The 111,679-nt window shown below is 72.4% G+C and carries 102 protein-coding genes, 1 tRNA gene and 2 pseudogenes (1 of these 105 cut by a window edge); 54 read left to right on the plus strand and 51 right to left on the minus strand.

Going from position 1 to position 111,679, the window contains the following annotated elements:
* The 7 genes from ACZ7LK_RS24185 to ACZ7LK_RS24215 all read left to right on the plus strand — a co-directional run.
* A partial coding sequence (locus ACZ7LK_RS24185) for a glutamine amidotransferase-related protein (protein WP_471143267.1) occupies positions 1-333 on the plus strand: 333 nt, incomplete at its 5' end.
* 11 nt (positions 334-344) lie between these two features.
* On the plus strand, positions 345-1,604 hold the full coding sequence (locus ACZ7LK_RS24190; RefSeq protein WP_471143268.1) for an ATP-grasp domain-containing protein: 1,260 nt from the start codon (positions 345-347) through the stop codon (positions 1,602-1,604).
* A complete protein-coding gene (locus ACZ7LK_RS24195; protein ID WP_392275683.1) occupies positions 1,594-2,595 on the plus strand; it encodes an EamA/RhaT family transporter in 1,002 nt (333 codons plus the stop codon). Before ACZ7LK_RS24190 ends, ACZ7LK_RS24195 begins: the two co-directional genes overlap by 11 nt.
* On the plus strand, positions 2,592-3,338 hold the full coding sequence (locus ACZ7LK_RS24200) for a phosphodiesterase (RefSeq protein ID WP_469463552.1): 747 nt from the start codon (positions 2,592-2,594) through the stop codon (positions 3,336-3,338). Before ACZ7LK_RS24195 ends, ACZ7LK_RS24200 begins: the two co-directional genes overlap by 4 nt.
* A 211-nt stretch (positions 3,339-3,549) precedes the next feature.
* Positions 3,550-5,262, plus strand: a complete 1,713-nt coding sequence (locus ACZ7LK_RS24205) for a hypothetical protein (RefSeq protein ID WP_471143271.1) — start codon at positions 3,550-3,552, stop codon at positions 5,260-5,262.
* Between the two features lie 66 nt (positions 5,263-5,328).
* Positions 5,329-6,093: a bestrophin-like domain gene (locus tag ACZ7LK_RS24210; protein WP_392275680.1), complete on the plus strand. Its 765-nt coding sequence runs from the start codon at positions 5,329-5,331 to the stop codon at positions 6,091-6,093.
* A gap of 120 nt (positions 6,094-6,213) precedes the next feature.
* On the plus strand, positions 6,214-6,732 hold the full coding sequence (locus tag ACZ7LK_RS24215) for a DUF6344 domain-containing protein (protein ID WP_469463554.1): 519 nt from the start codon (positions 6,214-6,216) through the stop codon (positions 6,730-6,732).
* A 178-nt stretch (positions 6,733-6,910) separates the two neighbouring features.
* On the opposite strand, the gene ACZ7LK_RS24220 is transcribed toward ACZ7LK_RS24215, so the two are convergent.
* Positions 6,911-7,627: a DUF5324 family protein gene (locus ACZ7LK_RS24220; RefSeq protein ID WP_392275678.1), complete on the minus strand. Its 717-nt coding sequence runs from the start codon at positions 7,625-7,627 to the stop codon at positions 6,911-6,913.
* Between the two features lie 257 nt (positions 7,628-7,884).
* On the opposite strand from ACZ7LK_RS24220, the gene ACZ7LK_RS24225 reads away from it, so the two are divergent.
* Positions 7,885-8,418 carry a peptidylprolyl isomerase gene (locus tag ACZ7LK_RS24225; protein WP_392275677.1) on the plus strand — a complete coding sequence of 178 codons (534 nt, stop codon included), beginning with the start codon at positions 7,885-7,887 and terminating at the stop codon, positions 8,416-8,418.
* 130 nt (positions 8,419-8,548) lie between these two features.
* Entirely contained in the window at positions 8,549-9,412 is an 864-nt protein-coding gene (locus ACZ7LK_RS24230) for a rhomboid family intramembrane serine protease (RefSeq protein WP_469463555.1), read from the plus strand.
* Between the two features lie 275 nt (positions 9,413-9,687).
* On the opposite strand, the gene crgA is transcribed toward ACZ7LK_RS24230, so the two are convergent.
* Positions 9,688-9,945 (minus strand): cell division protein CrgA, encoded by a 258-nt coding sequence (gene crgA, locus ACZ7LK_RS24235; RefSeq protein WP_392275675.1) that lies wholly within the window; start codon positions 9,943-9,945, stop codon positions 9,688-9,690.
* 146 nt (positions 9,946-10,091) lie between these two features.
* Here crgA and ACZ7LK_RS24240 point away from each other — a divergent pair, with 146 nt between their 5' ends.
* The 5 genes from ACZ7LK_RS24240 (at position 10,092) to ACZ7LK_RS24260 (ending at position 13,561) form a co-directional block, all read left to right on the plus strand.
* Entirely contained in the window at positions 10,092-10,859 is a 768-nt protein-coding gene (locus ACZ7LK_RS24240) for a DUF881 domain-containing protein (protein WP_392275674.1), read from the plus strand.
* Positions 10,860-10,955: 96 nt separating this feature from the next.
* Positions 10,956-11,117, plus strand: coding sequence for a hypothetical protein (locus tag ACZ7LK_RS24245; RefSeq protein WP_392275673.1), 162 nt, complete (start codon positions 10,956-10,958; stop codon positions 11,115-11,117).
* Entirely contained in the window at positions 11,114-11,752 is a 639-nt protein-coding gene (locus ACZ7LK_RS24250) for an aminodeoxychorismate/anthranilate synthase component II (RefSeq protein WP_392275672.1), read from the plus strand. Before ACZ7LK_RS24245 ends, ACZ7LK_RS24250 begins: the two co-directional genes overlap by 4 nt.
* On the plus strand, positions 11,749-12,846 hold the full coding sequence (locus ACZ7LK_RS24255) for a class E sortase (RefSeq protein WP_469463556.1): 1,098 nt from the start codon (positions 11,749-11,751) through the stop codon (positions 12,844-12,846). The genes ACZ7LK_RS24250 and ACZ7LK_RS24255 overlap by 4 nt, the downstream gene beginning before the upstream one ends.
* 37 nt (positions 12,847-12,883) lie before the next feature.
* Positions 12,884-13,561 (plus strand): class E sortase, encoded by a 678-nt coding sequence (locus tag ACZ7LK_RS24260; protein ID WP_392275670.1) that lies wholly within the window; start codon positions 12,884-12,886, stop codon positions 13,559-13,561.
* A 177-nt stretch (positions 13,562-13,738) separates the two neighbouring features.
* On the opposite strand, the gene pknB is transcribed toward ACZ7LK_RS24260, so the two are convergent.
* The 6 genes from pknB to ACZ7LK_RS24290 form a co-directional block, all read right to left on the minus strand.
* On the minus strand, positions 13,739-15,775 hold the full coding sequence (pknB, locus tag ACZ7LK_RS24265) for a Stk1 family PASTA domain-containing Ser/Thr kinase (RefSeq protein WP_469463557.1): 2,037 nt from the start codon (positions 15,773-15,775) through the stop codon (positions 13,739-13,741).
* A 164-nt stretch (positions 15,776-15,939) separates the two neighbouring features.
* Complete coding sequence (locus ACZ7LK_RS24270; protein ID WP_392275668.1) at positions 15,940-17,406, minus strand: peptidoglycan D,D-transpeptidase FtsI family protein; 1,467 nt, start codon at positions 17,404-17,406, stop codon at positions 15,940-15,942.
* On the minus strand, positions 17,403-18,845 hold the full coding sequence (locus tag ACZ7LK_RS24275; protein ID WP_392275667.1) for an FtsW/RodA/SpoVE family cell cycle protein: 1,443 nt from the start codon (positions 18,843-18,845) through the stop codon (positions 17,403-17,405). The genes ACZ7LK_RS24270 and ACZ7LK_RS24275 overlap by 4 nt, the downstream gene beginning before the upstream one ends.
* Before the next feature lie 27 nt (positions 18,846-18,872).
* The gene (locus tag ACZ7LK_RS24280) at positions 18,873-20,372 is read right to left on the minus strand and encodes a Stp1/IreP family PP2C-type Ser/Thr phosphatase (RefSeq protein ID WP_392275666.1); all 1,500 of its coding nucleotides are present in this window, start codon (positions 20,370-20,372) and stop codon (positions 18,873-18,875) included.
* Positions 20,373-20,510: 138 nt separating this feature from the next.
* Positions 20,511-21,023 carry an FHA domain-containing protein FhaB/FipA gene (locus ACZ7LK_RS24285; protein ID WP_392275665.1) on the minus strand — a complete coding sequence of 171 codons (513 nt, stop codon included), beginning with the start codon at positions 21,021-21,023 and terminating at the stop codon, positions 20,511-20,513.
* A 10-nt stretch (positions 21,024-21,033) separates the two neighbouring features.
* Positions 21,034-21,879, minus strand: a complete 846-nt coding sequence (locus tag ACZ7LK_RS24290; RefSeq protein WP_392275664.1) for an FhaA domain-containing protein — start codon at positions 21,877-21,879, stop codon at positions 21,034-21,036.
* A gap of 651 nt (positions 21,880-22,530) precedes the next feature.
* Here ACZ7LK_RS24290 and ACZ7LK_RS24295 point away from each other — a divergent pair.
* Positions 22,531-22,617: transfer RNA gene (locus ACZ7LK_RS24295), tRNA-Leu, on the plus strand.
* Positions 22,618-22,799: 182 nt separating this feature from the next.
* On the opposite strand, the gene ACZ7LK_RS24300 is transcribed toward ACZ7LK_RS24295, so the two are convergent.
* A complete protein-coding gene (locus ACZ7LK_RS24300; RefSeq protein WP_392275663.1) occupies positions 22,800-23,225 on the minus strand; it encodes a MarR family winged helix-turn-helix transcriptional regulator in 426 nt (141 codons plus the stop codon).
* Between the two features lie 269 nt (positions 23,226-23,494).
* Here ACZ7LK_RS24300 and ACZ7LK_RS24305 point away from each other — a divergent pair, with 269 nt between their 5' ends.
* The 4 genes from ACZ7LK_RS24305 to ACZ7LK_RS24320 all read left to right on the plus strand — a co-directional run bounded on the left by ACZ7LK_RS24305 (position 23,495) and on the right by ACZ7LK_RS24320 (position 27,397).
* Positions 23,495-24,541: a hypothetical protein gene (locus ACZ7LK_RS24305; RefSeq protein ID WP_471143669.1), complete on the plus strand. Its 1,047-nt coding sequence runs from the start codon at positions 23,495-23,497 to the stop codon at positions 24,539-24,541.
* Between the two features lie 146 nt (positions 24,542-24,687).
* Positions 24,688-26,130, plus strand: a complete 1,443-nt coding sequence (locus ACZ7LK_RS24310) for a DUF2252 domain-containing protein (protein WP_392275662.1) — start codon at positions 24,688-24,690, stop codon at positions 26,128-26,130.
* A gap of 54 nt (positions 26,131-26,184) precedes the next feature.
* Positions 26,185-26,997, plus strand: coding sequence for a hypothetical protein (locus ACZ7LK_RS24315; protein ID WP_392275710.1), 813 nt, complete (start codon positions 26,185-26,187; stop codon positions 26,995-26,997).
* A 55-nt stretch (positions 26,998-27,052) separates the two neighbouring features.
* Positions 27,053-27,397, plus strand: coding sequence for a rhodanese-like domain-containing protein (locus tag ACZ7LK_RS24320; protein ID WP_392275661.1), 345 nt, complete (start codon positions 27,053-27,055; stop codon positions 27,395-27,397).
* 170 nt (positions 27,398-27,567) lie between these two features.
* Here the strand turns inward: ACZ7LK_RS24320 and ACZ7LK_RS24325 are convergent, their stop codons facing one another.
* Genes ACZ7LK_RS24325 through paaA form a run of 5 tightly spaced genes read right to left on the minus strand, consistent with a single transcriptional unit; the run spans position 27,568 to position 31,101 of the window.
* Complete coding sequence (locus ACZ7LK_RS24325; protein WP_392275660.1) at positions 27,568-28,629, minus strand: 2Fe-2S iron-sulfur cluster-binding protein; 1,062 nt, start codon at positions 28,627-28,629, stop codon at positions 27,568-27,570.
* Positions 28,630-29,139, minus strand: coding sequence for a 1,2-phenylacetyl-CoA epoxidase subunit PaaD (gene paaD / locus ACZ7LK_RS24330; protein WP_471143284.1), 510 nt, complete (start codon positions 29,137-29,139; stop codon positions 28,630-28,632).
* Entirely contained in the window at positions 29,133-29,867 is a 735-nt protein-coding gene (paaC, locus tag ACZ7LK_RS24335) for a 1,2-phenylacetyl-CoA epoxidase subunit PaaC (protein WP_471143286.1), read from the minus strand. The genes paaD and paaC overlap by 7 nt, the downstream gene beginning before the upstream one ends.
* On the minus strand, positions 29,864-30,151 hold the full coding sequence (gene paaB, locus ACZ7LK_RS24340) for a 1,2-phenylacetyl-CoA epoxidase subunit PaaB (protein WP_392275657.1): 288 nt from the start codon (positions 30,149-30,151) through the stop codon (positions 29,864-29,866). The genes paaC and paaB overlap by 4 nt, the downstream gene beginning before the upstream one ends.
* Positions 30,148-31,101, minus strand: a complete 954-nt coding sequence (paaA, locus tag ACZ7LK_RS24345; protein WP_392275656.1) for a 1,2-phenylacetyl-CoA epoxidase subunit PaaA — start codon at positions 31,099-31,101, stop codon at positions 30,148-30,150. Before paaA ends, paaB begins: the two co-directional genes overlap by 4 nt.
* A 119-nt stretch (positions 31,102-31,220) precedes the next feature.
* Between paaA and ACZ7LK_RS24350 the strand changes: the two genes are divergently transcribed.
* From ACZ7LK_RS24350 to ACZ7LK_RS24360, 3 genes are read left to right on the plus strand one after another with little or no spacing between them, the layout of a single operon-like run.
* Entirely contained in the window at positions 31,221-32,138 is a 918-nt protein-coding gene (locus ACZ7LK_RS24350) for a DUF5819 family protein (RefSeq protein ID WP_471143289.1), read from the plus strand.
* The gene (locus ACZ7LK_RS24355; protein WP_471143291.1) at positions 32,135-33,430 is read left to right on the plus strand and encodes an HTTM domain-containing protein; all 1,296 of its coding nucleotides are present in this window, start codon (positions 32,135-32,137) and stop codon (positions 33,428-33,430) included. The genes ACZ7LK_RS24350 and ACZ7LK_RS24355 overlap by 4 nt, the downstream gene beginning before the upstream one ends.
* Positions 33,427-34,110: a TrmH family RNA methyltransferase gene (locus tag ACZ7LK_RS24360; protein ID WP_392275653.1), complete on the plus strand. Its 684-nt coding sequence runs from the start codon at positions 33,427-33,429 to the stop codon at positions 34,108-34,110. The genes ACZ7LK_RS24355 and ACZ7LK_RS24360 overlap by 4 nt, the downstream gene beginning before the upstream one ends.
* Positions 34,111-34,123: 13 nt before the next feature.
* Here ACZ7LK_RS24360 and paaN read toward each other — a convergent pair whose 3' ends face one another.
* Entirely contained in the window at positions 34,124-35,818 is a 1,695-nt protein-coding gene (gene paaN, locus ACZ7LK_RS24365) for a phenylacetic acid degradation protein PaaN (RefSeq protein WP_392275652.1), read from the minus strand.
* A 123-nt stretch (positions 35,819-35,941) separates the two neighbouring features.
* On the opposite strand from paaN, the gene ACZ7LK_RS24370 reads away from it, so the two are divergent.
* Both ACZ7LK_RS24370 and ACZ7LK_RS24375 read left to right on the plus strand, forming a co-directional pair.
* Positions 35,942-37,492, plus strand: a complete 1,551-nt coding sequence (locus ACZ7LK_RS24370) for a 3-hydroxyacyl-CoA dehydrogenase (RefSeq protein WP_471143295.1) — start codon at positions 35,942-35,944, stop codon at positions 37,490-37,492.
* Complete coding sequence (locus ACZ7LK_RS24375; protein ID WP_469463563.1) at positions 37,489-38,082, plus strand: TetR/AcrR family transcriptional regulator; 594 nt, start codon at positions 37,489-37,491, stop codon at positions 38,080-38,082. Before ACZ7LK_RS24370 ends, ACZ7LK_RS24375 begins: the two co-directional genes overlap by 4 nt.
* Before the next feature lie 59 nt (positions 38,083-38,141).
* Here the strand turns inward: ACZ7LK_RS24375 and ACZ7LK_RS24380 are convergent, their stop codons facing one another.
* Positions 38,142-38,654, minus strand: coding sequence for an Lrp/AsnC family transcriptional regulator (locus ACZ7LK_RS24380; protein WP_392275709.1), 513 nt, complete (start codon positions 38,652-38,654; stop codon positions 38,142-38,144).
* Between the two features lie 197 nt (positions 38,655-38,851).
* Here ACZ7LK_RS24380 and pdhA (ACZ7LK_RS24385) point away from each other — a divergent pair, with 197 nt between their 5' ends.
* The 7 genes from pdhA (ACZ7LK_RS24385) (at position 38,852) to ACZ7LK_RS24415 (ending at position 46,894) form a co-directional block, all read left to right on the plus strand.
* On the plus strand, positions 38,852-39,985 hold the full coding sequence (pdhA, locus tag ACZ7LK_RS24385; RefSeq protein WP_469463564.1) for a pyruvate dehydrogenase (acetyl-transferring) E1 component subunit alpha: 1,134 nt from the start codon (positions 38,852-38,854) through the stop codon (positions 39,983-39,985).
* A complete protein-coding gene (locus tag ACZ7LK_RS24390) occupies positions 39,985-41,010 on the plus strand; it encodes an alpha-ketoacid dehydrogenase subunit beta (protein ID WP_392275648.1) in 1,026 nt (341 codons plus the stop codon). Before pdhA (ACZ7LK_RS24385) ends, ACZ7LK_RS24390 begins: the two co-directional genes overlap by 1 nt.
* Positions 41,010-42,473 (plus strand): dihydrolipoamide acetyltransferase family protein, encoded by a 1,464-nt coding sequence (locus ACZ7LK_RS24395; protein ID WP_471143298.1) that lies wholly within the window; start codon positions 41,010-41,012, stop codon positions 42,471-42,473. The genes ACZ7LK_RS24390 and ACZ7LK_RS24395 overlap by 1 nt, the downstream gene beginning before the upstream one ends.
* A 90-nt stretch (positions 42,474-42,563) precedes the next feature.
* Positions 42,564-43,466 (plus strand): NTP transferase domain-containing protein, encoded by a 903-nt coding sequence (locus ACZ7LK_RS24400; RefSeq protein WP_471143300.1) that lies wholly within the window; start codon positions 42,564-42,566, stop codon positions 43,464-43,466.
* Positions 43,463-44,818 carry a molybdopterin molybdotransferase MoeA gene (locus ACZ7LK_RS24405; RefSeq protein WP_471143302.1) on the plus strand — a complete coding sequence of 452 codons (1,356 nt, stop codon included), beginning with the start codon at positions 43,463-43,465 and terminating at the stop codon, positions 44,816-44,818. The genes ACZ7LK_RS24400 and ACZ7LK_RS24405 overlap by 4 nt, the downstream gene beginning before the upstream one ends.
* Positions 44,815-45,897: a potassium channel family protein gene (locus ACZ7LK_RS24410; RefSeq protein ID WP_392275645.1), complete on the plus strand. Its 1,083-nt coding sequence runs from the start codon at positions 44,815-44,817 to the stop codon at positions 45,895-45,897. Before ACZ7LK_RS24405 ends, ACZ7LK_RS24410 begins: the two co-directional genes overlap by 4 nt.
* A gap of 10 nt (positions 45,898-45,907) precedes the next feature.
* Positions 45,908-46,894: an NAD(P)H-quinone oxidoreductase gene (locus ACZ7LK_RS24415; protein ID WP_471143306.1), complete on the plus strand. Its 987-nt coding sequence runs from the start codon at positions 45,908-45,910 to the stop codon at positions 46,892-46,894.
* A gap of 118 nt (positions 46,895-47,012) precedes the next feature.
* Here the strand turns inward: ACZ7LK_RS24415 and ACZ7LK_RS24420 are convergent, their stop codons facing one another.
* From ACZ7LK_RS24420 to ACZ7LK_RS24445, 6 genes are all read right to left on the minus strand, one after another.
* On the minus strand, positions 47,013-47,558 hold the full coding sequence (locus ACZ7LK_RS24420; RefSeq protein ID WP_392275643.1) for a bacterial proteasome activator family protein: 546 nt from the start codon (positions 47,556-47,558) through the stop codon (positions 47,013-47,015).
* A gap of 97 nt (positions 47,559-47,655) precedes the next feature.
* A complete protein-coding gene (locus ACZ7LK_RS24425; RefSeq protein WP_392275642.1) occupies positions 47,656-50,520 on the minus strand; it encodes an FtsX-like permease family protein in 2,865 nt (954 codons plus the stop codon).
* A complete protein-coding gene (locus tag ACZ7LK_RS24430; protein WP_392275641.1) occupies positions 50,517-51,269 on the minus strand; it encodes an ABC transporter ATP-binding protein in 753 nt (250 codons plus the stop codon). Before ACZ7LK_RS24430 ends, ACZ7LK_RS24425 begins: the two co-directional genes overlap by 4 nt.
* A 270-nt stretch (positions 51,270-51,539) precedes the next feature.
* On the minus strand, positions 51,540-52,193 hold the full coding sequence (locus tag ACZ7LK_RS24435; RefSeq protein WP_471143310.1) for a PadR family transcriptional regulator: 654 nt from the start codon (positions 52,191-52,193) through the stop codon (positions 51,540-51,542).
* An 86-nt stretch (positions 52,194-52,279) separates the two neighbouring features.
* Positions 52,280-52,924 carry a hypothetical protein gene (locus ACZ7LK_RS24440; RefSeq protein ID WP_471143313.1) on the minus strand — a complete coding sequence of 215 codons (645 nt, stop codon included), beginning with the start codon at positions 52,922-52,924 and terminating at the stop codon, positions 52,280-52,282.
* Positions 52,925-53,285: 361 nt separating this feature from the next.
* Entirely contained in the window at positions 53,286-54,956 is a 1,671-nt protein-coding gene (locus ACZ7LK_RS24445; protein WP_471143316.1) for a protein kinase domain-containing protein, read from the minus strand.
* Between the two features lie 344 nt (positions 54,957-55,300).
* On the opposite strand from ACZ7LK_RS24445, the gene ACZ7LK_RS24450 reads away from it, so the two are divergent.
* Complete coding sequence (locus ACZ7LK_RS24450) at positions 55,301-56,929, plus strand: protein kinase domain-containing protein (protein ID WP_471143319.1); 1,629 nt, start codon at positions 55,301-55,303, stop codon at positions 56,927-56,929.
* Positions 56,930-57,056: 127 nt separating this feature from the next.
* Here ACZ7LK_RS24450 and ACZ7LK_RS24455 read toward each other — a convergent pair whose 3' ends face one another.
* The gene (locus tag ACZ7LK_RS24455) at positions 57,057-58,070 is read right to left on the minus strand and encodes a phosphotransferase (RefSeq protein ID WP_392275636.1); all 1,014 of its coding nucleotides are present in this window, start codon (positions 58,068-58,070) and stop codon (positions 57,057-57,059) included.
* Between the two features lie 296 nt (positions 58,071-58,366).
* Positions 58,367-58,703, minus strand: a pseudogene (locus ACZ7LK_RS24460) (response regulator); the annotation flags it as partial.
* A gap of 358 nt (positions 58,704-59,061) precedes the next feature.
* Between ACZ7LK_RS24460 and pdhA (ACZ7LK_RS24465) the strand changes: the two are divergent.
* From pdhA (ACZ7LK_RS24465) to ACZ7LK_RS24475, 3 genes are read left to right on the plus strand one after another with little or no spacing between them, the layout of a single operon-like run.
* Positions 59,062-60,231: a pyruvate dehydrogenase (acetyl-transferring) E1 component subunit alpha gene (gene pdhA / locus ACZ7LK_RS24465; RefSeq protein ID WP_392275635.1), complete on the plus strand. Its 1,170-nt coding sequence runs from the start codon at positions 59,062-59,064 to the stop codon at positions 60,229-60,231.
* Positions 60,232-60,233: 2 nt separating this feature from the next.
* Complete coding sequence (locus ACZ7LK_RS24470) at positions 60,234-61,214, plus strand: alpha-ketoacid dehydrogenase subunit beta (RefSeq protein WP_392275634.1); 981 nt, start codon at positions 60,234-60,236, stop codon at positions 61,212-61,214.
* 29 nt (positions 61,215-61,243) lie between these two features.
* Positions 61,244-62,689, plus strand: coding sequence for a dihydrolipoamide acetyltransferase family protein (locus ACZ7LK_RS24475; RefSeq protein WP_392275707.1), 1,446 nt, complete (start codon positions 61,244-61,246; stop codon positions 62,687-62,689).
* Between the two features lie 74 nt (positions 62,690-62,763).
* Here ACZ7LK_RS24475 and ACZ7LK_RS24480 read toward each other — a convergent pair whose 3' ends face one another.
* The gene (locus tag ACZ7LK_RS24480; RefSeq protein WP_392275633.1) at positions 62,764-63,690 is read right to left on the minus strand and encodes a D-alanyl-D-alanine carboxypeptidase family protein; all 927 of its coding nucleotides are present in this window, start codon (positions 63,688-63,690) and stop codon (positions 62,764-62,766) included.
* 271 nt (positions 63,691-63,961) lie between these two features.
* Here ACZ7LK_RS24480 and ACZ7LK_RS24485 point away from each other — a divergent pair, with 271 nt between their 5' ends.
* Together ACZ7LK_RS24485 and ACZ7LK_RS24490 are read left to right on the plus strand one after the other, a co-directional pair.
* Positions 63,962-64,603, plus strand: a complete 642-nt coding sequence (locus ACZ7LK_RS24485; RefSeq protein ID WP_392275632.1) for a GntR family transcriptional regulator — start codon at positions 63,962-63,964, stop codon at positions 64,601-64,603.
* On the plus strand, positions 64,600-65,907 hold the full coding sequence (locus ACZ7LK_RS24490) for an MFS transporter (protein ID WP_471143325.1): 1,308 nt from the start codon (positions 64,600-64,602) through the stop codon (positions 65,905-65,907). Before ACZ7LK_RS24485 ends, ACZ7LK_RS24490 begins: the two co-directional genes overlap by 4 nt.
* A 56-nt stretch (positions 65,908-65,963) precedes the next feature.
* Here the strand turns inward: ACZ7LK_RS24490 and ACZ7LK_RS24495 are convergent, their stop codons facing one another.
* A complete protein-coding gene (locus ACZ7LK_RS24495; RefSeq protein WP_392275630.1) occupies positions 65,964-66,788 on the minus strand; it encodes a maleylpyruvate isomerase family mycothiol-dependent enzyme in 825 nt (274 codons plus the stop codon).
* A 168-nt stretch (positions 66,789-66,956) separates the two neighbouring features.
* On the opposite strand from ACZ7LK_RS24495, the gene ACZ7LK_RS24500 reads away from it, so the two are divergent.
* On the plus strand, positions 66,957-67,763 hold the full coding sequence (locus ACZ7LK_RS24500; protein WP_471143329.1) for a carbon-nitrogen family hydrolase: 807 nt from the start codon (positions 66,957-66,959) through the stop codon (positions 67,761-67,763).
* Positions 67,764-67,834: 71 nt separating this feature from the next.
* Here ACZ7LK_RS24500 and ACZ7LK_RS24505 read toward each other — a convergent pair whose 3' ends face one another.
* On the minus strand, positions 67,835-68,317 hold the full coding sequence (locus tag ACZ7LK_RS24505) for an LURP-one-related/scramblase family protein (RefSeq protein WP_392275628.1): 483 nt from the start codon (positions 68,315-68,317) through the stop codon (positions 67,835-67,837).
* A gap of 108 nt (positions 68,318-68,425) precedes the next feature.
* Here ACZ7LK_RS24505 and ACZ7LK_RS24510 point away from each other — a divergent pair, with 108 nt between their 5' ends.
* A complete protein-coding gene (locus ACZ7LK_RS24510) occupies positions 68,426-70,276 on the plus strand; it encodes an NHL domain-containing thioredoxin family protein (RefSeq protein WP_471143330.1) in 1,851 nt (616 codons plus the stop codon).
* Positions 70,277-70,279: 3 nt separating this feature from the next.
* Here the strand turns inward: ACZ7LK_RS24510 and ACZ7LK_RS24515 are convergent, their stop codons facing one another.
* The 3 genes from ACZ7LK_RS24515 to ACZ7LK_RS24525 all read right to left on the minus strand — a co-directional run bounded on the left by ACZ7LK_RS24515 (position 70,280) and on the right by ACZ7LK_RS24525 (position 72,316).
* Positions 70,280-70,651: a hypothetical protein gene (locus ACZ7LK_RS24515; protein WP_392275623.1), complete on the minus strand. Its 372-nt coding sequence runs from the start codon at positions 70,649-70,651 to the stop codon at positions 70,280-70,282.
* 80 nt (positions 70,652-70,731) lie between these two features.
* Complete coding sequence (locus ACZ7LK_RS24520; protein ID WP_351810706.1) at positions 70,732-70,956, minus strand: DUF6458 family protein; 225 nt, start codon at positions 70,954-70,956, stop codon at positions 70,732-70,734.
* A 67-nt stretch (positions 70,957-71,023) separates the two neighbouring features.
* Entirely contained in the window at positions 71,024-72,316 is a 1,293-nt protein-coding gene (locus ACZ7LK_RS24525) for a M18 family aminopeptidase (RefSeq protein ID WP_392275622.1), read from the minus strand.
* A gap of 134 nt (positions 72,317-72,450) precedes the next feature.
* On the opposite strand from ACZ7LK_RS24525, the gene ACZ7LK_RS24530 reads away from it, so the two are divergent.
* The gene (locus tag ACZ7LK_RS24530; RefSeq protein ID WP_392275621.1) at positions 72,451-72,891 is read left to right on the plus strand and encodes a DUF6083 domain-containing protein; all 441 of its coding nucleotides are present in this window, start codon (positions 72,451-72,453) and stop codon (positions 72,889-72,891) included.
* 102 nt (positions 72,892-72,993) lie between these two features.
* On the opposite strand, the gene ACZ7LK_RS24535 is transcribed toward ACZ7LK_RS24530, so the two are convergent.
* A complete protein-coding gene (locus tag ACZ7LK_RS24535; protein WP_392275620.1) occupies positions 72,994-74,820 on the minus strand; it encodes an acyl-CoA dehydrogenase in 1,827 nt (608 codons plus the stop codon).
* Between the two features lie 218 nt (positions 74,821-75,038).
* On the opposite strand from ACZ7LK_RS24535, the gene ACZ7LK_RS24540 reads away from it, so the two are divergent.
* The 3 genes from ACZ7LK_RS24540 to ACZ7LK_RS24550 all read left to right on the plus strand — a co-directional run bounded on the left by ACZ7LK_RS24540 (position 75,039) and on the right by ACZ7LK_RS24550 (position 77,834).
* A complete protein-coding gene (locus tag ACZ7LK_RS24540) occupies positions 75,039-75,488 on the plus strand; it encodes an SseB family protein (protein ID WP_392275619.1) in 450 nt (149 codons plus the stop codon).
* Positions 75,489-75,738: 250 nt separating this feature from the next.
* Positions 75,739-76,731 (plus strand): pirin family protein, encoded by a 993-nt coding sequence (locus ACZ7LK_RS24545; protein ID WP_392275618.1) that lies wholly within the window; start codon positions 75,739-75,741, stop codon positions 76,729-76,731.
* Positions 76,732-76,796: 65 nt separating this feature from the next.
* On the plus strand, positions 76,797-77,834 hold the full coding sequence (locus tag ACZ7LK_RS24550; RefSeq protein ID WP_392275617.1) for an AI-2E family transporter: 1,038 nt from the start codon (positions 76,797-76,799) through the stop codon (positions 77,832-77,834).
* A gap of 134 nt (positions 77,835-77,968) precedes the next feature.
* On the opposite strand, the gene ACZ7LK_RS24555 is transcribed toward ACZ7LK_RS24550, so the two are convergent.
* The gene (locus ACZ7LK_RS24555; RefSeq protein ID WP_392275616.1) at positions 77,969-80,053 is read right to left on the minus strand and encodes a SpoIIE family protein phosphatase; all 2,085 of its coding nucleotides are present in this window, start codon (positions 80,051-80,053) and stop codon (positions 77,969-77,971) included.
* Between the two features lie 142 nt (positions 80,054-80,195).
* On the opposite strand from ACZ7LK_RS24555, the gene aspS reads away from it, so the two are divergent.
* On the plus strand, positions 80,196-81,962 hold the full coding sequence (gene aspS / locus ACZ7LK_RS24560; protein WP_392275615.1) for an aspartate--tRNA ligase: 1,767 nt from the start codon (positions 80,196-80,198) through the stop codon (positions 81,960-81,962).
* A gap of 60 nt (positions 81,963-82,022) precedes the next feature.
* Here aspS and ACZ7LK_RS24565 read toward each other — a convergent pair whose 3' ends face one another.
* Together ACZ7LK_RS24565 and ACZ7LK_RS24570 are read right to left on the minus strand one after the other, a co-directional pair.
* Positions 82,023-82,883: a helix-turn-helix domain-containing protein gene (locus ACZ7LK_RS24565; RefSeq protein ID WP_471143339.1), complete on the minus strand. Its 861-nt coding sequence runs from the start codon at positions 82,881-82,883 to the stop codon at positions 82,023-82,025.
* 271 nt (positions 82,884-83,154) lie between these two features.
* Positions 83,155-83,589, minus strand: coding sequence for an ATP-binding protein (locus ACZ7LK_RS24570; protein ID WP_471143342.1), 435 nt, complete (start codon positions 83,587-83,589; stop codon positions 83,155-83,157).
* 156 nt (positions 83,590-83,745) lie between these two features.
* On the opposite strand from ACZ7LK_RS24570, the gene ACZ7LK_RS24575 reads away from it, so the two are divergent.
* Together ACZ7LK_RS24575 and ACZ7LK_RS24580 are read left to right on the plus strand one after the other, a co-directional pair.
* Positions 83,746-84,624, plus strand: a complete 879-nt coding sequence (locus ACZ7LK_RS24575) for a helix-turn-helix domain-containing protein (RefSeq protein WP_471143345.1) — start codon at positions 83,746-83,748, stop codon at positions 84,622-84,624.
* The gene (locus tag ACZ7LK_RS24580; RefSeq protein ID WP_469463580.1) at positions 84,621-84,830 is read left to right on the plus strand and encodes a DUF397 domain-containing protein; all 210 of its coding nucleotides are present in this window, start codon (positions 84,621-84,623) and stop codon (positions 84,828-84,830) included. The genes ACZ7LK_RS24575 and ACZ7LK_RS24580 overlap by 4 nt, the downstream gene beginning before the upstream one ends.
* A 70-nt stretch (positions 84,831-84,900) precedes the next feature.
* Here ACZ7LK_RS24580 and ACZ7LK_RS24585 read toward each other — a convergent pair whose 3' ends face one another.
* The 3 genes from ACZ7LK_RS24585 to ACZ7LK_RS24595 all read right to left on the minus strand — a co-directional run bounded on the left by ACZ7LK_RS24585 (position 84,901) and on the right by ACZ7LK_RS24595 (position 87,078).
* Positions 84,901-85,308, minus strand: coding sequence for an Imm50 family immunity protein (locus ACZ7LK_RS24585; RefSeq protein ID WP_471143348.1), 408 nt, complete (start codon positions 85,306-85,308; stop codon positions 84,901-84,903).
* Positions 85,295-85,798, minus strand: coding sequence for an Imm50 family immunity protein (locus ACZ7LK_RS24590; RefSeq protein ID WP_471143351.1), 504 nt, complete (start codon positions 85,796-85,798; stop codon positions 85,295-85,297). The genes ACZ7LK_RS24585 and ACZ7LK_RS24590 overlap by 14 nt, the downstream gene beginning before the upstream one ends.
* A gap of 167 nt (positions 85,799-85,965) precedes the next feature.
* On the minus strand, positions 85,966-87,078 hold the full coding sequence (locus ACZ7LK_RS24595) for an alkene reductase (protein ID WP_392275608.1): 1,113 nt from the start codon (positions 87,076-87,078) through the stop codon (positions 85,966-85,968).
* Between the two features lie 66 nt (positions 87,079-87,144).
* On the opposite strand from ACZ7LK_RS24595, the gene ACZ7LK_RS24600 reads away from it, so the two are divergent.
* Positions 87,145-87,528, plus strand: a complete 384-nt coding sequence (locus ACZ7LK_RS24600) for a MerR family transcriptional regulator (RefSeq protein WP_471143355.1) — start codon at positions 87,145-87,147, stop codon at positions 87,526-87,528.
* A gap of 47 nt (positions 87,529-87,575) precedes the next feature.
* Here the strand turns inward: ACZ7LK_RS24600 and ACZ7LK_RS24605 are convergent, their stop codons facing one another.
* The 5 genes from ACZ7LK_RS24605 to metG all read right to left on the minus strand — a co-directional run bounded on the left by ACZ7LK_RS24605 (position 87,576) and on the right by metG (position 95,634).
* A complete protein-coding gene (locus tag ACZ7LK_RS24605; RefSeq protein WP_471143358.1) occupies positions 87,576-88,160 on the minus strand; it encodes a hypothetical protein in 585 nt (194 codons plus the stop codon).
* Positions 88,138-92,718: a putative T7SS-secreted protein gene (locus ACZ7LK_RS24610; RefSeq protein ID WP_471143361.1), complete on the minus strand. Its 4,581-nt coding sequence runs from the start codon at positions 92,716-92,718 to the stop codon at positions 88,138-88,140. Before ACZ7LK_RS24610 ends, ACZ7LK_RS24605 begins: the two co-directional genes overlap by 23 nt.
* Positions 92,719-93,363, minus strand: a complete 645-nt coding sequence (locus tag ACZ7LK_RS24615; protein WP_469463582.1) for a hypothetical protein — start codon at positions 93,361-93,363, stop codon at positions 92,719-92,721.
* A complete protein-coding gene (locus ACZ7LK_RS24620; RefSeq protein ID WP_392275603.1) occupies positions 93,360-93,887 on the minus strand; it encodes an SseB family protein in 528 nt (175 codons plus the stop codon). The genes ACZ7LK_RS24615 and ACZ7LK_RS24620 overlap by 4 nt, the downstream gene beginning before the upstream one ends.
* Positions 93,888-94,026: 139 nt before the next feature.
* Positions 94,027-95,634 (minus strand): methionine--tRNA ligase, encoded by a 1,608-nt coding sequence (metG, locus tag ACZ7LK_RS24625; RefSeq protein ID WP_392275602.1) that lies wholly within the window; start codon positions 95,632-95,634, stop codon positions 94,027-94,029.
* A gap of 91 nt (positions 95,635-95,725) precedes the next feature.
* Between metG and ACZ7LK_RS24630 the strand changes: the two genes are divergently transcribed.
* Both ACZ7LK_RS24630 and ACZ7LK_RS24635 read left to right on the plus strand, forming a co-directional pair.
* Entirely contained in the window at positions 95,726-96,382 is a 657-nt protein-coding gene (locus ACZ7LK_RS24630; protein WP_392275601.1) for a response regulator transcription factor, read from the plus strand.
* Positions 96,379-97,512: a sensor histidine kinase gene (locus ACZ7LK_RS24635; protein ID WP_471143366.1), complete on the plus strand. Its 1,134-nt coding sequence runs from the start codon at positions 96,379-96,381 to the stop codon at positions 97,510-97,512. Before ACZ7LK_RS24630 ends, ACZ7LK_RS24635 begins: the two co-directional genes overlap by 4 nt.
* Here ACZ7LK_RS24635 and ACZ7LK_RS24640 read toward each other — a convergent pair.
* Positions 97,509-98,834 carry a VWA domain-containing protein gene (locus tag ACZ7LK_RS24640; RefSeq protein ID WP_471143369.1) on the minus strand — a complete coding sequence of 442 codons (1,326 nt, stop codon included), beginning with the start codon at positions 98,832-98,834 and terminating at the stop codon, positions 97,509-97,511. The genes ACZ7LK_RS24635 and ACZ7LK_RS24640 overlap by 4 nt on opposite strands.
* A gap of 259 nt (positions 98,835-99,093) precedes the next feature.
* Here ACZ7LK_RS24640 and ACZ7LK_RS24645 point away from each other — a divergent pair, with 259 nt between their 5' ends.
* Positions 99,094-101,148 carry a PhoX family protein gene (locus ACZ7LK_RS24645; protein WP_471143672.1) on the plus strand — a complete coding sequence of 685 codons (2,055 nt, stop codon included), beginning with the start codon at positions 99,094-99,096 and terminating at the stop codon, positions 101,146-101,148.
* An 80-nt stretch (positions 101,149-101,228) separates the two neighbouring features.
* Here ACZ7LK_RS24645 and ACZ7LK_RS24650 read toward each other — a convergent pair whose 3' ends face one another.
* The 4 genes and pseudogenes from ACZ7LK_RS24650 to ACZ7LK_RS24665 form a co-directional block, all read right to left on the minus strand.
* The gene (locus tag ACZ7LK_RS24650) at positions 101,229-102,179 is read right to left on the minus strand and encodes a hypothetical protein (protein ID WP_469463587.1); all 951 of its coding nucleotides are present in this window, start codon (positions 102,177-102,179) and stop codon (positions 101,229-101,231) included.
* An 80-nt stretch (positions 102,180-102,259) separates the two neighbouring features.
* On the minus strand, positions 102,260-103,759 hold the full coding sequence (locus tag ACZ7LK_RS24655; RefSeq protein WP_392275596.1) for an APC family permease: 1,500 nt from the start codon (positions 103,757-103,759) through the stop codon (positions 102,260-102,262).
* Between the two features lie 224 nt (positions 103,760-103,983).
* A pseudogene (locus ACZ7LK_RS24660) lies at positions 103,984-104,325 on the minus strand (FUSC family protein); the annotation flags it as partial.
* Between the two features lie 234 nt (positions 104,326-104,559).
* A complete protein-coding gene (locus ACZ7LK_RS24665; protein ID WP_469463588.1) occupies positions 104,560-105,525 on the minus strand; it encodes an endonuclease/exonuclease/phosphatase family protein in 966 nt (321 codons plus the stop codon).
* A 110-nt stretch (positions 105,526-105,635) separates the two neighbouring features.
* Between ACZ7LK_RS24665 and ACZ7LK_RS24670 the strand changes: the two genes are divergently transcribed.
* A complete protein-coding gene (locus ACZ7LK_RS24670) occupies positions 105,636-106,046 on the plus strand; it encodes a hypothetical protein (protein WP_392275594.1) in 411 nt (136 codons plus the stop codon).
* A gap of 10 nt (positions 106,047-106,056) precedes the next feature.
* Here the strand turns inward: ACZ7LK_RS24670 and ACZ7LK_RS24675 are convergent, their stop codons facing one another.
* The gene (locus ACZ7LK_RS24675) at positions 106,057-106,662 is read right to left on the minus strand and encodes an FMN reductase (protein WP_469463589.1); all 606 of its coding nucleotides are present in this window, start codon (positions 106,660-106,662) and stop codon (positions 106,057-106,059) included.
* Positions 106,659-107,753, minus strand: a complete 1,095-nt coding sequence (locus ACZ7LK_RS24680; RefSeq protein ID WP_392275592.1) for an LLM class flavin-dependent oxidoreductase — start codon at positions 107,751-107,753, stop codon at positions 106,659-106,661. Before ACZ7LK_RS24680 ends, ACZ7LK_RS24675 begins: the two co-directional genes overlap by 4 nt.
* A 187-nt stretch (positions 107,754-107,940) precedes the next feature.
* On the opposite strand from ACZ7LK_RS24680, the gene ACZ7LK_RS24685 reads away from it, so the two are divergent.
* The gene (locus ACZ7LK_RS24685) at positions 107,941-108,069 is read left to right on the plus strand and encodes a DUF6126 family protein (protein ID WP_392275591.1); all 129 of its coding nucleotides are present in this window, start codon (positions 107,941-107,943) and stop codon (positions 108,067-108,069) included.
* A gap of 19 nt (positions 108,070-108,088) precedes the next feature.
* On the opposite strand, the gene ACZ7LK_RS24690 is transcribed toward ACZ7LK_RS24685, so the two are convergent.
* Positions 108,089-109,012: a LysR family transcriptional regulator gene (locus tag ACZ7LK_RS24690; protein WP_471143376.1), complete on the minus strand. Its 924-nt coding sequence runs from the start codon at positions 109,010-109,012 to the stop codon at positions 108,089-108,091.
* Positions 109,013-109,058: 46 nt separating this feature from the next.
* On the opposite strand from ACZ7LK_RS24690, the gene cbiE reads away from it, so the two are divergent.
* Together cbiE and cobM are read left to right on the plus strand one after the other, a co-directional pair.
* Positions 109,059-110,315 carry a precorrin-6y C5,15-methyltransferase (decarboxylating) subunit CbiE gene (gene cbiE / locus ACZ7LK_RS24695; protein ID WP_471143378.1) on the plus strand — a complete coding sequence of 419 codons (1,257 nt, stop codon included), beginning with the start codon at positions 109,059-109,061 and terminating at the stop codon, positions 110,313-110,315.
* Positions 110,312-111,061 (plus strand): precorrin-4 C(11)-methyltransferase, encoded by a 750-nt coding sequence (gene cobM, locus ACZ7LK_RS24700; protein WP_469463590.1) that lies wholly within the window; start codon positions 110,312-110,314, stop codon positions 111,059-111,061. Before cbiE ends, cobM begins: the two co-directional genes overlap by 4 nt.
* Here cobM and ACZ7LK_RS24705 read toward each other — a convergent pair.
* A protein-coding gene (locus ACZ7LK_RS24705) for a cobalt-precorrin-5B (C(1))-methyltransferase (protein WP_471143381.1) crosses the window boundary here: on the minus strand, positions 111,049-111,679 show its 3' portion. 539 nt of this gene lie beyond the right edge of the window; only the last 631 of its 1,170 coding nucleotides appear in the window; the start codon falls outside the window, past its right edge — the gene reads right to left on this strand; the stop codon is at positions 111,049-111,051. The two genes, cobM and ACZ7LK_RS24705, sit on opposite strands and share 13 nt — an antisense overlap.

A 111,679-nucleotide genomic window follows, 5' to 3' on the forward strand; every position in this document is an offset into this window, starting at 1 on the left:
GAGCCGTACGTCGAGGAGCGCCACCGTCACCGCTACGAGGTGAACAACGCCTACCGCGCGGAGCTGGAGAAGAAGGCCGGTCTGGTCTTCTCCGGTACCTCCCCGGACAACAAGCTCGTCGAGTACGTGGAGTACCCGCGCGAGGTCCACCCCTACCTCGTCGCCACCCAGGCTCACCCGGAGCTGCGTTCCCGCCCGACCCGGCCGCACCCGCTCTTCGCCGGACTGGTGAAGGCGGCCGTCGAACGCCTCACGGCGACCCCCGCCCCCGCCACCTCCGCCACGCCTGTCCCTCCCGTCGTCGCCCCCGCGGTCACCCCCGCCCACCACTGATGGAGCCCCGCATGAGCACCCCTCAGGGCCGCCGCCCCGTCGTCGCCATCGTCGACGCCTTCTCCACCGCCAGCCACCTCGCCCCCCTGTTCCACGACCGTGGCTACGACTGCCTGCACGTGCAGAGCCTGGAGCAGCCGCCCGCCGCCTTCGCCGCGTCCTTCCGCCCCGACGACTTCTTCGCCACCGTCGTCCACCGCGGCGACACGGCCGAGACGCTGGCCGCCCTCGCCCCGTACGAGCCGGTCGTCCTGCTCCCCGGTGCGGAGATAGGCGTCGAACTGGCCGACGTGCTCAGCGAGGCCCTGGGGCTGCGCTCCAACGGCACGGCGCTCAGCAGCGCCCGGCGGGACAAGTTCCGCATGGTGGAGACCGTCAAGGCCGCCGGGGTGCCGGCCGCCGACCAGATCCTGGCGACCGACCTGGACGCCCTGCTGGCCTGGTCCGGGCCCGAGGACCGCACCGTGGTGCTCAAGCCCGTCCGCAGCGCGCTCAACGACGGCGTGCACTTCTGCGGCACCGAGGCCGAGGTCCGGGCCGCCTTCGGGGCGCTCGTCGGCGCCGACAGCGCGCTCGGGCTGCGCAACGACGCCGTGGTCGCCCAGGAGTACCTGGTGGGGGCCGAGTACTACGTCAACACCGTCAGCCTCGACGGCCGGCACTACGTGTGCGACCTGTGGAAGACCCAGCACCTCGGCGTCAACGGGGTGCGCGACCTGCTCGGCGGGTCGGCCCTGATGGTGCGCCGGGGCCCGGAGCAGGACCTCCTCGCCGACTACGCCTTCTCGGTCCTCGACGCCCTCGGCATCCGCAACGGCCCGGCCCACACCGAGCTGAAGCTGACCCCCGACGGCCCCCGGCTGGTCGAGACCGGCGCCCGGGTGTGCGGGGCCATGCTGCCGCTGCTGACCCGGGCGGCGATCGGCGAGAGCCAGCTCGAGTGGACCGTACGCGCCTACACCGACCCGGACGCCTTCGAGGAGCTCCGCCACACCGACTACGAGGTCGCCCGGCACGCCGTCTGCGTCAACATGATCGCGCCCGAGGGGGGCAAGCTCGTCGACTACCCCAAGATGGACGGGCTCCGCGCGCTCCAGAGCTTCCACGACGTCCTGCTCAAGGTGCGGCCGGGCGAGGAGATCGCCCGGACCGTCAACGACCTCACCTACCCGATGCTGGTGCACCTGCTGCACGAGGTCGAAGGCGTGGTCACCCACGACTACATGACCGCCCGTTACCTGGACGGCGAGGGTTTCTACGATGTCGTCTAGCCGCCGCGCCGCGCTGGTCGCCGGCCCCCTGCTGGTCCTGGGCTACTGCGTCATCAACTCCACCAAGTCGGTGTTCGAGGGCGCGCTGGTGCAGAACCTGTCGCCCGAGTTCATCGCCTTCAACTCCTTCGTCGTCGCCCAGGCCTTCTACTTCCTCACCCTGCGGGACAAGAAGGCCCTGAAGGCCGTGGTCCGACGCTGCCTGCCCGACGTCGTGATGCTCAACGTCTCCACCGCGGTCTGCTGGATCGCCGTGCTGTACGCGTTCACCGTCTTCGAGCCGGCCATGGCCAACTCCATGATCATCGGGCTCGGTCCGACCATCACCATCCTGCTCGGCTTCAAGCTCCGGCCCGGTACGAAGGCGCTCCCGCTGGAGCTGGTCGCGGCCGGCGCCATGCTGGCCGCCATGGGGTACCTGCTGGCCATGGCCTCCAGCGGGGAGTCGGCCATCGGGGACGTACCGGCGGGCGAGCTGGTCTTCGGGGTCGTCGCGTGCGTCCTGACCTCCACCTCGCTGTCCGGCGTCACCTACTACACCAAGCGGCTCGGCGACGCGGGCATGACGGTGCGCCAGATGATGGCCTCCCGCTTCGTCGCCCTCATCGTCGCGACCCTCGTCCTCCTCACCGCGCGGGGCAGTTTCGAGCCGTACACCCCGGACAACGTCGGCGCGATCCTGGCGATCAGCGTGGTGGGCGTGATCATCTCGCTGTACCTGCTCCAGCAGGGCATCGTGCGCACCGAGCCGATCACCGTCTCGATGCTCTTCGGGACGAACCTGGTGATCACCTACGTGGCGCAGTTCTTCGACCCCCGGCTGCACCAGTCGCAGGGCACCTTCCTCGGGATCCTCGCGATATCCCTGGCCATGTGCCTGGGCACCTGGGCCCGCTGGCACGCGGGCAAGCGGGAGGCGGACGCCGGCGGGAAGGACGCCGGAAAGGACGCCGGGAAGGAACCGGCGCCGGACGCCGAGGTGAAGGCATGACCGTACTGGCGCACCTCAGCGACCTCCACCTGGACGGCACCGAGGAGAGCGCGGAGCGCACCCGCCGGGCCGTCGCCCACCTGACCGGGCTGCCGGGCCGGGTGGACGCGGTGCTGATCACCGGGGACATCACCGAGCACGGCACCGAGGCCGAGTACCGCCGGGTCCGGGAGGCCCTCGCCCCGCTGCACGAGCGCCACCGGGTGCTGATGTGCCCGGGCAACCACGACGACCGCGAGGCGTACCGGCGGGGGCTGCTCGGCGGCCGGGGGACGGCCCCGGTCAACGAGGTGGGGGACGCCGGCGGCGTCCGGGTGCTGATGTGCGACTCCTCGGTGCCCGGCCGGCCCGAGGGCCTGCTCGGCCCGGAGACGCTGGCCTGGCTGGACGGCACCCTCGCGGCCGCCCCGGAGCGGCCCGCCTTCGTCGCCCTCCACCACCCGCCCGTGGACCTCGGGCTGCCGTACATCGACCGCATCGGGCTGCGCGACCCCGAGGACCTGGAGCAGGTCCTCGCACGCCATCCGCAGGTGGCCGCCGTGCTGTGCGGCCACGCCCACACGGCGGCGGCGACCACCTTCGCCGGCCGCCCCCTGGTGTGCGCCCCGGGGATCGCCTCGACGGCACTGATGCCGTGGGAGCAGGGGCCGGACGACTCCTGGAAGACCCACGGCACCCCGCCGTCGCTGACCTTCCACCTGTACGAGGGGGGCCGGCTCACCAGCCACGTCCGCACGGTCTGAGTCCCCGGCGCCCCCGGACGCCCCGGCTCCCGGGCCTCGGCCCTGGGCCCCCCGGGCGGGTCCGGGCCGGGGCCGCTCGGGCCGGGGTCCGCCATCGTGGTGCACTCGCGCACGGACAGCGCAATACGGGCGGCCCCCCGCTTTCGGGTCCTCCGGCGGTGACGGACGCTGGCCGGAGTCCGGCACACCGAGGACCGGAAGGGACCCCTTGATGGTGGTCAGGCCGAGCACCCGTACCAGACGCGCCAGAGCGATGGTCCTCTCCGCCGGGGCCCTGCTGCTGGTGGCCCACGCGAGCGGCTGGCCCCTGGCCTCCCGGCCCCCGTACGCCGCCGCCGACGGCGTGGGGCGCTCGCCGCTCGTCCTGTCCGTCACCGTCAACAAGAAGGTCCCCCGCCAGGCGGAGCGCATCGGCATCCGGGCCGGGCACCCCGTGGTCAAGCGCTACCGGCTGACCAACCGCTCGGGTGCCGACCTGCACCGCGTCACGCTCACCGACCCGTCCGTACCGGGAGGGGCGCTGCGCTGCCCGCGCGGCCAGGGCTTCTGGATGCGCGGGATGAGCTCGGTCACGTGTACGGCACGCTTCGGCGCCGCACCGGGGCACCACGCCGCGACCGCGCGCGTCCGGGGCGAGATCCCTTCGCTCGGGCTGCGCCCCACCGCCACGGCGGCGGCCGGCTACCAGGGCGTGGCCGGCGCCCTCGCGCTGACCGTGGCGGTCCAGGGCCCCGTGGCCCCGCACGCGGTGGTCCGGTACACCATCGGCAACCCGGGCAACCGCACGATCCACGGTGCCCGGCTCGTCGACCCCGGCCTGGGGCGCCCCGCCGTCGACTGCGGCGGCCGCCCCGGCCCCCCGCAGGCCCTCGGGCCCGGCGCGGTCGCGGTGTGCGTCGCGCGCCTGAGCGGCCTACGGCCGGGGACGTACCGCAGCACGCCCGAGGTGCGGGGCAGCGACCGGTTGTTCACCCTGGGCCCGACGTGCACCCGGCTCGTCCCGCCACCGGTCCTGGTGGCGCGGGCGGCCACCTCGTTCGCGGTACGCCCGGCTCCGCCGCCCCCGCCGCCCCCGCGCGCGCTGCCCCCGCCGGGCGGTGCGGGTGGGGGCGCGGGTGGTGGCGGCGCGGGGGGTTCGAGCGGTGCGGGTGGCGCTGCTGCGGGTGGTGGGGCTGGTGGCGGCGCGGGTAGGGCCGGTCCCGGCGGCGCCGGTACTCCCGCCGGTGCGGCCGGTACTTCCGCCGGTGCGGCCGGCGCAGCACCCGGGGTGCTGGGGGCCCCTGGTGCCCCGGGCACCCCCGGCACCCCGCCTTTCGCCGGTACGGGTACCGCCCCCGGAGTCCCCGGAGTCCCCGGCGCCCCCGGAGTTCCCGGAGCGGCGGGCGCCCTCGCCGGCACCGGCGCCGCCCCGGGAGGAGCCGTCGGCGGCGCCGTACCGCCCGGCGCCCTGGCCCCTGGCGCGCTCCCGCCCGGCGCCCTGGCCCCGGGGCTCGTGCCCGGCCTCGTCCCCGGCGCGGGCACCGCACCTCAGGGGCTCGCCCCAGGCACCGCCACCGGACGTGCGGCCACCGCCGGCACGGGTGCCTCCGCGGGTACCGGCGCCGGCGCCGGCACGGGTGCCTCCGCGGGCACGGGCGCCACCGCTGGTACCGGCGCCACCGCCGGCACCGCGGCCACCGCCGGCCCGGGTGCCACCGCCGGCACGGGCGCCTCCGCCGGCACCGGTGCCTCCGCGGGCACCGGAGCGCTCCCGCCCGGCGCCCGGCGCGACCGATCACGCACGGCCGACCGGGACGGCCGGGGGCTGACCGCCCGGGCGCGGGGCTCCTACCGGCGGGACGACTCCGTCAGCCCGGCCGTGTTCCTGCTGCTGCTCTTCCTGCCCGCCGCCGCCCTTGTCGTCCTGGCGGGCCGCCGCCTGTGACCGCCGGCCACCCGGCCGCCACCAGCCCGTGACGAGACCCGTGACGAGAGAGGAGCGAGAGTCGCCATGGAGCATGTGGTCGGAACGCTGGCCCTCGGCCTGCTCGCCGCGCTGATCGCCGCCGCGGCGGTGGTGGCCTGGCGCCACTTCCACCCCGCCGAGGCGGACGAGGAGGAGGGCGGCGGGGAAGTCGCCGAGTACATGTCGATGATGATCGCCCTGCTGTACGCCCTGCTCCTGGGCCTCGCCCTGGTCTCCGTCTGGGAGCTGCGGGGTGACGCGGAGAGCCACACCTCCACCGAGGCGGGTGCCCTGCACCAGATGACGGTGCTGGCCGAGGGGCTGCCACCGGAGCAGAAGAAGCGGCTCGACGCGGTCGCGGAGCGCTACGCCGTCCATGTCGTCCAGGACGAATGGCCACGGATGCGGCTGGGGGGCCAACTGCCCGACGCCGGGTGGGGCCTGGTCGGGCAGATGCGGGCGGTCGCCGCCGCCCCGCCGCACGCCACCTCGTCCCAGGAGGTGACGGCCCTGGAGCTCCTCGGACAGCTCAGCACGCTCGACGACGCCCGCCGGGGCCGCGAGTCGGTGGCCCAGGAGACCCTGTCACCGGTGCTCTGGGCCGGAATCTTCGTCGGGGCGGTTCTCTCGGTCGGGATGCTGTTCTTCTTCGGCATCGGCCGGAGCCTGGGCCAGCTGATGATGGCGATGGGGATGGTGGTGCTCACCGTCTTCCTCGGGCTCCTGATCCACTACCTCTCCACGCCCTTCGGAGACGTGATGGGCGTCAGCGCGGACCCGTTCACGCGCTACTTCCCCGGGGCGGCCTGAGCCGTACGGGTGGTGTTCATCGGAAGATCTGCGCACCGGCGGCGTCGCTCCATGGGTTCCCGAGATGCGTACACATCATGAGAAAGGTATGTAGATCGCTCAACCCGAAAGCGAGGGGCCATGGCTGCCGTCAAGTACGCGCACACGGTCACGCACTTCTGGACCGCCTTCTTCTCTCTCCTGTCCGCGATCCTCACCGCTCTCGGCGTGAAGCGCACGCCGAAGGCGGCCGTTCCGGTGTACGCCGCCGCCGATCGGGCCACGGCCACCACCACGATCACCGCCGCCGGCGCCGCTTCCGGCGAGCGAACCACGGCGGGCACCGGCGCCGGGACCGCCACACCGGCGGCCGCCGTTCCCGCGCCACGCCACTTCGCCCCGGCCTGGGCGCCCGGCCGGGTCCGGTCCCTGCCGCCCACGATCAAGCAGCGCATCCGCGCCGAGGCGCACGGCACCTCGCCCTCCGTACGCCATGTGCCCGCCGCGCTCGTACCCGCCCAGCCCGCCCTGCCGACGGCCGTGACGCGGACGGACCCGGCCGGCGTCACCGTCTCCGGGACGTCCGACCGGGTCCACACGCACGGGACCGCCGACCCGGCCGTCCGGGTCGGCCGCGCCGACCTCGCGCTCGCCGCCTGAGCCGCTCCTGACCGAGCCGCTTCCGAGCGACCCGCTCAAAAAGAGCCGCTCCCCAGGAACCGCTCAAGAAGAGCCGCTCCCCAGGAACCGCTCAAGAAGAGCCGCTCAAGAAGAGCCGCTCTCCCAGAACCGTTCGAGAAGAGCCGCTCCCCAAGAACCGCTTGTGACGGGCCGCTTCCTAACGGCGCTCGTCGTCCGTGCCCGCGTCGGTGTCGGCTTCGGCCTCCGCCTGCTTGGCCTCCACCTCGGGGTCGAGCGAAGCCGGGCCCGTACCGTCGACGGAGGTCAGCGGAGTGCGCTCGGACACCTCGGTGGGAGCCGGGGGTTCGACCAGCCAGTCCGGGTTGGCCTGCTTGTCCCACCACTTCCAGGCGGCGAAGACGCCGCCGGCCACCAGGCCGAAGACCGCGAGCCCCTTGGCGAGGCGGCCGGCCCTGGCACGACGCTCGTGCTTGCGCACGAGCCTCTGAATGTCCTTGGCCGTCACCTGACCGCGCATCGCGGCCACGGCGGCGACGGAGCGGGCCATCGCCTGCTCCCTGACGGGCTGAGCGGCGGCCATCGCCTGCTCCACCCGAGGCTTGGTGTAGTCCGCCGCCTGACGTGCGGCCTGACGGGTCCGGACTGCGGCACGATGCGCGGCCTCGTCGACCCTCGGCGGCACATGCGGGGCGACACGCGAGTCGTACTGGGCACGCGCCTGCGTACGGGCCTGCTGCGCGGCCTTCGAGACCTTCGGCGCGACCTTGACGCGAGCCTCCTGCGCACACAGCTGCGCGTAGTGCGCGGCCGTGTCCTTTGCCGTTCCGGCGTACGGCGCCACCACTTCCGCGGCGTGCCGCACGCTTTCCTTCGCCGAGCTGGTCGCGGCGCGCACGCTGTCCTTGCGGGTCACGGGATCCTCCTCCTCGGTGGCGGGGTCGCTATTCGCCTTTCCGTCCTTTTTGAAATCATGCCTGCCGCCGTCCCCGTCGGCATGCGGTACGCGGGCATCCGGGGCAACGGGGCCGGAACGCGCCGTGTCCGGCGGCCCGGGGGCGCGGTTCGTCCCCTCGTGCGGTGTCCCGGCGACGACGGGCCCGGCTTTCCTCGTGGGCGGCCCTTCCGTGCGAGGATCGGTGAACGTCAGAGCAGACTTACGGAAGGCACATCGTGGCCGAGCAGCTTTACGCCACCCTGAAGACCAATCACGGCGACATCGAGATCCGGCTCTTCCCGGACCACGCGCCGAAGACGGTCAAGAACTTCGTCGAGCTCGCCAAGGGTGAGCGCGAGTGGACGAACCCGGAGACGGGGAAGAAGTCCACCGACCGCCTCTACGACGGCACGGTGTTCCACCGTGTCATCAGCGGCTTCATGATCCAGGGTGGCGACCCGCTGGGCAACGGCACCGGCGGCCCGGGCTACGAGTTCAACGACGAGTTCCACCCGGAGCTGTCCTTCAACAAGCCGTACCTGCTGGCGATGGCCAACGCGGGCCCGGGCACCAACGGTTCGCAGTTCTTCATCACGGTGGCCCCCACCACGTGGCTGACCGGCAAGCACACCATCTTCGGCGAGGTGGCCAACGAGGCCGGCAAGAAGGTCGTGGACGCCATCGCGGCCACCCAGACCAACCCGCGCACCGACCGCCCGGTCAACGAGGTGGTCATCGAGTCCGTCGTGGTCGAGTCCCGCAAGGCCTGATCACCGGCCCCGGAGGGGCCCGCGGGGACCGTGGGGCCTGAAGGGAACCTTTCCGCCTCGTCCATCCGTAAGGATGGGCGAGGCGTTGTCGTTCGAGGTGCACCGGCCGCCGGGCCGGCGAGGGGATCCCATGGAGCAGGCGCAGATGCCGGGCTGTTACCGCCATCCCGGTGTGGAGACGGGGGTCCGCTGCACGCGCTGCGAGCGGCCCATCTGTTCCGCCTGCATGGTGGACGCCTCGGTCGGGTTCCAGTGCCCGGAGTGCGTACGGGGAGGGTCTGGCACCGGGCATTCCCCGACCGCCAACCAGCCGCGCACGATCGCCGGCGGCCCGATCGCGGCCGGACACCCGCACCTGGTGACCAACGTCCTGATCGGCGTCAACCTGCTGGTCTTCCTCCTCGGCCGGCTGAACCCGGCGCTCATCGACGAGCTGGTGCTGATCGGGTTCGCGTTCGACCCGGACCTCGGCCGGCTGGTCGGCGTGGTGGACGGCGAGTGGTACCGGCTGGTCTCCTCGATGTTCCTGCACCAGGAGCCCTGGCACATCGCCGGCAACATGCTGCTGCTGTGGCTGCTGGGCGGCACCCTGGAGGCGGAGCTCGGCCGGGTCCGGTACCTGACGCTCTACCTGCTGTCCGGGCTGGCGGGCAGCGCCCTGACCTATCTGCTCGCGCCGGAGAACCAGGGCTCGCTGGGCGCCTCGGGCGCGATCTACGGGCTGCTCGGCGCCACCGTGGTGCTGGTGCGCCGGCTCAACCGGGACCTGCGGCCCGTCATGGCGCTGGTCGCCTTCAACCTGGTGATCACCTTCGTCCGGGAGGGGATCGCCTGGGAGGCGCACATCGGGGGACTGGTCGCCGGGCTGATCATCGCGTACGCCATGGTCAACGGTCCGCGCGAGCGGCGGGCCCTGCTCCAGGGGGCGGCCTGTGCGCTGGTCCTGGGACTGAGCCTGGTGACCGTGGTGCTGAGGACGGCCGCGCTCAGCTGAGCGCGGCTTGTCCCCATCGTTGTCCACAGCGTGTGTTCGATCTTGCGCATCGTGTGGGGAACGTCTGTACCCCGCCCCCCTGACCTGGTGTTTTCCGGTACGGGTGGGGGGTGTGCGCCGCGGAGGCGACCAGCCGCTCCAGTCACATCGGCGTCAACCCGATGCAAGTTATCCACAGATCGTCTGACCTTTTCCACCCGCTGTGCACAACGCTGTGGATAACTCAGGGCAGGGCTTGACGGCCCTGCCCGGCGGGCGGACCCGCTACCCGACCGTCACTTCCACTGGGTGGAGACGCCGAACCCGGCGGCGATGAACCCGAAGCCGACCACGATGTTCAGGTTCTTGAGCGACTCGACGGGCAGCGAGCCGTCGGTGACGTAGAAGACCACGATCCAGGCGAGTCCGATGGCGAACAGCGCCAGCATCACCGGAGCCACCCAGCTACGGCTGGTCAGCTTGATGCTGGTCGCCTGCTTCGCGGCCGGCGGCGGCGTGAAGTCGGCCTTCTTGCGGATACGTGACTTCGGCACGAGGGACTCTCCTGTCGATGCGCTGCGTGACCGCGCAGGGAACTGTGGCTTTGCTGGTCGCCGGGGTCGGGACGAGGGGGACCACTGCCTCGACCGGGCGTCCGTTAGCGTAGTGCTTCCGCGGCGCTGAAGGAGATAAGGGTACGTTGAGCAATTCCGCCGACTCTCCCCAAGAGCCGGCCGTGCGCAGGAACTGGCGACCGGTCCGGATGCTCACCGCCGCCGTCTTCGCCCTCGCCGGCCTGATCTTCGTGACGAGCTTCAACACCGCCAAGGGCACCAACATCCGTACGGACGCCTCGCTGCTGAAACTGTCCGACCTCATCCGCGAGCGCAGCCACAAGAACGCCCAGCTCGACGAGACGACCGCGACGGTACGGGACGAGGTCGACGCCCTCGCCCGCCGCGACGACGGCTCCACCGAGGCCGAGGACGCCAAGCTCGGCGCCCTGGAGAAGGCCGCGGGCACCACCAAGGTCGGTGGAGCGGGCCTCACCGTCACCCTCAACGACGCCCCGCCCGGCGCCCAGGCCGCTCCCGGTTACCCCGAGCCGCAGGCCAACGACCTGGTCATCCACCAGCAGGACCTCCAGGCCGTCGTCAACGCCCTGTGGAAGGGCGGCGCCAAGGGCATCCGCGTCATGGACCAGCGGCTGATCTCCACCAGCGCGGTGCGCTGCGTCGGCAACACCCTGATCCTCCAGGGCCGGGTCTACTCCCCGCCCTACCGGATCACGGCCGTCGGCGACCCCGGGAAGCTCCAGCGCGCCCTCGACGACTCCACCGCCATCCAGAACTACCTGCTCTACGTGAAGGCGTACGGGCTCGGCTGGAAGGTCGACGACCACGAGGCGGTGACCCTCCCCGGCTACTCGGGCACCGTGGACCTCCACTACGCGAAGCCCGTGGAGTAGCGCCGCCGGCTTTCCACAGCTGACCCACCCCGGCGGCATCGCCCCGTACTCTGGTGCGGTATCGAAGGGCATACGACGGAAGGACCGGCAGGCGTCATGTACGGCTGGATCTGGCGGCATCTGCCGGGCAACGCGTGGGTGCGGGCGCTGATTTCGCTCGTCCTGATCCTCGCGGTGGTCTTCGTGCTCTTCCAGTACGTGTTCCCCTGGGCGGAGCCGCTGCTTCCGTTCAACGATGTGACGGTGGACGGTCAGTGAGCGCACGCATTCTCGTCGTCGACAACTACGACAGCTTCGTCTTCAACCTGGTCCAGTACCTGTACCAGCTCGGTGCCGAGTGCGAGGTCCGGCGCAACGACGAGGTCGAGCTGGGCCACGCCCAGGACGGCTTCGACGGCGTCCTGCTCTCGCCCGGCCCGGGGACGCCCGAGGAAGCGGGCGTCTGCGTGGACATGGTCCGCCACTGCGCGGACACGGGCATTCCCGTCTTCGGCGTGTGCCTCGGCATGCAGTCCATGGCGGTGGCGTACGGCGGGGTCGTCGACCGCGCTCCGGAGCTGCTGCACGGCAAGACCTCGCCGGTCGTGCACGAGGGGCGGGGCGTCTTCACCGGGCTGCCGTCGCCGTTCACCGCGACCCGGTACCACTCGCTGGCCGCCGAGCCCGCGGAGCTGCCGGACGTCCTGGAGGTCACCGCGCGGACCGAGGACGGCATCATCATGGGGCTGCGGCACCGGGAGTTCGCCGTCGAGGGCGTGCAGTTCCACCCGGAGTCGGTGCTCACCGAGTACGGGCATCTGATGCTGGCCAACTGGCTGGAGCAGTGCGGCGACACCGGCGCGGTGGGCCGGTCGGCAGGGCTCGCTCCGGTGGTGGGCAAGGCCGTCGCGTGACCCCCGTGCGTCCGGAGCACGAGCACGGTTCGCCGTGGTTCCGGGCGACGAACCTTCCGGAATCACAGCTTCCGGATGCCCCCGTGCCCCCGGACCCCGCACCGGACCCGGATCCGTACGCCGGCACCTGGGCACCCGGCCCGGACCCCGTTCCCGGCCCGCCGGCCCGCCCCGTACCGGACGACGAGACGATGGCCCTCCGCACGGAGGAGGCGCGGCGAATAGTGGCCGAACCGCCGGCGACCCCGCGCGGAGCGGCGCCCGAGCGGCCCACCGGCGGCCGCGCCGAGCGCCGCAAGGCCGCCGCCAAGGGGCGTGGACGCCGCCGCAAGGGCTCCTCCCCGCCGCCCGCCGCCACCCCGCCCGCCGACCCCGGCAGGCCGCTCACGCGCGTGGAGGCCCGGCGCGCCGCCCGCGCCCGCAAGGACAGTGTGGGCGTCGTCGCCAGCCGGATCGTCGGCGAGCTGTTCATCACCTTCGGCGTCGTCATGCTGCTCTTCGTCACCTACCAGCTCTGGTGGACCAACGTCCGCGCCGGGTTCGAGGCCGACAAGGCGAAGCAGGGCATCGAGGACGCCTGGGCGGCGGGCCGCGAACCGGACGCCTTCGAGCCCGGCCAGGGCTTCGCGATCATGTACATCCCCAAGCTGGACGTCGTCGTGCCCATCGCGGAGGGCATCGACAAGAAGCGGGTCCTCGACCGGGGGATGGTCGGCCACTACGGCGAGGGGCAGCTCAAGACGGCCATGCCCTCCGCCAAGCGGGGCAACTTCGCGGTCGCCGGCCACCGCAACACCCACGGCGAGCCGTTCCGCTACATCAACCAGCTCACCCCGGGCGACCCGATCGTGGTGGAGACGCGGGACGCGTACTACACGTACGAGATGGTCAGCATCCTGCCGCAGACGCCCCCCTCGAACGTCTCGGTGATCCAGCCGGTCCCGGAGGGGTCCGGCTTCACCGGGCCGGGCCGGTACATCACGCTCACCACCTGCACACCCGAGTTCACCAGTACGTACCGGATGATCGTGTGGGGCAAGATGGTCGACGAACGCCCGCGCAGCAAGGGGAAACCGGACGCGCTCGTAGGCTAGGGCGGCCTGGCTTCGACCTCCAGACGGGACAGATGTAGTGGCACGTGCGCGCAACCGGATCGCCGGCGTCATCAGTGTCTTCGGCGAGCTGCTGATCACCGCCGGGGTGCTCATGGGCCTCTTCGTCGTCTACTCGCTGTGGTGGACCAACGTCCTGGCCGACCGCGAGGCCGACAAGCAGGGCAGCGAGGTGCGCGACCACTGGGCCTCCCAGGCCCCGGGCGCCCTCGACACCAGGGACGGCATCGGCTTCCTCCACGTCCCGGCGATGAAGAACGGCGAGGTGCTGGTCAAGCGGGGCACCGACCCCAAGACCCTCAACGACGGCGTGGCCGGCTACTACACCTCCCCCGTCACGTCCGCCCTCCCCTCGGCCAAGCAGGGCAACTTCTCGCTGGCCGCGCACCGGGACGGCCACGGCGCGAAGTTCCACAACATCCACAAGCTGAAGTCCGGGGACTCCATCGTCTTCGAGACCAAGGACACCTGGTACGTCTACAAGGTCTACAAGACCCTCCCCGAGACCTCGAAGTTCAACGTGGACGTCCTCCAGCCGGTGCCCAAGGAGTCGGGCCGGACCAAGCCGGGCCGCTACATCACGCTCACCACGTGCACGCCCGTGTACACCTCCACGTACCGCTACGTCGTATGGGGCGAGCTGGAGCGCACGGAGAAGGTCGACGGCGCCCGCACGCCCCCGGCGGAGCTGCGCTGACGGTCACGGCGGCCGCCGGCCGTCGGCCGGCGGCTGAAGCGGCAGCCGGACACGACGGAGCCGGACACGACGGAGCCGGACACGACGGAGCCGGACACGACGGAGCCCCGGCACCCTTCCCAGGGTGCCGGGGCTCCGTCGTACGCGGTCGGCCCGGGCTCGGCCCGGGCCCGGGCGTCAGCCCTGCTCGCGGAAGGTGATCCCGGACGGGCCGCCGAAGAAGCCGCCGTCGTTGTCACCGTCGTTGTCGCCGTTGTTCCCGTTCCCGCCGTTGCCGTTGCCGCCCTGGCAGCCCACGGTGGTCAGCGTGACGGTGGTGGCCGCCGGGTCCACCGGCGTACCCGGCTGCGGGTCGCTGTTGGCGACGATGGCGGCGTCGTCGGCCGGGCAGCCCTGGGCCACCTGGACGTTGGTGAAGCCGCTGGCCGCCAGCGTCTGCTTGACCTGCCCAAGCTGCTGGAGCCGGACCTCGGGGACCGGGACCTGCTGCGGCTGCTGCGGGCCCTTGGACACCTGGAGGGTGACCTCGCTGCCCTTGGGGGCCTTGGAGTTGCCGTCGGGGCTCTGCTTGACCACGGTGTTGGCGGGCTGGTCGCTGTCGACGTCCTCCCGCTTGACCGTGAAGCCGAGCGTCTCGAGCTGGGACTTCGCGTTGTCGAACGGCTGGCCGACGACCGGCGGGACGTCCTGCTCGGCCTGCTTGGACACCGTGATGGTGACCTTGGAACCCTTCTCGGCCTGGCTGCCGCCCGTCGGGCTCTGCTCGATGACCTCGCCGGGGTCCTTGTCGGACTCCTTGTAGTCGACCTTGACGTCGAAGCCCTTGTCCTCGAGCGCCTTCCTCGCGCTCTCCTCGGACTTCTCGGTGACGTCCGGCACCTCGATCTTGGCGGCGCCCTCGGAGACGACGACCGAGACGGTGTCGCCCTCGTTCAGCTTCCCGGTCTCGGGCGACTGGCTGCACACCGAGCCCTTCGGCTGGCCGCAGGCGTCCGTACCGGACCGGGCGATCTTCAGCCCGGCCGCCTCCACCGTGCGCTCGGCCTCCGCGAACGGCTTGCCCACCACCTTGGGCACGTCGATCGGGTCCGACCCGCCGGAGTCGCCGTCGAAGACGACCTTGCCGATCAGGATCGCGCCGACCAGCACCAGCAGTCCCGCCAGGATCAGCAGGATCGTCGAGACGTTCGACTTCCGCTGGCGTCGGCGGTCCGGGCGGTCGTCGTAGCCGAAGCCCCCGTCGTCCGGGTTCACCGGCGGCAGCATGGACGTCTGTCCGGCCGGGTCGGCCGGGCGCATCGCCGTGGTCGGCTGGTCGTCGGGGCCGAAGCCCCCGTACCCGGCCGCGCCCATCGCCGCCGTCGCGGCGACCGGCTGGCCGTCGAGGCACGCCTCGATGTCGGCGCGCATCTCGTCGGCCGACTGGTACCGGTAGTCCGGGTCCTTGACCAGCGCCTTCAGGACGATGGCGTCCATCTCCGGCGTGATCTCGGAGTCGAAGTTGCTGGGCGGCTGCGGCTCCTCGCGCACATGCTGGTACGCCACCGCGACCGGCGAGTCGCCCACGAACGGCGGGCGGACGGTCAGCAGCTCGTACAGCAGACAGCCGGTGGAGTACAGGTCGGAGCGGGCGTCGACCTGCTCGCCCTTGGCCTGCTCCGGGGAGAGGTACTGGGCGGTGCCGATCACGGCCGCCGTCTGGGTCATGGTCATCCCGGCGTCGCCCATGGCGCGGGCGATGCCGAAGTCCATCACCTTGACCTGGCCGGTGCGGGTCAGCATGACGTTCGCCGGCTTGATGTCACGGTGGACGATGCCGGCCCGGTGCGAGTACTCCAGGGCCTGGAGGATGCCGACCGTCATCTCCAGCGTGCGCTCGGGCAGCAGCTTGCGCCCCGAGTGCAGCAGCTCACGCAGGGTGGACCCGTCGACGTACTCCATCACGATGTACGGGATGGAGATGTTGTCGACGTAGTCCTCGCCGGTGTCGTAGACCGCGACGATCGCCGGGTGGTTGAGCGAGGCGGCCGACTGGGCCTCACGGCGGAACCGGGCCTGGAAGGACGGGTCACGGGCGAGGTCGGCCCGCAGCGTCTTCACGGCGACGGTGCGGCCGAGCCGGGTGTCGTGGGCGAGGTAGACCTCCGCCATGCCACCGCGGCCGAGCACCGAGCCCAGCTCGTACCGGCCGCCGAGGCGACGCGGCTCTTCCATAACTGTTCCAGCCCTCTCCGTCAGTCCCGACCGCACCCGTGTGTGGTCCGGCGGTGTGCTGTTCGCGCATACGCTACCGGCCACGGGAAGTCGATCGGACCGCGACCACTACCTGATACGGGACCGGTACACACCGGCACTCAGGGGCGACCGCGGTTCGCTCGTCACTTCTTGCTGTCGAGTACCGCCTTCATCACCTCGCGGGCGATGGGCCCGGCGAGGCCACCACCGGTGATGTCGTCACGGGTCGCGCTGGAGTCCTCGACCACGACCGCGACGGCGACGGGCGAGCCGTTGTCGGTCTTGGCGTACGAGATGAACCACGCGTAGGGGCGGGCCTTGTTCAGCTCGCCGTGCTGGGCGGTTCCGGTCTTGCCGCCGACCGTCACGCCGTCGATCTTCGCCTTGCCGCCGGTGCCGTTCGGGCTGTTGACGACGCTCTCCATCATCTCCTGGACGAGCTGAGCGGTCTTGGGCGACATCGGCTGGCTCATCTCCTCGGGCTCGTGCTTCTCCAGCACGTCGAGGTCCGGGGAGCGCAGCTCGTCCACCATGTACGGCTTCATCAGCTTGCCGTCGTTGGCGATCGCCGCGGCGACCATGGCCATCTGGAGCGGCGTGGCGTTGGTGTTGAACTGGCCGATCGAGGACAGCGCGTTCTGCGGGCGGTCCATGTTCCGGTCGTAGACCGACGTGGCGGCGCGGACCGGGGTGTCGATCTCCCCGTTGTTGAAGCCGAACTTCTCCGCCATCTTCACCATGTTGTCGCGGCCGACCTCATGGCCGAGCTTGGCGAAGACCGAGTTGCAGGAGACCTCCAGCGCGTACTTCAGCGTGGCGTTCTCGCAGCCCCGGGCGTGGTTGACCATCTCGCGGCTGGTGTCCGGGAGGATGTACGGCTCGGGCGTGTTGGTCGCCGCGTTGATGTCGGTGACCTTGCCGTACTCCAGCGCCGCGGCGGCCGTCAGCACCTTGAAGGTGGAGCCGGGCGGGTAGATCTCGCGCAGCGCGCGGTTCAGCTTCGGCTTGTCCTTGTCCTTCTCCAGCGCCTGCCAGGCCTTGGCGTCCTTGTCGTGGTACCCGGCGAAGGAGGAGGGGTCGTACGACGGCGTCGACGCCAGAGCCAGGATCTTGCCGGTCGACGGCTCGATCGCCGCGACGGCGCCCTTCTTGTCGCCGAGCCCCTCGAAGGCGGCCTTCTGGGCGGCGCCGCTGAGGGTGGTGACGACGTCGCCGCCCTTCTTCTTGTCCCCCGTGAACATCGACAGGGTGCGGTCGAAGAACAGCCGGTCGTCGTTGCCGGTGAGGATGCCGTCCTCCAGCTTCTCGAGCTGGTTGGCGTCGAACGCCTGCGAGGCGTACCCGGTGACGGGAGCCCACATGGGGCCGTCGGTGTAGGTGCGCTTGTACTTGTAGAACGGGTCCTTGGAGTCGATGGTGCCGGTGATCGGCTTGCCGTCGACGATGATGTTGCCGCGGACGTTGGCGTACCGCTCGATGGTGACCCGCTTGTTCGACCCGTGGGTGCTCAGCTCGCCGGCGCGGACGTACTGGATCCAGTTGTCCCGGATCAGCAGGGCGAGCACCAGCAGGCCGCAGAAGATCGCGATTCGGCGCAGGGGCTTGTTCACGGTCGGACCACCTGGGTCATCTCGGCGTCGGGGGACGGGGCGGGCGCCGGCGCGGGACGGCGGGCGGTGTCGCTGATCCGCAGCAGGATGGCGATCAGGGCCCAGTTGGCGATCACGGACGAACCACCGTACGCGAGGAACGGCATGGTCATACCGGTCAGCGGGATCAGGCCCATGACGCCGCCGGCGACGACGAAGACCTGGAGGGCGAAGGCACCGGACAGCCCGGTCGCCAGCAGCTTGCCGAACGGGTCGCGGGCGGCGAGCGCGGTGCGGAAGCCCCGCTCCACGATCAGGCCGTACATCAGCAGGAACGCCATGACACCGGCCAGCCCCAGCTCCTCGCCGACGGTGGCGAAGATGAAGTCGGAATTGGCGGCGAAGCCGACGAGGTCGGAGTTACCCTGGCCCAGGCCCGCGCCGAGGGTGCCGCCGGAGCCGAACGACATCAGCACCTGCGTCATCTGGTCACAGGCCTGGATCATGTTGGAGCCCTCGGGCGCCGTCTCCAGGCACCCGAACGGGTCGAGCCAGGCGGCCACACGGGACTTGACGTGGCTGGCGGTCGAACCGACGACCACCGCGCCGCCCACGGCCATCAGCAGACCCATGATGATCCAGCTCGTCCGCTCGGTCGCCACGTACAGCATGATCACGAACATGCCGAAGAACAGCAGCGACGTACCGAGGTCGTTCTCGAAGACCAGGATGAGCAGGCTGACGGCCCAGATGGTGAGGATCGGGCCGAGGTCCCGGCCGCGCGGCAGGTAGAGCCCCATGAAGCGGCGGCTGGCCAGCGCGAGCGCGTCCCGCTTCACCATCAGGTAGCCGGAGAAGAAGACCGCGATGACGATCTTCGCGAACTCACCGGGCTGGATGGAGAACGGACCGACCTTGATCCAGATCTTGGCGCCGAAGACGTCCGAGCCCAGACCGGGGACCAGCGGCAGCAGCAGCAGGACGACCGCCGCCACCATGGAGATGTACGTGTAGCGCTGGAGGACGCGGTGGTCCTTCAGGAAGATCAGCACCAGCAGGAACAGGCCGACACCGATCGCCGAGTACATCAGCTGCTTCGGCGCGTCCGGGCTGTAACTGCCGAACTGTGCCATCGACTTGGCGATCACCCGCGGCGACTGGTCCAGCCGCCAGATGAGGACCAGTCCCAGACCGTTGAGCAGTGTCGCCAGCGGCAGCAGGATCGGGTCGGCGTACTTCGCGAACCGCCGCACCAGCAGGTGCGCGATGCCCGCCAGCAGGCCAAGCCCGATGCCGTAGCCGAGCATGCCCGCCGGGACCTTGCCGTCCAGGGCGAGGCCCACGTTCAGGTACGCGAAGACCGGGATGGCGACCGCGAAGCCGAGCAGCGCCAGCTCGGTGTTGCGGCGGCTCGGCAGATCGATCGCGCCGATGGTGGTCGTGTTGGTGACAACGCTCATGGTGGTGAAAGGCCCCCCTACGGGTGCTTACTGCTTGCCGCAGTTCGAGGCCAGCTTCTGCTCCTCCTCCGAGAGGGTGGGGCCCGGAGTCGGAGTGGCTGCGGTGCTGGTGGACGGCTTGGGCGTGGGTTCGGTCGGGAGGCCGGTCGTGCCGCCGGCCTGGCCCTCGCCGGGAGGCGTGGCGGGCGCGCGGTCGGCCGCCGCCTGGCGCTGCTCCCGCTTCTTGCAGGCGGACGCCTGGGTGGCGAGCTCCTCGATCTTGTCCCGCGCCTTGCCGAGGCTGCCGCCGGCGATGGTCTCCTCGACCTGCTTGCGCTGGTAGTCGGGGAGGTACTTGAGTTCGATCTCGGGGTGGTCCTTCTCGACCTCCGAGAGCGAGACCCACGCCAGGTCCTGGCTGATGCCGCGGTACAGGGCGACGTGGTCGTCGTTCGTACCGACGTAGTACTGCGTCTGCGTCCAGCGGTAGCCGCCGTACATCCCGCCGCCGACCACGGCCAGGGCGAGCACGATGAAGAACGATCTCTTGAGCCATTTGCGGCCGCCGCGCGGCTTGGTGAAGTCCTCGTCGCGGTACGCGCCGAAGCCGCCCTCCGGCGGCATGCCGCCGTACCCGAGGTCGTCCCCGCTGCCGGGCGGGCCGAAGCCACCGCCGGGCGGCGGGGGCGCCTGTCGGCCCAGACCCGCGGCGCGGCCAGCCGGGGTCTCCATGGCGCCGCCGTCGTTGAGCTGCGTCTGGTTCTCGGCGACCGCGCCCACGATGACCGGCGTGTCGCTGAGCTGGCCGGCCAGGGTGTCCCCGCCGTCGACGTCCAGGACGTCGGCGACGATCACGGTGATGTTGTCCGGTCCGCCGCCGCGCAGCGCGAGCTGGATCAGGTCCTGGACGGTCTCCTGGGGGCCCTGGTAGCTGGCGAGGGTCTCCTCCATCGTCTGGTGGGAGACGACGCCGGACAGGCCGTCCGAGCAGATCAGGTACCGGTCGCCGGCGCGCACCTCGCGGATGGAGAGGTCCGGTTCGACGTGGTCGCCACTGCCCAGCGCGCGCATCAGGAGGGAGCGCTGCGGGTGGGTGGTGGCCTCCTCCTCGGTGATGCGGCCCTCGTCCACGAGGCGCTGCACCCACGTGTGGTCCTGGGTGATCTGCGTCAGGACGCCGTCACGGAGGAGGTACGCGCGGGAGTCGCCGACGTGGACCAGGCCGAGGCGCTGGCCCGTCCACAGCAGGGCGGTCAGGGTGGTCCCCATGCCCTCGAGCTGCGGGTCCTCCTCGACCATCAGCCGTAGCTGGTCGTTGGCGCGCTGCACCGCCGTACCGAGCGAGGTGAGGATGTCCGAGCCGGGTACGTCGTCGTCGAGCGTGACCAGCGTGGAGATCACCTCCGACGAGGCGACCTCACCGGCGGCCTGGCCGCCCATGCCGTCGGCGATCGCGAGCAGCCGGGGACCGGCGTAACCGGAGTCCTCGTTGCCCTCGCGGATCATGCCCTTGTGCGATCCGGCCGCGAAACGCAGTGACAGACTCATGCGCACCTGCCCTGTCGACTCCGACGCCTCCGGGTACAGCCGGTCTCGAGCCACACTGCCCACCCTCCGGTCGGGAGCCTGTGCCGGTCACCTGTGGGCACCGCTGCGGCTCGCTCGCTCCGCTCGCTCATTGTCGTACTACTTCCGCAGCTCGATGACGGTCTTGCCGATGCGGATCGGCGCGCCCAGCGGAATCGGTGTCGGGGTGGTGAGTCGGGTCCGGTCGAGATACGTGCCGTTGGTGGACCCGAGATCCTCGACGATCCACTGGCCGTCACGGTCCGGGTAGATCCTGGCATGCCTGCTGGACGCGTAGTCGTCGTCCAGGACGATCGTGGAGTCGTGCGCGCGTCCCAGGGTGATCGTCTGCCCCTGGAGGGCGACCGTGGTGCCCGTGAGGGTGCCCTCGGAGACGACCAGTTTGGTCGGGGCCCCGCGGCGCTGACGACCGGACTGCTGGCGCTGCTGCGGCGGTGCCGCCGCCTGCTGCCGGGCGGCCTGCTGCGGGCGCGCCGCCTCGCGGCGCGAGCCGCGCTGCGTGACGCGCGTCCCGAACAGGTCGCTGCGGATGACCTGGACGGCCACGATGACGAACAGCCACAGTACGGCGAGGAAACCCAACCGCATGACCGTGAGGGTCAGCTCTGACATTGCCCCCGCTTCACCCTTCGGCTTGCCGGTAAACGATGGTGGTACTGCCCACGACGATCCGCGAGCCGTCGCGGAGCGTAGCGCGGGTGGTGTGCTGCCCGTCCACCACGATGCCGTTGGTGGACCCGAGATCCTGGATCGTCGAGGGCGTTCCGGTCCGGATCTCGCAGTGGCGGCGCGATACGCCGGGGTCGTCGATCCGCACGTCGGCCTCGGTGCTGCGACCCAGCACCAGCGTCGGGCGGGAGATCTGGTGGCGGGTGCCGTTGATCTCGATCCAGCGGCGCACCTGGGCGCCGGGCACGTGGCCCGCGCCCGGCGGGCGGCCGGCGGCGGGCGGCCGGCCGGCACCCGGCGGCGGGGCCGCCGGCATGGGCGGGGCGGCCGCCGGGGGGTAGCCGTAGCCACCGGGCCGGCCGGCGGGCGGTGCGCCCGGGCCGGCGTGGCCGGCGGGACCGGCCGGGGCCTGCGACTGTGACGTACTCGACGCGAGGGTCCGGCTGCGCACCCGGTACAGACCCGTGTCCAGGTCGTCGGCCTTCTCCAGGTGGACCTTGATCGGGCCCATGAAGGTGTACCGCTGCTGCTTGGCGTAGTCGCGGACCAGGCCCGACAGCTCGTCGCCGAGCTGGCCCGAGTAGGGGCTGAGGCGCTCGTAGTCCGGCGCGCTCAGCTCCACGATGAAATCGTTGGGGACGACGGTCCGGTCGCGGTTCCAGATCGAGGCGTTGTTGTCGCACTCGCGCTGGAGGGCGCCCGCGATCTCGACCGGCTGGACCTCGGACTTGAAGACCTTGGCGAAGGTGCCGTTGACCAGACCTTCGAGACGCTGCTCGAAACGCTTCAGGACTCCCATGGGGCACCTCCTCCGTCGTTGCCGTCCTGGTACTGCTTACTGATCGTATCCACGCGTCGGGAAATCGGCTGGTTCCCCTTCTCTGCCCTGTGGACGAGTGTCACCTCTCACAGGGATCGTAGAGGCGCCCTCCGGACAGTGTCCCGCACCTGAGGCGCACCCAGGAGGAGTGGGTACGGCGCGAAGTCGTTCCCCGTTCCGCGTGTGGTGTCTCCGGGGCGTCCGCGGCGGGCCCGCGGGGTGGCCCGGGCGCGGCCGTGCTGCTGGTCGGAAGGGACTCCGGGGGCGTTCCGTGGTGTCTCCCGTGGTGGTCGAGGTGGCGGGGTGGTGCGGGCGTCGTGCGGGTCGCGCGGGGGATGTGCGTGGGGTGTGCACGTGTGGGGCGTGTGTTGCCGGGGCGGTGGCAGGGGCGGGGGCGTGCGGGGGGCGCCCGGTGACGGAGGCCGGTGTGCGCGTGGCTCGTGTGTTCCGGTTCGCACGCCGGTTCCCTCTCCCGTACCCCCTCGGCTTCCGTCCCTTCCCCTCTCTGTTCGCGGTCCGGGTGCTCGAAACAAACGGATGTGAATCCACCTCCCGCGTCGTGCTAATCTTCAGATGTCGCCAGGGGGACGCACCGGGGAAACGGTGGGAAACCAAGCGGCAACACCCAATGCGCGGGTGGCGGAATAGGCAGACGCGCTGGATTCAGGTTCCAGTGCCCGCAAGGGCGTGGGGGTTCAACTCCCCCCTCGCGCACCATGAGAAACCGATGAGACGGGTTCTCGCCAGGACGAAAGTCCGGGCGAGGGCCCGTCTCTCGTTGTGTTGCCGCCGCCCCCGGGGCGGTGCGGGGTGACGGAAGTCACGTGTCCCGTGGTGGCGGCCGGCGGCGGTGGCTGCCACCGGCGTCCGGTGGCGGTGGCGGTGGCGGTGTCGGTGCGTCAGGTCGTGCGGTTGTAGCGGAGCAGGTACGCGGCGAAGCGGTCGAGGTCCTCGGTGGGCCAGTCGGCGAGGCGCTCCTGGTACGCGGCGCGGCGGCTCGCCTGGGAGGACGACAGCACCCGGGTGCCGGCCTCCGTGGGGTGCAGCACCTGGACGCGGTGGTCGTCGGGGTCGGGCCGGCGTTCGACGAAGCCCAGCTTCTCCAGCGCGGCGACCTGCCGGCTGACGGTCGACTTGTCGAGCAGATAGTGGGCGGCGAGGTCGGTGGCCCGGCAGCCCTGCTGGTCGTCGATGTGTGCGAGCAGCGTGTAGGAGACGAGCGAGAGCTCCGGGTGGAGCCGCGCGGCCGTGGCCCGGGCGCGGCGGGCGAACGCCGTCAGCTCCCGCTGGATGGTGTCGACCGACTCGTCGCGTCCGGCTGGCATGTGGGGGGTCACCTCTCCTCGCGGCTTCAGTTGTATAGTACAACGGTAGAGAAGGTTGCAAAAGCCAACTGCTGGAGGTTTCCGTCATGTCGTCCTCGGTGTCTCCGGGGTCCTCGTTGTCCTCGGGGTCCTCGGTGTCCTCCTCCTCGCCATCGGCCCCGGCGCGGAGGGCGCACGCCGGTACCGGCACCGGTAAGGCGGCCGGCACCGGTACGGGTACCGCGGCCGCGCTGCGTCATGTGCTGGCGCACCTGCTGACGCCCCTGCTGATGTGCGTCGGCATGGGGCTCGCGTACCTCGGCGCCTTCCACGCCCCCCACCCCCATGATCTTCGGGTCGACGTGGTGGGGTCCGGACCCCGCGCCCAGGTGCTGGCGCAGACGCTCCAGGACGAGGCCGGCGGCGCCCTCGACGTTCGTACGGTCGCGGGGCGGGACGAGGCGGTCGGGGCCCTGGAGGCGCAGGAGGTCTTCGGGGCGTACGTGCCGGGAGCACGGCCCGAGCTGCTGGTCGCGTCGGCCGCCTCGGACACCAGCGCCACGGTCGTGCGGAAGGTCTTCACGGAGGTCGCGGCGGAGCAGGGCGCCCCGTTGGAGGTCACGGACGTGGTGCCCGTGTCGAAGGGGGACCCGACAGGGCAGGGCGTCTTCTTCCTGCTGGTGGCCCTGTCGATCGGCTCGTACGCCTCGGTGGCGGTGATCGGCGGGGCCGGGGCGGTGCTGCCGCTGCGGATCAGGGCGCTGCTCGCGGTCGGGACGTCGCTGGTCGTGAGCGTGATCGGGGCGGTGTTCGCCGGGCCGCTGTTCCACCTCGTGGACGAGGGGCTCGGCGGTGTCTGGGCGATGGCGTGGCTGTACTCGGCGGGGATCCTGCTGATCGGCGTGGGGCTGCACACGTTCCTGAAGCGGTGGACGACCCTGGGCGTGATGGTGCTGTTCGTGATGCTGAACTTCACCAGCTCGGGCGGGGTGTTCCGGCCCGAGCTCCAGCCCGGGTTCTTCGCGTCGCTGCACGCCTTCTGGAACGGCGCCGGGTTCGTCGAAGGGGTGCGGGCCCACGTCTACTTTGGTGGCCACGGGCTGGGGCGCGACGTGCTGGTGCTGGCCCTGTGGCTGCTCGCGGGCCTGGTGGTGCTGGGGGCTGCGGGGGCGGCGGAGTCTTCGCGGGTCCGTGGAGCCGGTGGGGCCGGGGAGGCTGCCGTAGCCGGTGACGCGGCCGGTGGGGCTTCCGGTGGGGCAGCGGATGGGGCGGCCGGTGGGGCTTCCGGTGGGGCTTCCGGGGCGGAGGAGGAGATGGAGGAGACCGTCGCGGTGTGATCGCGTGCCGCTCGGGAAGGAGCGGCGGCGGGCTCGGGCCGGGTCGGGGTGTCGTCCACAGGTGGTTGTCCACAGGCAGGGACGGCCGGCCGGTGACGGAGGTACGGTCTGGGGCAACTGGGCGATGGTGAACGGGGGCGGACCTCATGGGTGACATCGGGACGGCGGGGCCGGAGCGGAGCGGGACCGGTGGCGGCGGGCGCATACCGGTGGTGCCGGGGTTCGCCACGGCGGTCCGCGGCCGGGGCGAGGAGTCGCCCAAGAAGCGGGGCAAGGCCCTGCGGGAGCGGGTGCCCCGGTCGTCGCACGGCCACCTGGAGCCCGCCGCCGGGCGGCCCGACGCCGTGCGGGCGGTGGAGGAGTCGAACCGGGGACGCGTGGCGGGCCTGACGCCGATACGCGTGGGGCGGATGGCGGCCACGCCGTTCGCGTTCCTGCGCGGGTCCGCCGGGCTGATGGCCCATGACCTGGCGGGCACGCCGGTGACCGGCATCGGCGCCCAGATATGCGGTGACGCGCACGCGGCGAACTTCGGGCTGTACGGCGACGCGCGCGGCGGGCTCGTGATCGACCTGAACGACTTCGACGAGACCGTGACCGGCCCCTGGGAGTGGGACGTCAAGCGGCTGGCGACCTCGCTGGTGCTCGCCGGACGGGAGGCGGGCGCCGACGAGGACGTCTGCCGGGCGGCGGCGTTCGACGCGGTGGGCGCCTACCGGCGGACCATGCGGTTGCTCGCCGGACTGCCGGTGCTGGACGCCTGGAACGCGATCGCCGACGAGGAGCTGGTCTCGCACACCGACGCCCGGGACCTGCTGGGCACGCTGGAGCGGGTGTCGGAGAAGGCGCGGGGCAACACCAGCGCCCGGTTCGCCGCCAAGGCGACGGAGGAGTGCCCGGACGGCGGACGGCGGTTCGTGGACGCCCCTCCGGTGCTGCGCCGGGTGCCGGACGCCGAGGCGGCGGCGGTCGCCGCCTCGCTGGGCGCGTACACCGGCACGCTGCCGGAGGACCGGCTGCCGCTGCTGGCGCGGTACGCGATCCACGACGTGGCGTTCCGGGTGGTGGGGACCGGGAGCGTGGGGACGCGGTCCTACGTGGTGCTGCTGCTGGACCACCGGGGCGAGCCGCTGGTGCTCCAGGTGAAGGAGGCGCGCCCCTCCGCGCTGCTGCCCCACCTGCCGGCGGCGGGCTTCCCCGTGGCGGACGTGGAGCACGAGGGACGGCGCGTGGTGCTGGGGCAGAAGCGCATGCAGGTCGTCAGCGACAACCTGCTGGGCTGGACGACGGTCGAGGGCAGGCCGTACCAGGTACGCCAGTTCCGCAACCGCAAGGGCAGCGTGGACCCGGCGGCGCTCTCGGCCGACCAGGTGGACGACTACGGGCGGATGACCGGGGCGCTGCTGGCCCGGGCGCACGCCCACAGCGCCGACCCGCGACTGATCGCCGGGTACTGCGGCAAGAACGACGAGCTGGACGACGCGGTCGCGCGGTTCGCCGTGGCGTACGCGGACCGGACCGAGGCGGACCACACCGACCTGGTCGCGGCGGTGCGCGGCGGGCGCCTGGCCGCCGAGCTGGGGGTGTGACGCGTCGGGGCCCGGCGCCCGTACGCTGGTCGGGTGACGACCCCGAACGACGACGTGACCGGTGCCCCGACCGCCGACGAGGCCGACGCGGCCGAGCGCCCCGAGGCCCGGCTGGAACGGGCGGTGCGCGCGGCGGAACAGGCGCTGATCGAGTTCGAGATCGCGGTGGAGACGTTCCGGGTGGAAGTGGAGAACTTCTCCCGGCTGCACCACCAGAAGCTCGGCCCGATGTACGCCCGCCTGGACGAGCTGGACGCGCTCATCGCCGAGGCGAGGGCGGCCAGGTCCGGAGACCCCGAGGACGCGCGCAAGGCGCGGGAGGCGCGGGCCCTGGTGATGCCCATGCCGGGCGTCGACGAGCTCTTCAACGACTGGATGGGCTCCGACGGTCTGTCCCCCGAGGCCTCGTCGATGCTCACGGACCAGCCGGTGCAGCCGCCCCGGAGGGTCCGGCCGAGCGACGAGGCGCGCAAGCTCTACCGGGACCTGGCCCGCAAGGCGCATCCGGACCTGGCGCGCGAGGAGGGCGACCGCAAGCGCCGCGAGGAGTTCATCACCCGGGTCAACGCCGCCTACGCGCGCGGGGACGAGGCCCTGTTGCGGGAGCTGTCGGAGGAGTGGGCGGCGGGTCCGGTCCCGGCGGCGGACCGGCTCAGCGAGAGCGAGGAGCTGTACGCCCGGCTGGAGTGGCTGGCCCGGCGCAAGGAGCTGCTCACCGTGGTGGCGCGGGACCTCGAGGACAGCGCGATCGGCGCGATGCTGCGGATGGCGCCCGAGGACCCGGACCGGCTGCTGGAGGAGATCGCCGAGCAGCTGCTGGCGCAGGTCGCCGAGCGGGAGGCGGAGCTGGCGGGACTCGCGCCGTAGCGGTCGCGCGGTGCAGTAGCGTCGGAGGCATCACTACCGAGAGAAGGCCTGATCCATGAACTTCGCACCGCTGCCCACCGTGGACGCCGCGTCGGTACCCGCAGACGCACTGGTGCTCGACGTCCGGGAGGACGACGAGTGGGCGGCCGGGCACGTCGAGGGCGCGCTGCACGTGCCGATGAGCGACTTCGTGGCCCGGTTCGGTGAGGTGACCGAGGCGGTCGCCGACGGGCGCCGAGCCTATGTGATGTGCCGGGTCGGCGGCCGGTCGGCGCAGGTGACCCAGTACCTGGTGCAGCAGGGCATCGACGCGGTGAACATCGACGGCGGGATGCTCGCCTGGGAGGGCGCCGGGCGCCCCATGGTCGCCGACAACGGCGGCGCCGCCTTCGTGCTGTAGCCGCCGGCGCGCTCGGCGCCCGGCGCCCGGCGCGCCGCGGCCGGCGCAGCCGGGGTGGCCGGCCAGGCCGGCCGACGCGCGCCCCCGGCCCTCCCGCGCACCTCGACCTGACGGCCTGTCAAGACCGAGCAGGTTCCAGGGGAACGGAAGGGGCGCGGGCACCACCCGGCTCAGCGGTCGAAGTCGAGCTCCACCTCCGGAGTGACCGGGTGCGACTGGCACGCCAGTACGTAACCCGCGTCGGTCTCCTCGCTCTCCAGGGCGTAGTTGCGGTCCATGCGGACCTCGCCGGTCACCAGGAACGCGCGGCAGGTGCCGCAGACGCCGCCCTTGCACGCGTACGGCGCGTCGGAGCGGCTGCGCAGGACCGTCTCCAGCAGCGACTCCCCTTCCTGGACCGGCCAGGTCCCGGACCGGCCGTCCAGGGTGGCGGTCAACGTGGCGTGCGCCGGCGCGGCGGCCGGCCGCACGGTCGTGGGGGCCGAGCCGTCGTCCACGTGGAAGATCTCCTGGTGGATGCGGCCGCGGTCCACCCCCAGGCCGCGCAGCGCCCGCTCGGCGCCGGTGACCAGGCCGAACGGCCCGCACAGGAACCAGCCGTCCACCTCGTCGACCGGCACCAGCGCGGGCAGCAGCCCGGTGAGCCGCTCCTGGTCCAGCCGCCCGGACGGCAGCCCCGACTGCTGCTCCTCCCGGGACAGCACCGTCACGAGCTGGAAGCGGTCGGGGTAGCGGTCCTTCAGGTCGGCTACCTCCTCCAGGAACATCGTGGAGGCGGCCGTACGGTCGCTGCGGATCAGGCAGAACCGGGCTTTCGGTTCGCGGGCCAGCAGGGTCGAGACCATGGACAGCACCGGGGTGATCCCGCTGCCGCCGACGACGGCCGCGAAGTGCCCGGGGCGGGGAGGCAGCAGGAACCGGCCCATCGGTTCCATCACCTCGACCGTGTGGCCGACCGCGAGCTCCTTCAGGGCGTACGTCGAGAACTCGCCGCCGTCGACGAGCCTGATGCCCACCCGGAGCACCGGGTCCTCGCCCTCGGGGGTCGCGGGGGAGCAGATCGAGTACGTACGGCGGATCTCCTCGCCGTCCGCGCCCTGGCGGCGCAGGGCGAGGTGCTGGCCGGGAACGTGGCGGAAGGTCTCGCGCAGCTCGGGCGGCACCGCGAAGGTGACGGCGACCGAGTCGTCCGTGAGCCGCTCGACGTCGCTCACCCGGAGCGGATGGAACATCTACAACTCCTTGAAGTGGTCGAACGGTTCACGGCAGGGGGTGCAGCGGCGCAGCGCCTTGCAGGCCGTCGAGGAGAAGCGGCTCAGCAGCTCCGTGTCGGTCGAGCCGCAGTGCGGGCAGCGGATGGCCAGCGTGACCGGCACGGGCCCGCCGCCGGCGCCCTGGTGGCGGGGCGGCGCGATGCCGAACTCGGCCAGCTTGCGGCGGCCCTCGTCGCTGATGTCGTCCGTCGACCAGGCCGGGGAGAGGACCGTGACCACGGAGACCTCGGGCACCCCGTGCTCATGGAGCACGCGCTCGATGTCCGAGGACATCGCCTCGATGGCGGGACACCCGGTGTAGGTGGGGGTCAGCTCGACCTTCACCCGGCCGGGGGCGAGGACCTCGACCCCCCGCAGGACGCCGAGCTCCTCCAGCGTCAGCACGGGCAGCTCCGGGTCCGGGACGGAGCCGGCCAGCCGGCTCAGCTCCTCCTCCAGCGCCGTCGTGCCGGCCGTGCCGGTCACCACGACGCCCCCGGGTGGCTGCGGTGCAGGTGCTGCATCTCGGCGAGCATCCGGCCGAAGCTTTCGGTGTGCAGGCCCTGGCGGCCCGCACCGGCGCTCCAGGCCCCCGTACGAGGGCCGTCGGGCACGGTGAGCGTGGCCCGCTCCAGGACCGCCGTCACCGACGCCAGCCAGTCGGACTCCAGCTCGGACCAGTCGACGTCCAGCCCCTCCAGAGGCTGGAACAGCTCGCCCGTGAAGCGCCACAGCGCCGTGCAGGCCCGCTGCATGCGCTCATGGCTCTCGGCGGTGCCGTCGCCGAGCCGCAGGGTCCACTGCTCGGCGTGGTCCTGGTGGTAGGCGACCTCCTTGACCGCCTTGGCGGCGAGACCGCTCAGTCCCTCGCCGCCGGTGTCACCGGTCGTGGCGGCCAGCCGGCCGTACAGCAGCCGCTGGTAGGTGGAGAAGTACAACTGCCGGGCGATGGTGTGGGCGAAGTCGCCGTTCGGCTGCTCGACCAGCTGGACGTTGCGGAACGCCCGCTCCTCGCGCAGGTACGCCAGCTCGTCCTCGTCACCGGCGAAGGACAGCAGCACCCGCGCCTGGCCGAGCAGGTCCAGCGCGATGTTGGCCAGCGCGACCTCCTCCTCCAGGACCGGGGCGTGGCCGGCCCACTCCCCCAGCCGCTGCGACAGCACCAGGGCGTCATCGCCGAGGGCGAGCGCCGCGGCGGTGTTCACGGTGGCGGTCACAGGTTCTTCACCCCTTCCGGCACCTCGTAGAACGTCGGGTGCCGGTAGGGCTTGTCGGCGGACGGCTCGAAGAACGGGTCCTTCTCGTCGGGCGAGGAGGCGGTGATCGCCGTGGACGGCACCACCCAGATGGAGACGCCCTCGCTCCGTCGCGTGTACAGGTCACGGGCGTTGCGCAGGGCCATCTGCGCGTCCGGTGCGTGCAGGCTTCCCGCGTGCGTGTGGGACAGCCCGCGGCGCGAGCGCACGAACACCTCCCACAGCGGCCAGTCGCTGGTCGTCATGCCGTCGCCTCCCCGTGCTTGGCCGCGTACGCCGCCGCGGCCTCCCTGACCCAGGCGCCGTCCTCGTGGGCGCGGCGGCGCTGGGTGATGCGCTGTTCGTTGCAGGGCCCGTTGCCCTTGAGGACCTCCCAGAACTCCGTCCAGTCGATCGGACCGAAGTCGTAGTGCCCCCGTTCCTCGTTCCACCGGAGGTCGGGGTCGGGGAGGGTGAGGCCCAGTGCCTCCGCCTGGGGCACACAGATGTCCACGAACCGCTGCCGCAGCTCGTCGTTGGAGTGCCGCTTGATCTTCCAGGCCATGGACTGCGCCGAGTGCGAGGACTCGTCGTCCGGCGGACCGAACATCATCAGCGACGGCCACCACCAGCGGTCCACCGCGTCCTGCGCCATCGCGTGCTGCTCCGGCGTCCCCCGGGACAGGGCGAGGAGCGACTCGTACCCCTGGCGCTGGTGGAACGACTCCTCCTTGCAGATCCGCACCATCGCGCGCGCGTACGGACCGTAGGAGCAGCGGCACAGCGGAACCTGGTTGGTGATCGCCGCGCCGTCCACCAGCCAGCCGATGGCGCCGACGTCGGCCCAGGTCAGCGTGGGGTAGTTGAAGATCGAGGAGTACTTCTGGCGGCCGGTGTGGAGCTTGTCGAGCAGCTCGTCGCGCCCGGTGCCGAGGGTCTCGGCGGCGCTGTAGAGGTACAGCCCGTGCCCGGCCTCGTCCTGCACCTTGGCCATGAGGATCGCCTTGCGGCGCAGCGAGGGCGCGCGGGTGATCCAGTTGGCCTCCGGCTGCATGCCGATGATTTCCGAGTGCGCGTGCTGCGCGATCTGCCGGACCAGCGTCGCGCGGTACGCCTCCGGCATCCAGTCACGCGGCTCGATCCGCTCTTCGGCGGCCACGGCGGCGTCGAACACCGCCTCGTACGCCTCCTGCGTGTCCGCAGTCACTGCCGTCATCGGGCCCCCTACCGACCGATCGTTCGGTTGAATGACTTCAATGGTGAGTCGGCGGCCCGTATGGTGTCAACCCTGTGGATAACTCCGGCGGATCGATGGGGAACGGGGAACGGGGCGGGATGGACTCGTACGACAAGGAGGCCGGTGCCCTCGGCCGGCGCGCCACCGGCCCGGAAGGCCCCGCCCCGGTGCCCCCGCCGGCCGGCAGCACACCGGCGCCGGCCACCGGCCCGGAATCCCGCCCCGAGGAAGGCTCCGTCCCGGCCCCGGGGCGCCCCACCGCATCCACGGCCGCCGACTGCGCCGACCGGGCGACCCCCCGGGTCCCGGCGCCGCCCGGCGCCCCGGACGACGGGGCGGCGGACGGAGCGGCCCCCGCCGGCGCGGCGGCGCTGTCGTTGCCGTACCAGGTCGTGGCGGCCGTCTCGCTCGCCGTCATCGGGATGTTCGCCTGCCTCCACCTGGCCATGACGTTCCTGCACGTGGCGCCGTCGAACACGCTCACCAAGCAGCACGGTGAGGCCGTGGACGACTGGGTCTTCCCCGAGTTCGAGCAGAACTGGAAGCTCTTCGCCCCCAATCCGCTCCAGCAGAACATCGCCGTCCACGTCCGGGCCGAGGTGGTGGAGGGCGACGGGGACCGGCGGACCACCGGCTGGATCGACCTCTCCGCCGACGACGGCGAGGCCATCCGGGGCAACCTCCTGCCCAGCCATGTGAACCAGAACGAGCTCCGCCGGGGCTGGGACTTCTACGTGAACTCGCACACCGACGACAACCGCCCCCACGGCATGCGCGGGCAGCTCTCCGAGCGCTACGTCCGGCGCATCGCCATGCTGCGGCTCGAGGCCCACCACCTGGGCGGCAGGATCGAGCGGATACAGATGCGCTCCGCCACGAAGGGCGTCGAGGCTCCGGTGTGGAGCGACGAGAAGGCCGACACCCGGACCTACTACCGGGTGCTGCCCTGGTGGACCGTGACCGCGGCGGACCTGCCCGGTGGCATCAGCGGCGGCCGTACGGAGGCGGAGAAGTGAACCGGAGCAGCGCCCCCACGCCCACCCCGTCGGCCGGCACCCCCGCCCCGGCCCCCGCCCCCGGCACCCCGCCGTCCGGCGCCCGGGCGCACCGGACGCGGCCCCCGGGCGCCGAGCCGGTGGACCGCCGGCTCGCCCGCGCCGTGCGGCGCGTCACCGGGACCGCCCTCGGCCCGTACCAGGCCGCCGTCGTGCGCATCGGCTTCTCCGCCGCGTGGCTGCTGTTCCTGCTGTGCGAGTTCCCCCGCCGCCACGAGCTGTACGGGCCGGACGGCCCCTGGTCGTGGGACATGGGCCAGCAGCTCATCGCCAACAACCACGCGTTCACGGTCCTGATGTGGTCGGACAGCCCGCTCTGGTTCGAGACCGTGTACGCGCTCGCGGTCCTGTCCGGCGTCCTGCTGCTGGTCGGCTGGCGCACCCGCACCATGTCGGTGCTGTTCATGGTGGGCGTGCTGTCGCTCCAGAACCGCTCGATCTTCATGGGCGACGGCGGGGACAACGTCATCCACCTGATGGCGATCTACCTCGTCCTGACCCGGTGCGGCCGGGTCTGGTCCCTCGACGCGCGCCGTGCCGCCCGCCCCGGGGCCGGGCGCGACCCGCTGGGTCCGGTCCTCTGGGGGGCCCTCGCCCTGGGGCTGGTGGCGACGACGCTGTTCCTCGACCGCACCGGTGAGCCATGGCTCCTGGTGCTGCTGTGGCTGCTGTGGGCCGCGCAGGGGGTGTGGTGGCTGGTGTGCCGGTACGCCCCGGGCGAGCCCCGCCTCCTGGCCGACGTCATCGCCAACCTCGTCCACAACGCCACCCTGGGCGTGATCATGGCCGAGGTGTGCCTGATCTACGCCACGGCCGGCTGGTACAAGATCCAGGGATCGCGCTGGCAGGACGGCACCGCGCTGTACTACCCGCTCAAGCTGGACTACTTCACCCCCTGGCCGTTCCTGTCCGACCTGTTCGCCGCCAGTGGCGTGATGGTCATGGTCCTCACCTACGGCACGGTGATCGTGCAGGTCGCCTTCCCCTTCACGCTGTTCAACCGGAAGGTCAAGAACGTCCTGCTGGTGGCGATGATGCTGGAGCACGCGGGCATCGCGCTGCTGCTCGGGCTGCCGTTCTTCTCCCTCGCCATGATCGCCGCCGATGCCGTCTTCCTGCCCACGGTGTTCCTGCTCCGGCTGGGCGCCGGTGTCCGGCGCGGCCGGGACCGGCTGCTGTCGCGCGCCGGGCGGGAGCCGTCGCGGCAGCGGCCCGGCATCGAGGAGGACGCCCCCCGTACCCTCGTGGGGTGAGCAGCGAGACCCCACTCCAGTACGACGACGGCTACGGCACCGAGGTCGGCGTCGGCCCGCACCCCCGGCCCTGGCCGGAGGACGAGCGGTACGACCCCGAGCTGCTCGCCGACGGCGACCGGCGGAACGTCGTCGACCGCTACCGGTACTGGCGGCGGGAGGCGATCGTCGCCGACCTGGACACCCGCCGCCATGACTTCCACGTGGCCGTGGAGAACTGGGGCCACGACTTCAACATCGGGTCCGTCGTCCGGACCGCCAACGCCTTTCTGGCGAACCAGGTCCACATCGTCGGCCGGCGGCGCTGGAACCGGCGCGGCGCCATGGTCACCGACCGCTACCAGCACGTGCGCCACCACCCGGACACCGAGTCGCTGACCGCCTGGGCGGCGGCCGAGGGGCTGCCGATCATCGGGATCGACAACCTCCCCGGCGCCGTGCCGCTGGAGCGCACGGAGCTGCCGCGCCGCTGCGTCCTGCTGTTCGGGCAGGAAGGGCCGGGCCTCACGGAGGAGGCCCGCGCGCACGCGACGATGGTCTGCTCGATCGCCCAGTTCGGCTCCACCCGCTCCATCAACGCGGGCGCGGCCGCGGCGATCGCCATGCACGCCTGGGTGCAGCGGTACGCGGAGATCTCCTCCCGGGACACGGGCCCGGGAGGAGCACCGGCAGGGGCCTGACCCCGGGCCGCCGCTACGCGGGGCGGCGCACCTCGACCACCCGGAAGCGGTTGGCCACGAAGGCGCTGTCGCACAGGGCGGCGTTGGCCGCCGGGTTGCCGCCCGAGCCGTGGAAGTCGGAGAACGCCGCGGTCTGGTTGACGTACACCCCGCCCGTGAGGTTCAGCGAGAGCTGGGCCGACTCCTCCAGGCAGACCTCCTCGACCGCGCGCTCCACGTCCGGCGAGGTCGTGTACGCGCCGACCGTCATCGCGCCCTTCTCGCGCACCGTGCGCCGCAGCAGCTCCAGGGCGTCGGTGGCCGACTCGACCGATACGGCGAAGGCGACCGGGCCGAAGCACTCGGACATGTACGCCGCCTCCGCGTCCGGCTTGGAGCCGTCCAGCTTGAGCAGCACGGGCGTCCGGACGACGGCATCGGGGAAGTCGGGGTTGGCGACCTCCCGCGAGGCCAGCGCTACCTCACCGAGCCCGGCGGCCGCTTCCAGCCGGGCCTTCACGTCCGGGTTGACGATCGCGCCCAGCAGGGCGTTGGCCCGGGCGTCGTCGCCGAGCAGTCCGTCCACCGCGGCCGCGAGGTCGGCGACCACCTCGTCGTACGACTTGGGGCCGGCGTCCGTGGCGATGCCGTCGCGGGGGATCAGCAGGTTCTGCGGGGTGGTGCACATCTGGCCGCTGTACAGGGACAGCGAGAAGGCCAGGTTGGACAGCATGCCCTTGTAGTCGTCGGTCGAGTCCACGACGACCGTGTTCACGCCTGCCTTCTCGGTGTACACCTGCGCCTGCCGGGCGTTGGCCTCCAGCCAGTCGCCGAAGGACGTGGAGCCCGTGTAGTCGATGATCCGGATCTCCGGGCGGACGGCCAGGTCCTTGGCGATGCCCTCGCCGGGCCGCTCGACGGCCAGCGCGACCAGGTTCGGGTCGAAGCCGGCCTCGGCCAGCACCTCACGCGCCACCCGGACCGTCAGCGCCAGCGGGAGCACCGCGCGGGGGTGCGGCTTGACCAGGACCGGGTTGCCGGTGGCCAGCGAGGCGAACAGACCCGGGTAGCCGTTCCACGTCGGGAAGGTGTTGCAGCCGATCAGCAGCGAGATGCCGCGCGGCACCGCCGTGAACGCCTTGCGCAGCTCCAGCGGGTCCCGCTTGCCCTGCGGCTTGGACCAGTCGGCCGTCACCGGGGTGCGGACCTGCTCCGCGTACGCGTACGCCACCGCCTCCAGGCCGCGGTCCTGCGCGTGCGGCCCGCCCGCCTGGAACGCCATCATGAACGCCTGACCGCTGGTGTGCATCACCGCGTGCGCGAACTCGTGGGTCCGCGCGCTGATGCGGGCCAGGATTTCCAGGCAGACCAGGGCGCGGGTCTCGGGACCGGCGTCCCGCCAGGCGCCCATGCCCGCGCGCATGGCGGGCAGCAGGACGTCCACGTCGGCGTGCGGGTACTCGACGCCCAGCTCCGGGCCGTACGGCGAGACCTCGCCGCCGGTCCAGCCGTCCGTACCCGGCTGGTCCAGGTCGAAGCGGGCGCCGAGGGTGGACTTGTGGGCTTCGAGGCCGTCGGACGCGCTCAGCGAGCCGTTCTCCCCGTACGCCTTCGGGTGCTCGGGGTGCGGGGACCAGTAGGCCCGCGTGCGGATGGCTTCGAGGGCCTGTTCCAGCGTGGAGCGGTGCCTCTCGGTCAGGTGGTCGGTGGTGAGCTGAGCGGCGGCCATGGCGGACCAACTCCTCGTCGAGCTGGGCAGGGACAGGCGGACAGGGCTAGAGTAACCGAACGATCGGTCGGGACAAGGGGGCCTCCCGAACCTGTGGACGACTCATCGGGGAGGATCACTGTCATGACCGACAACATGGCCATCGAGCGGAGCCGTACCGTCGCCGTCGTGGGCACCGGCACGATGGGGCAGGGGATCGCACAGGTCGCGCTGGTCGCGGGCCACCCGGTACGCCTCCACGACACCGTGCCCGGCCGTGCCCACGAGGCCGCCGAGGCGATCACCGCACGGCTCGGCCGGCTCGTCGAGAAGGGCCGGATGTCGCCCGGGGAGCGGGACGCGGCGGCCGGCCGCCTCCACCCGGCCGAGAGCCTCGCCGACCTCGCCGACGCCGCTCTGGTGATCGAGGCGGTCGTGGAACGGCTCTCCGTCAAGCAGGAGCTGTTCACCGAGCTGGAGAAGATCGTCGCCGACGACTGCCTGCTCGCCACCAACACCTCCTCCCTGTCCGTCACCGCCATCGCCGGGCCGCTGCGCGAACCCGGCCGGTTCGTCGGCCTCCACTTCTTCAACCCCGCGCCGCTCCTCCCGCTCGTCGAGGTCGTCAGCGGCTTCGCCACCGACGAAGGGGCCGCCACGCGCGCGTACGCCACCGCCGCCGAGTGGGGGAAGACACCGGTGCGCTGCGCCGACACCCCCGGCTTCATCGTCAACCGCATCGCCCGCCCCTTCTACGCCGAGGCGCTGCGCCTGTACGAGGAGCGGGCCGCCGACCCCGCCACCATCGACGCCGTCCTGCGCGAGTGCGGCGGTTTCCGGATGGGCCCGTTCGAGCTGACCGACCTGATCGGACAGGACGTCAACGAGGCCGTTACCCGGTCCGTCTGGGACGCTTTCCACCAGGACCCGAAGTTCACCCCCTCGCTCGCGCAGCGGCGCCTGGTCGAGTCGGGGCGCCTGGGCCGCAAGACGGGCCGGGGCTGGTACGCGTACGCCGACGGCGCCGAGCGGCCCGCACCCCGGACCGAGGCCCCCGCCCCCGCGCCCGTGAAAGTCGGCGTCCACGGCACCCTCGGCCACGCCGAGCCGCTCGTCGGCATGATCGAGGAAGCGGGCATCAAGGTCCGGCGCCACAAGCGCGGCAACCACATCCTCCTGCCGGGCGGCGGTCACCTCACCCTCGCGGACGGCGAAGCGGTCTTCGAGTACGAGGGCGAGGAGATCATCTACTTCGACCTCGCCCACGACTACACGACCGCCACCCGGATCGCTCTCGCCACCGCCCCGACCACCTCGCCCGAGACCCTCCAGGAGGCCGTCGGCCTCTTCCAGGCCCTCGGCAAGGACGTCACCGTGATCGGCGACGTCCCGGGCATGATCGTCGCCCGTACCGTCGCGATGCTGGTCGACCTCGCCGTGGACGCCGCCGACCGCGGCGTCGCCTCGGCCGAGGACATCGACACCGCCATGCGCCTCGGCGTGAACTACCCCTTCGGGCCCTTCGAGTGGGCGGCCCTGCTCGGCTACGAGAAGATCGCCGATCTGCTCGACGCCCTCCACACGCGTTACCCGGCCGGCCGCTACGCACCCTGCCTCGGCGTCATGCGCCGCCAGTACGAGGAGCGCGCCGTGCGGGACGCGCGGGCCATGACGAAGGACCGGGACAGCCGATGACCACCGCCAAGCGGGACACCTACACCCCCGAGACCCTGCTCTCCGTCGCCGTCCAGGTCTTCAACGAGCGCGGCTACGACGGCACCTCCATGGAGCACCTCTCCAAGGCGGCCGGCATCTCCAAGTCCTCGATCTACCACCATGTGGCGGGCAAGGAGGAGCTGCTGCGCCGGGCCGTCAGCCGGGCGCTCGACGGCCTCTTCGCGGTCCTCGACGAGCCGGGCGCCACCGGCGGACGGGCCATCGAGCAGGTCGAGTACGTCACCCGGCGCACCGTCGAGGTCCTGATGGACGAGCTGCCGTACGTGACGCTGCTGCTGCGCGTACGGGGCAACACCAAGACCGAGCGGTGGGCCCTGGAGCGCCGCCGCGAGTTCGACCACCGGGTCGCCGACCTGCTCAAGGCGGCCGCCGCCGACGGCGACCTGCGCGCGGACGTGGACATACGGCTGGCCACCCGGCTGCTCTTCGGCATGGTCAACTCCCTGGTGGAGTGGTACCGGCCCCAGCCGGGGGGCGAGGCCGAGCGCCGGCAGGTCGTGGACACCGTGGTCCACCTGGCCTTCGACGGGCTGCGCACCAGCCGCTGACCGCCCGGTACCGGCCGGGCGGGGGCCGGGGCGCGGGGAACGCACCGGCCCCGCCCGGTTCAGACCTCGTCGGTCAGGGCCCGCCGGTTGAGGTCGGTCTCCTCGAAGACCAGCAGCGTGCGTGTGGACAGCACCTCCGGAATCGCCTGGAGCTTGGTCAGCACCAGCTCCCGCAGCGTGCGGTTGTCCGGCGTGTGCACCAGCAGCAGCACGTCGAAGTCCCCGCTCACCAGGGCGATATGCGCCGCCCCCGGCAGCGCCTGGAGCTGCTCGCGGACCGTGCGCCAGGAATTCTGGACGATCTTGAGCGTGATGTACGCGGAGGCGCCCTGACCCGCCCGCTCGTGGTTCACGCGGGCGCTGAAACCCCGGATCACCCCATCCTCGATGAGCCGGTTGATCCGCGCGTACGCGTTGGCGCGTGACACATGGACGCGATCGGCCACGGAGCGTATCGAGGCGCGGCCGTCCGTCTGGAGGATGCGGAGGATGTCGCGGTCGATCGCGTCGAGCGGCCGCGGCGCCACCTGGTGTTCACCGGCCGGCTGCCCCTGCTCCCTGCCGTCGGCCATTTGTTCAGCTCCCACGTCCCCCCGCCTCTCCTCCATGGACGACCTGTCTCTATCCCAGGCTGTGGAGAACCGTTTGTCCACAGACCGAAGGCGCCTGTAGCCAAAATGCCGCCACGACCGAACAATCGGTAGGTGAGGCGCGTCACAGTCGCGCCGCCCTTCGGGTCTTATGCCCGCTCCCATGAGGAGGTGCTGTCATGACGGTCCAAGAGCTGCCCGGTGCCGCCCCCTACCGGCCCACCCCGCCGCCGGCGTGGAAGCCGCGTACCGACCCCGCACCGCTGCTCCCGGACCCCGAGCCGTACCGGGTGCTGGGCACGGACGGCGCGGCCGGCTTCCCGCCCGAGCTGCTGCGCCGGCTGTACGCCGAGCTGGTGCGCGGCCGCCGGTACAACACGCAGGCGACGGCCCTCACCAAGCAGGGCAGGCTGGCGGTCTACCCGTCGAGCACCGGCCAGGAGGCGTGCGAGGTCGCCGCCGCCCTGGTGCTGGAGGACCGGGACTGGCTCTTCCCGTCGTACCGGGACACCCTCGCCGCCGTGGCGCGGGGCCTCGACCCCGTCCAGGCCCTCACCCTGCTCCGTGGCGACTGGCACACCGGCTACGACCCGCACGAGCACCGGATCGCGCCGCTGAGCACCCCGCTCGCCACCCAGCTGCCGCACGCGGTGGGCCTGGCGCACGCGGCCCGTCTCAAGGGCGACGACGTGGTGGCCCTGGCCCTGGTCGGCGACGGCGGCACCAGCGAGGGCGACTTCCACGAGGCGCTGAACTTCGCGGCCGTGTGGCAGGCCCCGGTGGTCTTCCTCGTGCAGAACAACGGCTTCGCGATCTCCGTGCCGCTCGCCAAGCAGACCGCCGCACCCTCCCTGGCCCACAAGGCCGTGGGGTACGGCATGCCGGGCCGGCTGGTCGACGGCAATGACGCGGCGGCCGTGCACCAGGTGCTTTCCGAGGCGGTCGCCAAGGCCCGGCGCGGCGGCGGTCCCACGCTCGTCGAAGCCGTGACCTACCGCATCGACGCCCACACCAACGCCGACGACGCCACCCGGTACCGGGGCGACGGCGAGGTGGAGGCCTGGCGGGCCCACGACCCGATCCGGCTGCTGGAGCGCGAGCTGACCGAGCGCGGCCTCCTCGACGAGGAGGGTGTGCGGCAGGCGGCCGAGGACGCCGAGACGATGGCCGCGCGGCTGCGGGAGCGGATGAACGCGGACGCCGAACTCGACCCGATGGACCTGTTCGCGCACGTCTACGCCGAGCAGACCGCACAACTGCGCGAGCAGGCCGCCCAGCTGCGTGCCGAGCTCGACGCCGAGGGTGATGCCTGATGACGACCGTGGCCAACGCGGTGACCAAGCCCGCGGCCAAGCCCGCCACCATGGCGCAGGCCCTCCAGCGCGCCATGCGCGACGCCATGGCAGAGGACCCGACGGTCCACGTCATGGGAGAGGACGTCGGCACGCTCGGCGGCGTCTTCCGGGTGACCGACGGGCTCGCCAAGGAGTTCGGCGAGGACCGCTGCACGGACACGCCCCTCGCCGAGGCGGGCATCCTCGGCACGGCCGTCGGCATGGCGATGTACGGGCTGCGGCCGGTCGTCGAGATGCAGTTCGACGCCTTCGCCTACCCCGCGTTCGAGCAGCTCCTCAGCCATGTCGCCAAGATGCGCAACCGCACCCGGGGCGCGATGCCGCTCCCCATCGTGGTGCGTGTGCCGTACGGCGGCGGGATCGGCGGCGTCGAGCACCACAGCGACTCGTCCGAGGCGTACTACATGGCGACTCCGGGGCTCCATGTCGTCACGCCCGCGACGGTCGCCGACGCCTACGGGCTGCTGCGGGCGGCCATCGCCTCCGACGACCCGGTCGTCTTCCTGGAGCCGAAGCGGCTGTACTGGTCGAAGGCCCAGTGGTCGCCCGAAGCACCCGACCCGGTCGAGCCGATAGGGCGGGCGGTGGTGCGCAGGACCGGCCGCAGCGCCACCCTCATCACGTACGGGCCGTCCCTGCCCGTCTGCCTGGAGGCCGCCGAGGCCGCGCAGGCGGAGGGCTGGGACCTGGAGGTCGTCGACCTCCGGTCGCTGGTGCCCTTCGACGACGAGACGGTCTGCGCGTCGGTGCGGCGCACCGGGCGGGCGATCGTGGTCCACGAGTCGTCCGGCTTCGGCGGGCCGGGCGGGGAGATCGCCGCCCGTGTCGGCGAGCGGTGCTTCCACCACCTGGAGGCGCCCGTGCTGCGGGTGGCCGGCTTCGACATCCCCTACCCGCCGCCGATGCTGGAGCGGCACCACCTGCCGGGCGTGGACCGGATCCTGGACGCCGTGGCGCGACTGCAGTGGGAGGCACAGAGCTGATGGCCCAGGTGCTGGAGTTCAAGCTGCCGGACCTCGGCGAAGGCCTGACCGAGGCGGAGATCGTGCGCTGGCTGGTGGACGTCGGGGACGTCGTCGCCATCGACCAGCCGGTGGTCGAGGTCGAGACGGCCAAGGCCATGGTCGAGGTGCCGTGCCCCTACGGGGGCGTGGTCACCGCGCGGTACGGCGAGGAGGGCACGGAGCTGCCCGTCGGCGCCCCCCTGCTGACCGTGGCGGTGGGCGCGACGTCCGCGCCGGACGGCTCCCCGGGCGCGTCCGGGGTCGCCGGCGCCTCCGCGTCCGCGTCCCCGGACAGCTCCGCTGCCTCGGGTGCAACGGGTGGCTCGGGTTCGCCGGCGGCGTCCGGAGCGGCGTCCTCCGGTGCTTCCGGTGCCTCCGCCGAGGGCTCCGGGAACGTGCTCGTGGGGTACGGCACGGCCGCCCCCGCGGCCCGCAGGCGACGGGTGCGCAGGGAGACGGCCCCCGTCGCTCCGGCCCCCGCCGCGCCCGCGCGGGCGGTCCTCACGGCACCGGCGGCGGCGCCCGCACCCGTGAGCCCCGCGGCCGCCGACGGCCCGGTCCCGGTGATCTCACCGCTCGTGCGGAAGCTGGCCCGGGAGAAGGGCGTCGACCTGCGGCAGTTGCGCGGGTCGGGACCCGAGGGGCTGATCCTGCGCGCCGACGTGGAGCGGGCGGTCACCGAGGCCGCCGCCGCGCCCGTGCCCGCGCCCGCGGCCGTCCCCGCACCGGTGGCGGCGCGGACCGGTGCCGGCGCCGGTGAGCGGATCCCGTTGCGCGGCGTGCGCGGCTCGGTCGCCGACAAGCTGACCCGCAGCCGGAACGAGATCCCCGACGCCACGTGCTGGGTGGACGCGGACGCGACCGAGCTGATGGCCGCACGGGCCGCGATGAACGCGGCCGGGGGCCCCAAGGTCTCCCTGCTGGCCCTCCTCGCCCGCATCTGCACCGCCGCGCTCGCCCGTCACCCCGAGCTCAACTCCCGGGTGGACATGGCCGCGCGGGAGATCGTGCGCCTGCCCGAGGTGCACCTGGGCTTCGCCGCGCAGACCGACCGCGGCCTGGTCGTGCCGGTCGTCCGGGACGCCCACGGCCGCACGGCGGAGTCCCTCACGGCGGAGTTCGCCCGCCTGACGGAGGCGGCCAGGGCGGGCACGCTGACGCCCGCCGACCTGACCGGCGGGACGTTCACGCTGAACAACTACGGCGTGTTCGGGGTCGACGGCTCGACGCCGATCATCAACCACCCCGAGGCGGCGATGCTGGGCGTCGGCCGGATCATTCCCAAGCCGTGGGTGCACAACGGCGAACTGGCCGTCCGGCAGGTCGTCCAGCTCTCGCTGACCTTCGACCACCGGGTGTGCGACGGAGGGACGGCGGGCGGCTTCCTCCGCTACGTGGCGGACTGCGTGGAGCAGCCGGCGGTGCTGCTGCGGACGCTCTGACGGCCCATCGGTCCGGGCCGGGGGCCTGAGCCCCCGGCCCCGGGCCGCCCCGGCGGCGGACGGCGGCCACCGCCTGGGGATACTGGTGCCGTGACCCCATTTGACGTCGTCGTGCTCGCCGGGGGCGCCGCCAGGCGGCTCGGCGGCGTGGACAAGCCCGGCGTGAGCGTCGGCGGACGGCCCCTGCTCGACCGGGTGCTGTCGGCCTGCCGCGAGGCCGGACGCACCGTGGTCGTGGGCGGCCGGCGGCCCACCGTGCGCCCGGTGGTGTGGGCCCGCGAGGAGCCGCCCGGCAGCGGCCCGCTGGCCGCGCTGGCGGCCGGGCTGCGGCGCGTGGAGGCCGAGACCGTGGTCGTCCTCAGCGGCGACCTGCCGTTCCTCCGGGACGGCGGGGTGCGCACGCTCGCCGCCGCGCTCGACGGCGGCACCGCCGAGGGCGTGCTGTCGGTGGACCCGGACGGCCGCGACCAGCCGCTCGTCGCCGCCTACCGCACGGAGCCGTTGCGCCGCGAACTCGCCCTCCTCGCCGCCGAGCACGGCAATCTGACCGGCCTGCCGCTGCGGCTGCTCGTCCAGGAACTGGACCTCCTCTGGATCCCCGCCGGACCCCTCGCCTCTTTCGACTGCGACACCTGGGAAGACATCGCCACCGCCCGGGCCACGATCAGGGAGCATGGGAACGTGCTGGACGAATGGATCACCGCAGTCAAGGACGAGCTCGGCATCGAACTGGACGTCGACACCGGCGTCCTGCTCGACCTGGCCCGTGACGCCGCGCACGGCGTCGCCCGGCCCGCCGCACCGCTCACCACCTTCCTGGTCGGCTACGCGGCCGCGCGGGCCGCGGCGAGCGGCCCCGAGGCCGTCTCCCGGGCCGTGGCCGACGCCGCCCGCAAGGCGTCCGCCCTCGCCGACCGCTGGGCCGGCGAGACCGCCGGCGGCGCCGGTGAGGCGACCGGTCCCGGCACCGGCAGCGGGACAGGCGCGGGATGACCGACCCGGAGGTCGACGGCGTCGACGAAGCGCTCGCCCTGGTCGGACCCGCGCCCCGGGCCCCGGAACAGGAGCGGCACCGCGCCACCCCCTGGGCCGACGCCCGGTCCCTCGCCGCCCGGCTGGGCGCCGCGCGCCCCGCTCCGACACGGCGGGTGGCCCTCGGGCAGGCACTGGGCGGTGTGCTCGCCCAGCCCCTGGCCGCCCTCACCGACCTGCCGTCGTTCGACACCTCCGCCATGGACGGGTGGGCCGTCGCCGGCCCCGGCCCCTGGCGCGTCCGGGAGGGCGACTCCGTCCTGGCGGGCCACGCCCCGGCCTCCCCGCTCCCCGACGGCGAGGCGGTACGCATCGCCACCGGCGCCCGCGTCCCGCCCGGCGCCACCGCGGTGGTCCGCAGGGAGCACTCCCGCACGGACACGGCCGGCCATCTGCACGCCCGGCGCGAGGTGACGCACGGGCAGGACATCCGGCCGCGCGGCCAGGAGTGCCGCTCCGGCGACCAACTGCTGCCCGCCGGGACGACCGTCACGCCCGCCGTCGTCGGGCTGGCCGCGGCCGCCGGGTACGACGACCTGCTCACCGTCGAACGCCCCCGCGTCGACGTCCTGGTCCTGGGCGACGAACTCCTCACCACGGGCCTTCCGCACGACGGGCTCATCCGCGACGCCCTCGGCCCCATGCTCGCGCCCTGGCTCACCGCGCTCGGCGCGGACGTGGGCGTGACCCGGCGCGTCGGCGACGACGCCGACGACCTCCACGCGGCGGTGACCGGTTCCACGGCGGACGTGGTGATCACCACCGGAGGCACCGCCGCGGGCCCCGTCGACCACGTCCACCCCGTCCTCCGCAAGGCCGGCGCCGAACTTCTGGTCGACGGGGTGAAGGTCCGCCCCGGGCACCCGATGCTGCTGGCCCGGCTGACCCCGGTCAGGTACCTCGTCGGCCTGCCCGGCAACCCGCTCGCGGCCGTCTCCGGACTGCTCACCCTCGCCGAGCCGCTGTTGCGCACGCTCGCCGGACGCGGCGCCCCCACCCCGTACCGGGCCGTCGTGCGGGACGCGGTGCACGGCCACCCGCACGACACCCGGCTCGTCCCGGTCCGGCACGCACCCGCCTCCGCCCCCGGCCACGGCCGGACGGACGCCCCCGGCCACGGCACCGGCCGGCCGGGCGGGCCCGCTGCCGCGCAGGTCGTACCGCTGCACTACAACGGCCCGGCCATGCTGCGGGGGATCGCGGCGGCGGACGGACTCGCGGTCGTCCCGCCCGGCGGCGCCCGGGCCGGAGACCCGCTGGACATCCTCGCCCTGCCCTGGGCGGCGACGAGCAACGAGGGGTGTTTCACGTGAAACTGCCCGGCCAGGACGCGATGGCCCGGCGGGCCGACGAGCATCTCGTCGGCGGCCAGATCCGGCTGCCGAACCCGATCGTTCAGAAGCCCCTCCGGCAGGTCGGCGCACGGCTGCTGATGGCGCTGTGCGTCCTCCTGCTGACCGTCCTCATCGTCTACGCCGACCGCGGCGGCTACCACGACAACGCCGACGGGACCGTCAGCTTCCTCGACGCCGTCTACTACGCGACCGTGACCCTGTCGACGACGGGCTACGGCGACATCGTTCCCCACAGCGACAGCGCGCGCCTGGTGAACGTGCTGCTGGTGACCCCGCTGCGCGTGCTGTTCCTGATCATCCTGGTCGGTACCACCCTCGAAGTCCTCACCCAAAGGACCCGTGAGGAGTGGCGGCTCAACCGCTGGAGGTCCACCTTGCGTGACCACACCGTCATCATCGGCTTCGGTACCAAGGGCCGGTCCGCGCTCCAGACGCTGTGCGCCACCGGTCTGAAGAAGGACCAGACCGTCATCGTCGACCCGAGCAGCAAGGTGGTCGAGGCGGCGAACGCGGACGGGTTCACGGGCGTGGTCGGGGACGCCACCCGCAGCGACGTACTGCTGCGGGCCGAAGTGCAGCGCGCCCGGCAGATCGTCATCGCCACCCAGCGCGACGACACCGCCGTCCTGGTCACCCTGACGGCACGCCAGCTCAATCGCGGGGCGAAGATCGTCGCGGCCGTGCGGGAGGAGGAGAACGCCCCCCTGCTGCGCCAGTCCGGCGCGGACGCCGTGATCACCAGCGCCAGTGCGGCGGGCCGGCTGCTGGGCCTGTCCGTGCTGAGCCCCAGCGCGGGCACGGTGATGGAGGACCTGATCCAGCAGGGCAGCGGCCTGGACCTCATCGAACGGCCGGTCATAAAGTCCGAGGTGGGCAAGAACGTCCGCGAGACGGAAGACCTGGTGATCAGCGTGCTGCGCGGCCACCGGCTGCTCGGCTACGACGATCCGGCCGCCAGCCCGCTCCAGTTGACGGACCGTCTGATCACGATCGTGCGGGCGAACAGCGGGCCGTCGCTCGGCACGGCGCCGGAGTAGCCTCGCGGCCATGCATGCGATCACGATTCCCGAGCCAGGTGGTCCCGAGGCGCTCGTCTGGGCAGAGGTGCCCGATCCCGTGCCCGGCGAGGGCGAGGTCCTCGTCGAGGTGGCGGCGAGCGCCGTCAACCGCGCCGACCTCCTCCAGCGGCAGGGCTTCTACAACCCGCCGCCCGGTGCGTCCCCGTACCCCGGCCTGGAGTGCTCCGGCCGGATCGCGGCGACCGGGCCCGGCGTCACCGGGTGGGCCGTCGGCGACGAGGTGTGCGCGCTGCTCGCGGGAGGCGGTTACGCGGAGAAGGTCGCCGTCCCGGCCGGGCAGCTCCTGCCCGTTCCGGACGGCGTGGACCTGGTGACGGCCGCGGCCCTGCCCGAGGTCACCGCCACCGTCTGGTCGAACGTCTTCATGGTGGCCCACCTGCGGCCGGGCGAGACCCTGCTGGTGCACGGCGGCGCGAGCGGCATCGGCACCATGGCCGTCCAGCTCGCCAAGGCCGTGGGCGCCCGGGTCGCGGTCACGGCCGGCGGGCCGGAGAAGCTGGCGCGCTGCTCCGAGCTGGGCGCGGACATCCTGATCGACTACCGCGAGCAGGACTTCGTCGAGGAGCTCCACAAGGCGACGGACGGGGTGGGCGCGGACGTCATCCTCGACATCATGGGCGCCAAGTACCTGGAGCGGAACGTACGGGCGCTCGCCGTGAACGGACGGCTCGCGGTGATCGGGCTCCAGGGCGGCCGGAAGGCCGAGCTGGACCTGAGCGCCCTGCTGGACAAGCGCGCGGCGGTCACCGCGACCTCCTTGCGGAAGCGGCCGCCGGCCGAGAAGACGGCGATCATCGCGGCCGTACGCGAGCACGTCTGGCCGCTGATCGGGGCGGGGACGGTCCGCCCCGTGGTGGACCGCACCTTCCCCATGCCGGACGCCCCGCAGGCGCACCGGACCCTGGAGGAGAGCTCCCACATCGGCAAGGTCCTGCTGACCACCCCGGCCGCCTGACACCGGGGCCGGGCCACCCCCCGGCCGTACGCCGAAGCCCGGCGCACCAGGTGCGCCGGGCCTCGGTCAGCCGCCGGGGGACGTGCGGGCCCGCCCGGGCCCCGTCCCGCCGCACGCCCTACAGGTACGGCCCGGAGCGGATGGCGCCGTGGCCGCGTCCGTCGTCGTCATCATCGATCGGCGCGCCCGGGGGGAGCGCCCGCCGCATCTGCTCCAGTTGGGCGCGGGCCGCCATCTGCTGGGCGAACAGCGCCGTCTGGATGCCGTGGAACAGCCCCTCCAGCCAGCCCACCAACTGCGCCTGCGCGATCCGCAGTTCCGCCTCGGAGGGGATGGCCTCGTCGGTGAAGGGCAGGGAGAGCCGCTCGAGTTCCTCCACCAGTTCCGGCGCCAGACCGTCCTCCAGCTCCTTCACCGAGCTGGCGTGAATCTCCTTCAGGCGTACCCGGCTGGCCTCGTCGAGGGGTGCCGCGCGGACTTCCTCCAGAAGCTGCTTGATCATGCTGCCGATGCGCATGACCTTGGCGGGCTGTTCGACCATCTCCGTCACCGGGACCTCGCGCGACTCGTCGTCACCGTCACCGCCGCCGAGTGCCAGCCCGTCCTGTCCTACGACCAGGACGTGAGGGTTCTCGTGCGACCGTTCATTCCTCGGCATCTCCATGCCAGCCATTCTCTCGCACAGATGCGTCATCACACGGTCTGCCCCCGTACGCGGGTGATCCACCCTCGTACGGGGGCACAACCGCCCGTTCGGGCCGTTACGTGGCCGCGCGGCGGGCCACCGCGCCACGGGAACGGGTCACCAGGGCCGCGAGGAGCGCGGCGCCCACCGGGACGGCGACCAGCAGCGCGGCCAGCGTCCCCCAGGGGACGATGATCGGCACCTGCGGGACGTCGAGCAGGCCGCCCCGGTCCAGTACCGTCTCGTACCAGCTCATCTGCTGGCGCCGCTCGGTCAGTCGCAGCCCGACCGCCGGCAGCACGCCCGCCGCCGATCCGAGCAGCACACCCATCACGGCGACCACCCCGCACTGGAAGCCGCTCAGCGTCCGGCGCACGCGCGGCGGCGCGCCCACCGCGGCCAGGGTCTTCAGATCGGCCTCGGCGTCCGCCTGGGCGAGACCGGTGGCGATACCGGCCGCACCGATGGTGATCAGGCCGGCGAAGACGGTCAGCGCCAGCAGCACGATGCTGTTCTTGCTGACGAACCCTTCCTCGACATGGAGGTCGACACTGGCGCCCGTCTTGGCGAGCTCCTCGTCGAGCTTCTGGCGCTGCTCCGTGCTCGGCATCCGGTCGGTCGAGAAGTACGCGCCGAACGGCACCGTCGTGATGCCCGCCGCCTTGGCCGCGGCCGGCGGCAGGATGCCCGCCAGGCCGTACGCCTCGGTCCCCGGGGCGACCTGGTAGGCGTCGAACGACTTCACCGCCCCCGGTGCCTCCTTGCCCTGGGCCAGGGCCTCGTCCGCCTTGGCCCGGTCGGTGACCAGCTTGACGGACAGCTTGCCCCGGGTGTCGACGAGGGTGCGGGAGAAGGACACGGCCTTGCCCTCGGCCAGGGCCTTCGCGGCCGCCGGGTCCTTGATCTCCAGCACCTTCAGCAGCGTGGCGTCGGCGACAACCAGACCGCTCTCGGTGTAGGCCGTGTTCGGCATTTCCTTGCAGCGCCAGTCCTGGGCGAGCTTGCGGCGTTCGGCCTTGGTGTACTTCTCGGCCGGGTCCGAACCGTCGGACGTCTGCACCCACAGGGGGCACATGTTGGCCTTGGGGATGACGACCTCGTGCGTGCCGCAGCCGTCCCCGCTCCCGTACATCTCGCAGGTGGTCCTGCCCACTACGATCCGGTCCACGTCGGCCCGGACGTCGACGGGCAGGTTCTTCTGCACCGCGTCGCGCACGGCCGGGACGTCCCGGCCGCCACCCTCGCCGATCGTCAGGGACACCGCGCCGTGCGGCAGCCGGGCCTCGTACGCCGCGCGCTGCTGGGCGTCGTCGCTCGCCTGGTACGTGGCCACGGCGACCGTGCCCGCGACCGCGGCCAGCACGGCGGCGACGGCCGGAGCCGTGCGGCCCCGGTTGCGCACCGCGTCCCGCAGCGCGAGCCGCGGCGACAGCGGCAGCCAGCGGCCGGCGCGCCCGAACAGGCCCACCAGGGCGGGCGTCATCGCGACGACACCCAGCTCGGCCAGGGCGCTGCCGCCCGCGACGATGATGAACTGGTCCGTGACGACGGACCCGTACAGGGCGATCGCGGCGCCCAGCAGGGCGGCGACCAGACCGACCACCGGGAGCACACGGCTGCTGCGGCGCACCCCACGCCGGCCGGTGAGCGAGGCGAGCACCGTCTGGCGAGAGGCGGTGACGGCGGGCACGACGGCGGCCAGCAGTCCGGTCAGCACGGCGAGCAGCCCGATGCCGAGCAGTTCCAGCGGCCGGACGTCGAAGGCGCCGAAGCGCTTGCCCATGTAGTCCTCCAGCACCGGCTGGAGCGCGAAGGTCAGGACCAGTCCGAGCACCGTGCCGACGACCGCCGCGGCGACGCCGATCACCAGGCCGCCGGCCAGGACGATCGCCCGGATGTGACGGCGGTCGCCACCGTTGGCCCCCACCAGCCCGAGCTGGCGCCGCGAACGGCGGGCGCCCACGGCGAAGGCGGGACCGGCCAGCAGACAGATCTCCAGCATCGCGAGGCCGACGACGGTTCCGGCGGCAGCGAGCGCGGCGGCCTCGGCGGCCGGACTGTCGCCGTAGTCGCCCCAGCCGTCCTGCTGGAACAGCGGTACGTCGGAGTCGGCCGGCGGGGCGAGGGCGACGGCCCGCGACACCACCATGACGCCCTTGGCGTTCGCCTCCTTGACCATGTTCCACGTGAAACCGTCGCCGCCCGCCGAACGGGGGAGGGCCAGCAGATGGCTGGTGCTCTTGTCGGTGCCGGGCAGCCCGGCCGCCTCCAGCGCCTTGCCGAGCGGGTCGAGGAAGGCGCCCGGGAGGGCGTTGACCTGGTCACCGGCGAGCTCGTCGGGGAGTTCGTAGGAGCCGACGATCCGGTACTCGCGGTCGAGACCCCGGGCGGCGACGGTCGAGCCGATGCCCAGACCGCTGGACTCCAGGAAGTGCGTCGTCGCGGCGACCTCGTCCGCCTTCTGCGGGAACCGTCCGGCCTGGAGGGACATGACGCCCCGGGCGACCGGGTCGGACGCCTTGAGCTCGCGGATCTCTGTCTGGAGCAGCCCGTGGGTGGTGCGCAGCTTGCCCGCACCGACCGAGTCCTCCAGCACGGTGGCACCGGCGGGGAAGACCTTGGTGACGTCCGTGTCCCCGTCGGGCCACGGCTTGTCCTCGTAGTCGCCCACCGGCATCGAGTCCTCGCGCACCGGGTGCTGGAGGATCGGCACGCCGCCGTAGTGCGGGTCGATGATCCGGGCGTCGGCGGCACCGATCGACCGGGCAAGCTGCTCCTCGGTGGACAGCTCCGAGCTGCGGACGGTCAGATCGGCCGCGCTCACGCCGAGGATGGGCAGGGCGATCATCGCCAGGACGAGGAAGCTGCGGCCCTTGTAGCGCCAGGCGTCACGGCGGGCGATGCGCACCGCCGCGCGCCACGAGTGGAACCAGTTGTTCACCGCTCGGCCGCCTGCCCCGTGAGCAGGGAGTCGGCGTCGCTGCGCATGGTCTGGTCGACGACCGCGCCGTCCCGCAGGAACACCACCCGGTCGGCCCAGGCGGCGAACCGGGGCTCGTGGGTGACCAGCACGCCCGCCGCGCCCGCGTCGCAGCGCGCCCGCAGCAGCGCCAGCACCGACTCGCCCGTCTCGGAGTCCAGGGCGCCGGTCGGCTCGTCGGCCAGCACCAGCCGCCGGTCACCGACCAGCGCCCGCGCTATCGCCACGCGCTGCTGCTGACCACCGGACATCTCGTCGGGGAACCGGTCGGCGAGGTGGCCGAGGTCCATCTCCTCCAGTGCCGCGATCGCCTCGCGCCGCGCCTTGCGGGCGGAGGTGCCGTCCAGTTCACGGGGCAGGGCGACGTTCTCGGCGGCGGTGAGCGCCGGGATGAGGTTGTAGTCCTGGAAGACGTACCCGATGCTGCGGCGGCGGAGGGCGGCGAGCGTCTTGCGGTCGGCGGCGGTGATGTCCGTGTTCTCCACGATCACCCGGCCGGAGCTGGGGGTGTCCAGCCCGCCCGCGATCGTGAGCAGGGTCGACTTGCCGGAGCCCGAGGGGCCCATGACGGCGACCAGTTCGCCGGGGAAGACAGCGAGGTCGATGCCGCGCAGGGCGTGCACCTCCGTGGCTCCGGACCCATGGACGCGGGTCAGGTTCTGGAGTTGCAGAACGGGCTGCGGGGGCTGTTGCGAAGAGCGTTCTGACATGGAGAGGGGTCCCCCCTTGGGCGTACGCGTACGGAGACGGGCGTACGGAGCGGATGTGCGGGTGATGCGGTGCCAGGGCGGGACGGTCAGGTCCCCCTGGGGCGGGCGGGGCGGGTGGGGCTGGTGAGGTCGGACGGGTCGGATGGGGCCGGTGGCCCCGCCGGGTCGGGCGTACGGGCCCCGCCGGGTCGGGCGCACGGGCCCCGCCGGGTCGGGCGCACGGGCCCCGCCGGGTCGGGCGCACGGGCTCCGCCCGGTGGCCCCGGTGGGTCAGGGGCCCGGGCGGGAGGCCGTGCGGGCCGGTCCGGGCACGTGCGGGCGTACGGCCCGGGCGGGAGTGTCGCCGGCCGCACCGGCCCCGGCGCCGCTCCGGTGGGCGACGGCCGAGAGCCGGATCAGGCGGGCCTCGCAGTGGTCGAGCCACCGCGCCTCGGCCTCGGTCTGGAAGATGAGCTGTTCCAGGACCAGCAGCCACGCCACGTCGTCCCGTTCCCGCGTCGCCCCGCTCTCCAGGGCGGCGAGGGCCTGCGCCTTGAGGCGCGTGTAGTCCTGCATCGCCTTGATGGTGTGGCGGCGCTGGGACTGGATGACGTCGCGGATGTCGACGCCGGGGGCGCCGACCGCCATGGCGAGCTTGATCGCCAGTTCGTCCCGGGCGGGACTGGTCCGGTCGACCGGCTTCTCGAACCAGACCCTGAGTTCTTCCCGGCCGGCGTCGGTGATGGCGTACAGCGCGTGCCCCGCCTCGTCCTCGCCGCCTTCCTCGATCAGGCCGTCACGCTCCAGCCGGCTGAGCGTCGTGTAGACCTGGCCGACGTTGAGCGGCCAGGTCGAGCCGGTGCGCGACTCGAACTCCGTACGGAGCTGGGAGCCGTAGCGCGGGCCGCGTTCGAGAAGGGCGAGAAGCCCGTGGCGGATGGACATACTCAGTATGTATACCGAGTATGCCGGGCCCGACAAGCGTCCTGAGAGGGACCCGCGGGATCCGTCGTGAGGGGGACGACGAGGAGTCAGCGGCGCCTCATGCGCAGCCCGAGGAAGCCCAGGCCGAGCCCCATCATGGCCAGTCCGACGCCCAGGGTGAGCACCGGAATCTGCCGGTCAGCGAGGGTGTCGGCGGTCTGCGCGGCGGGCTCGTACGCGGCAGCGGGCGGCGAGTGCGGCGTGTCGGTGGCGGCCGGGGACTCCTCCTCCGGTACCGCTTCGGCCTCCGTCTCCCGGCCCTGGGGCAGCCCCGGCGCTGTTGCCGTTTTGGTACGCGGGGGCCGTGCCGTGCCGGCCGACGGCCCCGGCGACACGTCACCGGACGGTGACGCGGACGGCGACGCGGGCCGTCCGGGCCGCTGCCGCCCCTCCCCGGCCGGCCGCCCGGCCAGTGACGGCGAGGCGGGGGCGTGACGGGTGGGTCCGGCGACCGATCCGGGCGCGGTATCGGCCCCGGCGGCGGACCGGGAGGCCGAGGGGGACGGCGAGGGAACGCCGGCGGACGGGCTGGGGCTGCTCTCGTCCCCGGGCGGCGGGACGAGCCCGGCCACCGGATCGAGGGCGGGGTCGGTCTCCTCCGCGTACGCGGCCGGGGCGCCCCACAGGAAGGACGCGGCCAGCAGCAGCGCCGCGACCGCCGTCGCACACCGTGAGCAGAGCCTTGGAGCCACCGGGTGACCCCCTCCCGTACCGAGCCGCCAGGAGCCGAGCGTTCCGGCCCCACAACGCACTCAGCGTCACACGGCGACCGCGCAGCGGCATCCCGGGCGCCACCACAGCCACCCACAGGAGTTACGCCGGGCGGACCCGCCCCCGCGGACCCCCGCCCACCGGCTCGGCAGGGAAACGGTCGGCCCCCGCCCACCGGCTCGGCGGCGAAACCGTCACCCCCGCCCACCGGCTCGGCGGCGAAACCGTCACCCCCGCCCACCGGCTCGGCGGGGAAACGGTCGGCCGCCGCCCACCGGCTCGGTGGGGAACGGTCACCGCCCGTCGGCGGCTCCCGGCCCGCACCTGCGGCTCACCGCTGCGTCACTGACCCGGGTCACCCGTGGCGACGGTCAGTTCGAAGGTCTGGTTGCCGGGAACCACGGCCGTCCCCTCCGTCGGGAACTGCGAGATCACCTGGTCCTCGGCGTACTGCGGGTCGTCCACTTCCTTGATCGTGTACTTCCAGCCCGCCGCCTGGAGGCAGCTCTTGACGGAGATGACGTCCTTGTACGTGAAGCTTGGGGCCTGGACCTTCGACGGGTCGTCGGTGTCCTCCGAGGCGTCCGTGCACTTGGTGGTCTCCATCGTGCGGTTGCGCTCCGGGGGCTTGTGCTCGCCGCCGGAGGCGGGGTCGGCCGCCGCCGACCGGCTCGCGCCGCCGCCGCCCGCCTGCGTGCCGCCCGGGTCGTCGTCGCTGCCGCTCAGGCTGATCGCGGCGACGAGGCCGCCGACGACGAGCAGCGCGACCGCGATCGCGCCCACGACCACCGGGGTGTTGCTCTTGCCGCCGTTGCGCGGCCCCTGGGCGGTCTGCGGGGACATCGTGTACGCCGGTGCCGGCGTGTGCGGGCCGGGCGTGTGCGGGCCGGGGGTGTGCGGGCCGGGGGCGTGCGGGCCGGGCGTCTGGTACGCGGGGGCCGGCTGCTGCGGGTAGCCGTAGGAGGGCGCCGGCGCCGGGGTGCCGTAGGGCGGCTGGTACGGCGTCTGGACGCTCTGCGGCCCGGGCGCCGGGGTGGTGTGGTCGACCGGCGGGAAGACCGCCGAGCCCACGCCCGCGCCGCTGTTGGCGTGCGGCGCGCCCTGCACGATCACCGGGGCACCCGTCTGGCCCTGGCCCGCCGACAGCAGCCGCAGGCACTCGTCGCGCATGGCGGCCGCGCTCGGGAAGCGCTCGTTCGGGTTCTTCTTCAGCGCACGCGCCACCAGCGCGTCCATCGCCGGCGTGATCGACCGGTTGATGGAGGACGGCGCGACCGGCTCCTCCTGGACATGGGCGTACGCGATGGCCAGCGGCGAGTCCGCGTCGAACGGGATCCGCCCGGTCAGCAACTGGAACAACATGATGCCGACCGAGTACAGGTCCGAGCGGGCGTCCACGCCCCGCCCCAGCGCCTGCTCGGGCGACAGGTACTGCGGGGTGCCGACGACCATGCCGGTCTGCGTCATCGACGTGACGCCCGACTGCATGGCGCGCGCGATGCCGAAGTCCATGACCTTGACGACCCCGCGCTTGGTCATCATCACGTTGCCCGGCTTGATGTCCCGGTGGACCAGGCCCATCTCGTGGCTGGTCTCCAGGGCGGCGAGCACGTCGGCGGTCACCTTGAGGGCCTTGTCGGCCGGCATCGCGCCGTACGCCTGGATGTCCGCCTGGAGCACCGAGCCGAGCGGCCGGCCCTCCACGTACTCCATGACGATGTACGGCATCAGCGAGCCGCCGAGGTCGTCCTCGCCGGTGTCGAACACCGACACGATGTTGGTGTGCTGAAGCTTGGCGACCGCCTGCGCCTCACGGCGGAAGCGCTCGCGGAACGACTGCTCGCGCCCCAGCTCGGTGTGCAGCGTCTTGATGGCGACCTGCCGGTCCAGCGCACTGTCGTACGCCAGATACACGGACGCCATGCCGCCCTCGCCGAGCAGGTCGCGAAGCTGGTACCGGCCGTTCGCCACCGAGCCGCCCGCATAGCGGCCCTGTGCGCCGTCCTGGCTCATGTCTTGCTCCCCCGTGCGCGCGCGTCCCTGGTGGTCGCGGTGAATCGCGGTGATCCGGTTTTTACGGGCCAAGTCTGCCCGAGGGCAGTGACACGTCAAGCCGGGTGCCCGATCCGTGACCGTACGCACAAGAAGCGTCTCGGAAGCGTTACCGGACCCGTACCCGACCGCCATGGAAAGCGCGGGAGATTTGCACAGGCGTACGGGGAAGCGGTTGGATGGCCGGTCAATCCCGGACCGGCGCGGCGCGCGAAGGCTGTAGCGTGACGTGACGTAGTACCCCTTAAGACACGGCGGCACACCGCACGCGCACAGCACGCGGACAGAAACGACGGCGAGGACTGATGGCATCCGAATCCGAGGCAGGCGGCGGCGGGGTGCCGGAGTCCGCTGAGTGGGGCGCCGGCGGACTCGTCGGAGACGGCCGCTACCGGCTGACCCACCGTCTCGGCCGGGGCGGCATGGCCGAGGTGTTCGCGGCCGAGGACGTACGGCTGGGCCGCACCGTGGCCGTGAAGCTGCTGCGCGCGGACCTCGCCGAGGACCCGGTCTCCAAGGCCCGCTTCACCCGCGAGGCCCAGTCGGTCGCCGGGCTGAACCACCACGCCATCGTCGCCGTGTACGACTCCGGCGAGGACGTGGTGAACGGCCAGTCCGTGCCGTACATCGTGATGGAGCTCGTCGAGGGCCGCACCATCCGCGACCTCCTGGTCAACGCGGAGGCACCGCCGCCGGAGCAGGCGCTGATCATCGTCTCCGGGGTCCTGGAGGCGCTCGCCTACTCGCACCAGCACGGCATCGTGCACCGCGACATCAAGCCCGCGAACGTGATCATCACGCACAGCGGCGCGGTCAAGGTGATGGACTTCGGCATCGCGCGCGCCCTGCACGGCGCGCAGTCGACCATGACCCAGACCGGCATGGTCATGGGCACCCCCCAGTACCTCTCGCCCGAGCAGGCCCTCGGCAAGGCCGTCGACCACCGCTCGGACCTGTACGCCACCGGCTGCCTGCTGTACGAGCTGCTGGCGCTGCGCCCGCCCTTCACCGGCGAGACACCGTTGTCGGTGGTCTACCAGCACGTCCAGGACATCCCCGTCCCGCCGTCCGAGGTCTCCGACGTCGCCCCGCCGGAGCTCGACGGCCTGGCCATGCGCGCCCTCGCCAAGGACCCGGACGACCGGTTCCAGAGCGCGGAGGAGATGCGCGGTCTGGTCCAGTACGGGCTCCAGATGCTCCAGCAGCAGGGCAGCCACACCGGCACCTGGAACACCGGGCCGGTCGAGATGCACGAAGGCGGCCGCACACCGGCCGGCGGCGTCGCGGCGACCACCGCGATGGGCCACCCGATGCACGGCGACACCTCGCAGGGCGCGATCCTGCCGCCGCCGAACCCGGACGACGGCGCGTACGCGTACGACGGCGGGCAGGGGCACCGGAGCGGGCGCGGCAAGATGTGGCTGTTCGCGGCGCTCGCGCTGATCGCGATCGTGGCGGGTGTGGCGTACGCGCTCGACCAGACCAAGAAGCCGTCCGACGACGGCAACCAGAAGCCGCCGGCCACCACGGCGCCGTCCAAGACGGGGGACACCACCAGCCCCTCGCCGTCCGACGAGAAGACCGACGAGCAGACAGAGGACCCGGGCGGCTCCTCGGGCGGCAACGGCAACAGCGGCGGCAACTGGGGCAACCAGAACCCCGACACGCCCTCGCAGCCCCGGACCGACAACCCGCCGCCTCCCACCGGCGGTACGCCGTCGACCCCCGGCACCACCGAGGGCACCGACCAGGGCGGTACCACGGACGGCGGTACGGACCAGGGCGGCACCACCGACGGCGGTACCGATCAGGGTGGTACCACCAGTGGCACCACCGACCAGGGCGGTACCACCAGCGGGACCACCGACCAGGGCGGTACCACCAGCGGGACCACCGACCAGGGCGCGACCACCACGGGCGTCGGCGGCGCCTGACCGCCCGCCCCGGCCCGGGCGCACCGCGCGCTCGGGCCGCCGCGCTTCCCGGGGCGGCGCACGCCCCCGGGGCGCCCCGGGAGCCCCGTACGTGCTCAGGGGGGCTCCGGGGGCTCCGGAGCGACGCTCAGCCGGTGAAGGCGTCGTGGACCGCCTCGTACTCCCTCGTCCACCACACCGCCAGGGCCGACGCCGCGGGGAACTGCGGGTCGGCCCTGCCGTCGTGGAGCTGGTAGCGCCAGCGCAGTATCCAGAAGTCGTTCAGCCGCTCCCACCACACCCGGTGCACCGCCGCGGCCAGCTCGGCCGGGTCGGCCCCGGCCGCCCGCCGGTACGCCCGGGCGTACGCGCGTACCTTGGCCAGCTCCAGGCCGCCGGCCGGCTCCACGAAGAAGATCGCGGCCGCCCGTACCGCCTCCTCCGCCCGCGGCTGCACCCCGAGCCGGTCCCAGTCGATGATCGCGGCGGGCTCGGCGCCCCGGTAGAGCAGGTTCAGCGGGTGGAAGTCCCCGTGCACCCAGCCGCCCGCGGACGCCGGGGGCGGACGCCGGTGCGAGTGGTCGGCCAGCAGCCGCCGCCGCTCCAGCAGCCGGTGTTCGGCGAGCTCGTCGAAGGCGTCCCGGGGCCGGCGGGCCCGGGCCAGGGCCAGGAGCCGGTCGATGACCCGGAAGGTCTCCTCCGGGTCGGCGCTGCTGTGCCGACGGCCCGCGTGCGGCTCCATGACCTGCTCCAGGCAGGTGTGCACCAGGCCTAACAGCGCGCCCAGACGGGCGGAGCCGGTGGTGGTGAGCTGGGCGCCGGCCCGGTGCCGGCCCTCGATCCAGGGGTGCAGGGCGTAGCAGCGGCCGTCGATCTCGGCGACCGTGTCGCCCCCGGCGTCGGGCAGCGGCGGGGCGACGGGGACGCCGAGGTCGTGCAGCCGCTGGGTGGCGCGGTGCTGGCGGACGATGGTGGCGCGGTCGGCGGTGGGGGCGTCCAGGTGCTGTTTGAGGAAGTACGCGCCGCGGGTGGTGGCGAGGCGGTAGCCGCGGTTGAGGAGGCCCTGGGTGACCGGCTCGCAGGACAGGGGCTCGCCCGGGTCGTCGTAGCGGCGCAGGAGCGCACTCACGGGTGGGACGGCGGTTGCATATGAGCGCGGCACTCACCAAATGTTAGATCACGGAGCGTGGTGATTTTGTCGCTCCGCAGAACCCGGTCGGCGGAGACCGTCCAGGGAGTGGACACCTGGTCGGCGGGGGTGTTCCCGGACGTATGCGGGGGCGAACATCTTGATCGGGCGGGGCCGAACATCTTGATCGGGCGGGGCCGAACACCTTGATCGGCGGGCCGAACACCTTGATCGAGCGGGGGCGAACACCTCGATCGGCGGGCCGAACACTTCGATCGTCCTCCCGGCCGTCGCCCGGCCCCGGGTCAGTGCTGCCGCTCCGCCTGCGTCCGGGCCACGTAGGCCGCCGCCTGGGAGCGCCGCGCCGGCACCCGGGCGGTGGCCACCGGGTCGTCCGCGTAGGAGGTGAGCATCAGGCATTTGATGGATTCGTCCAGGGCCCGGATCTCCCGGCACACCTCGGCCACGCTGCCGTCGGGCAGCCGGACGTCGAGAACGGCGACGTCGGGGACGGGTCGCCGGAATCCTGACCAGGGCGTCTGTCGCCGTACCGGCCTCTCCGACGACTTCGATGTCGCCCTCGGCGGAGAGTGTTTCGTGAACGCCGCGCCGGACGACCTCGTGGTCGTCCAGCAGGAATACGGTGATTTTTCCGTCTTCGCGCACGGTCCCAGTCTCACATATTGGCTCTTCCCGTGCCCGGGGTGCGCGGGATAACGTGCCCCCTGTTCCGGCGGCTCACGAGGCTGTGACCAGTCATTTGTCCACCCCTTTGCGATTTACTTGGAAATCCAAGCAAAAACGCAGGTCAAAGGGGGTTTCGCAGTAATGCGGTGCACTGGGTAACGTGCCTATGACAGGGGGCTCGCCGGGGCACCTGTCACGCCTGTTCCCGGTCGAGGGCACCCACCCCGTGCACACGTACGGAGACAGGCGAGCCGCTCTCCCGCGCTCTATCGGAGTCAGGGAGAACCCCAGCCATCCCGGCGGACCCCGGGGGCCGGACAGACGGAGGAGCACGCACGTGACCGTGGAAGGCACTGCCGCGCGCAAGCCGCGACGCAGCAGTAAGCGCACCAGCGCGAGCGCAACCAAGGCATCCGGCGCCCAGAGCGCCGAGCCCCAGCTCGTACAGCTGCTGACGCCCGAGGGTGAGCGCGTCCAGCACCCGGAGTACGACATCGACCTCAGCCCCGAGGAACTGCGCGGCCTGTACCGCGACATGGTGCTGACCCGCCGGTTCGATGCCGAGGCAACCTCCCTCCAGCGCCAGGGCGAGCTGGGCCTGTGGGCCTCGCTGCTCGGCCAGGAGGCCGCCCAGATCGGCTCCGGCCGGGCCCTGCGCGACGACGACTACGTCTTCCCGACCTACCGCGAGCACGGCGTCGCCTGGTGCCGCGGGGTCGACCCGACGAACCTGCTCGGCATGTTCCGTGGGGTGAACCACGGCGGCTGGGACCCCACCAGCAACAACTTCCACCTCTACACCATCGTCATCGGCTCGCAGACCCTGCACGCCACCGGCTACGCCATGGGCGTCGCCAAGGACGGGTCCGACAGCGCCGTGATCGCCTACTTCGGTGACGGCGCGTCCAGCCAGGGCGACGTGGCCGAATCGTTCACCTTCTCCGCCGTCTACAACGCCCCGGTCGTGTTCTTCTGCCAGAACAACCAGTGGGCGATCAGCGAGCCGACCGAGAAGCAGACCCGCGTCCCGCTCTACCAGCGCGCGCAGGGCTTCGGCTTCCCCGGCGTCCGGGTCGACGGCAACGACGTGCTCGCCTGCCTGGCCGTGACCCGCTCCGCGCTGGAGCGTGCCCGCCGCGGTGAGGGCCCGACCCTCGTCGAGGCGTTCACCTACCGCATGGGCGCCCACACCACCTCCGACGACCCCACCCGCTACCGCCTCGACGACGAGCGCGTGGCGTGGGAGGCCAAGGACCCGATCCTCCGGCTGCGCACGTACCTGGAGAAGCAGGGTCTCGCCGACGCCGCGTTCTTCGAGGAGCTGGAGACGGAGTCGGAGACGCTCGGCAAGCGCGTCCGCGAGGCCGTCCGGGCCATGCCCGACCCCGACCACATGGCGATGTTCGACCACGTGTACGCCGACGGGCACGCGCTCGTCGACGAGGAGCGGGCGCAGTTCGCCGCCTACCAGGCATCGTTCGCCGACGCGGACGGGGAGGGCAAGTAACCATGGCAGTACAGAAGCTCCCTCTCGCCAAAGCGCTCAACGAGTCGCTGCGCACGGCCCTGGAGACCGACCCCAAGGTCCTGGTCATGGGCGAGGACGTCGGCAAGCTCGGCGGCGTGTTCCGTGTGACCGACGGTCTCCAGAAGGACTTCGGCGAGGAGCGGGTCATCGACACCCCGCTCGCCGAGTCCGGCATCGTCGGCACGGCGATCGGCCTCGCGCTGCGCGGCTACCGCCCGGTCGTGGAGATCCAGTTCGACGGCTTCGTCTTCCCCGCGTACGACCAGATCGTCACGCAGCTCGCCAAGATGCACGCCCGGGCGCTCGGCAAGATCAAGCTGCCGGTCGTCATCCGCATCCCGTACGGCGGCGGCATCGGCGCCGTGGAGCACCACAGCGAGTCGCCCGAGGCGCTGTTCGCGCACGTCGCGGGTCTGAAGGTGGTCTCGCCCTCGAACTCGTCGGACGCGTACTGGATGCTTCAGCAGGCCATCCAGAGCGACGACCCGGTGATCTTCTTCGAGCCGAAGCGCCGCTACTGGGACAAGGGCGAGGTCGACACCGAGGCCATCCCCGGCGAGCTGCACAAGGCCCGCACGGTGCGCGAGGGCACGGACCTGACGCTGGCCGCGTACGGGCCGATGGTCAAGGTCTGCCTGGAGGCCGCCGCGGTGGCCGCCGAGGAGGGCCGGTCGGTGGAGGTCCTCGACCTGCGCTCGATGTCCCCGATCGACTTCGACGCCGTCCAGGCCTCGGTCGAGAAGACCCGCCGGCTGGTCGTCGTCCACGAGGCGCCGGTGTTCTACGGCTCCGGGGCCGAGATCGCCGCCCGGATCACCGAGCGGTGCTTCTACCACCTGGAGGCACCCGTCCTCCGGGTGGGCGGCTACCACGCGCCGTACCCGCCGGCCCGGCTGGAAGAGGAATACCTGCCGGGCCTCGACCGGGTGCTCGACGCCGTCGACCGCTCGCTCGCGTACTGAGGAGACCCACCGTGATCCGCGATTTCAAGATGCCGGACGTGGGCGAGGGGCTCACCGAGGCCGAGATCCTCAAGTGGTACGTCCAGCCCGGTGACACCGTCACCGACGGCCAGGTCGTCTGCGAGGTCGAGACGGCGAAGGCGGCCGTCGAGCTGCCGTGCCCGTACGACGGGGTGGTGCACGAGCTGCGCTTCCCCGAGGGCACCACGGTCGACGTCGGCGAGGTGATCATCTCGGTGAACGTCGGCGGTGACGCCGACGCGCAGCCGCAGACCGCCCAGCCCGCCGCCGCCGAGCCGGCCGCGAAGGACGCCGCGGGCGACGACGGCGCCGAGCCGACGGGCCGCCAGCCCGTCCTGGTCGGCTACGGCGTCGCCGAGACGTCCACCAAGCGCCGTCCGCGCAAGGGGGCCGCCGCGCCCGTGGAGCGTACGGCCGCCCAGTCCGCCGTCCAGGGCGAGCTGAACGGCCACGCGGGCACCGCGACGGCCGCCCAGGCCGCCCCCGCGGCCCCGGCGGCGCCCGCCGCCCCCGCCGCCTCCCGGCCCCTCGCCAAGCCGCCCGTGCGGAAGCTGGCCAAGGACCTGGGCGTCGACCTGGCGACGGTGACCCCGACCGGCCCGGACGGGATCATCACCCGCGAGGACGTCCACGCGGCGGTGTCCGTGGCCGCCGCCTCGGTCGCCGTGCCCGCCGCCGTCCCCGTGCAGCAGGCGCCGCAGCAGGCCCCGCAGCCGGTGACGCAGGGCACGCAGGAACAGCCGGCGGCGACCGGGCGCGAGACCCGCGTCCCCGTCAAGGGCGTCCGCAAGGCCACCGCGCAGGCGATGATCGGCTCCGCCTTCACCGCGCCGCACGTCACCGAGTTCATCACGGTCGACGTCACCCGCACGATGAAGCTCGTCGAGGAGCTCAAGGCCGACAAGGACATGGCCGGGCTCCGGGTCAACCCGCTGCTGCTCATCGCCAAGGCCCTGCTCGTCGCGATCAGGCGCAACCCGGGGATCAACGCGACCTGGGACGACGCCGCCCAGGAGATCGTGCTCAAGCACTACGTCAACCTGGGCATCGCGGCCGCCACCCCGCGCGGTCTGATCGTGCCGAACATCAAGGACGCGCACGACAAGACGCTGCCCGAACTGGCCGCCTCCCTGGGTGAACTGGTGTCCACGGCGCGCGAGGGGAAGACGACCCCGGCCGCCATGCAGGGCGGCACGGTGACCATCACCAACGTCGGCGTCTTCGGCGTCGACACCGGTACGCCGATCATCAACCCGGGTGAGTCCGCGATCCTCGCGGTGGGGGCGATCAAGCTCCAGCCGTGGGTCCACAAGGGCAAGGTGAAGCCCCGTCAGGTCACCACCCTGGCCCTGTCGTTCGACCACCGGCTGGTCGACGGCGAGCTCGGGTCCAAGGTGCTGGCGGACATCGCCGCCGTCCTGGAGCAGCCCAAGCGGCTGATCACCTGGGCCTGACGGCCCGGGACACACGGACAAGGGCCCGGACGCGACGGCGCGTCCGGGCCCTTCACCGTGTCGTGCGCGGACGGTCAGTCGCGCTGGGCACCCGCCGGGAGGGAGCGCAGCTCCATGGTCCGGGCGGTGGTGGAGCCGAAGCCGAAGTCGAGCAGCTTGGCCGCGTCGTTGAAGCGGTCGGGGGCGTTCAGCACGACGCCCACATAGGTCTTGGTGCCCCGGGTGGCCGCGAAGACCAGGCACGGGCCGGCCGCGGTGCCGGTACCGGTCTTGATGCCGACGGCGCCGCTGTAGGAGCCGAGCAGCTTGTTGGTGTTGTACCAGGTGTACGTGCGGGTGCCGCCGGTGCTCGTGGTGGCGGTGGTCTTGTACGAGGTGGCCTTGACGACGTCCCGGAACACGGCGCTGCTGAAGGCGTGGCGCGCCATCTTCGCCAGCTCCGGCGGGGTCGTGTAGTTGTTCCCGGTCGACGAGATGCCGTCGAACGAGTCGAACTTCGTGTTCGTCAGGCCGAGCTGCTTGGCCTTGGCGTTCATCTTGCCGATGAACGACTGGGTGCGGGCGGCGGTGGTGGTGCCGGTGCCGAAGGTGTCGGCGAGGGCGTACGCGGCGTCGCAGCCGGACGGCAGCATCAGCGCGGACAGGAGCTGCCGGACGGTCACCTTGTCGCCGGTCTTCAGGTCGGCGGTGCTCGCGCCGGTCCGGACGACGTAGTCGCGGTACTCCTGCTTGATGGTCACCTTGCGGTTGAGGTCGACGCCGGGCGTGGTGAGGACCACGATCGCGGTGACGACCTTCGTGGTGCTGGCCATCTGGCGGCGGGTGGTGTTCGCCTTGCCGTAGATGGCCTTGCCGTCCGCCTGGTCCACCATGAAGCCGCCCTTGGCGCTGATGGACGGGATCGGCGTGGCCGCCGCGGCCGGTGCGGCCAGCGGGGAGGCGGTCAGCAGCAGACCGCCCGAGAGGGCGACCGTGGCGACGCGGCGCACGGCCTTGTTCATGGTTATCAAAGCAAAACGCTCCGAGTTCGGGTCTGGGTCTCACATACGTCGAAAAGCCGCAAACCTGGCGGGTGGGCAACCAGTGCCCGATACAAGACCTCCGAGCGCCGCCGAAGGATGTACGGGAATCCGGATGGCGTGGGACGAGCGGGTCACCCTCGTGTGGGACGGGGGTCCCCCGGGGCGGTACCGGTGATCCGGAGTTGTGAGTTCCGTCCTACGGGTCCGTGAACGGCCCCTGATGCACCCCTCTTGTATCTATGCTGTGTGCATGCCTGCCGCCCCGCCCGCCGCCGACCGCGTCTACACCCACGTCAAGCAAGCCGTCCTCGACCGCCGCTACCAGGGCGGGACGCTCCTCACCGAAGGGGAACTCGCCGAGGCCGTCGGGGTGTCCCGCACGCCGGTGCGGGAAGCGCTGCTCAAGCTGGAGATGGAAGGGCTGCTGAAGCTCTACCCCAAGAAGGGCGCCCTCGTCCTCGCCGTCTCCGCCCAGGAGATCGCCGACGTCGTCGAAACCCGGCTCCTCGTCGAGGAGTTCGCCGTCCGCAAGGCGGTCCCCGCCCCGGCCTCGCTGCTGCGGCGCCTGGAGCGGCTGCTGGACGAGCAGCGGCACCACGCCGGCGCCGGCGACCTGGCCGCCGTCGCCGTCACCGACCGCGCCTTCCACGCCGAGATCGTCCGCCACGCCGGCAACGAGATCCTCTCGCGCCTCTACGACCAGATGCGCGACCGCCAACTGCGCATGGGCGTCGCCGTGATGGAGGCCCACCCCGACCGGGTGGCCAAGAACATCGCCGAGCACGCCGAGATCCTCGAAGCCCTCCGCGCCGGCGACACCGAAGGCGCCGCCCGCAGCGTCCACCGCCACGTCAGCCGCGTCAAGGTCCTGGTCAGGGGGGAGGACCGGTGAGCAGCCCGCCCTCCGCCACCACCCCGCCCCACGACCCTCCCGGGGGCCGCCGCGCCGCCCTGGTGTGGGGCGTGGGCGTCTGCGTCTACCTCGTCGCCGTCATCTTCCGCACGTCCCTCGGCGTCGCCGGGCTCGACGCCGCCGACCGCTTCGGCGTCAACGCCTCCGCCCTGTCCACCTTCTCCATACTCCAGCTCCTGGTCTACGCCGGGATGCAGATACCCGTCGGCCTGATGGTCGACCGGCTCGGCACCAAGAAGGTCCTCACCCTGGGGGTGGTGCTCTTCACCCTCGGCCAGCTCGGCTTCGCCCTCTCCCCGTCGTACGGCATGGCCCTCGCCTCCCGCGCGCTGCTCGGCTGCGGCGACGCCATGACCTTCATCTCCGTCCTGCGCCTGGGCACGCGCTGGTTCCCCGCCCGGCGGGGGCCGCTGATCGCACAGGTCGCCGGGCTCTTCGGGGTCGCCGGGAACCTCGTCTCGACGATCGTGATCGCCCGGACCCTGGACGGCCTGGGCTGGACGGCGACGTTCGCCGGCAGCTCCCTCGCCGGAGTGGTCGTCCTCGTCCTGCTCCTGCTGTTCCTCAAGGACCACCCCGAGGGCCAGGAGCCCGAGCCCGCCCACCACGCGGGCGCCGCCTCCGTCCGCCGGCAGATCGCCCTGGCCTGGAGCGAGCCCGGCACCCGCCTCGGCATGTGGGTGCACTTCACCACCCAGTTCCCCGCGATGGTGTTCCTGCTGCTGTGGGGGCTGCCGTTCCTCGTCGAGGATCAGGGGCTGTCCCGTGGGACGGCCGGCGACATGCTGACGCTGACCGTGCTCTCCAACATGGTGTTCGGCGTGACCTACGGCCAGGTCATCGCCCGGCACCACGGCGCCCGGACGCCCCTCGCCCTGGGGACGGTCGCGGCCACCGCCACCGTGTGGGCCGCCACCCTCGCCCATCCGGGCGACCACGCCCCGATGTGGCTGCTGACCACCCTGTGCGTCGTCCTCGGCGCCTGCGGGCCCGCCTCGATGATCGGCTTCGACTTTGCCCGGCCGGCGAACCCGCCCGAGCGGCAGGGCACCGCGTCCGGCATCGTCAACATGGGCGGCTTCACCGCCTCCATCACCACCCTGCTGGCCGTCGGCGTCCTGCTCGACGCCACCGGCGACGACTACCGGACCGCCTTCTCGTCCGTCTTCGTCCTCCAGGCCCTGGGCGCGGCGCAGATCGTCCGGCTCAGGGCCCGTACCGCCCGGCGGGAGCGGGACCGGCTGGTGGCCAGCCGCGTCGAGACCGTCCACGTCCCGGCCTGACCCCCGCGCCGGCCCGCGCCGGCCCGCGCCCGGGCCCGGGGCGGGGACCGGCGGGGTTACGGGGTGACCGCGAAGGAGGACAGGATCGCCTCCGCCAGCTCCTGGTCGCCGTCCACCTTCACCCGATCCGCCACGGCCGCCGGCCGCACCCGCCCGCACGCCAGCCGGACGTACGTCTCCCAGTCCGTGGCGATCGTCACCGCCGGCCCCAGCGACGGCGCGCCGTCGACGGAACCACGCCCCTCGGCGTCCACCCGGACCGTACGGAGGAACTCCACCGGACCGTGCACGTCGAAGACGACCGCCGTGTTCGGCGGCGCGCCCGCGTCCTTGGCGACCACCCTCGGCAGCACGGTCAGGAAGTTGTCCCGGGCGACGTACGCGCCGGGGGAGTCGAGGTTGCCGGGCACGCCGAGCGCGGTGCGCAGGTCCTGCTCGTGCACCCAGACGTCGAACGCGCGCATCCGGTAGGCCAGTTCCAGCGACTGCTGGGCGCCGAGCGGCGCGCGGATCAGGGTGTCGGGGGCGCGGTTCTCGTTGCGGAGCTGGCGGGCCCGGCGGATGAGCGTGTACTCCAGCTCGGCGGTCATCTCCGGCCCGGTGTGGTGCCGGCGCACATCGACCTGCATCTCCATGTAGCGCGCGAAGTCACTGCGCACGTGGTAGAGGTCGCGAGGCAGCGAGTGGATCGGGCGCGGGTCCCCGAGCATCTCGCACTCCATGCCGATCACGTGCGACACGATGTCGCGCACCGACCAGCCGGGGCAGGGCGTGGCGCGGTTCCACTCCCCCTCCACGAGTGGCTGCACCAACTCGGATATCGCTTCGATGGAGTGGGTCCAGGCGTCGGCGTAGGGCTGGAGGCTGGGATGGACGGTCACGGGACCCCTCGGGCATGTCGTACGCGGGCTGGGTGCTGCGGCGGCTACCGGGGGTCCGGGGGTGGCCCCCGGAGGGAAACAGTACGCTGCACGCGGGCACCCCGGCAGTGCTTTCGTGTGACGATCGTAGGCCCGTGTTGACGGCTCGAATGCCAGGACGGTGGTAGTGTGCGCGCCTCGCTGATCCAGATCGCAGTAGACCCGGACGAAACGCCGAATTCCCGCCGGGAGCGCGTCCGTTCCCTGGTGGCCGGGCAACGGGGGATCGCCGACCTGGTGGTGCTGCCCGAACTGTGGCCGGTGGGGGCCTTCGCGTACGAGTCGTTCGAGAGCGAGGCCGAGCCGCGGACCGGCCCGACGTACCGGGCGATGGCGGGGGCGGCCGCGGAGGCGTCCGTCTGGCTGCACGCCGGTTCCTTCGTGGAACGCGCCCCCGACGGGACGCTGTACAACACCTCCCTGGTCTTCTCGCCCTCCGGCGACCTCGCCGCCGCGTACCGCAAGATCCACCGTTTCGGCTTCGACCAGGGCGAGGCCGTGATGATGGGAGCGGGCGACGAGCTGGTGACCGCGCCCGTGCCCGGCCTCCCCCTCGGCCTCGCCACCTGCTACGACCTGCGCTTCCCCGAGCTCTTCCGGGGCCTGGTCGACGCCGGCGCCCTGGCCTTCGCCGTCCCCGCCGGCTGGCCCGCCCGCCGCCGCGGGCACTGGACGCTGCTGGCCCGCGCCCGCGCGGTCGAGAACCAGGCGTACGTCCTCGCGTGCAGCACCGCCGGCACCCACGCGGGCGTGCCCCAGGCCGGCCACAGCCTGGTGGTCGACCCCTGGGGCGAGGTGGTCGCGGAGGCGGGCGAGGCGGAGGAGATCCTCACCGTGGACCTCGACCCGGCCCTCGTGGCCACCACCCGCGACCGTTTCCCCGCCCTCAAGGACCGCCGGCTGGGCACGCCCCCGCCCCCGCCCCCGCGCCCCTGACGCGCGGGTGCCGGGCGTCGCCGGGTGCCCGAGGCACGCGGCGCCCCGGCGCCCGGGCGCCGGCCGCGGGGTCAGTCCTTGTCCGCCATCCGGATCACGCACACCGCCACCGCGATCAGCAGCGCCGCGTCCGTGTCGTCGCGGACGACGTCGACCGCGTACGTGTCCCGTACCCGCAGCCACGCGCGCGTGATGCGGGCCAGCGGCTCGCCGTCCCGGCCGATCGTGAACTCCCGGTCCAGGATCCGCCCGCTGACGTCCAGCTCCGGCCCCTCCGCCAGTTCCACCCGGTAGTGGTTGCGCAGCAGCGACAGCCGCTTGCGGCGCACGGTCGCCAGCGTCCCGCCGTCCCGCTCCACGGTCATCGCCCCGCGCAGGCTCAGCACCTTCGCCCGCAGCGTCACCAGCACCCGGCCCGCCGGGTCCTTCAGCTCCAGCGTGTCGCGCAGCCGCAGCGCCTTGCCGTCGACGAGGAAGGCGTGCCGCCCGTTCTCGTCCTCGATCCAGTAGTCGTCGCCGATGGCGAAGATCTTGTCGCGTACCAGGTATTTCATGATGGATACGTACCCGCCCGCGCCGGGGACCGGCCCGTACGGCGGCGATCGTCACCCCCGCCGTACGGCCGTGACCGGGCGTTCACGACCGGATGGCAAGCTTGAACCATGAACGATGCCGCCCCGGCGCCCACCCCCGCGCCCCGCAGTGCCCGTGTCCGCGCCCCCGAGCTGATCGGCAAGGGCGGCTGGCTCAACACGGGGGGTGAACAGCTCACCCTGGCCGGCCTCCGCGGGCGCATCGTGATCCTGGACTTCTGGACCTTCTGCTGCATCAACTGCCTGCACGTCCTCGACGAGCTGCGCGAGCTGGAGGAGAAGCACCGGGACACCGTCGTGATCATCGGCGTCCACTCGCCGAAGTTCGTGCACGAGGCCGAGCACCAGGCCGTCGTGGACGCCGTCGAGCGGTACGAGGTGCACCACCCCGTCCTCGACGACCCCGAACTCGCCACCTGGAAGCAGTACGCCGTACGGGCGTGGCCCACGCTGGTGGTGATCGACCCCGAGGGGTACGTCGTCGCCCAGCACGCCGGCGAGGGGCACGCCCGGGCCATCGGGACGCTCGTCGCGGAGCTGGAGGCCGAGCACGGGGCCAAGGGCACCCTGCGGCGCGGCGACGGGCCCTACGTCCCGCCGGAGCCGGAGGCCACGCACCTGCGCTTCCCTGGCAAGGCCCTGCTGCTGGACGGCGGCAACCTGCTGGTGACCGACACCACCCGCCACCAGGTGGTGGAGCTGGCGGCGGACGGCGAGACCGTCGTACGGCGGTTCGGCACCGGCGAGCGCGGCCTCACCGACGGCCCGGCGGAGCAGGCGCGGTTCAACGAGCCGCAGGGGCTGTGCCTGCTGCCCGGCGGCTCCGCGGCGCCCCGCGTGGTCGTGGCCGACACCGTGAACCACGCGCTGCGGCTGCTGGACCTCGCCACCGGGGAGGTGTCCACCCTCGCCGGGACCGGGGCGCAGTGGTGGCAGGGGTCCCCCACCGCCGGGCCCGCCCGCGAGGTCGCCCTGTCGTCGCCGTGGGACGTCGCCTGGTGGCGGGACGAGGTGTGGATCGCCATGGCGGGCGTGCACCAGCTCTGGGCGTACGACCCGGAGCGGGGCACCGTCCGCGTCGCCGCCGGGACCACCAACGAGGGCCTGGTCGACGGACCCGCCGACGAGGCCTGGTTCGCCCAGCCCTCCGGGCTCGCCGCCACCGCCGACCGGCTGTGGGTCGCCGACTCCGAGACCAGCGCGCTGCGGTGGGTCGACCCCGAGGGCACGGTCCGCACGGCCGTGGGCACCGGCCTGTTCGACTTCGGCCACCGGGACGGCGAGGCGGGCCAGGCGCTGCTCCAGCACCCGCTGGGGGTGACGGCCCTGCCGGACGGCTCGGTCGCCGTCTCCGACACGTACAACCACGCGCTGCGCCGCTACGACCCGGCGGCCGGCGAGGTCACCACCCTCGCCACCGACCTGCGGGAGCCGAGCGACGCGGTGCTGGTGGGCGACGACATCGTGGTCGTCGAGTCGGCCCGCCACCGGCTGACCCGGCTGCGGCTGCCCGAGGAGGCCGTCCAGGTGGACGCCGTCGCGCACCGCACGCGGCGCGAGGCGACCGAGATCGCGCCCGGCACGCTGCGGCTGGACGTGGTCTTCCGGGCGCCGACCGGGCAGAAGCTGGACGAGCGGTACGGACCGTCGACGCGGCTGCTGGTGTCGTCCACGCCGCCGGAGCTGCTGGCGTCGGGCGAGGGCACGGGAACGGACCTGTCCCGGGAGCTGACGCTGAACCCGGCCGTCACGGAGGGCGTGTTGCACGTCTCCGCCATGGCCGCCTCCTGTGACGACGACCCGGCCAACGAGTACCCCGCCTGCCACGTCCACCAGCAGGACTGGGGCGTGCCGGTGAAGGTCACGGAGTCGGGCGCGGGCCGGCTCCCGCTGATCCTCGCGGGCATGGACACCGCGTAGGGGTCAGTACGCCAGGCCCTGGTGCCGGGACGGTCTGCCCGCCGCCCCGTCCAGGCAGCCGGCCACCCAGGCCCCCGGGTCGTGGGTGGCCTTGCGGCCGCCGAGGCCGCCGTCCTCCAGCCGGGCGCAGCCGCCCGCCAGCAGGTCCCGCACCCGCTCGCCGGTCGGGTCGTGGTGGCGGGTGCGGTTGCCCTGGAGGTAACCCGCCTCGTAGGCGATGTCGCTGCCCCACGGGGGGCGTTCGCCGTACGCGCCGATCACCGTGCCGCCGACGGCCGCCGTGAGGGCCACGGCGGCCCCGGCGACGCTCCAGAACATCCGTCGCCGGGGACCCCGGTGGCGTACGTAAGCCGTGTGCTGTCCCAGCAGAACCATGCCGACACGGTGTCAGGCAGGACCTTTCGCCGATGTTTCGCCGGCGGCCGTCCGCCGCCGGCCGGGTGTCCACGGCCGGCTCAGTAGCGCCGGTCGTCCGTGGGGTCGACCACCGTGGGGGCCACCGGCGGCACGACCGCCCGGCGGCGACGGGCGATGCTCGTGAACGTCGCGACACCGATGATGCCGACGGCCATGAGGATCAGCCCTACGAGGTCGAGGTTGACGCCCTGTGCTTCCCAGTCGGTCGCGAAGGTGAGGATCGCCCCGACCGCTATGAGAATGATGCAGCCACCCAGGCCCATGATTCCCGCCTCCTCGTTAGCGTAGGTGTTGCGGGTACCCCGCCCGGCAACACCTACGCGGGGAGGCCTACTTCAGGAACGCCACCAGGGCGTTGGCCAGGAGGAACGGGTCGTCGGCGCCGCACAGTTCACGGGCGCTGTGCATGGAGAGGATCGCCACGCCGATGTCGACGGTCCTGATGCCGTGGCGGGCGGCGGTGATCGGGCCGATGGTCGTGCCGCAGGGCATGTCGTTGTTCGACACGAACGTCTGCCAGGGCACGCCGGCCTTCTCGCAGGCGGCCGCGAAGACGGCCCGGCCGCTGCCGTCCGTCGCGTACCGCTGGTTGACGTTCACCTTGAGGATGGGGCCGCCGCCCGCGCGCGGGTGGTGCGTGGGGTCATGGCGCTCGGCGTAGTTGGGGTGCACCGCGTGGCCGGTGTCGGAGGAGAGGCAGATCGTCCCGGCGAAGGCCCGGGCCCGGTCCTCGTAGCCGCCGCCCCGGGCGAAGACGGACCGCTCCAGGACGCCGCCGAGGAGCGGGCCCTGGGCGCCGGTGTCGGACTCGGAGCCGTTCTCCTCGTGGTCGAAGGCGGCGAGGACGGGGATGAACTCCGGGTCGCCGGCGGCCGCCACGGCGGCGAGCGCGGCCACGCCCGCGTGCACCGACAGCAGGTTGTCCATGCGCGGCCCGGCCAGCAGGTCGCGGTCCCGGCCCAGGTAGGCGGGCGCCTCCAGGGAGTGCACCATGAGGTCCCAGCCGGCCACGTCCCCGGCGGCCACGCCCGCCTCCCCGGCCACGAACCGGATCAGGTCGCCCTCGTGGACGTCGTCGCCCAGGCCCCAGATGGGCTGCATGTGCCGCTGACGGTCCAGCTTCAGGCCCTCGTTGACCTGCCGGTCCAGGTGGATCGCGAGCTGCGGCACCCGCATCAGCGGCCGGTCCACGCACACCAGCCGGTGCTCGCCGTCGCGCAGCGTCAGCCGGCCGGACAGTCCCAGGTCGCGGTCGAGCCAGGTGTTGAGCAGGGTTCCGCCGTACGTCTCGACGGCGACCTGCCGCCAGCCGTGCGCGCCCATGTCGGGCTGGGGCTTGACCCGCAGGTTGGGCGAGTCGGTGTGGGCGCCGATGATCCGGAACGGGGTGTGGGGTTCGGCGCCTTCCGGTACGTACCAGGCGATGATCGCGCCACCGCGGACGACGTACTTGCCGCCGCTCGTACCGTCCCAGGCGGCGGTCTCGTCGAGCTTCCGGAAGCCCGCCTTCTCCAGTCGTTCACCGGCGTTGGCGACGGCGTGGTACGGCGTGGGGGACTCCGCCAGGAAGGTCATGAGGTCGTCGGTGTGGCCGCGGTCGAAGCGGGGGGGTGAGCTGCTCATGGCCTTCACTTTACGGGCGGGTCAGTAGCGGGGGGCCGTCGTCGGCGGTCGATTGTCAGTGGTGGCTGCGACTATCGGAGGACGTAGCGGGACAGCAGTCCGCTGACTCGCCGGTCGCGACCGGAGGTGCACTGGTGACCACGACGACCACGCCCGTCTGTGCCGCATGTGAAACGCCCGGGGCCGAGTGGAGCGCCCCGCTGGGGATGCCGCTCTGCGCGGCGTGCACGACCGCCGCGACGGGCACCCCGGACCGGGACCCGGTGCGCCTGGGGGACATCCTGCCGGTGACCGCCGCGACGCTCCGCGCCTCGATACCCGCGCCGCGCCGGCCGGGTGCCGGTTCGCTGATGACCTGCCGGTTCTGCGGGGCGCGGGCCCGCTGGCACCGTACGGTCAACGGCCGCTGGGTGGCGATGGAGTTGGCGGAGCGGCCCACGGCGGGCGTCCCGCGCGGTGAGCGCTGGTTCGTCGCGGGTGACGGTACGGCGGTCAACCTGCGCGGGGCGGTGCCGTCGGACACGTGCCGGGTGAGTCACCGGTCGGTGTGCGCGGGCCGGCCGCCGGGCCGCTGACCGGTGGCGGCCCGGTGTACGGCGGCGGCCCGCTGAACGGTGGCGGCCCGCCCCCGGGAGACCGGGGAGCGGGCCGCCGTGGACCGTGCGGTGACCTCGTGACTAGAACGCGGCCTCGTCCAGCTCCATGAGGGAGTTGTCGACGCCCTCGGCGATGGCGCGCTCGGTGGAGACGTTCGGCAGGATGTTCGCGGCGAAGAACTTCGCGGCGGCGATCTTGCCCTGGTAGAACGCCTTGTCCTTGGCGGAGGCGGTCTCCAGCTTCTCGGCGGCGACGGCGGCGCCCCGCAGCAGCAGGTAGCCGACGACCACGTCACCGGAGGCCATCAGGAGGCGGGTGGTGTTGAGGCCGACCTTGTAGATGTTCTTGACGTCCTCGCCGGTGGCGGTGAGGTGCGTCAGCATCGCGCCGACGATGGCCTCGAGGTCCACGGCCGCCTTGGCGAGCGCGTCGCGGGCCGGGGCCAGCTCCTCGCCGCCGGTGCCGACCGCCAGGAACTTCTTGATCTCCTCGGCGAGCGCGTTCAGGGAGGCGCCCTGGTCGCGGACGATCTTGCGGAAGAAGTAGTCCTGGCCCTGGATCGCCGTGGTGCCCTCGTAGAGGGTGTCGATCTTGGCGTCCCGGATGTACTGCTCGACCGGGTACTCCTGGAGGTAGCCGGAGCCGCCGAAGGTCTGGAGGGACTGGGCGAGCTGCTCGTAGGACTTCTCGGAGCCGTAGCCCTTGACGATGGGCAGGAGCAGGTCGTTGAGGCCGATGAGCGCCTTGGCGTCCTCGCCGGACGCCTCCTTGACCTGGATCTCGTCCTGGATCGCGGCGGTGTACATGACGAGGGCGCGCATGCCCTCGGCGTACGCCTTCTGCGTCATCAGCGAGCGGCGCACGTCGGGGTGGTGCGTGATGGTGACCTTGGGCGCGGTCTTGTCCATGAAGTTCGCCAGGTCGGGGCCCTGCACGCGCTCCTTGGCGTACTCCAGCGCGTTCAGGTAGCCGGTCGACAGGGTGGCGATCGCCTTCGTGCCGACCATCATGCGGGCGAACTCGATGATGCGGAACATCTGGCGGATGCCGTCGTGCTTGTCGCCGATCAGCCAGCCCTTGGCGGGGTGCTTGTCGCCGAAGGTCATCTCGCACGTGTTGGAGGCCTTGAGGCCCATCTTGTGCTCGACGTTCGTCGCGTACACGCCGTTGCGCTCGCCCAGCTCGCCGGTCTCCCAGTCGAAGTGGAACTTCGGCACGAGGAAGAGGGACAGGCCCTTGGTGCCGGGGCCGTGGCCCTCGGGGCGGGCGAGCACGTAGTGGAGGATGTTGTCCGACATGTCGTGCTCACCGGAGGTGATGAAGCGCTTCACGCCCTCGATGTGCCAGGAGCCGTCGTCCTGCTGGACCGCCTTGGTGCGGCCGGCGCCCACGTCCGAGCCGGCGTCCGGCTCGGTGAGGACCATGGTGGAGCCCCACTGCTTCTCGACCGCGATCTGGGCGATCTTCTTCTGGACCTCGTTGCCCTCCTCGAAGAGGACGCCCGCGAAGGCGGGGCCGGAGGAGTACATCCAGACGGCCGGGTTCGAGCCGAGGATCAGCTCCGCGTACGCCCAGATCAGGGAGCGGGGCGAGGTGGTGCCGCCGATCTCCTCGGGCAGGCCCAGGCGCCAGTACTCGGAGTCCATGAAGGCCTTGTAGGACTTCTTGAAGGACGCGGGGATCGGCGCGGTGTTCGTCTCGGGGTCGAAGACCGGCGGGTTGCGGTCGGCGTCCGCGAAGGACTCCGCGAAGTCGTTCTCGGCGAGACGGCGCATCTCGTCCAGGACGCTCTTGGCGGTCTCGACGTCCATCTCCTCGAACGGACCGGTGCCGTAGACCTTGTCGCGCCCGAGGACCTCGAAGAGGTTGAACTCGATGTCGCGGAGATTCGACTTGTAGTGCCCCATGGCGACGGCTCCGTAAGGCTCGGGGAGGCGGAATCCTCGTACACGTACCAGCTAGTAGCTACGATGATGCTACCCGTCGGTAATAAGAGCAACCCCTATCGGCCGATCTGTGACGTGTGACGCCCCGGCCCGCCGGTGGCCCACGGGGTGCCCGCCGGGGTGCGCGGGCCCCGGTACGGGCCGTACGGCGGCGGCCGCCGCTCGGTACGCTTACGCGCATGTACGGCTACGACCAGAACCAGGGTGCCCAGCAGCAGTACGCCCCCCAGCAGGGGTACGCGCAGCAGCCGCCGCTGTACCCCGAGCCGTCGCCGCCCTCGCTGGCCGATGCCGTGCGGGCGTTCACCACCGGCTCGCTGTCGGCCGAGGACTTCCAGCAGATCTTCGCCACCTCGAAGGTCTACTGCCCGCGCGGTGACAACCCGGGCTTTCTCGCGCTGCACAACACCCAGCAGCCGGTCATCCCGATGTTCACCTCGCTCAAGGAGCTGCGCCGGTACGCCGGCAAGGAGTCCAAGTACTTCGTGATCACCGGCGCCGAGGTGATCGACCTGCTCCCCACCGGGTACGGCTTCGTGCTCGACATGGAGGGTGACCACCGGATGGTGTTCGACGCCAAGGCCGTGGAGCAGATGGTCGACTTCGCCATGCGGCGGATGTACGGCTGACCCGGCCGTCCCCTCCGCGTTTCCGGAGCCGCGCGGCCGCATGGCCGCATGGCCGCACAGGAGCCGCCCCCGGAGCCGCCCCCCTCGGTGGGGGCGGCTCTTCGTGTGTGCGGTGGAGGGCGTTCCAGGTGCGAGGGGCGGGATGGGCGGTACCCGGGGGAATGCAGGGGCGGGAGGGGGTGTTCCCCTGGCAAGAAGTTCAGCATTCAACTAAAGTGGGTGTACGCCGCCCCCGAGGAGGACCCACGCCATGCCTGCCGTAACCGTCGAGAACCCGCTCACCCTGCCGCGCGTCGACGCGCCCACGGGTGCCGTGCCGCGCCAGGTGCTGGCCGTGACGACCGCGCCCAGCGGCTTCGAGGGGGAGGGCTTCCCGGTGCGCCGCGCGTTCGCCGGGATCAACTACCGCCACCTCGACCCGTTCATCATGATGGACCAGATGGGGGAGGTGGAGTACGGGGTCGGCGAGGCCAAGGGCACCCCCTGGCACCCCCACCGCGGCTTCGAGACCGTCACGTACCTGATCGACGGCACCTTCGTCCACCAGGACAGCAACGGTGGCGGCGGCACCATCCGCAACGGCGACACCCAGTGGATGACCGCCGGGTCGGGGCTGCTCCACATCGAGGCCCCGCCGGAGCACCTGGTCATGTCCGGCGGCCTCTTCCACGGCCTCCAGCTCTGGGTGAACCTGCCCGCCAAGGACAAGATGATGGACCCCCGCTACCAGGACATCCGCGGCGGCCAGGTGCAGCTCCTCACCTCCCCCGACGGCGGCGCGCTGCTGCGCGTCATCGCCGGCGAGCTCGACGGGCACGAGGGACCGGGCATCACCCACACCCCCATCACCATGGTCCACGCCACGCTGCGCCCGGGCGCCGAGATCACGCTGCCCTGGCGGCAGGATTTCAACGGCCTCGCGTACGTCCTGGCCGGGCGCGGCTCCGTGGGCGGGGAGCGCCGGCCGGTCCACATGGGCCAGACGGCCGTCTTCGGCGACGGCGGCTCGCTGACCGTCCGCGCCGACGACCGGCAGGACGGCCACACCCCGGACCTGGAGGTCATCCTCCTGGGCGGCCGGCCGATCCGGGAGCCGATGGCGCACTACGGGCCGTTCGTGATGAACACCCAGGCCGAGCTGAGGCAGGCCTTCGAGGACTTCCAGGCCGGCCGGCTCGGCCGCGTTCCGGCCGTCCACGGGATGCAGGACGGCATCGGCCCGGAGATCACCCCCGGCGCCTGACGCGACCTCACCCGGCCGGGGCCCGCCCAGCGGCGGGCCCCGGCCGCGCATGGTGCCGTGGAGGCGTGCACACCCTCCCCGAGCCCGTCCGGCGCCTCGCCGCCTGGTGCGTCGTCGTCCTGCTGCTCACCGGCGTCGGGGCGGTCGGCGTATGGCTGTGCGTGACCTTCCGGACCGCCGTCACGCCCGTCCTGCTCGCCCTGCTCGGCACCGCGCTGCTCGGGCCGCTGTACCGGCGGCTCGTCGCCATGAAGGTCCAGCGGTCCCTGGCGGCCGGCCTGACCTGCGCGGCCGCCGTCGCCGTCGTCGGCGGCGCCGGCTACATCGTGGTCGCCGCGCTCATCGACACCGGCGACCAGATCGTCGCCTCGCTGCGCCGCGCCGCCACCGACCTGGCCGAGCACCTCGGCCCGGCCGGCACCTCCCTGGACGACCTGGCCGGCAACGCCAAGGAGCTCCTCGGCAAATTCGGCGGCACGGCGGCGTCCGGCGTCATCAGCGGGCTCAGCGTCGTCGGCGAGGTGATCGCCATGGCCGTCCTCGCCCTGCTCCTGGTGTTCTTCTTCCTCCGCGACTCCGGCCGGGCGCTGCGCGCCCTGCGCTCCCTCGCGCCGCACGGCAGCGCCGACCACGCCGAGGCCGTGGCCCGCCGCGCCTTCGGCGCCGTCGAGGGCTTCATGCGCGGGACGACGTTCATCGCCCTGATCGACGCCCTCCTCATCACGACGGGCCTGCTGATCCTGCGCGTCCCGGGCGCCGTGGGGCTGGGCGCCCTGGTCTTCGTCGGCGCGTACGTCCCCTACCTCGGAGCGTTCCTGTCCGGGGCGGTCGCGGTCCTGGTGGCGCTCGCCGACCGGGGCGTGGCCATCGCCCTGTGGACGGCGGGCGTCGTCCTCGCCGTCCAGGTGATCGAAGGGCACGTCCTGCAACCGGTGATCCAGAGCCGTACGGTCCAGATGCACCCGGCCGTCGTCCTGCTCGCCATCACCGCCGGGGCGTCCGTCGCCGGGATCCTCGGCATGCTGCTGGCCGTACCGCTCACAGCCGCCGCGTTCGGCGTGATCGGCGAGGAGCGCAAGCGCTACACACACCCCGGCCCCTGACGGCCCCCGGCCGGCCCTCCCGCCCGGGCCCGAGCCGGCCGCCCGAAGCCCGCCCCGCGACGCGCCCGGGCGCGCGACGCCGCCCCGCGAGGCGCCCGCCCCGCGACGCGCCCCTGCGCGGCCCGTCGGCCGGCCTAGGGCTCGCCGTCCCGGTCCTCGTGGAGCTCGAACCAGATGGACTTGCCCTCGCCCCGGGGGTCGACGCCCCACTCGTGCGCCAGCATCTCCATGAGGATCAGCCCGCGCCCGGACGACGCCATCTCGCCGGGCCGGCGACGGTGCGGCAGCTCGTCGCTGGCGTCCGCCACCTCCACCCGTAGCCGCCGCTTGCCGTGGTCCCCGGTCGCCTCCGCCACCAGCAGCGCGTCCCCGTCGGTGTGCACCAGCACGTTGGTGACCATCTCGGACACCATCAGGACCGCCGAGTCGACCTGTTCCGGGTCCGCCCAGTCGTGCAGCAGCTCCCGCAGGTGCTGCCGGGCGGCGGCGATCCGCTCCGGCTCCGCCTGGGCGATGGTCATCGCGGTGCGCCGGGCGGCGGCCGTCCGGAGCTGCTCACCGGTCCGGGACAGCAGCAGCACCGCAATGTCGTCCTCGCGGCGGTCGGCCAGCGGCCCGGTGGTGTGGTGCGAGCCGGGCCCGTGCACCGCCTGCACCAGGCTGTCGGCCAGCGCCTCCAGCGACTCGCCCTCCGTGTCGTGCCGCTCCAGCAGCGTGCGGATGCGCGTCCAGCCGGTCTCCAGGTCGTGCCCGCCGGTCTCCAGGAGCCCGTCCGTGCAGATCATGAGCGTCTCGCCCGGTTCCAGGGTGAGCCGGGTCGTGGGGTAGTCCGTGTCCGGGACGATGCCCAGGGGCAGCCCGCCCGCCGTCGGCCGCAGCATCACCGTCCCGTCGGCCATCCGGATCGCGGGGTCGGGGTGGCCCGCCCGCGCGATGTCCAGCGTCCCGGTCGCCGGGTCCACCTCCAGGTACAGGCACGTCGCGAACCGGGCCGCCCCGTGGTCCCCCTCCGCGCCGTCCGTGATCCCGTACAGGAAGCGCGACGCGCGGGACAGCACCGCGTCCGGCCGGTGGCCCTCCGAGGCGTACGCGCGCAGGGCGATCCGGAGCTGGCCCATCAGCCCGGCCGCCCGGACGTCATGTCCCTGGACGTCGCCGATCACCAGCGCGATGCGCCCCCCGGGTAGCTGGATCATGTCGTACCAGTCGCCGCCGACCTGGAGCCCGCCGCCGGTCGGGACGTACCGCGCGGCCACCTCCATGCCGGGAATGGCCGGACCCAGGACCGGCATCATCGTGCGCTGGAGGCCCAGGGACAGCTCCCGCTCCGACTCGGCGACCCCCGCACGCGCCAGCGCCTGCGCCAGCATCCGGGCCACGGTCGTCAGGACGGACCGCTCGTCGGGCGTGAACGACACGCGGTACCGGAACGCCGCCATCCAGGCCCCCATCGTGCGCCCCGCGACGATCAGCGGCAGGAACGCCCACGACTCCCTGCTGAAGCGCTGCGCCAGCGGCCAGGTCGCGGGGAACCGGGCCCGGTACTCCTCCGGGGTCGGCAGGTAGATCGCCCGGCCCGTCCGCACCACCTCGGCGGCCGGGTAGTCGGTGTCGAGCGGCATGTCGGAGAACGGGCCGTCGTCGCCGGTGTTGTGCCCGTGGTGCCCGATGATCGTCAGCCGGTCGCCGGAGACGCCGAAGACGGCCAGCCCGTCGGGGGAGAACCCGGGCATCGACAGCGAGGCCGCCACCCGCAGCACCTCGGCCGTGGACCGCGCCTCCGCCAGCGCCCGTCCCGCGTCCAGCAGGAACGCCTCGCGCGAGCGCCGCCAGTCGCCGGTCACGGGCGTCCGCGCGGCCGTGCCGGGCTGGGGCTCGGCGACCTCCTGGAGGGTGCCCACAAGCTGGTAGTCGGTGCCCTCGATGAACGGCTTCGACCGGCTGCGCACGGTACGGATCACCCGCCCGTTCTCGTCCATGATCCGCAGCCTGGCCTCGGCGAGGGTGCCCTCCGCCACGGCGAGGTTCACGACCCCGTCGATCTCGTTCCAGTCGACGGGGTGGAACCGCGAGCGCACGGCTGCCTCGGTCAGCTCGACCGGTTCCGCGGGCAGCCCCAGCAGCCGGGCCGCCTCCGCGTCCAGCGTGACGATCCCGGAGGCGTTGTCCCAGCGCCATAGGCCGGTCGCGATGGCGGCCAGGACGTCCTCGGTGCGCATTGCCCCACTCTAAGAAGATGTACGGATCAGCCGCCACCGAGCCGACCGGGCGTATCGGACGTCGATCTTGAGCGGCCCGGTACTCTGGGGGAGGTTTCACGTGAAACACAGCCCCCGATCCGCGAAGACTGGATGAACGACGATGCATCGGTACAGGTCCCACACCTGCGGCGAGCTCCGCGCCTCTGACGTCGGCACCGACGTCCGGCTGAGCGGCTGGCTGCACAATCGGCGAGACCTGGGCGGCATCCTCTTCATCGATCTGCGCGACCACTACGGCATCACGCAGCTCGTCGCCCGTCCCGGCACCGCCGCGTACGAGGCGCTCGACAAGCAGACCAAGGAGTCGGTCGTCCGCATCGACGGCAAGGTCGTCTCCCGCGGTGCCGAGAACATCAACACCGAACTCCCCACCGGTGAGATCGAGGTCGAGGTCTCGGAGGTGGAGGTCCTCGGTGCCTCCGCCCCGCTGCCCTTCACGATCAACACGGACGACGGCGTCAACGAGGAGCGGCGCCTGGAGTACCGCTTCCTCGACCTGCGCCGCGAGCGCATGCACCGCAACATCATGCTGCGCAGCGCGGTCATCGCGTCCATCCGCTCCAAGATGGTGGCCCTCGGCTTCAACGAGATGGCCACCCCGATCCTCACCGCGACCTCCCCCGAGGGCGCCCGTGACTTCGTCGTCCCGTCCCGTCTGAACCCCGGCAAGTTCTACGCGCTGCCGCAGGCGCCGCAGCAGTTCAAGCAGCTCCTGATGATCTCCGGGTTCGACCGCTACTTCCAGATCGCGCCCTGCTTCCGCGACGAGGACGCCCGCGCCGACCGCTCGCCGGGCGAGTTCTACCAGCTCGACGTCGAGATGAGCTTCGTCGAGCAGGAGGACGTCTTCCAGCCGATCGAGAAGCTGATGACCGAGCTCTTCGAGGAGTTCGGCGGCGGCCGCCACGTCACGTCGCCGTTCCCGCGGATCCCGTTCCGCGAGTCGATGCTCAAGTACGGCAACGACAAGCCGGACCTGCGCACCGACCTGGAGCTCGTCGACATCACCGACGTCTTCGAGAACTCCGAGTTCAAGGCGTTCGCCGGCAAGCACGTCCGCGCGCTCGCCGTGCCGAACACCGGTGACCAGCCGCGCAAGTTCTTCGACGGCCTCGGTGACTACGCCGTCTCCCTCGGCGCCAAGGGCCTGGCCTGGGTCCGCGTCGGCGAGAACAACGCCCTCACCGGCCCGATCGCCAAGTTCCTCACCGAGGAGAACGTCAAGGTCCTCACCGAGCGCCTGGGCCTGGAGCCCGGCCACGCCGTCTTCTTCGGCGCGGGTGAGTTCGACGAGGTCTCCAAGATCATGGGCCCGGTCCGGGTCGAGGCCGCCAAGCGCGCCGGCCAGTTCGAGGAGAACGTCTTCCGCTTCGCCTGGATCGTCGACTTCCCGATGTACGAGAAGGACGAGGACACCGGGAAGATCGACTTCTCCCACAACCCCTTCTCGATGCCGCAGGGCGGCCTGGAGGCCCTGGAGACCCAGGACCCGCTGGACATCCTCGGCTGGCAGTACGACATCGTCTGCAACGGCATCGAGCTGTCCTCCGGCGCGATCCGCAACCACGAGCCCGACATCATGTTCAAGGCCTTCGAGATCGCCGGCTACTCCCGCGAGACCGTCGAGACCGAGTTCGCCGGCATGCTCCGCGCCTTCCAGTACGGCGCCCCGCCGCACGGCGGCATCGCCCCCGGCGTCGACCGCATCGTCATGCTCCTCGCCGACGAGCCCAACATCCGCGAGACGATCGCCTTCCCGCTCAACGGCAACGCCCAGGACCTGATGATGGGTGCCCCGACGGAGCTGGAAGAGGCCCGCCTCAAGGAACTGAACATCGCGCTCCGCAAGCCGGTCGCGGACAAGTAGTCCACCACTGCTTCACGAAGGCCCGGGATCCTCGGATCCCGGGCCTTCGCGTTCCCGGGCTCACCGCCCGGGAGCGCAAGCCCCGCAGGTTCCCGGCTCCGGGCCGCGGAAGGCGCGGTCGCAGAGGTCGCAGTTCTGGAGCGGATGCCTGACGGCCGCGGGGGTGTCCGGTGTGCGGAAGGCGGGCAGGGGCGGGAGCCGGGCGGCGAGGCGGTGGGCCAACAGGGCTGCCGGACGGTGCAGCGGCTCCGGTGGCAGGTCGGTGGTCAGGGCGCGCTGGACGGCCTCGGGACCGAGGTCGCGCTCGAGCCACGCGGCGACGCCCGGGACGAGATGGTCGGCGTCCGTGGCGGAGAGCAGGAGCCGTGGATCCTCGCGACGGAGACCGGAGAGGACCCCCAGGGCGGTCCGGAGAAGGTCCGGAGCCGGGTAAGCGGGCTGCGGCACGGCGGGCAGCGCGCGGCGGCGCGTCTGCTGGTCGGTGCCGCGCCGGGGCCGGGGCTTCGGCTCCTCCGTGGCGCCGGTCCGGCCCGGCTGGTTGCAGGACACCGTGCGGGTGACGATCCTGCCCCCTTCGGTGCGCACACGGGTGCGGCGCAGGTAGCCATGGGCCTCCAGCTCGCGCAGGGCGCCGGCGATCCGGGTCCTTCCCTCCGGGAAGCGGTCGGCGAGGGTCCCGATGTCGATCTGCGCGCCGCTGGGGAGCGACTGGATGTGGACGGCCAGGCCGATCGCCAGGAGCGACAGTTCGGTGTGCTGGGCGAGGTGGTTGCCGATCACCGTGAAACGGGTGGTGTGCCGGGAGTTGTCGTGGATGACACCGCCGCCATGCGGAGCCCCACGGGCTCGCCGGGAGGAGTGGTTTTTCCGGTCGTTACGGGCGTGGGCGGGCGGGCGCACGCTACTGTTCCGAGTATCCATCGGGAAGGTGCTTCTTCCTTGATGGTCAGGCCCCCGCACTGGGATTAGCGGTCCCGGCGGGGGCCGACGCATGTCAGCGGTGATGTGGTGTGTCGCGCTGAGCGTAGATCAAGCAACCCGTCCCAAAGCCAGCCCAGTTGGTGTTTTTCACCCGCGTGAGTGAGCGGCTCGCCGAGGGGGAGGAGGGGTGGGGTTTGGTCCGGTTTCTTTCTCTCTCGTCGTTCCTTGGTAGACCGGCGGCCCCACCGGAATCCCGGTTCCCGTACGCCGGTCAGGACACCGGGAGGTCGAGTTCCACCCACACGGTCTTCTGGGGGGCGGGGCCGAGCGTGGCGCCCCAGCGGTCGGCCAGCGCCTCGACGAGCAGCAGCCCGCGCCCGGACTCCGCGTCGGGCGACGGGGGCGTCCGGCGCGGGAGCGCGTCGGCACGGGTGTCCGTGACCTCGATCCGCAGGACGCCCCGGTCGGCGAGGAGCGCGAGCCGGAAGCTCCGGCCGTTGACGCGGCCGTGCGTGGCGGCGTTCGCCGCGAGCTCCGCGACGAGCTGCGCGGCGGTCTCGGCCACGCGGCACGGCACCTCCCGCCGGGTCCTGAGCCACTCGACGGCGAGCAGCCGGGCGAGCCGCGCACCGCGAGGCGTGGGGGACAGCAGCACACCGAAGTGGCCCGGGGGAGAGGCGAGTTGCGAGGGTTTCGTCTGGTTCACCTCACCGAGGGTGGCCGTCCTCGCACACCGTGAACAGTGACCGATCCGATGCGTAGAGTGACTGTCCGGAGCTTGTCCACTGCTGTCCGGGCTGTCCGGACCCGCCGGTGGGGTAGGGACGGCGCGGCACGAGAGCGCGGACAGAGGGGTACGGGCATGTCGGTGGACGGCGAGACCGGAGTACAGCTCAAGAGCGAGGCGGACGAGCCGGGTTGGGAGGTGGACCCGGACGACGACTGGGGCGTGGCCGTCATCGCCACGGTGGGACGGCAGGTGAAGCTGCGGAGGGAAGCGGTGGGCATGCGTGCCCCTGACTTCGGCGTGGCCGTCGGCTACGGCGAGGATCTCGTCTACAAGATCGAGGGCGGTAAGCGGATCCCCCGGCCCGAGTTCCTGGACAAGGCGGACGAGGTCCTGGGGGCGGGGGGCCTCCTCTCGGCCATGAAGGAGGACGTGGCGAAGGTCCGGTACCCGAAGAAGGTCCGGGAACTGGCCAAGCTGGAGGCCCAGGCGGTGGAGCTCCAGTTGTACGACCCGCTCAACATCCACGGCCTGTTGCAGACACCGGAGTACGCGCGCGGACTGCTGCTCATGCGACGGCCGGCGTACTCGCAGGACGAGGTGGAGCGGATGGTGGCGGGTCGTATGGCCCGCAAGTCCGTCTTCGAGCGGGACCCCGCGCCGGAGATGGGTTTCGTCCTGGAGGAATGGACGCTCCGGCGCCCACTGGGCGGAAGGACCCGGCTACGCGCCCAGCTCGAACACCTGCTGACGGTGGCCCACATGCGGAACGTCGAGCTTCAGGTGATGCCGATGGACCGCGAGGAACACGCCGGCCTGGCAGGCGGGATCGAGCTGCTGAAGTTCGGCGACGGTTCGGCCGTCGGACGCTCACCCGCCGTGGCCAACGGCCGCCCCGTGACCGAGCGGAAGCAGCTCCATATCCTGGAGCTGCGCTACGGCATCATCCGGGCCCAGGCTCTGACTCCCCGCGAGTCGACAGCCTTCATCGAGCAACTGCTGGGAGAGACATGATCCGCAACACCTCGGTCGGCGAAGCCTCCGGACTGGCGTGGTTCAAGAGCAGCTACAGCAGCAGCAGCGAGGGCGACTCCTGCGTCGAGGTCGCCACCTCCCCGGGCACGGTCCACATCCGCGACTCCAAGCACCTCGCCGGCCCCCAACTCGCCCTCACCCCGGGCGCGTGGGCCGACTTCGTGTCGTACGCGTCGGGCAACTGACGGCGGGCGAGCCACCCTGTCCGTCAGCGCCATGGCGCCCGGTGGGAGGTCCGTTCGACTGTTCCCCCAGTCACCCGCGCGCAGCGAGGTAGGAACGCAGCCGAGCGAGAGATGACGTGGATGCCGTGAATTCCAGATGCGACCCCGTGGCTTCGATGCTGACCCTGACCCCATCGCCTCCGTGAGCACTCAGGGTGACGTCGGCGTCACGGGCGCTGAACGTCCAACCGGCGACACTGAGATCGCTCACACCGGCGAACCGCAGGTAGAACTCGACTGTGTTGTATTCCCGGCCGGTCCACTCGGCAGGAGGGTTCGAGGGAAGGGTGGACGTATCGAAGCCCAGAGTTACCGACGCTTCTCTTTCGTCGATCTGCGTGTAATACAGTCTGCAGTCGTTCAGATCGGGGGGCGTGATGTATGCCTCCAACATCTCCTCCGTCCCGGCAACGATGCCCGTCCAGTCAGATCCGCCCATAGAAAGTCTTCTCTTCGGTTGCCGGGATGGATGCGTAGCGTACGGCGTCGAGCCTCTTTGAAAAGAAGTGCTGGGTTTCGTCCGTGCCGTCGTCCGAGATTTTGAAGGCGCTCACATGCCCCACCTGTACGGACCCGCTGCTGGTGAACCCAAGGGCTACCCCGGATCCTGTCACCTGCACTCGAATTCTCCGCTTCTCTGCCAGGAGCTGCGTGTCCAAAAAGGCGGAACGGACGGGTGGCTCCCACTCAGGCATAGTGAGGTCCTCCACAGCGAGAAACTGTACGTGGCACTGCACGGTGTCGACGTCGGTGCCTCGCCACTCCTGCGGAACCTTCTCCGGGAAGCTCGGTAGGTCCAGTCGCAGGGTGACCGTCGGCCCTCGCCAATCCAGATTGATTGAGCGCAAGCGAAATCGCCGAAGGTCCGGAACCTTCCCGTACAGGTTTATGAGGTCCCCGGCGTTCACCAGCTTCAGATCATTGGTCACAGTAGTAATGTTCCTCGGCTCCGGGCTATCTGGCCATCACGAGTGTCCTCAACCGTTCCACATGTACGTGCACTTCTTCTCGGTACGAGATGGGAGAGCAGCTACAGCACCGGCAGCGAAGGCGACTCCCGCGTCGAGGTCGCCACCTCTCCGGGTGTGGTCCACGGTCACGCGGCCGTCAGCGTCGGGTAGTCGGTGTACCCGTTCTCGCCGCCCGTGTACATCCAGCCCTCGTCCCTCAGCGGGTTGAGCGGCGCGCCGATTCGCAGCCGTTCGACCAGATCGGGGTTGGCCATGAAGGCCCGGCCGAGGGCGATCAGGTCGGCACCGGCGGCCAGCAGTCGCTCACCAGCCTCCCTGCCACCGTCGGCGGGCAGCGGACCGCCCCAGCCGAGCGCCGGATTGGCGACCAGGGTGCCGGACCACCGCTTGCGGATGTCCTGCCACAGGGGCGCGTCCGGGTCGGCGAACACGGTGTGCAGGTAGGCAAGGCGGGTGTCGGCGAGCGCCTCGACCAGCGCCGGGTAGATGTCCTCGGTGTCGCCCTCGTCGATGCCGTTGACGGTGTTGCCGGGGGAGACGCGCAGGCCGACCCGCTCGGGGCCGATGGCCGTGGCCACCGCCCGCACCACCTCGACGGCGAACCGGATCCGGCCGGCCACCGAGCCGCCGTAGCCGTCGGTGCGGTGGTTGGTGTTCCGCGCCATGAACTGGTGCAGGAGGTGGCCGTTGGCGGCGTGCACCTCCACCCCGGCGAAACCGGCGTCAATGGCGTTGCGGGCGGCAGCGGCGAAGTCGGCCACGGTGGACCGGATGTCGTCGAAGGACATCTCCCGGGGCACGACGGCGTCCTTGCGTCCGCTCGGGGTGTGGATGGTTTCGGGCAACGGCACGGGTGACGGCGCGACCGGCATCAGGCCGCTGTTGTCCGGGTGGCCGACCCGACCGCCGTGCTGGAGCTGAAGGAACATCCGACCCCCCGCGGCGTGCACCGCTTCGGTGACCTGCCGCCAGCCGGCCACCTGGGCCGGGTCGTGGATCCCGGGGATGTTGGGGTACGTCTGCCCCACGGCGTTGGGCGTGGTCGCCTCGGCGATGATCAGACCGGCGGAGGCACGCTGCGCGTAGTACGTGGCCATGACCGGTTGCGGCATCCCGTCGGCCCCGGCGCGGTTCCGGGTCAGCGGTGCCATGACCAGGCGGTTGGGCAGTTCCAGGGGGCCGAGCCGGGTGGGCTGGAAGAGGCGGGACGTCTCCGGCTTGTTCGCTGTGTTCGTCATGCCGGTACGGTAGGAGTTGACACCGGTGTCAGGTTCAAGTGCTGTTTTCCGCACGAGAGGTGCGCCATGCGAATCGGTGAACTCGCCCGTCGCACGGGCGTCAGCGAGCGGTCACTCCGGTACTACGAGACGCAGGGCCTCCTGACCGCCGACCGCACCCCGGGCGGCCAGCGTACGTACGGCGAATGGGCCGTCGACCGGGTCATCCGCATCCAGGCCCTCTACGCGGCGGGCCTCCACAGCAAGAAGATCGCCCAGCTCCTCCCCTGCCTGCGCGACACCGACGGCGGCCCCTCCGAGATCGCCACCGCCCGACTGGTCGCCGACCTCACCACGGAACGCGCCCGCATCGACCGCCTGATCACCGACCTGATCCGCTCCCGCGAGGTCCTGGACGAGGCGATCGCCACGGCGGCGAGCCGGCCGCTGCCTGAACCTGCGCCGCAGTGATCCGGTGCTGAGCCGCCGTTGTTGCCCTGCGGCGCAACCCGCTTACGTCAGGGAAGTTTTGCTCTCAGTGCCAACCAGGGCCCGATCTCACCCCGAACGGTGTCTTCCGGGTCCAAGAGGTCTGCAATCTCCACCAAGGGTGTAAGCATGTTCTTCAGGCGCCGCAGAGAGAGCATCTGCTCTTTCGGGAGAGAGCGCCACTCGGCAGCCATTCGCCCCACCTCGTCGATGGGGGCGCCGATGTTCTCCAGCACAAAGGTGCACAGTCTATTCGGTTGCCGAGCCTCGTCCGCTTCGCTTACCCCGAACTCCTGAATCAGGTATGCGCGCACGCGTGCCGTCGCGGCCACTGTCTCCTGCGTTGTTCCAGTACCTGTCTGACTCTTCTTGGAAATCGCGGTCAGTGCGAGATGTCCCCACCGCACGCGAAGGTCCGCAGAGCAGTCAGAAGACTGCATCCGGCCCACGCACCAACTGCGAAGCTGCTCCCAGGACTCTGATGAGGTTGCAGTGGCGGGCAGATCGGTAACTTGCTGCTCCAGCTCTCCGATCGAGGTGTTGACCTCCCCATTGATCGGCGTCCAAGGATCACGGGTGCCCTTGCAGTCGTCAGAGGAAGGGTATTCCTGCACGTTCGAACGCCTCTCTGCCTGTTTCGAGACTTTCCGCTGACGGTTTGTAGTGGCCGCTATTGTTGTCGATTGACATTCCAAAATATGAACCCTCAGAACCCGCGATTTCCGCTTCGCCAGCAGCCCGCACTGGGGCGCCATTAGTGAGAACAGGATGCTTGAGCTCGACTCCGCTCACATGCTTCGGTATGACCACCAGGTCGCCTTCAAGGGTGACTGCCCACTTAACGGTACCCGAATTGATTGCTTCGTCGAAACCGTTGTCCCCGACCCTGAGTGGTTTCACGCCCAGTCGCTCTGCGTCGGCGAGCTCACGGGGTAGTTCATCCGGTAGCTGGTTTTCAAAGGTGCAGGGTGTCAAACCCAGAGGGTCAGCCCAAGTGAACGGGTTGTCCACGTAACCCCAGGGGTTGGGATCCGGCAGGAGGCCCAAAGGGTCGGCGGAGATGTACCGGGCCGATTCGGGGTCGTAGTAGCGGAAGTAGTTGTAGTGGAGGCCCGACTCCGGGTCGAAGTACTGGCCCGGGAAGCGGAGTGGGGTGTACGCCGTGGCGTCGCGGTTCCAGGTCGTCGTGCCCCAGAGCGTCGTGCGGGTGTGCCAGGCCAGGTCGCCCGACTCGTCGACGAGTTCCGTCGGAGTGCCGATCAGGTCGGTGACGATGGCGAAGAAGCGTTCGTCGTCCGTGTCCGTGCGGCGTTCCGTCTGGGTCAGGGGGCGCAGGCCCGCGTGGTCCCAGGTCAGCACGACGTTCGCGGTCGTCTGTTCGCAGAGGGTGCTGCCGTCCCAGGTGAAGTGGACCGTTTCCAGCGCCGATTGCTTGGATATTCGGCGGCCCAGAGGGTCGTACGCGTAACGCCAGACCGTGCCGTCCGGCGTCGTCACCGACGTCAGTCGGTCCTCCGCGTCCCACTCGTAGCGCCAGGTGTCCGGCTTGCTGGACAAGCGGGTCTTCCGGCGCAGGACGACGCGGCCCTGGCCGTCGTGTTCGTAGCGGACGCCGCCCGCGCGGGTGATGCGGGTGCCCTCATAGTCACGCGGGCCCGTCGCGGCGTGGGCCGGGTGCGCGGAAGGCCAGGCCGCCTCTGTCTGGTTGCCCGCTTCGTCGTACGCGTACCGCTCCGTCCACCGGTCCGCCCGCACCGCCGTAACCCGGCCCGCCGCGTCGAGGTCGAAGCGGCGTGTGCCCGAGAGGCCGTCCGTGACGGAGACCAGTCCGCCGTCGGGGCGGTAGTCGTACGCCCGGTGCTGAATGCGGCTGCCACGGGACGTGATCTCCTGGGCCGTCATCCGGCTCACCGCGTCGTACGACGACGTCAGTGACACGAAGTCCGAGACCGTGCGCTCCTCCTCACGGCCCAGGGCGTCGAAGGAGAAGGCGAGTGCACGGCCAGAGGTCGTGAGCCCCGTCCTGCGGCCCGCCGCATCGTAGGACCATTGGCTGACCGAACCGCCGGGGGTCGTCCTTCCCTCCCTGCGGCCTGCCTCGTCGTACGTATACGACAGGGTCCGCCCGTTGACCGTCTCCGACCTCAGACGGCCGTGGCGGTCCCGGATGCGCTCAAGCCTCGCGTCCGGGTTCGTCGCTACCGCCAGTTCGTCGAAGATGTCGTACTCGTAGGTGCTGACCGTCCCTTCAGCGTCCTTGCGGACGATCCGGCCGAGGGCGTCGCGCTCGAACCGGATCGTCTGCCCCAGGCCGTTGGTGCGGGACGTCAGGTGGCCTGACGCGTCATGCGCGTAGGTCAGGACGCGACCGTCGAAATCCGTCTCGGAGGTGAGACGACCCGCCGGATCGTAGGTGTAGTTCCACGTCAGGCCCTGTGGGTTCATCACCCGCGTCAGCCGGAGATTCGTGTCGTGCGCGAACTCGTAGCGCACGCCGTCCGGGCCGGTGCGGGCCGTCAGGAGGTCGAAGTCCGTGTACTCGAACCGGGTCACCCCGCCCATCGCGTCCGTGTGCGACAGGCAGTTGCCCTCACCGTCGTACGTCCACGACTGCTCGGTGCCATCCGGGTCGATGCGCCGGGCCAGCCGGCCCTCGACGGTCCACTCCAGGCGGGTCAACGAGCCCAGCGGGTCGGTGATCGTGGTGGGGCGGCCGAAGGCGTCGCGGTCGTAGTGGACGGTCGCGCCGAGCGGGTCGGTGACCGTGAGGGGGAGGCCGGCGCGGTCGCACCGCAGCGCGGTCGAGTGGCCGAGTGCGTCGGTGATCGTCGCGAGGTGGCCGGTCGCGTCGTAGGCGAACGTGGTGGTGGCGCCCGTCGAGTCGGTGACCGAGGTGCGGTTGCCCCTCTCGTCGTACGTCTGGCGTACCACCGTCCCGTCCGTGCGGCGCACCCGTACCGGCAGGCCCAGTGAGTTGTACTCGGCCGACATCGGGCGTCCGTCCGGTCTCACCACCTCGGTCAGCCGGCCCTGCTCGTCGTAGGTGAAGCGGGTGACGTGGCCGAGGGCGTCCGTGCGGGACAGGAGCCGGTTGTAGGCGTCGTACTCGGAGCCGACGACCGCGCCGAGCGGGTCGATCTCGGCGACGACCTGAACCCTGTCGTTGATGAGGTAGCGGGTGGTGTGGCCCAGGGCATCGGTGACGGAGGTCTGCCGCAGACCGGTCGCGGCGTCCGTGTCGTCCCAGGTGAAGCGGGATTCAAGATGTCCGTTCGAGCCCGAGTGGTACACGCAGCGGTGCCGCTCGTCGTAGACGTAGTCGAAGTGGCTTCCGTTGGTGTCGGTCCACGAGGTGATCCGGCCGTGCTCGTCGCAGCCGAAGCGCAGGGGACGGCCCGAGGAGTTGGTGACCGAGGTCAGGTGCCCGTCCGTGTAGCCGTAGCGAAGAATCTCCTGGTCGGTGCCGTCCGGGGCGGCGCCGGCGAGGTGGAGGGCGGTGATCCGGCCCTGGTCGGTGGTGAGCTTCAGGTGGTAGCCACCGTGGTGGACGATCGAGGTCGGGGCGCCGGCCTGGTCGTACTCGAAACCGATCCACCGCCCGTTGCGGTCGTCGATCTGCGTCAGCAGGGCCAGCTCGGCGCCCTGCTCGGTGAAGTGCCAGACGCGGCCGGTGGCGGGGTCGGTGACGGTATAGGTGTCCCGGTCGCGGTCCAGGGGCCAGCGGCGGCCGTGGGTGGGCATGACAGGCACGCCGGGTGCGGGATGCGGGTACGCCAGGAGGCTTCCGTCCTCGCAGATGAACACGATGCCTTCGGAGTCGATCTCCAGGCGTTGGTCGATGGTGCTCGCCCAGGTGGGGCCGAACCAGTGGCCCGCGCGGTAGGACGACTCGAAGGTACGGCTGAAGACCAGTGGCAGTGACCCAGGAAGAGTGATGTCCGTCTGGGGCAGGACCATCCGGCCCGTCGCCATGTCGACCGGGTCCTGGGAGAGCGTTTTGTCGCCCTCCCCGCGGCTCGTGTCGTGCGGACCCTCCTGATGTCCGGCACGCCCCTTGCCGCCCCCGCTCGGGGTGTCGTCCAGGCCCTTGCGCGCCAGGGACCTCAGCCCGCCCGCGCCCCGGGTGCCCAGCACTTCCGGGAGAAGGCGCCCGCCGAACTCGTGCGGGTCCTCCTGGAACGAGTCCCACGCGGCCTTGAGCGCACGGTCCGGGTGGGCGCCGGTCGAGACGAGCCCGGCCAGGGTCATGTTGACGTTCTCGTAGTACTCGGCCGGGTGCGTGCGGTTGTACGGGTCGAGCGGGTTGAGCGAGCGGACGAAGTTGGTGAGGCCGACCGTGCCTTTGACGGCTCCGCCGACGAAGTGCGTCGTTTCGACGCCGTTGCCCAGAGCGAGGTCCAGCACGCCGAGCCGGGCGCGTTCGGCCGCGGACTTCTCGGCGGGGGCGTGGGCGAGGGCCGCGGTGACGACCTGGTTGGCCCTCTCGGCGGCCTGGTTACGCTGGCGGCGGGCGTTCTCCAGGATTTCCTGGGCCTGGTCGCGCGCGGCCAGCCCGGGGTCGCTGAAGGGACCCGGCTCGGGCAGCGGGGCGTCACTGGTGCGGGCCTTGTTGTAGGCGTCGACCTTCTTGTTGTACGCGTCGACGGCCTTCCGCGAGGTCTCGTTGCCCTGCTTGAACAGGGCGATCGCCTCCCTGGCCATGCTCTGCGCGGCGGTCACCGTCGCGGCGTACGCCGTCAGCGCGGCGGCTGCCGCCTCGAAGGCGTCCGCCGCGCGCAGCCAGTCCGTGGGCAGGGCCCCGAACTGTTCACGGAAGGTGTTGGCGGCCTCGCCCTTCCAGGCGCCGGAGTCGAGGTTCTTCATGCCCGAGCCGACCAGGTTGAACGCCGTCGCGAAGTCACGCAGGTTGTCCGCGCTCGCGGTGATCAGGGAAGCGCGGCCGTGGACCAGTTCCTCGGCCTCCTCGCTCTCACCGAGCTGCTTCTCGCCCACCTCCGCGCCCAGCGTGGAGGCCGCGCCATCACCCCAGTCGGTGACCGCTTCCGCCACACCTTCGGCGCCGACGTAGTCGAGGGCGCCCCCGAGGGCATCGGTTCCCTTGTCGATGCCGATGCCGACGACCTTCTTGCCGCCGTTCCAGAGGTCCTCGGCCCTGCCCAGCCAGTCGGTCATCTACTCGCTCCCCCACATCGGCTGCTCGGCCCGCTTGACGGCCTCCTCCGAGGGCTCGTAGGTCTCGCGCATGCGCTCGTCCAGCGCCTCACGCACCGTCGGATCCAGGGCGCCGTTGTTCTCCAGCGAGTCCAGAACGGCGTCCTCCAGGTCGTAGCCGGTGTCCTGCCACGTCTGCTTGACGTTCTCGTGGGCCGCGGCCATGGACTCCGGGCTGTAATCCGGGTTGTCGGTCGCCCGCTGGGACCTGATCTCGTCCCAGTCCTTGGCCTTCACCTCGTCCTCGGTGAGGTGCGGGTTGCCGTTCAGCCCGTTGACCGCGATCTTGAGGGTGTCCTTGACGTACAGCTCCTGCTCGTGGAAGGCGCCCGCCGACAGCCCGAGACCGGAGGCGAAGGCGTTGCCCCGCTGCATCAGGTCGCGTACGCCCCACTCCCAGCGCTCGCAGAACGTCCCGAAACCGGCTGCCAGCCCCGCGTGCCCCATCTCCAGGCCCGACAGGGCCAGCTCCGAGAAGCCCCGGCCCGCCGTCGCCCGGCCGATCATGCCGAGGTCCTTCAGCTCCTCGTGCGCCTTGTCGATACCCGCCGCGATCAGCGCCAGGGCGGCCCGCGACGCGGCGAGGTCGGGATCGGTGCCGGTCATCGTGCCGCCTCCGGATCCATCGCCGCCGAGTCGGGCACGATGCCCGCGACCGGCGGGAACAGCACGCCGTCGGCACTGCCCGCGTCCAGCGCCACACCTGCCGGGACGCCCAGCTTCGGCACCAGCACGTCCAGCAGCCGAGCCCCACGGATCGTCCGGTACTCCCACGCCCGTCCAAGGTCGCCGCGCGCGTACGCGAACCGGGCGAGCGTCCCCTCGTTCGAGAAGGCGCAGATCCACCGGACGCCGCCGTGCTCGGCGGTCCACAGGCTGCCGTACGGATCGATGGGGACCAGGACCGCGGTCCGGCGGAATTCCCCCAGCAAAGCGGCGAACTCGTGCCGGGCGGAGGACGGGGGTCGCGGTGGCGCCGCTTCCGGCGCGGACGGTACCGCGGGGGTCGACGGTGCCGCGGGGGCCGACGGTGCCGCGGGGGCGGCCGGATCGCTGGCCAGTTCCGTCAGTCTCGACGGGCGGTCCGGTATCGGTCCGCCCGCCGTCCCGCTGTCCCGGTGCGTGATCATGGCGGAGATCATCACACGTACGGATTTTCGACTGCAATCGCTTTGGCGGAGAACGGCCGAAACGCGGCGCAGCATGGACGAAAGGACCGCCGCCCCTCTCGGAGGGGCGGCGGTCCCGGTCGTGCGGAGTGGAAGGAGGTCAGTCCTTCTTCGGCTCCTCCAGGCGCGGGAAGAGCACCGCGCCCTTGGTGACCGTGGCGCCGGCGGGGAGGAGGCCCCAGGCGGCGGCGGAGTCGACGGTCTGGTCGGCGAGGGGGCCCAGGACGGGCTCCGCGCCGAGGGAGTCCCAGAGCTTCTGGGAGGTGTCCGGCATGACCGGGTTCAGCAGGACGGCGACCGCGCGGAGCGCCTCGGCGGCGGTGTAGAGGATCGTCGCCAGGCGGGCGCGGCCCTCGTCGGAGGTGTCCTTGGCGACCTTCCAGGGCTCCTGCTCCGTGATGTAGCCGTTGACCTGCTTCACGAAGTCGAAGATCGCCAGGATGCCGCCCTGGAAGTCCAGCTCCTCGCCGATCTTCCGGTCGGCCTCGGCGACCGCCTTGGCCAGGCCGTCCCGGACCGCCTGCTCGGCGTCACCGGCGACCGTGGCCTCCGGCAGGGTGCCCTCGAAGTACTTGCCGACCATCGCCGCGACGCGCGAGGCGAGGTTGCCGTAGTCGTTGGCCAGCTCGCTCGTGTAGCGGGCGGTGAAGTCCTCCCACGAGAAGGAGCCGTCGCTGCCGAACGCGATCGCCCGCAGGAAGTACCAGCGGTAGGCGTCCACGCCGAAGTGCGAGGTCAGGTCCTGCGGCTTGATGCCGGTCAGGTTCGACTTCGACATCTTCTCGCCGCCGACCATCAGCCAGCCGTTCGCCGCGACCTTGCCCGGCACCGGCAGGCCCTGCGCCATCAGCATCGCCGGCCAGATCACCGCGTGGAAGCGGAGGATGTCCTTGCCGACCAGGTGCACGTTCGCCGGGAACGTCTCGTCGAACTTCGCCTGGTTCGAGCCGTAGCCGACGGCCGTCGCGTAGTTCAGGAGCGCGTCGACCCACACGTAGATGACGTGCTTGTCGTCCCACGGGATCGGGATGCCCCAGTCGAAGGTCGACCGGGAGATGGACAGGTCCTGAAGGCCCTGCTTGACGAAGTTCAGGACCTCGTTGCGGGCCGACTCGGGCTGGATGAAGTCCGGGTTCGCCTCGTAGAACTCCAGCAGCTTCGGGCCGTACTCGCTGAGCTTGAAGAAGTAGTTCTCCTCCTTGAGGATCTCCACCGGCTTCTTGTGGACCGGGCAGAGCTTCACGCCCTGCTCGTCCTCGATCAGGTCGCCGGGGAGCTTGTACTCCTCGCAGCCCACGCAGTACGGGCCCTCGTACCCGCCCTTGTAGATCTCGCCCTTGTCGTACAGGTCCTGCACGAACTCCTGCACACGGTCCGTGTGCCGCTTCTCCGTCGTACGGATGAAGTCGTCGTTCGCGATCTCCAGGTGCTCCCAGAGGGGCTTCCAGGCCTCCTCGACGAGCTTGTCGCACCACTCCTGCGGGGTGACCCCGTTCGCGTCGGCCGTGCGCATGATCTTCTGACCGTGCTCGTCCGTGCCGGTGAGGTACCACACCTTCTCGCCGCGCTGACGGTGCCAGCGGGTGAGCACGTCGCCTGCGACGGTCGTGTAGGCGTGGCCCAGGTGAGGAGCGTCGTTGACGTAGTAAATGGGGGTCGTGACGTAGAACGCCTTCGCCCCCTGCTTCTCGGATCCAGTGGCCGCCATGGTCGAAATCCTATCCGGCCGCGGAAGCTGCCCTCACCCTCATTCCGAGGGGGGAGACGTCCGCGAAACACGGTGCGTGGAGAGTGGACGCATGCGTGTACTGGTTGCCGAGGACGAGACCGTCCTCGCCGGGCTCGTCGCCGCGGGGCTGCGGCGTGCCGGATTCGCCGTCGACACCGTCCACAGCGGGGACGACGCCCTCGCCCACCTGGGGCTCTACGACTACGACGTCGTCGTCCTCGACCGCGACCTGCCCGGGGTGCACGGCGACGAGGTGGCCCGGCGGATGGTGGCGGGCGGGGCACGGACCCGCATCCTGATGCTGACCGCGGCGGTGGGGCTGGAGGACCGGGTGGAGGGGCTCGACCTCGGGGCCGACGACTACCTGGGCAAGCCTTTCGAGTTCCCCGAGCTGGTGTCGCGGGTGCGCGCCCTGCGGCGGCGCAGCGCCCGGCCGCCCCTGCCCCCGCTCCTGGAACGGCACGGGTTGCGGCTCGACACCGTACGCCGCACCGCCCACCGCGACGGGCGGGACCTGGACCTGTCGCCGAAGGAGTTCGCGGTGCTCCAGGTCCTGCTGGAGGCTCAGGGCGCGGTGGTGTCGGCGGAGGAGCTGCTGGAACGCGCCTGGGACGCGCACGCCGACCCCTTCACCGGGGCGGTACGGGTGTGCATGAGCAAGCTGCGCGCCAAGCTCGGGCCGCCCGCGCTCATCCGCACGGTGCAGGGCGTGGGGTACGCGCTGTGATCGGCCCCGGCTCGCGCATCCGGACGCGTATCGCCCTGGTGTACGGGGGTGTCTTCCTGGTGCTCGGCGGCTGCCTGCTCCTGGTGGTGAACCTGCTCTCCCGTGCGGGGACGCGCGGCGAGGCGGAGGCCATCGCGGAGCGGGCCGGCGCCGGGGACTGGATCGGGGACTGGGCCGGGGCCGAGGCGGGGGCCACGGGTCCCTTCCGGGTGGACGAGCTCACCGGTGAGGTCAGCCGGGCGGCCTCCGAACAACTGCTGATCTGGTCGGGAGGCGCGCTGCTGGTCATGGCGCTGTGCGCGGTGGTGGTCGGCTGGTGGACGGCCGGCCGTGTCCTCCGCCCGGTGCACGAGATGACCGCCCGGGCGCGGCGGCTCTCGGAGCGGAACCTGCGCGAGCGGCTCGCGCCGGGCGGCCCGGACGACGAGCTGAAGGAGCTGGGCGACACGATCGACGCGCTGCTGGAGCGGCTGGAGGCGGCGTTCGACAGCCAGCGGCGGTTCATCGCCAACGCCTCGCACGAGCTCCGTACGCCCCTGGCCACCCAGCGCGCGGCGATCCAGGTGGGCCTCGACGACTCGGTCCCCGCCCCGGTCCGGCAGGTGCTGCTGGACACCAACCGCCGCAGCGAGCGGCTGATCGACGGGCTGCTGCTGCTGGCGCGCGGCGAGCGGGGCCTGGCCGAGCGGGAGCCGGTCCCGCTGGGCGAGGTGGTGGCGGAGGAGTGCGCCCGGTACGGGGTGGAGGAGGTGTCGGGCGCCGGCGGGGTGGTGCCGGGCAACCGGGTGCTGCTCGGGCAGCTCGTACGGAACCTGGTCGCCAACGCGGTGGCGTACAACGTCCCGGGCGGGTGGGTCCGCGTGACGGTGGACGGTGGCGTGCTGACGGTCGCCAATACCGGGCCGGTGATCGCCGAGGCCGACGTACCGGGGCTCTTCGAACCCTTCCGGCGGGGCGAGGGGCGGGACCGGATGGGGCCCGGCGCGGGGCTCGGGCTGTCCATCGTGCGATCGGTCGCCACCGCGCACGGCGGCACGGTGACGGCCGGGTGCCGGGACGGCGGGGGCCTGGTCGTCACCGTGCGCCTGCCGGTCCCGGCGGGTACGGCCGGGACGGCTGACACGACCTAAAGGGACCAGTCCGCGAGGAGCTCGCGGTAGAAGGTGGCGTGCGGGACCTCACGGGGCGCGGGGCCCGCGTGGAAGAACCCGGCGTTGGGCGCCTCCAGCTTGCGCAGGTAGTCGAACGCCTTGGCGTCCTCCTCCCCGAACGCCACGAACTGCCAGTGGACGCCGCTCGCGCCGGCCGCCGCGTCCGCCAGCGCCTCGGTGGCGGCCGTCCGCGACTCGGGCGCGCCGTCGGTCTGGAAGACGACCAGGGCCGGGCGGTCGGCCGCGCCGGACTTCCCGTGCAGGTCCAGCACCTCGCGGATGGCGCGGTCGTAGTTGGTACGGCCCATCCGGCCGAGGGCGCTGTGCAGGGCCTCGATCCTGCCCTCCACGTCGCCGAGCGTGACCTCGCCGGTGCCGTCGATCTCGGTCGAGAAGAAGACGACCCGGACGGTGGCCTCCTCGTCGAGGTGCGCGGCGAGCGCGAGCGCCTGCTCGGCGAGGTGCTGGGCGCTGCCGTCCTTGTAGTACGGGCGCATCGACCCGGACCGGTCGAGGACCAGGTACACCGTGGCACGCGCACCCACGAGGTCCCGCTTGCGCAGCGCGGCCCCGGCCGCCTTGTACGCCTCGGCCAACTGGGGCGCCTTGCCCTTGACCCGGGCGAGGGACAGGGCGGGCTTCCCGGCGGGCGCGGCGGTGGGGGCGGCGGTGGGGGCGGCCTTCGCCTCGGGGGCGGCCTCGGGCTCCGATTCCGGCTCCGCTTCGGCAGCGACGGGCTCCGCCTCGGGCTCCGGCTCCTCTTCGGGCTCGGCGGCCTGCACGGGCTCCGGGTCCTGCTCCGCCTCGGCAGCGACGGGCTCCGGCTCGGGCTCCGGTTCCGGCTCCGCCTCGGCAGCGACGGGCTCCGCCTCCGCCTCCGCAGCGACGGGCTCAGGCTCCGGCTCGCCCTCCGCAGCGACGGGCTCCGCGGGCTCCGGGTCCTCCTCCGGCTCCGCAGCGGCGGCCTGCGTGGCCTCCGGCTCGGCCTCCGGTTCCGGTTCCGCCTCGCGGGCGGCCGGGACGGTGGCGCGGCGCGACTGGGGGTTGTCGAACGACGCCGCCACCAGGTCCGCCGCCGCCAGCTCCGCCGCCCGCTCGGCCGAGGCGTCCTCCGACGGCGCGGCGGGCTCCTCCGGCGGCGACGACTGGGACGGGACCGTGGCCGCCGGGGTCGCGGGGGCCGTGGGCTCCTCCTGGGGCACCGCACGTTCCGCCTGGGGCGGGACGGAGGCGGTCGCCGTCCCGTCGCGCTCCGCACGGTCGCGTCCAAACACCTTGCGCAGCAAGCTCCGAATGCCCATGGGCGAGGCCTTTCGCATGTGGGGTGCCGTGTATGTCCGTACTGCTAGGAATCATCCCTGGCCAGGGCGGACACGTAAGGTTAGCCGCCCCGCGTCCCGCCGAAAGGCAAGGGGCATTCGCGTCAACCCGGCCCGGACGTACCGGATTCATCCACCGTTCATCCGGCAGCCGCCGACCTGCACTTCTCCCCGCATAACGTCACCGCCGGACCCGATTCCCGACACCATGTCGGCGCAGGCTGCGCCGGAGGAGGACGAAGTGCGCAAGCTGCTGCCGCTGCTGAGCACCAACCCGCACGGAGGCGGCCGTTCCGCCCTCACCTGCCGATACCGGTGCGGCGACGCCTGCTTCCACGAGGTGCCCAACACCAGCGACAACGAGTACGTCGGCGACGTCATAGCCGGCGTCCTGTCACGCCGGTCCCTGATGCGCGCCGCCGCCGTCGTCACGGTCGCCGCCACCGCGGGCGGTGCCGTCGTCGCCCAGGGTGCCGGACAGCAGGCGGTCGCCGCCACGCCCCCGACCGCCGCCGGCAAGGGCAAGGGCGCCGGCGCCCGCGGGCTGCGCTTCACGCCCGTCGCCCCCAACACGGACGACAAGGTCACCGTCCCCGAGGGCTACGCCCAGAGCGTCGTCATCCGCTGGGGCGAGCCCATCCTCCGCGGGGCGCCCGCCTTCGACCCGGACCGGCAGACCGCCGAGGCCCAGGCCGGCCAGTTCGGGTACAACAACGACTTCCTGTCCCTGCTGCCGCTCAAGGGCGAGCACGGGCGCCAGGTCCTGGTGGCCAACCACGAGTACACCGACGAGATCCTGATGTTCAAGGGGTACGACCCCGAGAACCCGACCCGCGAGCAGGCCGAGATCGCCTGGGCCGCGCACGGCCTGTCCGTGGTCGTCGTCCAGGAACAGCACCGCGACGGCAGGCTCACCCCCGTCACCCGGCACCCCCTCAACCGCCGCCTCACCGCGACCAGCCGGTTCCGGCTCACCGGCCCGGCGGCGGGCAGCGCGCTGCTGCGCACCAGCGCCGACCCGGCCGGCCGTACGGTCCTCGGCACGCTCAACAACTGCGCCGGCGGCACCACCCCGTGGGGCACCACCCTCCACGGCGAGGAGAACTTCAACCAGTACTTCGCCAACGGGTCGAGCCCCACGGACAAGCGGTACGGGATCGGCTCCGGCGCCACCGAGCGCAAGTGGGAGCGGTTCGACAAGCGCTTCGACGTCAAGCAGGAGCCCAACGAGCCGCACCGCTTCGGCTGGGTCGTCGAGCTCGACCCGTACGACCCCGACTCCACGCCCCGCAAGCGCACCGCGCTCGGCCGCTTCAAGCACGAGGCCGCCCAGCCGCGCCTGACCGCCGACGGGCGCCCGGTCGTCTACATGGGCGACGACGAGCGGTTCGACTACTTCTACAAGTTCGTCTCGTCGAAGCGCATGATGAAGGGGAACTCGCGCAAGGCCCGCGAGCACAACCTCACCCTCCTCGACGAGGGCACGCTGTACGTGGCGAAGCTGACCGGCGACAGCCCGCAGGACGTCGACGGCACCGGCAAGCTCCCGGACGACGGTGAGTTCGACGGCAGCGGCCACTGGATCCCGCTCGCCACGGGCGACGTCTCACACGTCCCCGGCATGACCGCCGAAGAGGTGTACGTCTTCACCCGCCTCGCCGGTGACAAGGTCGGCGCGACCAAGATGGACCGCCCCGAGGACGTCGAGCCGTCCCCGCGCACCGGCCGGGTGTACGTCGCCCTCACGAACAACAAGGACCGCGGGGCGGCGGGCAAGGCCGGCGCCGACGAGGCCAACCCGCGCAACAACAACAAGCACGGCCAAGTGCTGGAGCTGGCCGAGCACTGGGACGACCCGGCCTCCGACGGCTTCGCCTGGCGGCTGTTCCTGGTCGCGGGCGACCCGGAGGACCCGGCCACGTACTTCGCGGGCTACCCCAAGGAGAAGGTCAGCCCCATCTCCTGCCCCGACAACGTGGCCTTCGACGCGCACGGCAACCTGTGGATCTCCACCGACGGCAACCAGCTCGGCTCGCACGACGGCCTGTTCGGCGTGGCCACCCAGGGCGAGCGGCGCGGTGAGCTGAAGCAGTTCCTCAGCGTGCCGGCCGGCGCCGAGACGTGCGGCCCGCTCATCCAGGACCGCCGCGTCCTCGTCGCCGTCCAGCACCCGGGCGAGGTCGACGGGGCGTCCGTCGAGAAGCCCGCCTCCACCTGGCCCGACGGTCCGGGCCGGATCGTCCGCCCGTCGGTCGTCGCCGTGTACCGCCAGGACGGCCGCGACATCGGCGTCTGAGGCACGGGCCCCCGGGGCACGGGGCCCCCGGGGCCCCCGCCGCCCCGGGGGCCGCCCCGCGCCCGCGGCCTCCCCCGCCGTCACGAGGTGGCGCGGCCGTTCCCGCGCCACCTCGTGAACTGCTCCGCCGGGTCACCCGTGTACGACCACGGCACCCAGGACGCCCGCGTCCCCAGCAGCCCGAACAGCTCCCCGTACACCTCGGGCAGGCCCGCCCAGCAGGCGGCGTGCGCCAGGTAGTTGAGCGGCTCGACCTCCTCCGGCCGCACCGCCCCCGGCGGCCGGCCGCCGAGCCACCGCTCCCGCGTCCGCCGCACCTCCGTGGCCGCCAGCTCGTGCTTCCAGTGCTGGTCGAACCCGCGCACCGGCCCCCGCCCCCGCGCCGCGTCCGCGAGGTACCGGTACTCCTCCACCCGCGCGATCTGCACCAGCACCGGCAGCGGCGACCCGGGCGGCGCCGCCCCCGCCGCGTCCCGCGCGAAGTCGTACATCGAGCCGTGCGTGCCGTGCCACCGGGCCGACCAGTACCGCAGCAACTGCACATGGCCCTCCAGGTTGTGCGGGTCGCGCCGCCGCAGCTCGTCCCACCAGCGCCGCAGCTCCACCCGCCCCACCCCGCCCTCGTACAGCCGCGCCACGGTCAGCAGCGACACCCACGGCATGGGGTCGGCCGGCCGCGCGTCGGCGGCGCCCAGGCAGGCCATGACCGTCACGTCGAGCCAGGACCGGTCCACCGCCGTGCCCCGGCCCGCCGCGATCGCCCGGTTGAAGACCCGTACGACCTCGGTCGCCGCCCGCAGCACGGCCGCGTCCGGATCGTCCGGCTCGGCCGCCCGCCACGCCTCCACGGCGGTGCTGTCGGCGGCCGCGTGGGACAGCAGCCGCAGCCGGTGCGTACGGAGGGCCCAGTCGTCCCCGGTGTCCCGCAGCAGGTCACGCACGCCCTGCCAGCGTCCGATAACGATGTCGTGGCGGGCGTCGGTGAGCGCCCGGTCACCCGAGTCCGGGTCGAAGTCGGGCGCGAAACGCATGGAGCGGCGACTGCGGCGTACGGCCAATTCCCTGTCCCCCGTCGAAAGCGCGGTCCTGTCGTGAATTCCCGTCCTTCTCCTTAGAAGTCGGTCGCCAGCGTTTCGTTCCCGTCCGCCCGCTGGTGCTGCCGGGGCAGGTCGTACGGACCCGACGCCGCCATCGCGCGGGCCGCGTCCAGCCGGGCGGGGCGGTAGTACGCGCTGCCCTTCCGCCAGTACCGGACCATGGGGACGATCCCCGCTCCCAGACCGCCCAGGCCGATCGCGACCGTGGTGCCGCTGAGCTCGCCCAGCGACTCGTAGAAGATCCAGAACATGAAGACGGCGCCGGCCAGCGGCCACGCGCCCCCGAGGACGAAGTCGCGCACGGACTTCAGCAGCAGCCCACGGTAGGCCACCACGGCGGCGAGACCGGCCAGCCCGTAATAGAAGGCGATCTGGAGCCCCATGGCGTTGACGGCGTTGTCCAGGATGTCGCCGACCGAACCGAGGGCCGTCGCCGCCACGAACATCACCAGCGCCACCGCCCCCACCACCGCGATCGCCACCCACGGGGTGTTCCAGCGGCGGTGCACCGCGCCGAGGGCGGCCGGCATCGTCCGGTCCCGGCCCATCGCGAACAGCGACCGGGTGACCTGGATGAGGGTGGTCTCCAGGGTGGCGACGCTCGACAGCATCACCGCCACGATCAGCAGCTTGCCGCCCACGCCCGGCCAGACGGCGTCACCGAGCAGCGCCAGTACGTTCGCCCCGCCCGCGCCGATCTCCTCCGCCGACAGGACCACGTTGACGGCGATCGTGAACGCCTCGAAGAGCAGGAACACCACCCCGATCCCCACGAGCGCCGCGAAGCCGGCCGTGCGGCGGCTGTCGCGGGTCTCCTCGCTCAGGTTGCTGGTCACGTCCCAGCCCCAGTAGGAGAAGGCGGCGATCAGCGCCCCGGAGGCGAAACCGGACACCCCGTCGAAGTGCGAGAACCCCAGCCAGGACCAGTCGAAGGCGGCGGCCGCGCCACGGTGCAGCACCACGCCGACGATGAACAGCAGCAGGATCAGCAACTCGACGCCGGTGAGCAGGAGCTGCGCCCGTACGGTGAGCCGGGCGCCGCCCAGGACCACCAGCAGCATGATCAGGAACCAGCCCGCGCCGACGGCGGTGGCCGCCGCGGTGTCGCCGGCCAGCCCGGGGGCCAGGAGCTCCAGGGTGAGCTGCCCGGCCGGCAGCGAACCGGCCACCATGAAGAGCGTCGCGGCCACGATCAGCGCCCACCCGGACAGGAAGCCCAGCGCGGGGTGCAGCGTCCGGCCCACCCAGGAGTAGCTGGCACCGGCGTTGACGTCGATCCGGCCGAGCCGGCTGAACGCCAGCACGATGCCCAGCATCGGGACGGCGCAGTACAGCAGCGCGGCGGGTGCCGCGAAGCCGACGGTGCCGACCAGGACGGCGGAGGTGGCGGCCAGCGAATAGGCGGGCGCGCTGCCGGCGACGGCCATCACGACGGTGTCGAACGTGCCGAGGACATTGGGTTGGAGCCCCCGCCCGGGAGGCCTGCTGGAAGCCTTGCTTGAGCTGCTGCGCATGACGGACGTCCTTGTATGGCACGGCATATGGCGGTGGAGCGGGAGCGGACCGCGCACACCGCGGGAGGGGGCGGCACGCGTGGGCCGAGCGCATCGTAGTCGGGCGGACGCGGTGCGGTGACGCCACCCGGAAGGATGACGTCCGGAATGTATCGCCGCGTTACGGGTGGTGCGGGATAGGTCTGTTGGGGCGGGGGAGGCGGCGACGGGCGCCGGAAATCGGGTCAGGGTTCGTCCGGGTGGGGCGAAACGATGGCGCGGGCGGCCCCGACCTCCTGGCGGAGCGGAGCCAGTACGCCGTCCTCGTCCCTGACCTGATCGTTCCCCTCGCCGGCCGCCGGCCCCGCGCGGACGCCCACCAGGGCGTGGCCGGGGCGCAGCGTCCCCGCCAGCTCGCGCAACTCCCCCTCGACGCGCGCGACCTCCCCGGCGCCGGGTGCCGGCGCGCCCTGGCCGACGCGTACCCGGGCGGCCGTCGTGGCGTCGGCGATCCGCTCCACCGCCACGCACAGCGGCCACCAAGCGGCCGCGCGCGTCCCGGTGGGCGGCGGCTCGGTGAGCGGCCGGCCGCGAGCCGGCGGCGAGGGGCGCGGCGAGGGCGACGGCGGCACGGGCGACGGCCGCCCAGGGGACGGGCGTGGGCTGCGGGCGCAGTCCGCGCACCAGCCACTCGGGCGGCGCGAGGCGCGCGGTGGTGGCGCTCAGCTGAGGTAGCCCTCCGGCTCACCGGGCGGCCGGCCTGCCGTGGCGTCCGGGGCGTCGCCGCACTGCTCGTTGTCCATGGTCCCCACCTTCCCGGATCAGGGGCGGGCACGCAGGTCGAGGTCGACGAGGAGGGCGCGGTGGTCGGTGCGGGGCAGGTCGAGGAACCGGGCGCCGCGCACCGTGAAGTCGCCGCTGACCAGGACGTGGTCGATCTGCGCGAACGGCGGTGGCGTGCCTCCCCGCGGCCAGGTCCCGGTCCGGGCGGCGCCGGCGAGGCGCGCGGAGTCGTGCAGGTCCCCGGCGTCGAGGACGGCGCGGAAGGCGGCGTGGTCCTGGGTGGCGTTGAAGTCGCCGGCCAGGATGAGGGGGCGGCCCCGGTGGGCGGCGGCGAAGTCCCGGAGGAGGGCCAGCTCGTGCTTCCAGAGGCCGACCTGGCCGGGGAGTGGCGGCATGGGGTGGGCGAGGCGGAGCGTCACGTCCTCGCCGCCGACGCGCACGGTGGCGCCCGGCATGCCCATGGTGGTGTCGGGCAGGGCGGGTTCGGCGGTCAGCGGGGTGGTGCCGAGGATGACGGAGCCGGCGGACCCGGCGGCGGCGACCTGGGCGCCGTAGGGGAAGTGGACGCTCAGCGTGCGGGCGCAGGCGGGGTCGCACTCGGAGACGAAGACCAGGTCGGGGCGTTCGCGCCGGACGGTGGCGAGCAGGTCGCCGGTCGCGTTGCCGAACTCGGTGTTGGCGGCGAGCACCCGCAGCCGCCCGGTGACGGGACCGTCCGCGGGCGTGGCGTCCGGGCCGTACGGCCGGGCGGACCAGAGCGTCGCGGCGAGCACCGCGGCGGCCCAGGCGGTCAGGGCCGGCCGGCGGGCGGGGAGCGACACGAGGAGGGCCGCCCCGGCGGGCACGGCGAGCCAGGGCAGCAGGGCCAGCAGTTGCGGTACGGGGGTGACGGCGTCGGTGCCGGCCAGCCGGCACCCGGCCACGGCGGTGGGCACGACGAGCAGCACCCCGGCGGCCCACGCGGCGGCCCGGCGCAACGGTCGGGAGGTGTACGGAACGGCCAAGCGGACACCCTCTCACGGCCGGCCCGCCGCGGTCCCCCGCCCCGCTGATCCACTTGCCGGGAGGGGACCGGGGGTGTGCCCTGGAGGGAGGTCAGCGGAAGGAGCACGCCATGGCCTCACACGTCACGCTGCCGGGACGACACCGCCGCACCGGGGAGCGGGCGGCCCGTCCCCGCCTCCACCGGTCCACCCTCGCGGTGCTCGCCGTGTGCGCCGTTCTCTACGGCCTCTACGCCGAGGTCATCGTCCGTCACGGCGACGGCGCCTTCACCGGCGGCCAGGCCGTGCTCGCCGTGGTGAGCATGGTGGTCTTCGGCGTCCTCTGGTTCGCCTATCTCAGCATCCGCCACGCCCTGCCGCGCGAACTCAGGGCGGCCGCCTTCGGCCTCCTCGTCGGCCTCAGCGTGGGGTTCCTCTACAGCCTGTCCGGCAACAGCGTCCTCACGGTGGCCGTGGTCTCCCTCCTGACGGCGGCGGGCGCGGGCCTGGCGGCGTTCTACGCCTTCTACACCCACGAGTAGCCGCCCGCCGTCAGCCGCCCAGCCGGGCCAGGTGCTGTGCGAAGGGCACGACGTCCGGGGCGCCGGGGCGCGCGGGCCGGGCGGTCATCCGGGCGGCCAGTTCGCCGGCCGCCCGGTCGACGCGGGACGCCAGCCCCTCGCCGTACCCGGAGGCGTCCGGTCCGGGCGAGCCCCAGTCCTCGGACGCGGCGTACACGGCCGTGGCCGTGGGCTGGGCCCGAAGGTGGGCGAACAGCGGCCGCAGCGCGTGGTCCAGGACCAGCGAGTGGCGGGCGGTGCCGCCCGTGGCGGCGAGGAGGACCGGCGTGCCGTTCAGGGCGTCCCGGTCGACCAGGTCGAAGAAGGACTTGAACAGGCCGCTGTACGAGGCGTTGAACACGGGCGTCACCGCGATCAGCCCGTCCGCCCCGGCCACAGCGTCGAGCGCGGAGCCCAGCGCGGCCGGCGGGAAGCCGGTGACCAGGTGCTTGGCGATGTCCAGGGCCAGGCCGCGCAGTTCGACGACCTCCACCTCCGCCTCCGGCAGCCGGGCGCGGACCGCCTCGGTGAGCCGGTCGGCCAGCAGGCGGGTGGACGAGGGGGTGCTCAGCCCGGCGGACACGACGGTGAGCCTCATGCGAACTCCTTGCGGGGCGTGGTGCCACGGGTGGTGGCGGGGTGGGCCGGGGCGGTCTCGGGGACGCCGGCCGGGCGCAGCCGGGCGAACTCCTCGCGGAGGACCGGCACGACCTGTTCGCCGAGGATGTCGAGCTGCTCCAGCACGGTCTTCAGCGGCAGTCCGGCGTGGTCCATCAGGAAGAGCTGGCGCTGGTAGTCGCCGACGGTCTCCCGGAAGCCGAGCGTGCGCTCGATGACCTCCTGCGGGGAGCCGACGGTCAGCGGGGTCTGCTCGGTGAACTCCTCCAGGGAGGGTCCGTGCCCGTAGACGGGCGCGTTGTCGAAGTACGGCCGGAACTCCCGTACCGCGTCCTGGGAGTTCTTCCGCATGAACACCTGGCCGCCCAGTCCCACGACGGCCTGCTCGGGGGTGCCGTGGCCGTAGTGGGCGTACCGCCGCCGGTAGAGCTCGACCATCTTCCGGGTGTGCTCCTGGGGCCAGAAGATGTTGTTGTGGAAGAAGCCGTCCCCGTAGTACGCGGCCTGCTCGGCGATCTCGGGCGAGCGGATGGAGCCGTGCCAGACGAAGGGCGGGACGCCGTCCAGCGGGCGCGGGGTGGAGGTGAAGCCCTGGAGGGGCGTGCGGAAGCGGCCCTCCCAGTCGACGACGTCCTCCCGCCACAGCCGGTGCAGGAGCGCGTAGTTCTCGACGGCGAGCGGGATGCCCTGGCGGATGTCCTGGCCGAACCAGGGGTAGACCGGGCCGGTGTTGCCGCGCCCCATCATCAGGTCGACGCGCCCGTCGGCCAGGTGCTGGAGCATCGCGTAGTCCTCGGCGATCTTCACCGGGTCGTTGGTGGTGATCAGGGTCGTCGAGGTGGACAGGACCAGGTGCTCGGTGCGGGCGGCGATGTGGCCCAGCATCGTGGTGGGGGACGACGGGACGAACGGCGGGTTGTGGTGCTCGCCGGTGGCGAAGACGTCCAGGCCGACCTCCTCGGCCTTGAGCGCGAGGGTGACCATGGCCTTGATCCGCTCGTGCTCGGTCGGGGTGCGGCCGGTGGTCGGGTCGGGCGTCACGTCACCGACGGTGAAGATCCCGAACTGCATCGCGCTCACCTCTCGTGGTCGGTCGCCGGGCGCAGGGCGGTCGGCGACTCATTGATTGAATCTTAAACTACCAGGGAACGGTGACCGCCGGCCGGGTATTCCGCCCCGTACGCTGAAGGCCGGGTCCCCCGCCGGACGGGCCCGGACCGGGGCCGGACCGGCCCCGCACCGACCCCCGGGAGACGCCGTGACCGAGAGCGAGCAGTGGAAGGAGCGCGGCGTGGCGCTGCGCGTCTTCGTGTACGTCTTCGTCACGCACCTGTTCGCCGGGTTCGTCTGGCTCCTCTTCTACGTCGGCGAGCACGCCGCCAAGTGACCCGCGCGGCGCTCCGGGCTCACCAGCCCCGCGCCTCCCGCAGCAGCAGGTCCGCCACCAGCGCCAGGTGCGGGTGGTCCACCGTGCCCGGCCGCCGCACCAGGTACGCCGTGTTGATCGGCGGGTCCTCCGGCGACAGCAGCGGCACCAGGGCCCCCGACGCCAGCTCGTCCAGGCACAGGTACCGCGGCAGCACCGCCACCCCCGCGCCCGCCGCCACCGCCGCCAGCACGCCCCGCAGGTCCGGCACCGTCAGCGACGGCCGGGCGGTCAGCCGGGTGCCGAAGACGTGCCGCCAGTAGCGCCGGGTGATCGGCAGGTCCTCCGCGTACGCCACCAGCGGCACGCCCCGCAGCGCCGCCGCGCCCTCCGCCGCCACCCGCCCCGTCCCGATCGCGTCCTCCCACACCGGTGCGGCGACCAGCACGAACTCCTCGTCCATCAGCGGCACCGCCACCAGCGCCCGCCCCCTCGGCCGGTACGTGGCGATCACCAGGTCGTGGTGGCCCGCCCGCAGCCCGTCCAGCAACCCGTCGGTCAGCCCCGTCGCCACCCGCAGCACCACGCCCCGCCCCGCCACCACCGCCGCCAGCGCGGGCAGCACCCGCACGCACAGCAGCTCGGCCGGCCCCGCCAGCCGTACGGGCTCGGCCTCGCCCTCCGCCGGGCCGCCACCGGTCACCGCCTCCAGCGCGTCCAGCGGCTCGGCCACCCGGGCGGCCAGCCCGTCGGCCACCGCCGTGGGCGCCACCCCGCGCGGCAACCGGGTGAACAGCTCCCGCCCGAGCCGCCGCTCCAACGCCCGGATCTGCGCGGTCACCGTGGGCTGCGACAGGCCCACCAGCCGCGCCGCGGCCGTGAACGAACCGGAGCGGTGCACGGCCAGGAACGTGCGCAGCAGCGTCAGATCGAGCGGGGCGCCACCGGGCGTACGGTCGGTCATGCCCCCGACCCTAGGGCGCGACGACCGGCGGGTAGGGTTCCAGCCCGTGAGCAGCCCCGGCCCCGTGACCGCCCCCGCCCCGCCCGTGACCGTCGTCGGTATCGGCGCGGACGGCTGGACCGGGCTTCCCGACGCCTCCCGGGCCGCCCTGCGGGCCGCCGACGCCGTCATCGGCGGCGACCGGCAGCTCGCCCTGCTGCCCGCCGAGTGCCGCGCCGAGCGGATCGCCTGGCCGTCCCCGCTGCGCCCCGCCGTACCCGCCCTGCTGGCCGAGCACACCCGCGACGGCCGCCGCCTCGCGGTGCTCGCCAGCGGCGACCCCATGTTCTACGGGATCGGCCGCGCCCTCGCCGAGACGGCCGGCCCCGGGCGGCTGCGCGTCCTGCCGCACCCGTCCTCCGTCTCCTACGCGTGCGCCCGCCTCGGCTGGCCGCTGGAGGACACCGAGACCGTCACGCTCGTCGGGCGCCCCCTCGCCTCCCTGGCCGCCGCGCTCCACGACGGGCGCCGGCTGCTGGTGCTCAGCGCCGGCGCGGCCACCCCCGGCGAGGTCGCCGGCCTGCTGCGCGACCGGGGCTACGGGCCCAGCCGGCTGACCGTCCTCGAACAGCTCGGCTCCGACCGCGAGAACCACCTGGCCGGCACCGCCGACCACTGGCCGCACCCGCCCGGCGACCCCCTGAACGTCATCGCCGTCGCGTGCGTGCGCGACCCCGCCGCCCCGCGCCTGGGCGCCGTACCCGGACTGCCCGACGAGGCGTACGAGAACGACGGCCAGCTCACCAAGCGGCACGTCCGCGCCGCGACCCTCGCCGCCCTGGCGCCCGCGCCCGGCGAACTGCTGTGGGACATCGGCGGAGGGTCCGGCTCGATCGGCATCGAATGGATGCGCACGCACCGCACCTGCCGTGCCGTCACGGTGGAACGCTCGCCCGAGCGGGCCGCCCGCATCGCCCGCAACGCGGCCGCCCTCGGCGTACCCGCCCTGGATGTCGTCACCGCCGCGGCACCCGCCGGACTGGCGGAACTGGACACCCCCGACGCCGTGTTCATCGGCGGCGGGCTCACCGCCCCCGGCCTGCTGGACGCCTGCTGGGCGGCCCTCGGACCGGGCGGGCGGCTGGTCGCCAACACCGTGACCCTCGAATCCGAGGCGCTGCTCGCCGACCGGTACCGCCGCCACGGCGGCGAACTGGTCCGGCTCGCCGTCGCCCACGCCGTCCCGGTGGGCGGCTTCACCGGCTGGCGCCAGGCCATGCCGGTCACGCAATGGTCCGTAACCAAGCAGGAGACCGAAGGATGACCGTCTACTTCATCGGTGCGGGCCCCGGCGCCGCCGACCTCATCACCGTGCGCGGCGCCCGCACCCTCGCCTCCTGCCAGGTGTGCCTGTACGCCGGGTCCCTCGTCCCCCGCGAGCTGCTCGCCGAGTGCCCGCCCGGCGCCCGGCTCGTCGACACGGCCCGCCTCGACCTGGACGCCATCACCGCCGAGCTGGTCCGCGCCCACGAGGAGGGCCACGACGTGGCCCGCCTCCACTCGGGCGACCCGGCCGTCTTCAGCGCGGTCGCGGAGCAGATGCGGCGGCTGGACGCGGCGGGTGTCCCGTACGAGGTCGTCCCCGGCGTCCCGGCCTTCGCGGCCGCCGCGGCCGCGCTGAAGCGGGAGCTGACCGTGCCGACCGTCGGCCAGACGGTCATCCTCACCCGGATCGCCGAGCAGGCCACCGCCATGCCCGAGGGCGAGGACCTGGCCACCCTGGGCCGCAGCGGGGCCCTGCTGGTGCTGCACCTCGCGGCCCGGTACGTCGACCGGGTCGTCGCCGAACTCACCCCGCACTACGGCGCCGACTGCCCGGCCGCCGTGGTCGCGATGGCCAGCCGCCCGGACGAGGTCATCCTGCGCGGCACGCTCGCCGACATCGCCGCCGCCACCAAGGAGGCCGGCATCACGCGCACGGCCGTCATCCTGGTCGGCCGCACCCTCGCGGCGACGCAGTTCCGCGACAGCCACCTGTACTCGCCGGAGCGGGACCGTCACATCTGCTGAAGGCCCCTGGGCTCGCTGCGCCCCACCACCGTGCCCGCGCGGTCGATGCACACCACGTCGACCGTGACGGGCGCGCCGCGCAGCACCTCGAGGGCCTGGTCGCGGGCCGTCTCGGCGACGAGGTCGCCCAGCGGCACACCGGCCGCGGCGCACAACTGGAGCGCGGCGAGCCCCGTGTTGGCGGCCGCCACCCGGGCGGCCAGTTCCTCGTCGGCGCCGCCGCGGCTGGCCAGCTCCGCCAGGAAGCCCTTGTCGACCTGGGAGCGCGCCGAGTGCAGGTCCAGGTGCCCCGCCGCCAGCTTGGACAGCTTCGCGAAGCCGCCGCAGACGGTCAGCCGGTCGACCGGGTGCCGGCGTACGTACTTCAGCACCGCGCCCGCGAAGTCGCCCATGTCCAGCAGGGCGTCCTCGGGGAGCCCGTACAGGGACGTGACCGTCCGCTCCGACGTCGAGCCGGTGCACCCGGCGACGTGCCGGCGGCCCGCCGCCCGCGCCACGTCCACCCCGCGCCGGATGGAGTCGATCCAGGCGGAGCACGAGTACGGCACGACGACCCCGGTCGTGCCCAGGATCGACAGCCCGCCGAGGATCCCGAGGCGCGGGTTCCACGTCGAGCGG

The organism is Streptomyces sp. NPDC039423, from assembly GCF_055598725.1.

Excerpts from the sequence above, each read along its gene's own strand:
- ACZ7LK_RS24480 (WP_392275633.1), bottom strand. The coding sequence starts at position 63,690 with ATGAACAAGGCCGTGCGCCGCGTCGCCACGGTCGCCCTCTCGGGCGGT.
- ACZ7LK_RS24515 (WP_392275623.1), bottom strand. The coding sequence starts at position 70,651 with ATGGTTCTGCTGGGACAGCACACGGCTTACGTACGCCACCGGGGTCCC.
- pknB (WP_469463557.1), bottom strand. The coding sequence starts at position 15,775 with ATGGAAGAGCCGCGTCGCCTCGGCGGCCGGTACGAGCTGGGCTCGGTG.
- ACZ7LK_RS24200 (WP_469463552.1), top strand. The coding sequence starts at position 2,592 with ATGACCGTACTGGCGCACCTCAGCGACCTCCACCTGGACGGCACCGAG.
- ACZ7LK_RS24470 (WP_392275634.1), top strand. The coding sequence starts at position 60,234 with ATGGCAGTACAGAAGCTCCCTCTCGCCAAAGCGCTCAACGAGTCGCTG.
- ACZ7LK_RS24420 (WP_392275643.1), bottom strand. The coding sequence starts at position 47,558 with ATGGAGATGCCGAGGAATGAACGGTCGCACGAGAACCCTCACGTCCTG.
- ACZ7LK_RS24245 (WP_392275673.1), top strand. The coding sequence starts at position 10,956 with ATGTACGGCTGGATCTGGCGGCATCTGCCGGGCAACGCGTGGGTGCGG.
- ACZ7LK_RS24350 (WP_471143289.1), top strand. The coding sequence starts at position 31,221 with ATGGACTCGTACGACAAGGAGGCCGGTGCCCTCGGCCGGCGCGCCACC.
- ACZ7LK_RS24310 (WP_392275662.1), top strand. The coding sequence starts at position 24,688 with ATGGGTGACATCGGGACGGCGGGGCCGGAGCGGAGCGGGACCGGTGGC.
- ACZ7LK_RS24300 (WP_392275663.1), bottom strand. The coding sequence starts at position 23,225 with ATGCCAGCCGGACGCGACGAGTCGGTCGACACCATCCAGCGGGAGCTG.
- ACZ7LK_RS24210 (WP_392275680.1), top strand. The coding sequence starts at position 5,329 with ATGGAGCATGTGGTCGGAACGCTGGCCCTCGGCCTGCTCGCCGCGCTG.
- ACZ7LK_RS24285 (WP_392275665.1), bottom strand. The coding sequence starts at position 21,023 with ATGTCAGAGCTGACCCTCACGGTCATGCGGTTGGGTTTCCTCGCCGTA.
- ACZ7LK_RS24595 (WP_392275608.1), bottom strand. The coding sequence starts at position 87,078 with ATGACGAACACAGCGAACAAGCCGGAGACGTCCCGCCTCTTCCAGCCC.
- pdhA (WP_469463564.1), top strand. The coding sequence starts at position 38,852 with ATGACGGTCCAAGAGCTGCCCGGTGCCGCCCCCTACCGGCCCACCCCG.
- ACZ7LK_RS24395 (WP_471143298.1), top strand. The coding sequence starts at position 41,010 with ATGGCCCAGGTGCTGGAGTTCAAGCTGCCGGACCTCGGCGAAGGCCTG.
- ACZ7LK_RS24525 (WP_392275622.1), bottom strand. The coding sequence starts at position 72,316 with ATGAGCAGCTCACCCCCCCGCTTCGACCGCGGCCACACCGACGACCTC.
- ACZ7LK_RS24680 (WP_392275592.1), bottom strand. The coding sequence starts at position 107,753 with ATGCAGTTCGGGATCTTCACCGTCGGTGACGTGACGCCCGACCCGACC.
- ACZ7LK_RS24390 (WP_392275648.1), top strand. The coding sequence starts at position 39,985 with ATGACGACCGTGGCCAACGCGGTGACCAAGCCCGCGGCCAAGCCCGCC.
- paaA (WP_392275656.1), bottom strand. The coding sequence starts at position 31,101 with ATGACGGCAGTGACTGCGGACACGCAGGAGGCGTACGAGGCGGTGTTC.
- ACZ7LK_RS24580 (WP_469463580.1), top strand. The coding sequence starts at position 84,621 with ATGATCCGCAACACCTCGGTCGGCGAAGCCTCCGGACTGGCGTGGTTC.
- ACZ7LK_RS24190 (WP_471143268.1), top strand. The coding sequence starts at position 345 with ATGAGCACCCCTCAGGGCCGCCGCCCCGTCGTCGCCATCGTCGACGCC.
- ACZ7LK_RS24370 (WP_471143295.1), top strand. The coding sequence starts at position 35,942 with ATGACCGACAACATGGCCATCGAGCGGAGCCGTACCGTCGCCGTCGTG.
- ACZ7LK_RS24610 (WP_471143361.1), bottom strand. The coding sequence starts at position 92,718 with ATGACCGACTGGCTGGGCAGGGCCGAGGACCTCTGGAACGGCGGCAAG.
- ACZ7LK_RS24290 (WP_392275664.1), bottom strand. The coding sequence starts at position 21,879 with ATGGGAGTCCTGAAGCGTTTCGAGCAGCGTCTCGAAGGTCTGGTCAAC.
- ACZ7LK_RS24565 (WP_471143339.1), bottom strand. The coding sequence starts at position 82,883 with ATGGATACTCGGAACAGTAGCGTGCGCCCGCCCGCCCACGCCCGTAAC.
- ACZ7LK_RS24485 (WP_392275632.1), top strand. The coding sequence starts at position 63,962 with ATGCCTGCCGCCCCGCCCGCCGCCGACCGCGTCTACACCCACGTCAAG.
- ACZ7LK_RS24505 (WP_392275628.1), bottom strand. The coding sequence starts at position 68,317 with ATGAAATACCTGGTACGCGACAAGATCTTCGCCATCGGCGACGACTAC.
- ACZ7LK_RS24545 (WP_392275618.1), top strand. The coding sequence starts at position 75,739 with ATGCCTGCCGTAACCGTCGAGAACCCGCTCACCCTGCCGCGCGTCGAC.
- ACZ7LK_RS24520 (WP_351810706.1), bottom strand. The coding sequence starts at position 70,956 with ATGGGCCTGGGTGGCTGCATCATTCTCATAGCGGTCGGGGCGATCCTC.
- ACZ7LK_RS24445 (WP_471143316.1), bottom strand. The coding sequence starts at position 54,956 with ATGAGCCAGGACGGCGCACAGGGCCGCTATGCGGGCGGCTCGGTGGCG.
- ACZ7LK_RS24675 (WP_469463589.1), bottom strand. The coding sequence starts at position 106,662 with ATGAGGCTCACCGTCGTGTCCGCCGGGCTGAGCACCCCCTCGTCCACC.
- ACZ7LK_RS24615 (WP_469463582.1), bottom strand. The coding sequence starts at position 93,363 with ATGACCGGCACCGATCCCGACCTCGCCGCGTCGCGGGCCGCCCTGGCG.
- ACZ7LK_RS24475 (WP_392275707.1), top strand. The coding sequence starts at position 61,244 with ATGCCGGACGTGGGCGAGGGGCTCACCGAGGCCGAGATCCTCAAGTGG.
- ACZ7LK_RS24380 (WP_392275709.1), bottom strand. The coding sequence starts at position 38,654 with ATGGCCGACGGCAGGGAGCAGGGGCAGCCGGCCGGTGAACACCAGGTG.
- ACZ7LK_RS24640 (WP_471143369.1), bottom strand. The coding sequence starts at position 98,834 with ATGGGCATTCGGAGCTTGCTGCGCAAGGTGTTTGGACGCGACCGTGCG.
- ACZ7LK_RS24275 (WP_392275667.1), bottom strand. The coding sequence starts at position 18,845 with ATGAGCGTTGTCACCAACACGACCACCATCGGCGCGATCGATCTGCCG.
- ACZ7LK_RS24650 (WP_469463587.1), bottom strand. The coding sequence starts at position 102,179 with ATGCGTTTCGCGCCCGACTTCGACCCGGACTCGGGTGACCGGGCGCTC.
- aspS (WP_392275615.1), top strand. The coding sequence starts at position 80,196 with ATGCATCGGTACAGGTCCCACACCTGCGGCGAGCTCCGCGCCTCTGAC.
- ACZ7LK_RS24405 (WP_471143302.1), top strand. The coding sequence starts at position 43,463 with ATGACCGACCCGGAGGTCGACGGCGTCGACGAAGCGCTCGCCCTGGTC.
- ACZ7LK_RS24510 (WP_471143330.1), top strand. The coding sequence starts at position 68,426 with ATGAACGATGCCGCCCCGGCGCCCACCCCCGCGCCCCGCAGTGCCCGT.
- ACZ7LK_RS24540 (WP_392275619.1), top strand. The coding sequence starts at position 75,039 with ATGTACGGCTACGACCAGAACCAGGGTGCCCAGCAGCAGTACGCCCCC.
- cobM (WP_469463590.1), top strand. The coding sequence starts at position 110,312 with ATGACCGTCTACTTCATCGGTGCGGGCCCCGGCGCCGCCGACCTCATC.
- ACZ7LK_RS24655 (WP_392275596.1), bottom strand. The coding sequence starts at position 103,759 with ATGCGCAGCAGCTCAAGCAAGGCTTCCAGCAGGCCTCCCGGGCGGGGG.
- ACZ7LK_RS24325 (WP_392275660.1), bottom strand. The coding sequence starts at position 28,629 with ATGTTCCATCCGCTCCGGGTGAGCGACGTCGAGCGGCTCACGGACGAC.
- ACZ7LK_RS24575 (WP_471143345.1), top strand. The coding sequence starts at position 83,746 with ATGTCGGTGGACGGCGAGACCGGAGTACAGCTCAAGAGCGAGGCGGAC.
- ACZ7LK_RS24320 (WP_392275661.1), top strand. The coding sequence starts at position 27,053 with ATGAACTTCGCACCGCTGCCCACCGTGGACGCCGCGTCGGTACCCGCA.
- paaN (WP_392275652.1), bottom strand. The coding sequence starts at position 35,818 with ATGGCCGCCGCTCAGCTCACCACCGACCACCTGACCGAGAGGCACCGC.
- ACZ7LK_RS24215 (WP_469463554.1), top strand. The coding sequence starts at position 6,214 with ATGGCTGCCGTCAAGTACGCGCACACGGTCACGCACTTCTGGACCGCC.
- ACZ7LK_RS24305 (WP_471143669.1), top strand. The coding sequence starts at position 23,495 with ATGTGCGTCGGCATGGGGCTCGCGTACCTCGGCGCCTTCCACGCCCCC.
- ACZ7LK_RS24600 (WP_471143355.1), top strand. The coding sequence starts at position 87,145 with ATGCGAATCGGTGAACTCGCCCGTCGCACGGGCGTCAGCGAGCGGTCA.
- ACZ7LK_RS24375 (WP_469463563.1), top strand. The coding sequence starts at position 37,489 with ATGACCACCGCCAAGCGGGACACCTACACCCCCGAGACCCTGCTCTCC.
- ACZ7LK_RS24280 (WP_392275666.1), bottom strand. The coding sequence starts at position 20,372 with ATGAGTCTGTCACTGCGTTTCGCGGCCGGATCGCACAAGGGCATGATC.
- ACZ7LK_RS24430 (WP_392275641.1), bottom strand. The coding sequence starts at position 51,269 with ATGTCAGAACGCTCTTCGCAACAGCCCCCGCAGCCCGTTCTGCAACTC.
- metG (WP_392275602.1), bottom strand. The coding sequence starts at position 95,634 with ATGGCGGCCACTGGATCCGAGAAGCAGGGGGCGAAGGCGTTCTACGTC.
- ACZ7LK_RS24670 (WP_392275594.1), top strand. The coding sequence starts at position 105,636 with ATGGCCTCACACGTCACGCTGCCGGGACGACACCGCCGCACCGGGGAG.
- ACZ7LK_RS24555 (WP_392275616.1), bottom strand. The coding sequence starts at position 80,053 with ATGCGCACCGAGGACGTCCTGGCCGCCATCGCGACCGGCCTATGGCGC.
- ACZ7LK_RS24690 (WP_471143376.1), bottom strand. The coding sequence starts at position 109,012 with ATGACCGACCGTACGCCCGGTGGCGCCCCGCTCGATCTGACGCTGCTG.
- ACZ7LK_RS24435 (WP_471143310.1), bottom strand. The coding sequence starts at position 52,193 with ATGTCCATCCGCCACGGGCTTCTCGCCCTTCTCGAACGCGGCCCGCGC.
- ACZ7LK_RS24205 (WP_471143271.1), top strand. The coding sequence starts at position 3,550 with ATGGTGGTCAGGCCGAGCACCCGTACCAGACGCGCCAGAGCGATGGTC.
- ACZ7LK_RS24230 (WP_469463555.1), top strand. The coding sequence starts at position 8,549 with ATGGAGCAGGCGCAGATGCCGGGCTGTTACCGCCATCCCGGTGTGGAG.
- ACZ7LK_RS24585 (WP_471143348.1), bottom strand. The coding sequence starts at position 85,308 with ATGGGCGGATCTGACTGGACGGGCATCGTTGCCGGGACGGAGGAGATG.
- ACZ7LK_RS24450 (WP_471143319.1), top strand. The coding sequence starts at position 55,301 with ATGGCATCCGAATCCGAGGCAGGCGGCGGCGGGGTGCCGGAGTCCGCT.
- paaB (WP_392275657.1), bottom strand. The coding sequence starts at position 30,151 with ATGACGACCAGCGACTGGCCGCTGTGGGAGGTGTTCGTGCGCTCGCGC.
- ACZ7LK_RS24195 (WP_392275683.1), top strand. The coding sequence starts at position 1,594 with ATGTCGTCTAGCCGCCGCGCCGCGCTGGTCGCCGGCCCCCTGCTGGTC.
- ACZ7LK_RS24535 (WP_392275620.1), bottom strand. The coding sequence starts at position 74,820 with ATGGGGCACTACAAGTCGAATCTCCGCGACATCGAGTTCAACCTCTTC.
- ACZ7LK_RS24630 (WP_392275601.1), top strand. The coding sequence starts at position 95,726 with ATGCGTGTACTGGTTGCCGAGGACGAGACCGTCCTCGCCGGGCTCGTC.
- ACZ7LK_RS24620 (WP_392275603.1), bottom strand. The coding sequence starts at position 93,887 with ATGATCACGCACCGGGACAGCGGGACGGCGGGCGGACCGATACCGGAC.
- ACZ7LK_RS24415 (WP_471143306.1), top strand. The coding sequence starts at position 45,908 with ATGCATGCGATCACGATTCCCGAGCCAGGTGGTCCCGAGGCGCTCGTC.